Origin of the sequence: Brucella sp. RRSP16 (assembly GCF_052246815.1) — a bacterium.
Classification (GTDB): Bacteria; Pseudomonadota; Alphaproteobacteria; order Rhizobiales; family Rhizobiaceae; genus Brucella; species Brucella intermedia.
Genome location: NZ_JBQQAM010000012.1, coordinates 57672 through 139671, shown reverse-complemented (window position 1 = coordinate 139671; position 82000 = coordinate 57672). Strand labels below are relative to the sequence as shown.

The window sequence follows — 82000 nt, the reverse complement described above, 5'->3', positions numbered from 1 at the left end:
AAAAAATACCAAAACCGGTCATAATATCGCACCCATAACGCGGGGTGGAGCAGCCCGGTAGCTCGTCAGGCTCATAACCTGAAGGCCGCAGGTTCAAATCCTGCCCCCGCAACCAAAAATAAAAACCCGTCGCACAAGCGGCGGGTTTTGCCGTTTAAAGGGGCAGAATAGCCGGATAATCGCTCGCATTCGCTGCAACCAAAAAGGAACAGGGGGGTCGCAAAGCCCCTACAAACCTTGTTTGCACCGAAGCTTACTTCTGTAAGTCCAGCCACTCATCCATGCCGATACGGCTTATATGTTCGACGCGATGGTCATTCATGAACTGGTTGAACTGTTTCTCTTCGGTGTGATGATGTTTAAAGCCGCATTTCGCCTGGGCTTTGAAGGATTGCTCGTTTTCGGCGAAATACCCACACCACAGCGCCGCCATTTTCAGGTCTTCGAAGGCATGGCGCACCAGTTCCTTCACAGCTTCCGGAATAAGGCCCTTTCCCCAGAAGGGGACACCGATCCAGTAGGCAACCTCGGCTTCATTGGCGGCGATATCGAAATTACTGTCCTTGCCGATCAGTAATCCCACCATGCCGATGGCGACATTGTCCTCTTTCAGGGTGACGGCATAGACTTCCGGATGCGAAAACACGGTCCGGATAATTTCCAGACTTTCTTCTTCACTCTGGTGAACTGGCCAGCCGGCAATCGGTCCCACCCGATCATCGCTGGCATATTTATACAGGCTGGCTGCATCGCTATCCTGCCATGGCCGCATGATAAGGCGTTCGGTTTCAAGCATGGTTCTTCTCATTCCATCGAGGGTTGCTGTCCCCGGCTTTTAACGAAGGCGGGGAAAAGTTGACAATGGAAGGAACCAGGTGAAACAGGTAATAATGAAAACAAACGGTCTTTTTCTGAAGCGATTGCGCTGCAATGATGGACAAAATGAATACAGGGTGCTCCTTGCGCCCCGCGGAAGGCGTTGAATTCGGGATCGGGGAAGGTCGGCTCGAAGAAGACGACAACCAGCTATTGTCATTGAGTTATGTTGTGCTGCTCATTTGCCAGAATGGCTCGGCCGAATTCGAGGTGAATTTCCGCAGCTACCAGATGCAAAAAGGTGATTTTCTGGTTCTCTATGACGATAGCATCGCTTCTGTGAGCAACAGATCATCTGATTTTTCCTGCTCTTATTATCTGATAGAGCGCTCCATAGCATCGGATATTGCTTATGGATTGCCAAACGAGTTGTTTCTGTTTCTAAGCCGGCATCCGTTTTTCAAGGCTGATGAGCGAACCATTCGTTTTCTCTCGGTCTGGGAGAAGATGACCGCTTTCATTTACGAAGAGCCGCTGCAATATCAGAGAACCATTCTGGTCAATCAGTTTCAGAATCTGTTCTTATGGCTTTCGCATAAGGCCGCCGGTTTCGATATTACCGAGAAAAATGATTACAGCAGGCAGGAAGCGCTCTGCTGGAAATTCTGGGAGCTGATATTCCTGCATTGCAGACATCAGCGTGAAGTGTCCTTTTATGCGGGTCTCCTGAATGTGACACCTTATTATCTCTCGCAACTTACCAAGAGATTTTTTAATGATGCCCCGAAAACGCTGATCGACCGGCAGGTAATACTGGAAATCAAGAAACAGTTGATGCAGCCAGAAAGGTCAATGCAGCAAATTGCACATGATCTTGAATTTGCAGATGCGTCTTACTTAAGTAAATATTTCAAACGTCATACGGGATTGGGCCCTACAGAATACAGAAAAAAGATTTCTTGAGGTTGAGCGCATCCCGAAAACTGTGAACGGTTTGCGGAAAGAACCGCGCCCTAATGGCGCAGATTTCTTGTCCCTGCCGGTAGCGATGATGGAGCGAGCGCCAGCTCCGATCCGCTGTTGAAGCCTATTCGCGCCCTTTTGAATGCTCGCCAAGAAGCTCTTCGATATCATTGAAGATCGACTGCCATTCTTTCTGTGGCAGCTCGAACAGGTTGAAGCTTCTCAGCCAGAATGCGCCCTCATTGGCAATGAATGCCAAGCGTGCCCGCCGCCCTTCCGGCGTCGAAACATCAAGGCCGTCCCATTGCTTGCGATACCAGGCGCGGGTTTCCTCGAGATAATGGGAGTTGGGTATCAGGCTCGCCATCATGGCTGCAAACCGCGAATCGTCGTCTGCGTCGCTTTCGCGTGTCACCGCTATATGGGCCGCTATGTGTGAGATCGCGTCATTCTTATGCCGCTTGCGTGCCGCCACCTGATCGTCGAACCGGTCGCCCAGCCGTTCGATCATGGCTTTCATCAGCCCGTCTTTGTTGCCGAAGCAATATTGCACGCCGCCCTTGGTTACGCCGGCGGCCTGCGCCACCGCATCCATGGTCAGCGCAAGGATGCCGCCTTCCTCAACCAGCTTCTCTGCCATGTCGAGCACATGATCGCGGTCGATCGAGCGCGGACGACCCGTTTTCTGCAATTTCTTACTTTCCATACGGACGGATTTATATTACGTCGGCTCCTCTGACAAGTTTGAATACGACCGTATTGAAAAGGTATGAACGGATGTTGCCGCGAAATCGCTGGCTCGTTCTCGCAATTGTTTCGAGCGCGTTGTTCCTGATCGTCGTGGATATGACGGTGCTTTACACAGCCCTGCCGCGTCTTACCCATGATCTGGCGGCCAGCGCTTCGGAAAAGCTCTGGATCATGAACATCTACCCTCTGGTGGTGGCAGGTCTGCTGCCGGGCCTCGGCACGCTCGGTGACAAGCTCGGCCACAAGCGCATGTTCATGAACGGGCTGGCGGTGTTTGGCCTTGCCTCGCTCTGTGCGGCCTATTCGCCAAATCCGGAAATTCTGATTGCGGCGCGCGCATTCCTTGCCTGCGGTGCGGCCATGATGATGCCTGCCACCCTTTCGATCATCCGCCTCACGTTCACCGATGAGAAAGAACGCTCGCTTGCCATCGGCATATGGGCGGCAATCGCTTCGGGTGGCGCTGCCATCGGTCCGGTCGCGGGCGGCATTCTGCTGGAATATTTCTGGTGGGGTTCGGTCTTTCTGATCAATGTGCCGGTCGTTCTGGTTGCGCTCGGGCTTTCGGCCTTCCACCTTGAAAACCGCCCGCTCGGCTCACAGCGCAAATGGGACCTGGTCGGGTCGATCCAGATCATGGTGGGTTTGATCGCGCTCACTTATGCCGTCAAGGAACTTGCAAAGCGCGACGCTTCCATGACCATTTTTGCGGCAGCGCTCGTCATCGGCCTTGCTGCCACGATCATCTTCGTCCGCAGACAGTTTGCAAGCGCTGAACCACTGATCGATTTCTCGCTGTTCAAGACGAGACTGTTCTCGTTGGGCGTCTTTGCAGCTCTGGTTGCGTCGGGCTCGATGACCGGCATGGAACTGGTTTTCAGCCAGCGCATGCAGCTGATCGAAGGCATGACACCGCTCCAGGCGGGCCTGACCATTCTGCCTATCCCTCTGGCAGCTTTCGTTGCGGGGCCTCTTGCGGGCGCAATGTTGCCGCGCTTCGGTGCGGGCAAGGTGCTCTGGATATCGCTCGGCGTTACGGCGCTCGGGGTAATGATCTACATCCTCACCTATCGGATCTCGGCGCATTTCTATCTGGCGGGGCTTGCCGTCCTTGGCTTTGGCGTCGGCTGCGCGATGACCGGCGCATCATCCTCGATCATGGGGAGCGCGCCTGCCGAGAAAGCGGGGATGGCGGCTTCGGTGGAGGAAGTCTCGTTCGAACTTGGCAATGCTCTGGGCGTGACGATCTTCGGCAGTATCCTGTCGGCGTTCTATACGGCGAGCCTCGTTCTGCCAGCCGGTTCAGGCATTCCTCCAGTTGTCCGCGACAGCCTTGATGAGGCGCTGCTTGCAGCGCAATCGATGGCCGCCGCTGACGCCGGTGCGCTGACCACGCTCGCTTCGCAGGCGTTCGAGAATGCCTATGTCGCTGTCGTGGTCGCAACGGCATTGCTGCTGTTCGCTGCAACCGTTGCTACCTGTCTGGTCCAGCGTCGCGCCAGACAGAAAAGCCTTTGCTGATTAGAAGCATTCATCAGCCAAGGCGCGGAGAGCCGCCTCTTCACGCAATCACATTTCTGCACTATTCATGCGTGCAACGGTGGTTGGGAGGCGGCCCTTCATGAACACAGCAAGCGATGCGCGTTTCTGGGATCGGACATCGCGGAAATATGCCATGGGCAAGATCGCGGATCAGGCCGGCTATGAGCGCACGCTGGACCGGACCCGGGCTTTGTTTGGTGCCAGCGACAAGGTGCTGGAACTGGGCTGCGGAACAGGAACGACAGCGCTTCGGCTTGCCGGTGCTGTTCAGCATTATCTAGCGACAGATTTTTCTGCCGGAATGATCGCGATTGCAAACGAAAAGCTTGCCGCTGCCCCGGTCCCGGCTCTCGCCTTCCGAACGGCGACCGCGCAGGCGCTTGCCTCAGAGGCGGCACGGTTCAACGTGGTTCTTGGTTTCAACTATCTCCATCTGGTTCGTGATCTGTCGGGCACGCTGCGCTCGATCCACACTTTGCTTGAGCCGGGAGGCTTGTTCATTTCCAAGACGCCTTGCGTGGGCGACATGAACCCGCTCATCCGGCTTGCATTGCCCGCGATGCGCCTGATCGGCAAGGCGCCCTATGCGGGCGTCTTCCGGGCGACGGAACTGAGCCGGCAAATATCTGCGTCGGGCTTCGATATTCTTGCCGTTGAACGCCACGCCGCGAGGGGCACCGATAATCGCCCCTATATCGTAGCACGCAAGAGGTGACATGAGCGGGCGAGGCTGCTGGAAGCCAGCCACGCCCGGCATTCCATGTCCAGCATTTGCCGAGCTCATGTCCCTCGTCCCCCGGCTTATGGTTGCGTTTCAGCAGAAAGTTCCACGGCATGTGACTGAAGCGAAATCAGCCATGTGACCGCGAGAAATGCGGCCATAGCCCAGGGAAGATAGCCTGCGCCCAGACCGCCGAGGACAAGGCCGCCGATCAATCCCCCTGCGGCAATGGCGAGATTCCAGAAGGTGACGAGCATCGCTTGCGCCACGTCCGCCGCGCTGCCGGCAGCTTTGGCGAGCGCTGTCTGAAGCAGCGTTGGAACGCCGCCAAAAATCAGTCCCCACAGGCCGGCGGTGGCAAGGACGATCAGCGGCGAGGTGTTCCAGACTCCGAAAACGATGGCGCAGACGGCAACAACGATGATGCTGCCCTGCATCATTGGCCACAGCTTGCGGTCGATGTACGTGCCGACGACCCAGAGACCGGCAATTCCCGCAATGCCGAAAATGAAGAGCACCATGTCGGCGCGGGCCGACAGGCCGGAAAGGCTCAGGAACGGCGACACATAGGTGTAAAGGATATTATGTGCGATCACGAATGCCAGAGTCATGCCGAGTATCTTCAGCACGCCCGGTATGCGCAGTGTATCCGGCACGGAAAACCGCTGTTCCTGCTTCTGTCCGGGAAGGTCCGGCACGATGAAGTGGATCACGATGGCGAGGGCAAGCGCGAGAAGGCTCATCAATCCGAAAGCGAGCCGCCATCCGGCCAGCGCACCGATAAATGTGCCTGCCGGAACGCCGAAGGAAAAGGCCAGCGGCGCGCTTATGCCGACAATGGCAATCGCACGCCCGGCAAGATGCGATGGTGCAAGCCGCGCTGCATAGCCAACGAGCAACGCCCACACCAGGCCTGCGGATATTCCGGCGCAGAACCGGGCGATGAGCATCAGCGCGATGCTGTTGGAAAGGGCGGTTACGGCATTCACCACCGCGAAGCCGACGATTGCCATGAGCAGAAGCGGACGTCGGCGCAGTTTTTGGGTGAAAGTGATGAGCGGAATGGCGGTGAGAAACGAGCCCGCGGCGTAAACAGATATCATCTGCCCCGCCAGACTGTCGGTTATGCCGAGGCTGGGGCTGATCTGTTGAAGAAGGCCAGCGGGCATGACTTCGGTCATGAGTGTGATGACGCCCGCCATGGCGAGGGCCAGCAGCGCCCCGACGGGCAGCCTTTCCGTGCTTTGTCGAGGGGTGGAGGTGGATGTCATGGAGCAAAATCCTATTGGTAAATCGGGTTGGGGAAATTGCTCAATCTCGCCAATCAAGAAAAGTAGGCTATAATTCCAAATACTTTTGACATTTATGTCGGGCATGGAGGCTCAGGGGATGGACAGTCTTGGCGCATTGCGCGCTTTCGTGCAGGCAGCCGAAACCGGAGGTTTCACGGAGGCGGGGCGTCGGTTGGGCATTTCGCCGTCTGCTGTAAGCAAGGCAGTGGTGCGGCTGGAGGAACGGTTCGGCACAAGGCTGTTCCATCGTTCCACGCGCAGCATCTCGCTGACGCCGGAAGGCGTGAAGTTTCTGGACCGATGCCACCGCATCCTGTGTGAATTCGAGATGGCCGAAAGTGAATTGTCGCAGACCTGTCAGGAACTGAGCGGCAGGCTCCGCGTCAGCCTGCCGTCGTTGGGCGCATTGTTCCTGCCGGCCATTGCGGTTTTCGCGCGCTATCACCCGCAAATAGAACTGGAACTCGACTTTACCGATCGCCTTGTGGACGTGATCGAGGAAGGGTTCGATGCCGTGATCCGCACAGGCCATCAGGGCGATTCCCGTTTGATGGCCCGCAAGCTCGGCTCCTATCGCCGGGCGGTCGTTGCCTCACCGGATTATCTACGCAGGAATGGTCTGCCGGAAAAGCCGGAGGATCTGGCGCGCCATTCGTGCCTGGTTTACCGGTTCCCTACGACCGGCAAGCTCGACCGCTGGCGTTTCAGAAGGCAAGATGAAATCTTCGAAGCCGACCTGACCGCCCGCATGGTGCTGAATTCACTGGAGCCGCAAATATCCCTGGCGGAGCAAGGCATCGGCCTCGTTTCCATCCCGGATCTGAGCGTACGCCCCCAATTGGCGAACGGGACACTGGTCAGCGTTCTCGAGGATTATCTCGATATTCCGACGCCCTTGCAGGTCATGTGGCCGTCGAGCCGCCATCTCTCGCCGAAACTGCGGGCGTTCGTCGATTTTCTCGCCACGGACAATTCATGGCGAAGCGGTCCGGTCCCGGACGACGGGCCCAATGGAGCGGACAAAATGACAGGCAGAGAATGAACACGAATGTTATTGTCGCGGATATCCGATATACGGACTGGCTGATCAGCCATGACTTGCACGTGTCTGCGCACTGGGTGAAGCGCTGTCTTTCCGCTGGCGAATATATCATTGCTCTTGCCGATGCGGAGCCTGCCGGATTTCTTCGCTACAGCTGGTTTTGGGGCGTCATCCCCTACATGGATATGATCTGGGTCATTCCCCAATATCGGCGGCGCGGCATTGGCGGATCGCTATTCCAGCACTGGGAAAGCGCGATGCGGGAACAGCAGGCCACGCAATTGATGACATCCAGTGTCGCCGACGAGAAGGAACCTCAGCAATTTCACCGGAGCAATGGCTTTCGCGAGGCCGGAGCCATTTCCTTTGGAAAGTTTCAGCCCCAATCCGAGGTCTTTCTGATCAAGGACCTCTGACTATGCGCTTTCCTGAGCATTCCTGAGCCCAATGGCAGGTGAGTGAGAGCCTTTGCCTGAACGTCGAACCTACCGGCGGAAGGACATTCGGTATTCGCGCGGGGACATGCCGCGCAACCGTCTGAACTGCCGGTTGAAATTGGCGAGGGAAGCGTAGCCGACTTCGGCGGCTATGTGCTGGATGGGCTGGTTCGTACCCGAAAGCCGTGAGCAGGATTCGCCGATCCGCAAGGCGATCACATATTCGGAGACGCTCATCTGGGTGTGCCGCTGGAACAGGCGATGCAGGCCCGAAATGCTGAGGAACGCGATTGCGGCAAGCTCCTCCATGCGCAGGGGCGCGTGATAGTGCTTATGGATATGCACGAGTACCCGGTCGATCCTTGAGCGGTCGCCCACATGCTGCTGGGGAATGACGGACGAAAGTGGCTGTCTGGTGCGCTCCTCCGCGAGCCTTGCCAGTATCGTCAGCAGGCCGATCAGCCGCTGCGCTGGCGGATGCAGGAACAGCGCCTCGAAATCCGCCGACAGGCGACGACCGAGCGCCGGATCAAACGCCAGAGCCGTGCCGGCGTCGGATATCAGGCGACGGATGGGAGCCAGCTCCACCGATCCCCCCGTCAGGCCATCTATCCATTCCCTTCGAAACCAGAAGACAAGCGCCACGTGCGGTTTTGTCTCGTCGAGTTTTTCGCGCGAGGCCCATGTGTGCGGCAGATCGGGGCCAATGAGAACGAGATCGCCATGATCGTATTCGGCGACGTGGTTTCCGATGAAGCGCTGGCCGCGGGAATTGAGCGTCAGCGTCAATTCAAACTCGGGATGATGATGCCATTCGAAGGGAATCGCATCGTCGAGACGCCGATTGAGCATGCTCCAGGAAGCGTCCGGCGATGCGGGCAAATGTTCAAGAAGTGGCTTCATGTTGCCTTGGGGTGCAGGTTCGACGCTGGAATAGTATCAGTTTTGTCCATTTGGGCGCAACATGGCGCGCGGGAAACCATTAGCTTTCCTGCATCCCCGGTTCCGGGCAAGCATATGATGGGAGAACAGGACACCACAATGACCAAGCGCGACAGCCATCCGACCGCAGCCGCGACGACCCAGTTGAAGGACATCAGGAAGAACCTGCCGCTGCGCGTTCTGTCAAAGGCCGATTGGGAACATTGGACGACAAGGGGATATGTCATCGTCCGTCAGGCCGTCCCGGCGGCCAATGTTGCGCGTCTTGTCGATCTGCTCTGGGAATTCGACGAAAAGGACCCGAAAGACCCTTCAACCTGGTATGCGCCGCAGCGGCGCGAGCACAAGATGAAGGAGCTCAACAATACCGGGATGCTGGAGATCTACAATCACCAGTATCTGTGGGACAATCGTATGGAGCAGCGTGTCTATGACGTCTTTGTCGATATATGGGACAGGGAGGACCTCTGGGTCACCATCGACCGGGCCAACCTCAATCCGCCAAAGAAGATCAAGGGCAACCCGCACGGCTTCATTCATTGGGATGTGGACACTTCGATCCGGCCTCTGCCAATCGGCGTGCAGGGTGTTCTCAGCCTGCAGAAGCAGGATGGCGATGTGGGCGGTTTCCAGTGCGTGCCCTATCTGTTCGAGCATTTCGAGGAATGGGTGAAAACACAGCCGGACGACCGCGACCCCATGCATCCCGACATGACCGGGCTCGAAGTGGTCAATATCGACATGGAGCCAGGCGACCTGATGATCTTCAATTCGCTGCTGGCGCATGGCGTCAGGCCGAACCATTCCGACAACCGGGTGCGGATGGCGCAATATATCTCCATGCACCCTGCCGAATGGGAAAACGAGACCGAACGACTGGAACGTATCCGGCTCTGGCGGGAGCGTGACCATCCAAGGCGTGACGCTTTTCCCGGTGATCCGCGCGAATGGGAAAACAAAACGCCGGGACGGCTGAGTTGACCCTGCTTGGCGAGAAACTGCTGGGTTTGCAGCGCTGGTGACGAAACCCGCACATCAGCACCGCGGGCGCCATCAGGGCGCCTGCGACATTGGCCGAACCTGAAGCGCGGTGCCTGCGGGCGCCGCGCTTCTTCGCGCGGTTGCTCACTGCCGTGCGTCCCATTTCCAATCCCGGATTTCCGGCATGTCTTCGCCATGTTCCCGCACGTAACGTTTGTGAAGAACCAGCTTTTCCTCGAACGTGGCGATCAAAGGAGCCGCCACGTCATTGCCGATCGGCAGTCGTTTGACAGCCGCCATGGCCAGATGAAACCGGTCCAGTTCGTTCAGCACCGTCATGTCGAAAGGCGTGGTCGTCGTTCCCTGTTCGATAAAGCCGTGCACGTGGAAATTGGAATGGTTGGTGCGTTTATAGACCAGCCGGTGAATGAGATAGGGATAACCGTGGTAAGCAAAGATGACGGGCCGATTGGTCGTGAAGATGCGGTCGAACTCGTCGTCGGCAATGCCGTGCGGATGGTGTTGCGGTGATTGCAGAACCATCAGGTCCACGACATTGACGACGCGGATGCGCAGATGCGGCAGGGACTGGCGCAGGAGAGAAACAGCGGCGAGAACTTCCATCGTTGGCACATCACCCGCGCAGGCCATCACGATGTCGGGTTCCAGACCGTCCTCGGTTCCGGCCCAGTCCCATATGCCGAGGCCGGCTTCGCAATGGCGCACGGCCTCGTCCATCGACAGCCATTGCGGTTCAGGCTGTTTTCCCGCCACGATGACGTTGATGCGATCCCAGGTTTTAAGGCAGTGATCGGCAACCCACAGCAGCGTGTTGGCGTCCGGGGGAAAATAGACGCGGATGATATCGGCGCTCTTATTGGCCACCAGGTCGACAAAGCCCGGGTCCTGATGGGAAAAGCCGTTATGATCCTGACGCCAGACATGAGAGGTCAGAAGATAGTTGAGCGATGAAATCGGTTTTCGCCATTTCAGTTCGCGCGCGACCTGCAACCATTTTGCATGCTGGTTGAACATGGAATCGACGATATGGATGAAGGCTTCGTAGCAGGAGAAAAACCCGTGCCTTCCGGTCAGCAGATAGCCCTCCAGCCAGCCCTGACACAGGTTCTCGCTCAACACTTCCATGATGCGGCCATCGGCCGACAGATGGTCGTCTATGTCGAGGGTTTCAGCCATCCACACGCGGTCGCTGGCATCGAAGACTGCGCCGAGACGGTTTGAAGCGGTCTCATCGGGACCGAAGACGCGGAAATTCTTCTCCGGCTCGTTCAGCTTCAGCACGTCGCGCAAATATTCGCCGAGTATTTTGGTGGATTGCGCTTCCAGCGCTCCCGGTTCGGTGACCTCGACTGCATATTGCCGAAAATCAGGCGTGTGCAGTTCCTTGCGAAGCAAGCCGCCATTTGCATGCGGGTTGGCCCCCATGCGCCGTTCGCCCTGCGGCGCGAGCGCGCACAGTTCGGGCTTCAGCGCACCTTTTTCGTCAAACAGGTCCTCCGGATCATAGCTTTTCATCCAGTTTTCAAGAATTTTGCGATGCGCATCATTTTCGCGGCAATTGGCGACGGGAACCTGATGCGATCGCCAGTAATTCTCGACGATCAGCCCGTCGACTTCCTTCGGGCCGGTCCAACCTTTCGGGCTTCGCAGAATGATCATGGGCCAGCGGGGGCGCTCCGGTGATTTCACATCGGCACTTCGCTTTATCGTCTCGATCCGGGCGAAGATCGTATCGAGAGTTGCTGCCATCTGCTGGTGCATGGCCTCGGGTTCGCTGCCCTCGACGAAGAACGGCTCATAGCCATAGCCCCTGAAGAGACTGGTGAGGTCGTCATCGGAAAGGCGGGCGAGGATGGTGGGATTTGCGATTTTATAGCCGTTCAGATGAAGGATCGGCAGCACGGCGCCGTCGCGTGCGGGATTGAGAAACTTGTTGGAATGCCATGAGGCGGCAAGGGTTCCCGTTTCCGTCTCGCCATCGCCGACCACACAGGCGACCACCAGATCAGGATTGTCGAAAGCGGCGCCATAGGCGTGCACAAGCGCATATCCCAGCTCGCCGCCCTCATGGATCGAGCCCGGCGTTTCCGGCGCGACATGGCTTGGTATGCCGCCGGGAAAGGAAAACTGCCGGAACAGTTTGCGCATCCCTGCCTCATCCTCGCTCACGCCTGGATAGATTTCAGAATAGGACCCTTCTAGATAGGTGTTCGCTACCATGCCCGGTCCGCCGTGCCCCGGCCCGCATATGTAGATTATGTTGGCATTTCTTTCCCGAATGATGCGATTGAGGTGCGCGTAAATGAAATTCAGGCCGGGCGTCGTCCCCCAGTGGCCGAGCAATCGTGGCTTGATATGCTCAGGTTCCAGCGGCTTGCGCAGCAGGGGATTGTCCATCAGGTAGATCTGCCCCACCGAAAGATAGTTCGCCGCTTTCCAGTAGCGATCGATCAGCGCGAGCTGCTGAAGTGCCAGGGGGCCTTGGGCCGGTGCTTTGGTCATTCTCTGTCTCCTTCGCGGATGGTTACGCAGATGCGGCGGGCGCTGTAGCTGCGGTGTTCCGACGAGCGTCCAGCGTTTCGGCGGCGATGATCTGTTCCTCGTCGGTGGCAAGCACGAAGGCCGCTGCCGGAGAGGTTGGGCGCGTGATCCGGAAAGCATTGTTTTCGTTGGCGGCAGCGTCGATTTCAAAACCCAGCCAGGAAAGACGCTCGCAGACCGCTTCGCGGATTGCGGGCTGGTGTTCCCCGATACCGGCGGTGAAGATGAGCGCATCCAACCCGCCGAGCGTCGCGGCGAGCCTGCATATTTCACCGGCAATGCGCGCGGTGAAAATGTCGATGGCTTCCCGGGCACGGGCATCATCGCTTGCGAGCAGGTCGCGTGTATCGCCGCTTATCCCGGACAATCCGAGAAGGCCGGAGCGATGATAAAGCAGGTCGGCAAGCGCGTCGGCCTGCATGTTTTCCTGCTGCAACAAATGAAGGAGAACGCCGGGATCGATGGTTCCGCAACGTGTCGCCATCGGAATGCCGTCAAGCGTGGAAAAGCTCATGCTGGTGTCGACGCTTTTGCCGCCGTCCATGGCGCACAGGCTTGCCCCGCTTCCCAGATGTGCGGCGATGATCTTCCCGCCAGCAAGCTCCGGCTCTCGTCGGGAAAAGTTCGCGATGATGGATTTGTAGGACAAGCCGTGAAAGCCATATCGCTTTATTCCGCGTTCGTGGAGGGCGAGGGGAACCGCAAAACGCCTGACCTTATCCGGTATGGTCTGGTGGAAGGCGGTATCGAAGGAGGCCGCCTGCGGGAGATGGGGAAGGAGTTTCCGGACGGCCTTTATCAGGGCTGTGCTTTTGGGCTGGTGGAGCGGCGCGTAAATGGAAAGGCTCTCGATGGCTTCGATATGTTTGTCGTCTAACAATACCGGCCCGGCGAATTGATCGCCGCCAAAGACGACGCGATGACCGACGCCGAGAATGTTCCCGGGGCTGATGTGATCGGACAATCGTGCGAGCAATTCTTCCAGAATGCTGACGATATTGGCGGCGCCCGCAGATGCCAGGGCAATGTCGAGGTTTCCGCTTTCGCCGCGCAATCGAAAGGTCACGGGAGATTCGTTCAGGTCGATCTCGCCCCGGGCCAGTTTTCGGATGTGCTGTCCGTCAAAGGTGAAGGTGCCGATCTTGACGGTCGACGAACCGGCATTGAACGTAACAAGCTGCTTGTGCACGCGCGGCCACTCCGTTGTTCGGGGCTGATGCGTAACAAGATAGGGGATTGTTTCGGGCTGGCGATATGTCCGGCGCAGAACGTGAGGCTGATTCCGGCACGTCCGATCGGCACGCGCCTGGCTGCACAGATGCGCGATCAAGACACGCTGAAACTTTCTGTTACAACTTTATAGGGAACAAAACCGCTTCATCTTCATTTACTTCGAGCGTTTGTCCGGGAATCACCGGATGATTTGCTGTGTCCAGGTTTCCGATCGTCCTAAGTCGGGAGTTTGGGGGCATATCGATTTTTCAACGATTGGAGTTCGTGATGGGGATTTTCGACAAGATTAAGAACGCCATTTGGGGAGAGGCGCAGGCTGCAACGCCTTCCACGGAAACCGCTGCTTCGCCAGCGCCGACGCCAACCGCATCGCCGAGCGCTGCCGCGCCGGCACAGTCGGCACCCGCTGCTGCGGGCAGCGTCGACGTAGGCGCTATTCTTGATGCCGCCGTCGCCAAAAGCGGCCAGAAGCTCAACTGGAAGACTTCGATCGTTGATCTGATGAAGGCTCTTGGCCTCGACAGCAGCCTGGAGCACCGCAAGGAACTTGCCAAGGAACTGGGCTATACCGGTGACACGGGCGATTCCGCCACCATGAATGTCTGGCTGCACAAGCAGGTCATTCAGAAACTGAAGGATAATGGCGGCAAGGTGCCCGCCGGACTGTAATCAGGAGGGTTCTCGATGGGAAGCGCAGGAATAGGCTGGATTGCGGCAATCATCATCGGCGGTCTGGCCGGCTGGATTGCCTCCAATTTCATGAACAGCAATACCGGGATATTCATGAATATCATTCTCGGTATCATCGGCGCAGCCGTAGCGAGTTTTATCTTCGGATTGCTCGGTGTTTCGTTCGGCGGCTGGCTGGGCTATCTGATCGCGGGCTTCATCGGCGCTTGTATATTGATATGGGCCGGTCGATTGATAAGTTAGCAAAAAGGCGCCGAAAGGCGCCTTTTTCTTTCGCAGGCTGACGGGATCACATCGATGATGCCGTCGACGGTGCAACCGGTATCGCCATCTGAAGCTCGGCCTGACGGCCCAGCCTTGTCATCCATTCCGTAAATTGCGGGTTGCGTTCGATCTGGCGTCCGTAATGCCTGCGCAATGCGTCGGTCAGTTCGCCTTTACGCCCAAGCTGTTCGTCGGCAAAGCCGATCATCTGGGAGTTCGGCCAGGCCTGCGGGCGAATGGCGACAAGGCGCGCGAAGAGGTTTTCAGCGTTTTCGTCGGGATTGCCCTGTGCCATGAGCGAAACCATGGCCGCCGTCGAACGCGACACGCCCATATGACAATGGACCAGCAGGTGGCGCGGCGCTTCCCCGTTCTGTGCAGCGAGGAAGTCTGAGCCGAACTGGAGGATCGAGCTCATATGATCGGGCGTTGGCATTGTGTGATTGTCGGCGGCATTGATGATGTCGTGAAAGCGCAACGTCACGCGATGATGCTGCTCGAAAGTCTGAAACGCATCCAGTTCGGGAAGGTCTGGATCGACCAGCGACAAAACATGGGTGACCTTTCGCGCCCGCTGCCTGGCCAGTTCCTCAATCCCGCACACCGTCAGTTGCGGGGCAAATTGCACGCTCATGCCAGTCTCCTCGAATTCCATTTATGCCGCCTGCCTTGAATGACCATATGATGATGTCAATCAGTCCACGGGATTGGAGCATTTTCTTGGCGCTCAATCCAGCTTCTATCCGGGCTCCCAAGGCGTGAGCAGTAGCGGGGACAAAACCCCGGGCTTGCAACTCGGGCCTTTTACAAATCTCGGCGGAGCCTAAAGCATGTCTCCCAAAAGCGGGAACCGGTTTTGGGATAAAGACATGCACGAAAACAAAAGCTTAAAGCGTGTTGTGTGAGTATGATGAATGCGACGCGCTTTAGGTTGCGGAATCAGGAATTTCCGACGGGCAACTGGTTCAGCAAGGCAAACAGAATGGCCGACAGAATTGCGGCAGCGGGAACCGTTACCACCCAGGCTGCGGCAATCGTCAGCGCGTGAGAACGGCGAACCAGCTTGCGGCGGCGGCGCTCTTCAACCGGGATGGATTCAAGCGGCAGGGCCTGGCGCGCCTTTTTCAGCCGCCGTTCCGTATCCCATTCGCGAAAGAACCCGACGCCAAAGATCGCACCAATGGCGATGTGGGTTGAACTGACCGGCAATCCCAGCCAACTGGCGAGAATGACGGTGATCGCGGCGGAAAGCGACACGCAATAGGCTCGCATCGGGTTCAGTTTGGTGATCTGATTGCCAACCATCCGGATGAGCTTCGGACCGAACAGACACAGGCCGAACGAAATGCCACAAGCGCCGATCAGCATGACCCAGAGCGGAATCTCGACACCATCATTCAACGTGCCCGTCTGCGATGTCTGAACAATCGCCGCAAGCGGGCCAACGGCATTGGCCACGTCATTTGCACCATGGGCGAAGCTAAGCAACGCCGCTGAAACAACCAGCGGAATGCTGAACAGGACTTTCAGCGATTTGTTGCGATTTTCGAGCCCCTGTGACTGGCGGCGAATGACCGGGATCAAGGTTAGCCAGCTTGCGAGCCCGAAAGCCAGCCCGATGGCCAGAGCGGCCTCGATCGATACATCGACCAGCTGCTTCAGCCCCTTCATGATCAGATAGGTTGCAAAGGTGCCAGCCATCAGACCGACAAGAATGGGCACCCATACGCGGGCAGCGGCAATCTTATCCGCGCGGTAGACGATACGAGCTTTGATCAGCCAGAGGAAACCGGCGGCTATGATCGCACCCAGCACCGGCGAGATAACCCAGCTTGCCGCGATTGCGGCCATCTGGGACCAGTTCACCGCTCCAAAGCCAGCCGCAACGATGCCCGCCCCAACGACGCCTCCGACAACCGCATGGGTGGTTGAAACGGGAGCACCGATCCAGGTGGCAAGATTGACCCAGAGCGCCGAGGCGAGCAACGCCGCCATCATCGCCCAGATGAACATGACCGGGGTTGCGAGCGTGTCGGGCGCGATGATGCCGGTCGCCACCGTCGAGACGACATCGGCCCCGGCAATGAGCGCACCCGCACTTTCAAAAATGGCAGCAATCGCAATCGCGCCGCCCATGCTCAGCGCATTGGCCCCGACAGCGGGTCCCATATTGTTGGCAACGTCATTGGCGCCGATATTCAACGCCATGTAAGCGCCGAAGACGGCTGCGGCGACAACGATGAACATCTGGCTGGAATGACCCAGCAGCATCGCCGCTCCAAGCCCGGCAAGCATGATGAATACAAGAGCGATGCCGGGCGCTACGAGCGGACGGGAGACGTAGCTCGCCGCCGTTTCCAGCTTGACGAAGCGGCCAAGGTCGCGATCAAGAGTCTCCAGATGCCGAGCTTCGAGATCTTCGTTTGCCATGATTTACTCTTGATTTCTAACGCAGCGCACCGGGTTACGCGGTCGCGGGGGGATTGATCCATTGCAGGAATGTGACAGGTGTTTAAATGCGGCCATTTTCAAAAGTCAATGATTCGAGTCTGGGCCGTTTGCAAGGAATCCAGTCTCCCCAGGCTTCTGCCATCGGCGCTCGTTCGGTTTCCCAATCCTGTCACCCGTTCATTCAGATCAGCCGGGATAGCGGCGCGAACGCACCGCAGTGCGATGGCGATCGATAATGATGAGGGAATGATGTGGACGGACGCAGACAGGTCGTTCCGACATCTCAGGAACAAACTGCTTCGGTCTTGCGCGGGAAGGGGAAGCCGGAACTAATTTGTTGCACGACCTTGTTTTGAACAAGATGTGCGCCTATATGGCTGTCATAGGCATTGCTAAAGAGCGCTGGAACGCGTCTGTCGCTCGCAATAGCCTTCATCGCTTGATGCTTTTGACCACGGATGTACTGGCACTGGTAGTAAAGCGATGATCAGGAAGGTCGGTGCGTTTTCGCCCCGGCCTTTTTTGTTGTTTCCTGTTTTCCGAGAAACCTAACCAACGGCCCGCTGAATTCCTCCAGCGGGCCGTTCGTCTGGAAATCAGGCAGCGAGTGCTTCGTCTTCCGAGGTCGGGACTTCAGAAATCGTCTTCAGGACCTGCGAAGCGATCTGGTATGGGCAGCCCTGTGAATTCGGGCGGCGATCTTCGAGATAACCGCGATATCCATCCCTCACGAAGGAGTGTGGAACGCGGATCGAGGCGCCACGGTCGGCAACGCCATAGGAGAACTTGTTCCACGGAGCGGTTTCGTGCTTGCCGGTCAGGCGCATGTGGTTGTCCGGGCCGTAAACGTCGATATGGTCCTGCAAATTCTCCTCGAACTGCGCCATGAGGGCTTCGAAATAATCCTTGCCGCCCACTTCACGCATGTATCTGGTCGAGAAGTTGCAGTGCATGCCCGAACCGTTCCAGTCGGTATCGCCGAGCGGCTTGCAGTGGAATTCGATGTCGATTTCGTACTGCTCGCAAAGACGAAGCAGGAGGTAACGGGCGATCCACATCTGGTCGGCGGCGTTTTTGGAACCCTTTCCGAAAATCTGGAATTCCCACTGGCCCTTGGCCACTTCCGCATTGATGCCTTCGTGATTGATGCCGGCATCCAGGCAGAGATCGAGATGTTCCTCGACGATCTTGCGGGCGATGGAACCGACATTCTTGTAGCCGACGCCGGTGTAATACGGTCCTTGCGGGGCGGGGAAACCCTGTTCCGGGAAGCCGAGCGGACGACCGTCCTTGTAAAAGAAATATTCCTGCTCGAAGCCGAACCATGCATCATCGTCTTCAAGGACGGTTGCACGGCTGTTGGACGGATGCGGCGTGATGCCATCCGGCATCATGACTTCGCACATCACGAGAGCGCCGTTCTTGCGCGCAGGATCGGGATAGACCGCGACCGGCTTCAACACGCAATCCGAGCTGCGGCCTTCAGCCTGCATCGTGGAAGAGCCATCGAAACCCCAGAGCGGCAGTTGGTCGAGCGTCGGAAAAGCATCGAATTCCTTGATCTGCGTCTTGCCGCGCAGGTTCGCCGCCGGCTTGCATCCATCGAGCCAAATGTATTCGAGCTTGTACTTGGTCATCGGCTAGTCTCTCTGTCATCCTCGGTTGATCGATCACCACAAGTCATGCGGTGTCGCGCGGCTCGGTGTTCGATTTTAGAGAAGCAAGGATCGTGCCAGTCTTGCGATGCCGGTGGTTTCGAGGCGACAAAGGCATAAGGCAACGGGCGAATGGAAACCGCACAGCGGGAATCTGCTCAAAAAACAGGCAATGGAGCAGAATTTCATCACGTGCTGGATGTAGGTTTCATCAGACCAGTATCTTCGCTTGAAATTCAGGAGCAAAAGCTCCGAGTTTCAAAGGCATAAAGCAAAATCGAACAGGCGGACAGAATAAGTCGTTGGACGCTCCCGCCACCATTCTCCACCTTGTTCTCAAACAAAAGGGGAGTGACTGATGGCACGTCTGATCAACAGAAAATCGGCTTTTCTGGCGAGTTTAGCGTTGAGTGTTTCGGCTCTGACTGTTTTCGCAGCCAATGCAGCAGAAATTACCGTGATGGGTTATCGCGGCGCATTTCAGGACAATTATGTCAAGGCCGTCATCGAACCGTTCCAGAAGGAACATCCTGATATCAAGGTCACTTATTACGGGGTGCAGAATGCCGCGACATCGCTTGGAAACATGCGTGCCCAGAAGTCCTCGCCGCAGACGGATGCGGTAATCTACGATCTCTCGGTCGCCAAGATAGCTGATGAGGAAGGGCTGGTCGAAAAGCTCGACCCAGCGACTCTCAAAAATTATGTCGATGTGGCTGCCCTCGGCAAGGAACTCGCCGGCGCTGCAATTCCAATTACATATGACACGCTTTCGCTGCTTTATAATCACGATGCATTTGGGCAAGGTGCACCGGACAGCTGGGAAGCGCTCTGGGACAAGCAGCAAAGCGGCAAGGTCATCATCCCGGCGCAGGGCGGTGGCGATATTCAGGCCATCCTGCTTACGATCATTGCAAACCGGCTTGCCGGTGAAGACGATTATACGAAGACCGTAAAGCCCGGCGTAGACAAGCTGGTGGAACTGGCGCCGGCCGTACAGACGTGGGAACCGAAGCCCGATGCCTATACGTTGGTTGCAAACGGCACGGCGACCCTCTCCATCGGCTATAATGCGCGCGCGCAGTTCTATTATGATCAGACCGGCGGAAAGCTTCAGTCGGTCGGGCCGAAGGAAGGCACGGCTGCGCAGGTGAATGTGATCAGCGCAATTGCCAACGGCAAGAACATGGATGCAACCAGGACCTTCATCGATTACGCGATAAGTCCCGAGGCGCAGGCCCGTTTCGCCGAGATCATGTTCTATGCGCCATCGAACACGAAAGCGGCTGTGAACGACGCAACGAAAAAGCGCATCCCGTACATGGATACGGCTCAACGGGAGAAGCTCATTCCGGTCGACTGGATGACTATCGGCGATATGCGCGACAAGTTGCTCAATCCCTGGCGGCGCCAGATCATTCCGGCAGGTCGTTAAACCTACCTCACCCTGAAATTTACACTTCCGCCCCGTTTTTTCGGGGCGGCACCGAACCCTTGCAGGTTTCGATATGGCAGCAGAAAGCTCATTTCTACAGTTGAAAGCCCTCACCAAGCTTTACGGTAACAATTACCGGGCAGTGGACGATCTTCATCTCGATCTTCCCCGCGGAAAACTGCTCGGTCTCCTCGGCCCGTCCGGTTGTGGCAAGACCACGACATTACGCATGATCGCGGGTCTCGCATCGATCTCGGACGGCAACATCCTGATCGATGGCAACGATATTTCGCACAGGCCGCCCCATCAGCGTGATATCGGTCTGGTTTTCCAGAACTATGCCCTGTTCCCGCATATGACGGTGGCCGAGAATGTCGCTTTCGGTCTCGATATGCGCAAGGTCGCTAAGGGTGAGGCGAAGAAGCGGGTCGAAGAAGCGCTCGAAATGGTGCGGCTTCCCGGCTATGGTTCGCGCAAGCCCAAGGAAATGTCCGGCGGCCAGCAGCAGCGCGTGGCGCTTGCGCGGGCGCTGGTCATTCGTCCGCGTATTCTTCTGCTCGATGAGCCCCTGTCCAATCTGGATGCGAAGCTGCGCGACGACATGCGGATCGAAATCCGCGAGATCCAGAAGCGTCTCGACATCACCACGGTATTCGTCACGCATGACCAGGTAGAAGCGCTGACAATGTGCGATGTCGTGGGCGTTATGGATAGCGGCAGGCTGGCGCAGCTCGGTTCGCCGGAAGAAATCTATGAAAAGCCATCCTCTCTGTTCGTCGCCAAATTCGTCGGTCGCGCCAATGTCCACAATTGCGAGATCCTCGACGAAAATCTCTGCCGGCTCGGCAGCGCCGCCTATCGCTGCAACACGCATGGAAAGTCACGCGGGTCCGGGCAGATCGCCATTCGTCCGCATCGCATCAATCTCACGCCCAACCGCGATCGCAATCTTGTCAGCGTCGTAACCAACAGCGCACACGGCGTGGTTGAGCGTACGACCTATATCGGTGACATCGTTCAATACGACATCGAGATCGAGGGCGCCTGCCTGAAAGTTGAAGTGCCGACCGCCAGCGCGGGACATGCATTCCATACCGGTGACCGGCTGCTGTGCGAATGGAAGCCGGAAGACATGCTGGTTTTTGGGAGCTGAGGTCATGACAGCGATCACATCAACCGGCATCATCCCGGCAAAGCCGTCGCGACGCAGGCGTTACGGTCTCGTCGCCGTTACGCTCCTTCTGCCGATGGCCTTGATTAATCTCATCGCCTTTATCGCGCCGGTTGCGCATCTGGCGCAGATATCTTTCCTGCAGAGCGAGAGCGGCGGCGTCCTGACAGACCGCTATACGTTCGAAAACTACATCAACTTCTTCACCGACAGCTTCAACTGGGGGCTTGTGTTCAACTCGCTCTGGCTGAGCGCATTCATCACGCTGGCAACGCTCGTCTGTGCCTATCCGATTGCGCTTTTCCTGCACCGTGTTTCACCCGTATGGCGCAACTTTCTTTTCGTGGTGACGGTCTCGCCGCTGCTCGTCAGCAGCGTGGTGCGCACCTATGGCTGGATGGTGCTTCTCGGGGATCAGGGGCTCGTCAACGGAGCCTTGATGAACCTCGGCATCATTTCCTCCCCCATCAGGCTCGTCAACAATACGCTTGGTGTGTTCATCGGCATGGTGGAAATCCTGATCCCCTATATGGCGCTGTCGCTGATTGCCGGTTTCGGACGCCTGAACGCTTCGCTTGAGGAGGCTGCGGCATCCCTCGGCGCCAATGCCTTCACCCGGTTTCGCCGCATCATCCTGCCGCTCACCTTGCCGGGCATCGCGCTTGGCTGCCTGCTTTGCTTCGTGCTGGCAATCAGTTCCTTCATCACGCCCAAACTGCTTGGCGGGGGACGCGTGTTCCTGCTGGCGACGGAAATCTACGATCAGGCCGTGATTCAGCTTGAATGGCCGCGGGCCGCCGCAACCTCCGTCATTGTCCTGATCATCTTCGGCCTCGCTCTGATGGTCTATTCCCGCATCGCACGTCGCATCGACTGACCGGCAAGGAGAAATGAGATGATCGGTTCAACTTCATTGCCATTCCGCCTTCTGGTCGGCCTGCTTTACCTGTTCCTGCTGGCCCCCATTCTGGTGGTGGTGCCGTTATCGTTCAGCAACGACAACTATCTTACGTTTCCGCCGCAGAGCTGGGGCGTGCGGTGGTATGCGGAAATGCTGCACCATGAAACGCTCATCCAGGCGTTCTGGATCAGCCTTGGCATTGCATCGGTCGTTACCGTCCTGTCGCTTCTGGCGGGTATTCCGGCAGCCTATGCGATCCGCCGTTATCAGTTCCGTGGACGCGAAGCGGTGCTGAACCTCTTTACCGCGCCGCTGCTTCTGCCATCCATCGTGCTGGGCCTCGCCATTCTGCTGGTCTTCGTGCGGCTGGAACTTCTCGGCACATTTACAGGTCTTGTGATCGCCCATCTGATCGTGACGACCCCTTACGTCATCCGCATCATGATAACCGCGTTCTCCACCTTGCCTCCATCGATCGAAGAGGCCGCCACGATGCTGGGTGCGTCCCCGTTCACGGTGTTCCGTCGCATCACACTGCCATTGATGATGCCGGGTCTGGTGGCAAGTTCGGCTTTGTCCTTCCTTCTGTCCTTTGATGAGGTGGTGATCTCGCTCTTCATCACCGGGCCACGCATGACGACGCTGCCGGTCGAAATCTTCAATTATGTCGAAAGCCGCACCGACCCGATGACCGCTTCCATCTCGGTCGTGCTGATCGCGGCGACGCTGCTCATCATCTTCGTCATCGAACGCACACTCGGATTGTCCCGCACAATCGGCAAATAACCTCCCAACTGAAAGTGACTGCAAGCATGGAAAATATCGCCCTCTGGATGTCGCAACCGCATTTCAGCTATCTCGAAATTGCCCGGACCTGCGGCTTCTCATCCTTCGTCCTCGAACTCGAGCACGGAACCTTCGACCTGTCGACACTGGACCAGTTTCTGGCTTTCACCAAGGCGCAGGGTCTCTCCACCCTGACCAAGGTGCTGGCACCGACGCCAGAAGCCATTCAGCAGGCGCTCGACTTCGGATCGGATGGCGTCATCGTTCCGCATATTCTGGGCGTGGAACATGCGAAGCAGGTTACGAAAGCGGCAAAATATCCGCTGGTCGGCACGCGCTCTTATACGGGTGGCCGCATTTTCGGTTATGCGCGCCCGGCCACCGATGCCTTCGAGAAAGAGAACAAACGCACCAAATGCTTCGCCATGATCGAGACGGCGGAAAGTCTTGCCGATGTCGAGAAGATCATTGCGCTCGATACGGTTGACGGCTTGTTTCCCGGCCCTTCGGATCTGGCGCTTGCGCGGGGGCGGGGAGCCTACGCTTTCAATGATGACGACAAGGCCGACCTGCGCCGCTGCGCGGCGGCTGCACGCGCTGCCGGGAAGCCGTGGATCATGCCCGCCTGGACCGAAGCCGAACGGCGCTTCGCGCAGAACGAGGGCGCCACGATGCTGGTTGTCGCCACCCAGAACATGACGCTTCGCCAGGGCATGGTCTCGACCGTGAACATGCTGAAAAGCGAAGCCCTGGTTGCCTGACTGAACTGAATACCAATCCATTCGCTGGAGGAAGAAATGAAGATTAGCCTGATCCAAACGAGCCCGCAGACCGACAAGGCCGAAAACCTGCGCATTACGCGGGGATTGATGGAAGATGCCGTGCGCACGGATTCTCCGGACCTTATCGTGCTGCCCGAATATTTCGAATATTACGGCGGTACTCCGGAAGAAAAACTTGCGGCAGCCGAGAGCGTTCCCGGTGGTCCTGCCTACAAGATGGCGCAGGACTTTGCCCGTGAGCACAAAGTCTTTGTCCATGCCGGTACCCTGATGGAAAAGGTTCCGAACGAAAAGCGCATCTACAATTCCACTTTCGTCTTCAATCGCGAAGGCCAGGAGATCGCGCATTATCGCAAGATCCATATGTTCGACATCGTCGGGCCGGACGGGACGGCCTATAAGGAATCTGCAACCGTCAAGCCGGGCGAGAATGTCGTCGTCTATGACCTCGACGGGTTCAAGATCGGATGCGCGATCTGCTACGACATCCGCTTTGCCGAACTTTATCTGGAGCTGGAAAAGGCCGGTGCCGATGTGATCGTTCTTCCCGCCGCATTCACGTTGCAGACCGGCAAGGATCACTGGGAGGTGCTGGCGCGGGCCCGTGCCATCGAAACACAGACCTATTTCGCGGCCTGCGGCCAGACCGGCAGCACCGTTTCCAACGGCGAACGGCGTCATACCTACGGTCACTCGCTCGTCTGCGATCCGTGGGGTCATGTCGTGGCGCGCGCCTCCGATGGTGTCGGCTTCGTGACGGCGCGCATCGAACGTGCCCAGATCGAACGCGTGCGTTCGCTCATCCCGATGGTCAGCCATCGCCGCATCGGCAAGCAGTTGCAGGCCTGCGCATAGGAGGCGCCTTATGTATACGATCAACCCCATGCCGGAGCAGATAGCTGAAAGCGATCTCAAGCTCCTGTCAGGCGTCGAAACGGCCACCGTCGGACACTGGCGTTTCTTCGGCTTCATGCACCGTTCCATCCAGCCGCTCCTCCCGAAGCGCCGCGTGGTGGGCACCGCCGTCACCATCGCCATACCGGGTCCGGATTCTACCCTCCTGCACCACGTAACCGGGATGCTTCGCCCCGGCGATATTCTGGTGGTGGACCGGATGGGGGACGACCGCTATGCGTGCTGGGGTGGCGGTGTGACCATCGCGGCGAAGGCGGCGGGGGCCGTCGCCGGCATTGTGGATGGTCCCTGCACGGACCTGACGGAAATCGAGGATTCCGATTTTCCGATGTGGGCGAGGGGTATCTCCCCTATCACCACCCGGCTCTATGATCTGGGTGGCGGCATCAACATTCCGGTCTCCTGCGGCGGTGTCGTCGTCAATCCGGGTGATGCCATTCTGGCCGATGAGAGCGGTGTTCTCGTCCTGCCGCGTGACGAAGTGAACGCGGTCGCCTCGCGCGCGCTGGACATACAGGACAAGGGCAAGGCACGCGAAGCTTCCGTAAAGACCGGTCTCAAGCTGGGTGACGTTTCTGGCGCGACCAGGAAAATCCTCGCTCACGCGGAAGGTTGATCTGACGGGGCCGGTTTTGGCCGGCCCTGTCGTTTGTGGGATTGAATGTGACTATTTGCTTATTTTCATCCCGCAAGTGTCTTAGAAGGAAAGGACGAATCTGGCTGCCCGGAGCGCAATAAGGGACTTCAAGAAACGCGCGCGGGTGACTGAAATGGGAAGGGACATGCCCGTCCATGAATATCCGTTTTCTGGAAACGGTGATCTGGTTGTCGGAACTGCGTAATTTCCGGGCGACGGCGGCTCGCCTCAACATGACGCCGGCGGCAATATCCAATCGTATCGGCGCCATGGAACAGGAACTCGGTTTCCGGCTTTTCGACCGCGACGCCCGCGACGTCAACCTGACGGCGGAGGGCGAGGCATTTGTCGAGGGCGCGCGGGATGTCGTGCGGCGTTACCATGATCTGGTGGAAAGCCTGAGCCCGCAAAACGGGCTCGAAGGAACGCTGAAGATCGGCATCGTTCCAAGCCTTGCCATGACCATATTGCCGGGTATTCTCGATATTGTGCGCCAGCGTTATCCGAAGATACGCATCTCGATCACAACTTCATCTTCGAAGGGGGTCGTGCAGAAGCTGGAGCAACGGGAGCTCGATATCGTTTTCGCGATCAAGCCCGAACCGACGCCCAATCTGCGTATTGTCGACATATGCACGTTCGGCATGTTCTGGATATCGCGCAGCAACCAGTTTCCGGGTGGTGCGGAAGATGTTCTGTCGCGCGATGATCTACTCGGCTGCAATCTCATTTCCTATGAGAGCGGCTCCTATAATTATCAGCAGATCATCAATTACTTCACCGAGGAGCGATTGAAAGACGCAACTGTCCACTATTCCAACTCGCTCACCACGACGATCAACATGATTTCGGCGGGCGTCGGCATTTCCGTCATTCCCCCCGTGGTGATCCAGAAAGAGCTTCGGACGGGCGAGCTTCAGGTGTTGAATACCAAAGCCGCTTTCCCTGCGACGAGCTATAGCGCCATCTATCTCGAAAGCGCGGCGACACGCCTGATCACGCTCGTGGCCAATATCGCCCGCGAAGCCGGGCGCAATTTCAGCGGCAATTTCAGCGATAGTCTTGCCTATCAGGACTAAACGCGCTCCGGTCCCAATGGATTTCATCCACGCAACCGAGGTTGACGGTTTATTCGGCAACCCGATGCTGCGTACTCGCATTCCGCATATCATCCAGCTGCCGCAATGACGAAAACAACGACTCCCGATCACGCAGATGTTCTTCATAGAGTGACAGGAAAATGGAGTTCGTCGTCACGTGCGGTCCGGGTGCGGACCGAGCGCGGCGCAGGCTGCTATTCGCCTTGCGCTTGGCGTCTTCGACTTTCGCTTGCAATTCCTGAAGCATGCCAGAATTGCCAAAAGCATGAAAACCGGCTTCCGGTGCGACTGTATTGGATGTCGAGGGCATCATGGTCCGCATCTCCGATGGCAAGATATAGAGCTGATCGTGGCGTCCGTTTATGATTTAATCGTGGTGTAAACCGTACGAAATTACATTCTTGTCATGGTATGTTTCGGGCGCAGTTTTTAAGATAATTCCATTTTCTTGCTGGAGAATTTTTAGCACCGCAAGCGTCCGGGAAACGAGGCATTCAATGCCAAAACCTCGAGGGAACAAGGAAAAAACTCACGGTCCAGCTGTAACCGAACAGATTTCAGGCCGCATGGCTCGAAGGGGTATTAATCAGCGTCGTGGTTCATGAAAGGGAGCATATCGACTGTGTCGATGGTCGTTGGCTCGACTGGTTCACCATCCGGCTTTGCAAAAATTATCACCCACAAGCAGTAGATTAGAAATACCGCCACACCAATCGCTAGCAGGCTGACAAATATGAGTGGCCAATCGAACATGCCTCATACCTTGGCGCAGTTCGCGCGCTAACTCAACCATGTAAAATTTGCCGCGCACGAACGCGGCTACCTCCAAGGCGCATACTCTCAAAGCGATCCCGGTCAAGCTGGTTCACTTCTTATGGGTTTCGATCCAGGTGATGCCGAAAACGACAGCGCTGACGGCCAGGATCGCTACGATCTCAATCCAGAAAATCAACTGCATGACCATGTCCTCCAGCATGGTTAACAAAAACCTAACGAAAAGGTTCATTCACGCTGAAGTGACTGAGTCTACGCCGTCATTGTGGCGATGGCTCCGCTGATTATCGCAATCGGCACCGTTGTGGATTTTGGGTCAGATTAAACTCTGGCAGCGCGGGATGGGGTATTACGCGACATCCCCATGCGCTCACAGGGTTCGCGAGGCTGCTGCAATCGAACTATCCCGGATATGGGCGGCGTTTCGATATGCGCGCGGAGTGAGCCCTGTTTCCAGCAAGAAATAGCGGTTGAAATTAGACAGATTGTTGAAGCCGGCTTCAAAACAAATGTCGGTTATTGCGAGATCTGTTTCCACCAGCAAGGTGCGCGCCCGCCACACCCGCACGGAACGGCTGTAGGTCGAGAACGTCATACCCGTCAGTCGCTTGAAAGCGCGAGAGAAAGACGCTGTGTCCAGACCGACGGCATTGGCGACATCCTGCATCTGGCGGTCAGGGTTTGATTGTAGAATCTGGATAGCCTGATCGATACGCCGATGCCGTTTGTCGGAGGCTTCGCTGTAGAGCGATACGAAATGTTCACTCGCCAAGGGGCGCTTTTGCTCAGCGCGATCAATCGCATTCAGTATTTCAAGAAAAAGGCCAAGGCCCGCTGCATCCGACTGCTGGTGCAATGCCAGTATCATTTCTCCGATATCAAGCGCTTCCTGACCTGTGATTTCGATTCCCCGGCGCGACAAACCCTTCAGGCGGTGCAGCACTTCGAATTCGGGGCAAACCGACCGAACCTGAATAAGTGCATCGGCATTGAACTGGAGCACGAGGTCACGTCCCGGAATGGATGCCGCACCCGGCGTGATCCAGTTATGGGGCAGGTTCGTCCCGGTAAGGACGAGATGACCTGGCTGAAATGGCCCCACGTAGTCGCCAACATAGGCCAGCCCCTGAGCTTGAGGAATATAATGGATTTCCCACTCAGGATGATAGTTCCAGATGCATATCGGATTGGGATAATCGTCGCGACGAATGAGATAGGATTTCCCACCCGGCAGCGTAATGCGCTCTCGCGTGGCAGCATAGGCGTTGGGGAGAGAGGAAGAATTTTCCGATGATAGAACCATGATATAGCACCGTCCAAGGCGTCATAATATCAAAATAGTATCAATTATTGACAAAAAGCAAACTAGTCCGTTCTCGCCGTTTTTACAAAATTGAATCCACAGGATGCGGGGAAGAGGAGCATCCGGTGGAACATAATTGGGAGGACAACATGCTACGAATGTTTTTGCGTACCGGTTGCGCGGTCATAGCGCTCACTGCCGCATCCGGTGCCATGGCGGCTGCGATTTGCAGCAAGGATGTAAGAGTTCTGGCGCAGCCGCGTGATGGCCTCACCTTGCTGGAAGACTATGTGGACGAGTTTGAAGAACTCTCCGGTGCCGGTTTTGAAATCAGCTATCTGAATGAGAATGACCGCCGCGCGAAGTCACAGGCGGACGCATCGACGGTAGGCAGCTACAATGTCTACTATGTCGATGAAGCCAACCTCGCATTGTTTGCTTCGTCGGGCTGGATCGTTCCGCTCGAAGGCTTTTACCCCAAGGAATACGATTACGACGATTTCGACGCCGGCATGCGTGCGGCTGCCACTTATGACGGCAAACAGTGGTTTGCACCCGTTCAGGGCGGTGGCGACCTGATGGTTTATCGTACCGATCTGCTCGAAAAGGCGGGCATCCAGCCGCCAAAGACCTGGGACGAATACAAGGCGGCTGTCGCCAAGTTGCATGACCCGGAAAATGGCGTCTATGGAACCGCACTACGCGGACAGCGCGGCTCGGGCGCCAATGTCTGGCGGTGGATGCCGCTGTTCAAGGCAAATGGTGGCGAATGGTTCAAGGATGGCAAGCCAGCTTTCAACTCCGACGCGGCAGTGAAGGCAACTGAGGAATATCTCGATCTTTTCAAGTATTCCGCTCCCGGTACCCAGACAGGTTCCTGGGATGAATCCACCGGTGCTTTCCGGGCAGGCAAGGTAGCAATTATCATCGAATCGGCCCCCCTTGGCGGCATGTCGGTCGATAAGGCGCAGAGCCAGGTTGCAGACAAGGTTGCTTTCGCTGTCCCGCCAACGCCTCTTCCCGGCGCCGGCTATGCGCATGGCTTTGCAATTGCGTCCAAGGCCAATGCGACGGACGAGGATAAGGCTTGCGCCGGGCTCTTCGTGGCATGGGCCACCTCGAAGGAGCAGGAAGCCCGCCGTCTGGTAGCAGGCCAGCCCGGTGAATTGACACGCACCAGCACCTATCAAAGCCCGAAATATGCTGAGACGTTCGGACAGAACCTTGCAGATGCGATGGCCGCTACCGGCGCCCGCACGACTGTAACTTTCTGGCAGGACCCGCGCTGGCAGGAATTGGGAAATCAATGGGGCATCATGCTGGAAGAACTTATCACCGGCAGCCGCAAGGATATCAAGTCGACGCTCGATGAGCTTCAGTCATTCGCTGAGAAGCTTTAGACGTCGCGCGTTCGGGGCGGTTTTGTTGCCGTATTGGGTCGAAGCCGCCCCGCCTCCCAAGATGGATTCTACCTGGAAGCCAGGTGTGTCTCACGCCGCCAGGCCGTCTCGGTCACCGCATTCAAACAAGGAATGTTCATGCAACGTGGACGCTCGCTCCCATATTTTTTCCTTGGGCCAACCCTGCTCATCCTCATCGTTCTGGCGCTGGTTCCGACCGTTTTTGCTATTGCGATTTCCCTGCAGAACAGGACCTTGTCACAGCCAGCGGCTGAATATGTCTGGTTCGCGAACTATGCCGCTCTGTTTACCGATCCACGTTTTCTCAACGCGTTGTGGGTTTCGCTGAAATGGGAAGTCCTGACCGTGGCTCTGACCATGCTGACCGGCGTTGGTCTCGGCGTCGCAATGTTTGAAGCCGCCAGCCCGCGTATGCGAAATCTCCTTTGCCTGCTGTTCATTATTCCGGTGTTATTGCCCCGCGTCTGCGCAGCATTTGTATGGAAATTCGCTTTCCATCCGCTTTATGGCGCCCTGACCTGGCCTATCCGTGAACTGACTGGCGCAACACCCGATATACTTTCGACGCCAATTGGCGCTCTCCTTGCGGTTGCTTTCGTGGATGTCTGGCAATGGGGGCTGTTTTTTGCGGTCATCGTCCTGAAATTGCTCGAAGCGTTGCCGGTCCAGCCTTTGGAAGCGGCTCGCATTGATCGCGCCAAAAGGTGGGAGATTCATCGCTTCATCACCCTACCGATGCTCAAGACGCCGCTGATCAGCCTTCTGCTGGTCAAAGCCATCGAAAGCCTGCGTTCGTTCGATCTGGTCTACGTGATGACCCGGGGCGGGCCCGGAATCTCGACAGAAACCCTCGACATGTATGCCTATTCGCAAGGCTTCATTGAGTCCGGAAAAATCTCCTACGCCTCGTCAATGGCCGTCATCATGATGCTACTTACCATCGTCATTTTCACTGTTGCCTGGAAGAGATTGAACCGATGAAAATTTCGACCATCCTTCTGCGCGCGCTTCTCGTCTTTGCGGCAGCGCTGGTCGTGTTGCCGTTGCTCTGGACCCTGCTCAATGCGTTCAAGACCAACGCCGATCTTCTGGTCAGTACGCCGAAAATCATCTTTCAGCCCGTCTGGGACAATATGAGCTATGTGCTCAACCGTCGTTCGGTGGCGCGGGCACTTACGAATTCGCTTATCATCTGTTCGTCCGCTGTCGTCATTGGCGCGCTGATTGGCGTGCCTGCTGCCTATGTGATCGCACGATACAAGAACCGTATAACAGCTGAAGCTCAGTTCTTCGTTTTGTCCCTGCGTTTCCTGCCACCTGTGGCAGTGGCCATTCCGATGCTTGTGATCTGGCTTTCGCTTGATCTCTACGACAGCCGCCTTTCTCTCATAGTAACCTATCTGATCATTACCGCATCGATTACGATCTGGCTTTCGGTTCCTGCGTTCGAACGCGTGAGCCTTCACGTTGAGGAAGCCGCCCGGGTCGATGGACTTGGACGCTATGGAACTTTTTTCCGAATTGCCCTGCCGATTGCCAGATTTCAGATATTCGGAGCCATCGCTTTCTCCTTCGTGCTGGTCTGGAATGAATTCCTTCTAGCAATGATGCTGACGGCATCTCGCGCCAAAACGCTGCCAATCATAGCTTCTGAGATGTCTCAGCTTGGCATGAATGTGCCATGGGGCATTCTGAATGCCGCTGTCGTTCTTCTCTCCCTTCCGCCTTTAATTCTGCTTGGGCTTCTTGCCGGCGGGTTGAATGCCGTCTTCACCAAAAAACAAAATCAGGAATGATCCGATGAAAGCACTTGTTCTGGAACGCATCGGCGAATTGAATCTGCGCGAAATTGAATTGCCTACCGAGATGGGGCCGGATGACGTTCGTATCAAATTGCACACCGTAGGCGTATGCGGGAGCGATGTGCATTATTATACACATGGGCGTATCGGAGATTTCGTGGTCGACCAGCCTATGGTACTTGGTCATGAAGCAGCAGGCACGGTGGTCGAGGTCGGCGGGAACGTAACGCATCTAAAGCCGGGAGATCGGGTATGCATGGAGCCGGGCATTCCAAATCCGCTCTCGCGTGCTTCGAAGCTTGGCCTCTATAACGTCGATCCTGCTGTGCGCTTCTGGGCGACCCCGCCCGTCCACGGAATTCTTTGCCCCGAAACGGTTCATCCTGCAAACTTCACATATAAACTGCCGGACAACGTCTCTTTTGCAGAAGGCGCGATGGTGGAGCCTTTTGCCGTGGGCATGCAGGCGGCAACGCGCGCGCGCATCAATCCAGGCGACACGGCCGTTGTGACCGGCTGTGGGACAATCGGCATCATGGTTGCGCTTGCGGCCCTGGCGGGAGGCTGTTCCCGCGTTCTGATCTCGGATTTCTCGGACGCCAAGCTGCAACTTGCAGAAACTTATGACGGCATTACGGGCATCAATCTTGGCGAAACCAACATCGTGGAAGCGGTCAACGATGCTACCGGAAATTGGGGAGCGGATATCGTCTTTGAATGTTCGGGAGCGGCGGCAGCCGTACGGGACTTGTTCAAGATAGTGCGCCCCGGTGGCACGGTGGTGCTGGTTGGCCTGCCTCCCGAACCCGTTCTGTTCGACATTTCGGCAGCGACGGCTCGGGAATGCCGGATCGAAACAGTCTTTCGCTATGCGAACGTGTTCGATCGCGCTCTTGCCCTGATCGCTGCAGGCAAGGTTGACCTCAAGCCGCTGATCTCAGGGGTATTTCCTTTCGAGCAATCCATTGCCGCTTTCGATCGCGCGGCAGAAGGTCGTGCAACCGACATCAAGCTGCAGATCATCCTGCACGGGGAGAAAAACTGATGTCTACCGTGGAATGCCGGTCCATACTGAAACGATATGGCGCGCAGGAAGTCATCCGTGATTTCAACCTTGAAATCAGTGATCATGAGTTTGTAGTTTTTCTTGGCCCGTCCGGCTGTGGAAAATCCACGATCTTGAGAATGATTGCCGGGCTTGAGGAAATCACAGGGGGCGATCTTCTGATCGGTGGCCAACGGATGAACGATCGCGATCCGGGTGACCGCGGTATTGCCATGGTGTTCCAGAACTACGCGCTCTATCCGCATATGACTGTTCGGGAGAATGTCATCTTCGGGTTGGAGCGGGCGGGCATATCCAAGCAGGCCATTGCCGACCGACTTGCACCGGTCGTCACGGCTCTGGGGCTTGAGACGTATATGGCACGCAAACCGTCCGAATTGTCGGGCGGCCAGCAACAACGCGTTGCAATTGCGCGAGCAATGATAAAGACGCCCGAAGTGTTCCTTTTCGATGAACCGTTATCCAACCTGGACGCAAAATTGCGCGGAAGCCTGCGGGTGGAGATCGCCAATCTTCATCATGAATTGAAGACTACCAGCATCTATGTCACTCACGACCAACTCGAGGCGATGACATTGGCTGACCGGATCGTGCTGATGAAGGATGGGCGCATAGAGCAGATGGGAACGCCTGAGGAAATCTATCAGGCGCCCGCGACGCTTTTTGCCGCCGGTTTTATTGGCACGCCCAACATGAATTTCTTCGAACTTGACGCCAACGGGGAGAGAATTGGGGGTGAAACCATATGCTTGCCCCGTCCGTCGGGCTTGAAGCCCGGTCCGGTAACAGTTGGTATACGGCCGGGAGCATTCATGCTTAATGAGGCAGGAGGGCACATCCGCGGCGAGATAGAACGCAATGAATTTCACGGCGAGAGCCGTCTGGTTACAGTTCGGGCCGGCAAACATCTCTTCAACATCGCCGTACCCGCTTCGATGCGTCTGCGGGAAGGGCACAATATTGGGCTCGACGTTACCCCCGACAGCCTGCATTTCTTCGACCCGCAGACAGGCTTGCGTAACGCACTGTCCACCGGCTAGCAGGGCGGAACCCGTGCGATCCCTGGAATATTCAGGCAAGAGCGGCTCATGGAGCCGCTTTTAGGTCGCTCTTGCACACCGCCTTTTCGCACGGCTAGCGCACTTCAAGGACTTCGCCGGTGCGACGATCTATGACAACACGCATCTCGTCGTCGCGACGGTCCAGTCCTCGGACAACATAAACGTTTCTGCGCCTTGAGATGCTTTCAACTTCATCCATCCCTTCGCTGCGCGCGATCCGGGCGGCCCTGCGTTCGCTGATTTCCTCGCGACCGTAACGTCGATCTCCATCCGGATTGACCTGGATACCGTTGGGGCCGATTTCAATACTCTGCGCATGTGCGGGAACAGTTGGAATGAAAGCCGAAAGTACCAAAGCTGCGATTGCCGGGAACTTGTACATGGCAGTTATCCTTGCTCGTTTCACGCCCGCCGTCGACATCAACCGATAAGTGCGTCACCAGTTCCCATGGTGGCGGTCAACTCCTCCTAACACTGCGAAGATATTGTGATGAGAAGTGCAATCGGTTTTGCTGTGTCAGGTCTGTCATGGGGTCAAAACCGTGAACGCTTCCCTCTATCTTGCCGTCTTGACAGTACTGCATACACAGCACTACGCTGCAGTAACACGGCAGATTTTTACTGAAGTGAGGGGAGGAATTCATGACTAAAAGTTCAATTATTACAGGACTGGGTCGGGTTTCAATTTCACGGCGCCAGTTTATAACATCGAGCGCACTGGGCGCCGGTGCTCTGCTTCTACCGTCCTTGCCGTCTTTTGCAGCGGACAAGCCCAAAGTGGGTCTGGTCATGAAGTCGCTCGCCAATGAGTTCTTCAAGCAGATGCAGGCAGGTGCCGAGGACTATGCCGCCAAAAACACCGACAAGTTCTCTTTCGCCGCTGTCGGAATGAAGGATGAACGGGATTTCGCCGCACAGGTCGATGCAGTCGAGAATTTCGTCACGCAGCAGTTCAATGTGATCGTGCTGGCTCCGGCAGATTCCAAGGCCATGGTAACGCCGGTCAAAAAGGCTCTGGAAGCTGGCATCAAGGTTATCAACATCGACGTGGCGCTGGATGAAGAGGCGAAAAAGCAGGCCGGTGTCGATCTTGCCTTTTTCGGTCCCGACAACCGCGAGGGTGCAAAGCTCGCAGGCTTGGCGCTTGCCAAGGAACTGGGCAAGGGCGGCAAGGTGGTTATCCTCGAAGGCAATCCCGAGGCCGACAACGCCAAGGAGCGCAAGAAGGGGTTTGACGATGCTGTGGCCGAGGGCGGTCTGACGCTGCTCGATTCCAAGACCGCGCATTGGGAAACGGAAGAAGCCAACACGCTGATGACCAATTTCCTGACGCAATATCAGGACATTCAAGGCGTGATGGCAGCCAACGACTCCATGGCGCTCGGCGTGGTGAAGGCGCTGGATGCCGCTGGAAAATCGGGGCAGATCAAGGTGGTGGGCTTCGACAATATTCCCGCCGTCCAGCCGTTGATCAAGGATGGCAAGATGCTTGCCACTGTCGATCAGTTCGGGGCGCAGATGGCAGCGATGGGCATTGATTACGGCCTCAAGGAACTGGCGGGCGAGAAATTTTCCGGCTGGGTCAAGACGGATATCAAACTCATCACCGCCAAGGATCTCTGAGACATGCCAATCATAGAGCGGCGCTCCAAGCGCCGCTCCGCTTCACCCGGCAGGCAGGAAAAGACATGAAGTCAGCCGACGCCATTTTAAGATTGGAAAATGTCGGCAAGACCTTTCCGGGTGTGGTTGCGTTGAACGGTATCACGCTGGAACTGCAGCGCGGCGAGACACACATCATCCTGGGCGAAAACGGCGCCGGAAAGTCCACCCTCATCAAGCTTCTCGCCGGCATATATCAGCCTGATTCCGGCCAGATTTTTCTGAACGGCCAGCCCTACAACCCAAAGACCCCGCACGACGCGCAGGTTCAGGGTATTCGCATCGTTCATCAGGAACTCAACCTGCTGTCGCATCTTTCCATCGCCGAGAACCTGATGCTGGAAAGCCTTCCGAGGCGCTTCGGGATCATGGATCGGGCAAGGCTGAACAGCCGCGCCGAAGAGCTTCTCGCCGAGGTAGGTCTGGCGGTCGATCCGCGGATGCCGGTCTCGGAGCTGGGCGTTGCGCAAATGCAGTTGGTCGAGATCGCCAAGGCGCTTGGTTATGACAGCAAACTACTGGTTCTGGACGAGCCGACGGCGACATTGACGCCGCCGGAAATCGAGCGGCTGTTTGCGATCATCAAGCGCCTGAAGGCGAAAGGCGTTACCATCATCTACATCTCACACCGTCTGCACGAGGTCTTCGAGATCGGTGACCGCGTAACGGTGTTGCGCAACGGGCGGCTGGTGGAGACACGCGACCTGCAGGGGTTGAGCGTGCCGCATCTGGTCCGCATGATGATCGGCCGCGACATCGCGGATGAATACGGCTTCAACGCTGAAATCAAGCCGGGTCCCGTCGCCTTGGCGGTGAGGAATGTCAGGCGCAACAACGGCGCCCCGCCGGTTTCGTTTTCGGTGCGCCATGGAGAAATTCTCGGCGTCGCCGGTTTGGTCGGATCAGGCCGCACCGAGGTGATGCGCGCAATCTTCGGCGCCGATCCAAGATCGGCAGGGGAAATAGATATAGATGGCAGGCCGGTAGACATCCGTGATCCGCGCGATGCGGTGCGCAACGGCCTTGGCTTCCTGACCGAAGATCGCAAGAGCCAGGGGCTTCTGCTGGATATGCCTGTCTATATCAACGCCACGATCACCGACCTTAAAAAAATTTCGCATGGCGGTCTGCTGGACCGTAGCGTGGAGAAAGGTGCCGTGGCTGAGCTGGTCGAGCGGTTGCGCGTCAAGACGGCATCCATCGACACGCCGGTGCGTAATCTCTCCGGCGGCAATCAGCAAAAAGTGGTTCTGGCAAAATGGCTGTTTCGCGGGTCGTCCACGCTGATCCTCGATGAACCGACACGCGGGGTTGATGTCGGCGCAAGGCGCGAGATTTATCAACTCCTGTGGATGCTGGCCGCCAACCAGAAGGCAATCATCATGATTTCCTCGGACCTTCCCGAGCTGATCGGCATGTGTCACCGCATCATCGTCTTCTCCAACGGCAAACTGGTGGGGGAACTGGACCGGTCGCAGTTCGACCAGGAACGTATTCTTTCGCTCGCTTATCAGGAGCATGTGCACGCATGACGGAACCCACTTCTCCATCTGCCCAACAATCCGACGCTGTCGATCGCCAGAAACTGAAGCGCTTCCTGTTGCGTGATGCGGGTGTGTTTCTGGCGTTGATCCTGATAACGCTGGTATTTTCCTTCACCGCGCCCTATTTCGCAACGCCGGGCAACGCGCTCAAGATTTTCGTTCAGATCGCCATCAACACGGTTCTTGCGGCAGGCATGACCTTCGTTATTCTGACCGGCGGCATAGACCTTTCCGTTGGCTCGGTGCTTGCCTTATGCACGGTCGTGGGCGCACTTATCATGACCTCCGGTCTGGAGCCTGCCTTGTCGATCCCGCTGGCCGTTCTGGCCTGTATTGCCGTCGGCGGGCTTTGCGGGTTCATCAACGGCAAGGTGTCGACCTACTGGAAAATCCCGTCGTTTATTGTCACGCTGGGCATGCTCAATATCGCCGCCGGTGCGGCACGTGTGGTGTCCAACAACTCCACCATTACCGGGCTTCCGCAAGGGTTTGTCGATTTCGGCAATCTGATAGTCGGTGGCTTCCTGCCTTCGATCTTCCTGATCGCGGTGGCAGTGATCGCTGTCGGCTGGTTCGTTCTCCGCTTTACAGTTTTCGGTCGCATGATCTATGCGGTCGGCGCCAATGATGAGGCGGTGCGCCTTTCGGGACATAATCCCGATGCATACAAGATCGCTGCGTTTGTCATTTCCGGCGTCACCGCCGGTATTGCTGCGATTGTCTATCTGCTGCGGCTGAACATTGGCAGCCCGATTGCTGGCGTCGGCTATGAACTCAACGCGATAGCAGCCGTCATCATCGGTGGGACGAGCCTGTTCGGCGGCAAGGGATCAATCGTGGGCACGCTGGCTGGCGCCTGCATCCTGCAGGTTTTGGCTACCGGCCTGCAATTGCTCGGCATCGGTGACAATTACAAACCGATCATTATCGGTACGGTGATCATCCTCGCGGTTATTGTCGATACCTATCGCGAAAGGTTGTTGCGGCGTATTCGCTGACCGCACCATGAAAGGCTTCAACCGGCGCTTTGCATTTGGCATCGCGCCGGGTTTTGGATTACGCCTATTTCTTTGTGGCGGTTGTCAGCGGGACAACGATCTTTTTCCAGAACTTGTCTTCATCGATGTAGTTCTGAATGGCGGCCTTCTGAGTGCCTACCGGTCCCCGTCTTGCCTCACCATTGCCTCCAATATCGTTGTTGGTGAACGCAAGGCTTCGGCCATAGTCCAGGCCCATCTCCGTGTTCACGTCCACATAAACACCGGTGGCAGACGCAGATGTTCCATCCTTGGGACGAGGCGCATTGTTCCATGCGAGCACAATTGACGGGTCGATGACATAAGCGGCTGCAAACAGGTCCCATACATTGTCGGGTCCGAAAGTGGTTCCGCCTTTCGCCTTGATACGTTCCTCCCGGGCAAGCCAGAGTTTCTGAATGCCCGGAACGCTGCCGTCGACCATTTTTCGATAGAGGTCTTCCGGCATTCCGCCCGTATGTTCATTGGCCTCCAGACCCGAAATCACCTGATTTCCATACGCCTTGAAAGTTTCGGAATTTGGATCGCCCCATTTTGACCGGACGCTGATCTTGGCGGCTTCAGGGTCGGCCCACCAGTTGAACTCCGCCGATGCTGACGAATTTCCGGGTACATAGAAAGCACCGCCCATATAGACGATTTCGGCGACCTTCGACGGAAAGCTTGGGTCCTTGAGAATGGCGCGTGCGATATTGGTGAGTGGGCCGATGGCTACCAGTTTGACCTGACCGGGATATTTATTGACTGTATCGACCAGAAAATCGACGGCGTCCCTGTTGCCATCCGGGTCGGGATTATCCAGGCCATAAACCCGTTTATAGGATGGCGCCTCGCCATATTTGTGTTTGTAAACGTCGGACCATTTTGCTGTGGGGTCGGCATCAATCTCGTTGCCCGCATCCGGTCGCAGATAGCCGCCCCAGCCGGTGATGGGGCTGATCTGCAATTCAGCCGCGAGCACTTCCGGCGTGGCTTTGTTCCCTCGCCAGTTGCGAATGCCGTATCGGCTGCCTTCATAGATAGGCACGTCGGAGCCAAGCGCCTCCAACTGTCGGACACCTGCGGCCACACCGGCCGGCATGGGGGTGTTTCCGGACACGACCGTCACGCCGAGCAGGTCGATGTTGGGAGCCCGCTCAAGCAGAAGCATGGCGGTGCCATCGTCGAAGAGTTCGACCATGTCCGCGTCCAGAATAACTTTGGTGCGGGATTCCTGCGAGAATGCGACGCCGGATACTGCCAGCGAGCAAGTCAAAGTCCAGGCAAAGATAGACGGCCTGATATCCATTCTGTCCTCCCTTTATGGTAAGCGGCGTGGGTAAAACGCTGCATCAGGATAGGATATCATGCAGTTTTTCTTGTCAATGTAAGTATATTTAAAATTATATATCGCAAAGGACTGCAATTAAGTGGTTTGTGAAATAAGGGTCTAATCTTGAGACCCATTACCGCGAAACAATCCGGCGTGGGTTGCCGGTCGGCGTAACAGGCCGACCGACGAAGTTTTTATGCCAGCCTTACTTCTGCCAGCTCTTGACCAGTTCATCGTAATTGACGGTGATTGGCTTTTCCTTCTCGTTTTCGATCTTCAGCTGCGGAGCGAGATTGCCCTTGGAAACGGCATCCTTGTTCCAGAATTCGATGTCATGTTCCTCGGCGAGCTTCGGTCCGATGTCACCCTGAACCCCGGCGCGCTCCAGACGTGAGAGGACTTTTTCCTGTTCGGCGCAAAGGGAATCCATCGCTTCCTGTGCCGTCTTTGCGCCGGAAGACGCATCGCCGATGGCCTGCCACCATAGCTGAGCCAGCTTCGGATAGTCGGGTACGTTAGTGCCGGTCGGCGACCATTGTACGCGGGCCGGAGAACGATAGAACTCGACCAGACCGCCAAGTTTCGGTCCGCGATCGGTGAAGCTTTGATGATGGATCGTGGAATCGCGGATGAAGGTCAGTCCCACATGGCTCTTTTTCACATCGACCGTCTTCGACGTGACAAACTGCGCATAGAGCCACGCGGCCTTGGCGCGGTCATCTGGCGTGGACTTCATCAGCGTCCATGAGCCGACGTCCTGATAGCCAAGCTTCATGCCGTCTTTCCAGTAAACACCGTGCGGGGAGGGGGCAACGCGCCACTTCGGCGTTCCGTCCTCATTCACGACGGGGAGACCCGGTTTGGCCATGTCCGCAGTGAATGCCGTGTACCAGAAAATCTGCTGGGCGATGTTGCCCTGCGAAGGAACGGGACCGGATTCGGAGAACGTCATGCCTTGCGCTTCCGCTGGAGCATAGGCCTTGATCCAGTCCAGATATTTCTGGATCGCATAGACTGAAGCGGGTCCGTTGGTGTCGCCGCCGCGTGCGACGCACGAACCGACCGGACGCGACTGGTCATCGACCTTGATGCCCCACTCATCGACCGGCAGGCCGTTCGGCAAGCCCCGGTCACCGTTACCGGCCATGGAAAGCCACGCATCGGTAAAGCGCCAGCCGAGTGACGGGTCCTTCTTGCCATAGTCCATATGGCCGTATACCTTCTTGCCATCGATTTCGCGACCGGTGAAGAACGCGGCAATATCCTCATATGCCGACCAGTTGACGGGAACGCCGAGGTCATAACCGTACTTCGCCTTGAAGTCGGCCTTGTTCTTTTCATCGTTGAACCAGTCGTAACGGAACCAGTAGAGGTTCGCGAATTGCTGGTCGGGAAGCTGATAGAGCTTCTTGTCCGGAGCGGTGGTGAACTTGCTGCCGATGAAATCATCCAGATCAAGGCCCGGATTGGTAACGTCCTTGCCCTCATTGGCCATGAAATCGGTCAGGTTGCGGACCTGCTGGTACCGCCAGTGCGTGCCGATCAGGTCGGAGTCGTTGACCCAGCCGTCATAGAGATTCTGGCCGGTCTGCATCTGCGTCTGGATTTTCTCGACGACATCCCCTTCCTGGATAATGTCGTGCGTGACCTTGATACCGGTAATGGCGGTAAAAGCGGGGGCCAGCACCTTGGATTCATAGTCGTGGGTGGTCAGGGATTCGGAAACGACCTTGATGTCCATGCCCTGGAAGGGCTTGGCTGCATCGATGAACCATTGCATTTCCTTTTCCTGGTCGGCGCGCGAAAGGGATGAAAGGTCACCGATTTCCTTGTCGAGGAACTGCTTTGCCTCATCCATTCCTGCTGAAGCTGCGCCTGTCATTGCCAGCACGATGAGTGCCGTAGTCGTCATTAGATGCCGTCGCATGTTGATCCTCCCAAAGCTTGCGAGTGCATATCGACTTTCGGGCGCGGTATGTCCCCCGGGCCCACTACTGCATGAAGCGGACCTATTCCGCTTCGGACACCTTAAACAAAGCGAAATACGCCAATGGCGTAGGCCACCGAGAGGGCGACAGCCCACCACAGGCTCGGACCAACCAGTCCAAGCCATGCCAGATTGATGAATGCGCTGCCGAGCAACGAAATGAACAGACGGTCGCCGCGCGTAGTCTCGAACCCCAGGATGCCGTTGCGTGGTGCGCCTCCGGGGGAAGCATATTCCCAGACACCCATTCCAACGAGCAGGGCGGCGATACCGCAGAAAAAAGCGGCGGTCTGCCAGGTCCAGGCCATCCATGAGAAGTCGGGCAGATGAAACATGTCAGACCCTCCCCAGGGCGAAGCCCTTGGCGATGTAATTGCGGACAAACCAGATCACCAGTGCGCCGGGTATCAGCGTCAGAACGCCAGCGGCAGCAAGCAATCCCCAGTCCATTCCGGCAGCCGAAACAGTGCGTGTCATTGTGGCCGCGATGGGTTTCGCGTCCGTGGTCGTGAGGGTTCGTGCAATCAGCAGCTCGACCCATGAGAACATGAAACAGAAGAAGGCTGCCACACCGATGCCTGATGCGATCAGCGGCATAAAAATCTTCACGAAGAACTTTGGAAACGAATAGCCGTCGATATACGCTGTCTCGTCGATTTCTTTCGGTACGCCGGACATGAAGCCCTCGAGAATCCACACGGCCAGCGGCACGTTGAACAGGCAATGCGCCAGTGCGACCGCAATATGCGTATCGATGAGCCCGAATGCCGAATAGAGCTGGAAGAACGGCAGGGCGAACACTGCCGGAGGCGCCATGCGGTTGGTCAGAAGCCAGAAGAAAAGATGTTTGTCTCCCAGAAAATGGTAACGCGAGAAGGCATAGGCCGCCGGTAATGCCACCGAGACTGAAATCACCATGTTCATGACAACATAGATGATCGAGTTGATATAACCCGAGTACCAGGCGGAGTCGGTGAAGATGGCGCGATAGTTTTGCAGCGTCGGCTCATACGGAAACAGCGTCAGCGACGTCAGGATTTCCTGATTGGTCTTGAAGCTCATATTGATGAGCCAATAGATCGGGATCAGAAGCAATATGATGTAGATTGTCGGTATAAGCCAGCCGAACCGCGACGTCTCGCGTCTGCTCGCGCGTTGTCTGACGGCGCTGGCATCCGGTGCAATCGCATCCACGCGACCCATAGAGGCTCCATGTACGGCGTTCATCTTATGCCTCCTGATCGTGGCTGGTCATGACGGTGTAGAACACCCATGACAGCAGCAGGATGATAAGGAAGTAGATCAACGACATGGCCGCCGCCGGTCCAAGATCGAACTGCCCCAGCGCCATCTTGACCAGATCGATCGACAGAAATGTCGTCGAATTGCCTGGTCCGCCGCCCGTCACCACGAACGGTTCGGTATAGATCATGAAGCTGTCCATGAAACGGAGCAGTACAGCAATCAGGAGAACGCGCTTCATCTTGGGCAGCTGGATGTAACGAAACACCGAGAACCGCGAGGCTCCGTCAATCCTTGCGGCCTGATAGTAGGCATCGGGAATGGATACGAGGCTTGCATAGCACAACAGCACCACGAGGCTGGTCCAGTGCCATACGTCCATGAGGATGATTGTTACCCAGGCATCGAACGGATCGTTGACGTAATTGTAATCCAGCCCCAGCCAGTTGGCGTAATAGCCGAGCAGGCCGATGTCACTGCGCCCGAAAACCTGCCAGATCGTGCCGACCACGTTCCATGGTATCAGCAGGGGCAGTGCCATGGTGACGAGGCACACCGGAACCCAGAAACCTTTTTTGGGCATGTTGAGCGCAATCAGGATGCCGAGAGGTATCTGGATAGCCAGAACGATGAACGAAAAAATGAGATTACGCCCGAGCGCATCCCAGAAGCGGCTGGAGTGAAGAATCTGTTCGAACCAGTCTGTTCCGGCCCAGAAGAACTGATTATTGCCAAATGTATCCTGCACCGAATAGTTCACTACCGTCATCAGCGGAATGACTGCGGAAAAGGCGACCAGCACCAGCACCGGCAGGACCATGAACCAGGCTTTGTTGTTCCAGCTTTTCTCCATGGTCAGCCCTCCATCCCCACACGCCAGGAATCCGCGAATATGCCGATAGCCTTCGGATCGAAGGTCACACGCGGCTCCGCGGGTATGTCCTCATCCTCGCCGACCACCACTGCCAGTTTCTGCCCTTCAAAGCCCGCGCGCACGATGCGGTAACGCCCGATATCCTCAATCTTGTCGATACGGATTGGCATGCCTTCACGACCGAGCTTTACAAACTCCGGCCGGATGCCCAGCTCGATTTGTGTCGAATGGCCAATCTGAGGAGTGCCGGGCAGGGAGATGGTTTGCGCGCCGACCGTGGCAGTTTGGCCGTCAATCCGGGCGGGCATGAGGTTCATGCCTGGAGAGCCGATGAAATAGCCGACGAATGTGTGCTTGGGGCGTTCGAACAGTTCAGCGGGCGTGCCGATCTGCACGATTTCTCCATTATGCATCACCACTACCCTGTCGGCGAATGTCAGCGCCTCGGTCTGGTCATGCGTGACATAAACCATGGTGAAACCCGATTGACGGTGCAGCCGCTTCAGCTGCGAACGCAGCACCCATTTCATATGTGGATCGATAACCGTCAGCGGTTCATCGAACAGGATCGCGTTGACGTTTGCGCGTACCAGACCTCGACCCAGTGAAATCTTCTGCTTCTGATCCGCAGTCAGTCCGCGTGCCCGTCGCCCGGCAATGCCGCCGAGATCGGTCATTTCGAGAATGTCCTTCACGCGGCGCTCCACTTCCGCTTCCGGCATGCGACGGTTGCGCAGGGGAAAGGCAAGATTGTCGAAAACAGTCATCGTGTCGTACGCGACGGGAAACTGGAAGACCTGCGCAATGTTACGGTCCTCGGTCGCCAGGCCGGTCACGTCCTGTCCATCGAAAAGAATGCGCCCCTCGGTCGGCTGCAGAAGACCGGAGATTATGTTGAGCAGGGTCGTCTTGCCGCAACCGGACGGGCCGAGCAGCGCATAGGCACTGCCGTCCTCCCACTCATGATTGACCATGTTCAGGGCGTATTCGCCTGCGGCCTGCGCCTTGGCATTATAGGCGTGGCGGATATGATCAAGAGTGATACGTGCCATCGCCGTCCTCCTATGCCGCCAAGCCGGCCGCGTGGCCGACGGCGCGACCGCTCTCATCGAATGCCATCAGATGCCGCGTGTCGAGGTAGACTTCGATTTCGCGGTCCGGTTCGATGATCTGGATACCGTGCGCCAGCATGACCCAGCGGTCGCCTTCGTAATCGAGATGGATGAAGCTTTCCGATCCGGCGATTTCGGACACAAGTGTTCGCGCCCGAATGGGAACTGTAGCGTTTTCCGCTGGACGGACGAGCAGATGATGCGGCTGGAACGCGATGGTTAGCGGACCGTCGCTTATATGGGCCAGCTGGCCCGGCACGGCGATGGCGGGGCGATCCGCCCGCAGGAAACGATCACCGGACTTGACCATGCGAGCCGTGTTCAAAGGCGGATCGGCAAATGTGCGTGCTGTGATGAGGTCGAGCGGGCGGCGATAGACGTCGATTGTTCTGCCAAACTGTGTGATGTGGCCTTCCGAAAGCGCAGCCGTATTGCCGCCGAGCAGCAGGGCCTCGGAAGGCTCGGTGGTTGCGTAGACGAAGATAGCGCCGGATTCGGCAAAGATGCGCGGCAGTTCCTCGCGTAATTCCTCCCGCAATTTGTAGTCGAGATTGGCCAGCGGTTCGTCGAGCAGGACGAGATTGGCCTTTTTCACGATGGCACGCGCGATCGCAGTGCGCTGTTGCTGGCCGCCGGAAAGGTTAAGCGGTGTTCGGTCCAGATAGGGCGTCAGCTTCAGAAGCTCTGCGGCCTTGCGAACCTCACTGTCGATTTCCGACTGAGACTTTCCTGCGATACGCATCGGCGAAGCGATGTTTTCATAAACGGTCAAGGCCGGGTAATTGATAAATTGCTGATAGACCATCGCCACATTGCGCTTCTGCACGGGCATGCCGGTAACATCCTGCTCGTCGAACAGAATTGAGCCTTCGCTTGGCTTGTCCAGTCCAGCCATGAGGCGCATGAGGGAGGTCTTGCCGGACAAGGTTGGTCCGAGCAACACATTCAGGCTCCCGCGTGGCAGGACCAGATTTGTCGGATGGATATGAGTGGCTCCTCCGACCGTCTTCGAGATATTTCGCAGTTCCAGCATATGTCCCGAGGCCTCCTCCAACCGTCGGAATTATTGCGCTTATTGGCATATCCTCTCAATATGGACTTCAAGGGGCTGTGCCTTATCCCTTGTGAGCAACTTGTGTCCTGCAAGCCGTTTCCGTGCTTCTTCGGAAAACACGCATATTCCAGTGCCATTCCGAACGCTGCCGAAGATGTGTTTCGCCAAAGGCTCCGCCCACCTTACCACAACCCCGGGCCGGGTGCTCGATGCGCGACAGTCTGCGGGCGCAACCGTGAGGCCGCGGCCTATGCTCGAGCAAACTCGAGGCGGATTACTTGGATAAGCATATAGCTTGCAGCTTTTGTCTAAGAAGAGGGCATGCGCATTAGCAACTGACATGTTCCTCCACCTGATCACACGTTCAGCCTTTGCGAGTGTGAAAGCCAAACAATGAAAATCGAAAACAAAAGGAAAGTCAAATGAAGATAATTGTTGCGTCCATGAAGAGAGGCGACCACGGCCTCGCTTCGCGACTAATGAGCGACCAAAGCCGTTCGCAGGCCCGCTGAGGTCAGCCTATCGAGACAAGCTCACGCGGAAGGGCATTCATCGTTTCCGCTCCGTGTGCGGTGATGAGGAATTGTTCCTCTATCATCAGCGCCCCCACGCCGTTTGCATAGAACGGAGCTTCCACAGCAAGCACCATATTAGGTTCAAAGACCATGGTGTTGGCATGCGAAATAAAGGGCCATTCCTCTATCCCGAGCGCTGAGCCGACGGAATGCCCGAAATGCCCGCGATAATATTCGCTGAAACCATGACGCCGCATGGTGGAGAGCATTGTTTCGTGGACCTGTCCGAATGTATTGCCGGGCTTCAGCAAGGCGATACCGGCATGGAACGTTTCAAAAAGCGCGTCGTAAATCTGCTTGGCAAGCGGCGCAGGCTCACCGTAGACATAGGTGCGCGCGCCATCTGAAGAATAGCCGTTCACCAGTGTGCCGACATCGGCCTTGATGAGGCCGCCTTCCGCCAATTGCGCCGCCGGGTTCTGCAGGTCAGGCCCGGTCGAGATATAAGCCCAGTGGCCGGACAGGCGCTGTCCGTGTGCTTCGGCGGCGCTTGTCGCTCCAGCCAGCCAGGCGTCGGAAAGCCCTGCCGCCGTGACGCCGGACCGCGCTGTCGCCGCCATTCTCTGCAAGCCGCCTTCCGCATAACGGGCGGCATTGCGCAGAAACTCGATCTCGCGGGCGCTCTTTATCAGGCGCAGTTGCTTGACGATGCGAGAGGCATCGCGCCATTGCACCGAGGGCAGGACTGCTTTCAGGCGCTCAAAATCGGCAGCCGGTACGAATTCGAGGTCGATCCCGATGCTCGCCCGAGCGAGGCCCCGTTCGGCAATCACGTCGGCAAGTAGCTGAAAGGCTGCCCTCTGGTCGAAGGTTTCCGGGCGCGGGCCGATATTGCCGCTCTCGCGATAGGCTGCGTTAATGTCTTCGATCGTGCGCGCGCCATGAACCGTAACGGCGTCGATCCAGATTCTGTGCGAGCGAAAGTCGATGTCATCAGTCGTGGTACCGGCTGCCGCCAGAGCCTGATCGCTGATAATGGCGCTTGAACGTGTCGAGGCATCTGCCGGAACAAGCGCTATGGCAGAGCCGGCGCGCCCCCACATTGTCGCCACGCCCGCCGCAATCCCTGTTGCATAGCGAAAGTTTTCAGGCTGAAAAAGCACCAAAGCCTCCAGGCCTTCCGCAGTAAGCAGTTCCTGTGCGCGGTGCCGGTCCATATAGCTCATGGCTGATCTTTCAAGGTTGGTGCTTTGTCGGTGTGGCTTATATCGGATGGTCCGAGCTGGCGTCCGGATGGTTTATCCAATCGATTGACTCTTTATAGAATAAATTTCTAATAATTCTCACTATCTCATCGTGTCGCCGCTTACCGATGCTCTCTCCGTCGCGGTATAACCGTCGTCAAGGCATGTTTCTCGAAAGCGGTACCGGTTTCGAAGTAAGACAGGCGCAAAAACAAATAGATAGAGTATTCCCGATAAAGCGGGAAATGCTCTGACGGAGAGCCCGGAAGGGCGCTTTCCACGCAGGAGAATAATATGGGCGGCTTCAACATTCGCAATCGCAAATCGGGATTGGCCTACTGGGGGCTGAGTGCAGCATTGGCCGTGGCCCTTGGTGCGGGTTCGTTCAGCCAGGCGCTGGCACAGGAAAGCGACCCCGACGCGACAATCAATATAGGTTCGCTCTATGAGCCGCAGAACCTCGATAATACGGCAGGCGCAGGGCAGGGCATCAACGAAGCGTTCAACGGCAATGTCTATGAAGCCCTCTTCCGGCTGGCCGATGACGGAAAGGTCGAGCCGGTCCTGTCGAAGGATTACAAAGTCAGCGATGACGGGCTTACCTATACGTTCAAGCTGCAACCGGGCGTGACATTTCACTCGGGCGCACCGCTGACTTCCAAGGATGTGAAGTTTTCCATCGAGCGCGTTGCCGCGCCGGAATCGAAAAGCTCGCGCAAAAGCAGTTTGAAATCCATTTCGGCTATCGAGACCCCTGACGATGAGACGGTTGTCGTCAAGTTGTCGTCGCGCTCGATCTCCCTGCCATACAATTTGAGCTATGTATGGGTGGTGAACGATGAAGCGAAGGATTTGCAGTCGAAGGAAGATGGGACCGGACCTTACGAGCTGGAAGACTGGCGTCGCGGTTCATCGCTGGCCATGAAGCGCTTCGATAAATATTGGGGAGCCAAGCCGAAAAACGGTGAGGTGGTGTTCCAGTATTTCACCGATGCGAGCGCGCTCAACAATGCATTGCTGACCGGGTCCGTCGATATCATCACGTCGGTCCAAAGCCCGGATTCGCTGGCACAGTTCAAGGACAATCCGGATTTCACCGTCAGTGAAGGGCAGTCCACTACCAAGCTGCTTCTAGCCTATAACGACCGCGTTGCGCCATTCGACAATGTGAAAGTACGCAAGGCACTTGCTCGCGCCATCGATGATCAGAAGCTGCTGAAGGCCGTATGGGGCGATTATGGCACGCTGATCGGCTCCTTCGTGCCGCCGACCGATCCGTGGTATGTCGATCTTACAAAGGTAGACGCCTATGATCCCGAAAGCGCCAAGGAGCTTTTGAAGGAAGCCGGTTATCCAGACGGCTTCACCTTCACCATCGACACGCCAAATTACGACCCGCACCCGATTGCCGCGCAGTTCATCCAGAGCGAACTGGCCAAGATCGGCGTAACGGTCAAGATCAACGTCATTACCGCCAATGAATGGTACACGAAGGTCTACAAGGCCCATGATTTCCAGGCCACCTTGCAGGAGCATGTGAACCACCGGGACATCGTGTTCTATGGCAATCCTGATTTCTACTGGGGTTATAACAATCCGAAGGTTGTCGATCTCATCAAGGAAGCGGAGGCGAGCGCGACCACGGACGAACAGACTGCAAAACTGACCGAGGCCAACAAGATCATTGCCGAGGACGCGGCCAGCAACTGGTTCTATCTCTATCCGCAGATCGTCGTTTCAAAGAAATCGGTCAGCGGTTACCCCCTCAACGGCCTGAATTCGCAGTTCTTCGCCTATGACATCATGAAGGCGGAATAATACCGCCTGTCGATATCGAGAACACGAACTCGACAGACCGCGCCGCCTGAATTATTTTCCGGCGGCGTTGTCACATTTGCATGAGGGTCTGAGCGCTGCCCCTCACATCGGAGAGGTAAACCCTATTTTCGCCTATGTCATACGCCGCTCGGCCATACTGGTCCTGTCGGTTCTCATCGCATCGATCGTACTGTTTCTGCTGTTGCGCCTGTTGCCGGGTGATCCTGCCAATGCGCTCGTTTCCGTAGGCGCGGATGCAGCGCAGATCGAGGCCGCGCGCAAACAGGTCGGGTCGGACCTGCCTCTCTATGAACAATTCCTGCGCTTCATCGGCAGTCTTTTGCGCTTCGATCTCGGTAATTCCTTCGTAAGTGGAGCACCGGTTCTGAGCGAAATCGGCAAGCGTCTGATCGTGACCGTGCCTTTGACGCTGATGGCCTTTCTCGTTGCCATCATCGTCGCGGTGCCGCTCGGTATCCTGTCGGTCGTGCGCCAGAACCGCTGGTATGGATCGCTTATATCTGTCGTTTCCCAGTTGGGTATCGCCGTGCCGGTTTTCTGGATCGGGATTCTCCTCGTCTGGATTTTTGCCGTCAAGCTGCGGTTGTTTCCCTCCGGCGGCTTTCCATCGCGCGGATGGCAGTCGGCGCCTGCTGCTTTTCAGGCGCTTGTATTGCCGGTCGCGACCATTGCCATCGTCATGTCGGCATCGTTGATCCGTTATGTTCGTTCCGCCACGCAGGATGTGCTTGGCAGCGATTATCTTCGCACCGCGCGGGCACTTGGCGCGACGTTCTCGCAGGCGCTCGTCCGTCACGGTATCCGCAACGGCGCGGTTCCCGTAATCTCCATTCTGGGGATCGAACTTGCATCGACATTGCTGGGTGCGGTTGTGGTCGAGCGCGTATTTTCGCTTCCCGGCCTCGGCTCGATGCTTCTGCTGGGCATAGAGCAGCGTGACTATCCTAACGTTCAGGGTGTGCTGTTCGTCTCGACGCTTCTGGTGCTGCTGGTGGGCTTTGCCGCGGACCTGCTGCAACGGCTGATCGACCCTCGTCTGCGCCAGCGATCAGCGGGAGGCGGAGCATGACGGAACCTGTGCAAATGGAGCTTTCCCATCCCCAGCCAGCCTACCGGTTGCCGTGGCCGCTGGTCGCGGGAGGATTGCTGCTCGGAGGGCATCTGGTTGTCGCTCTCCTTACGCTGGTGTGGACCCCATACGGCGTCGGCGAAATGGTGGGCGGACGGCTGGAAGCGCCTTCATGGCTGCATTGGGCCGGTACGGATCGTCTGGGACGCGATCTGATGACCCAAATCATGATCGGTTCACGCATTGCGCTTGTCGTCGGCTGCGGAGCCATCGCGATCAGCGCGGTAATTGGCGTGACGCTGGGTGTCCTCGCAGCCTTTGCGACACAGACGCTCGATGACGTTCTGGCTGCAACGCTCGATATCCTGATAGCCTTCCCCACGCTGCTGCTGGCCATGCTGATCGTTGCTTCCAGCGATGGCGCCAGCCTCACGACAGCGATAGTGGCCATCGGCATTGCCGGTTCGGCCATCGTGGCGCGTCTGACCCGCATCCTTGCCAAGCGCGTTCTGGCGATGGATTACATCACCGCCTCGCGTATTTCCGGCACATCCTGGTTCGGATTGGTCCGCATCCATGTGCTGCCGAATATCTGGCCGACATTGATCGTGAATTTCGCGCTCCAGTTCGGGCTGGCGGTCATCGCGGAAGCATCGCTTTCCTATCTCGGTCTAGGCGCTCCGCCGCCCAATTCCTCCTGGGGGCGATTGCTTCAGGAAGCGCAGGCGTCGGTTTATACGGCGCCCTTTGGCGCGATAGCGCCGGGTCTGGCGCTCGTGTCGCTGGTGATCGGGCTCAATCTGTTCGCAGACGGGCTGCGCGATGTGGCGGACCCGACGCGAAGGAGGCGACGTTGAGTACTTTGCTGCAAGTAGAGAATCTTCATATTGAAACCGGCGGCAAGCCGCTGGTCGCGGGCGTTTCGCTGTCTGTCGGCCAGGGAGAACGGGTCGGCCTGATCGGCGAATCCGGTTCAGGCAAGTCGCTGACGGCACTTGCAATCATGGGGCTTTTGCCGGACGGGATGCGTGCAAGCGGATCGGTCATGCTCGATGACCGTCAGGTCATCGGCGCACGCGACCGTGACTTGGTGCCGTTACGCGGCCAGAGCGTCGCGACGGTGTTTCAGGAGCCGATGACGGCGCTCGATCCCCTGATGCGGATCGGCAAGCAGGTCGGTCTGGTCGTCCACCGGCGCGCCGCAAGAGATGGCCGCAGGCTGGGAAAGAGTGAATTGAACGCACAGGTCCATGCACTTCTGGAACGCGTATCCCTGCCAGACCCGGAACGTATTGCCCGCTCCTGGCCGCATGAAATATCGGGCGGCCAGCGCCAGCGCGCAGCCATCGCCATGGCTCTTGCCTGCCGCCCCAAGCTTCTGATTGCAGACGAGCCGACGACAGCGCTCGATGTAACCACGCAGGCCGAGATTTTGAAACTGCTGGAACAGCTGGTGCGGGACGAGGGGATGGGGCTTCTGTTCATCAGCCACGATCTGCCGGTGGTCGCCACCGTTACCGAACGTGCGCTGGTTCTGCGGCAGGGACAGCTGATAGAAGAAGGGCCGGTCGCGGAGCTCTTCACCAACCCGCAGCAACCCTACACGCAGGGGCTCGTGTCTGCTGCGCGGGCGTTCGATGCTGCGCTGGAGGTTGCGCGATGACGTTGATGGATCTTTCGCGCGTTTCCTTCGCCTATACAGGCGGCAAGACGGTCCTGCACGATGTCGATCTGAGGCTTGAAACCGGAAGCAATCTCGGCATTGTCGGTGAGTCCGGATCAGGCAAGACGACCATGTTGAAATTGCTGCTCGGATTGCAGCGCGCTTCTTCGGGGAATGTATCGTTTCGCGGCCATCCTCTGGATATCCGCAATCGCAGTTTCATGCGCGACTTCCGCCGTTCCGTCCAGGCGGTTTTTCAGGATCCCTATTCATCGCTCGATCCGCGTCAGCGCGTATTCGACATTATCGCGGAACCGTTGCGATCCCTGAAAATCCAGACTGATATTGCGCAGGCAGTTGCACAGGCGCTTGCTTCCGTCGATCTGCCGGCGGATGCGGCTCGCCGCTATCCGCACGAGTTTTCAGGCGGCCAGCGCCAGCGCATCGCCATTGCCCGGGCGATCGTCTCGCAGCCCGACCTCATCATCGCCGACGAGGTGGTAAGTGCTCTCGACCTCACGACGCGCGCCCGCATCATCGACCTCATGCGCTCACTTTCAGAACGGACCACTTTCGTGGTGGTGTCGCACGATATTGCGCTGGTCGCCCTGCTATGTGAACGGCTGATCGTTCTGGAAAAGGGCCGGATCGTGGAGCAGGGCAATACGCGGGATATTCTTTCCGATCCGCAGCATAGCTACACCAGAAAGCTTCTGACGAGTTTGCCGCGGATGCCCGAGCAGGCTTCCTGAGCGCCAAACTGGAAAGGAGCGGCATGACCGCTCCTTTCCTGATGACGCCCGCGGATCGTCAGGATGTTACTTGCGCAGTTCAGCCTCGATCTGATCGAGAACCTGATCCTTGCCGATGCCGGTCAGGAAGGGCAGTCCCTTGATGACGGGCTTGTTCACCGAGGCTGAAATAGGCGTGGTGGAAACAATGAAATCCACATTGTCGGCCAGCGAAGCAACTTCGGTCGCTTTTGCCTGCTGGGCATTGAAGGTGAGCCCGCGCTTTTTCATTTCTTCGGTAACGGTCGCGTTCACCGCCGTGGATGTCGCTACACCCGTGCCGCAAGCGAAGAGAATTGTTTTTATTCTGGCCATGGGTTCCTCCAAGTTCATTCATTAAGAGCGGAGGCGGCCTGATTGAGTGCGACCGCGCTTCCTGTTTGTTTTGAACCACGCATCTTTTCCTAAAACTGTGAAAAAGCTCTCGGGAGACGCTTCATTGCAGCGCGGTTTGAACGTCTTCCAGCGTGCGCGCCGCTTTCAGCCGGTCGAGTGCATCAGCATCCTGTATGGTCGCCATGATCTGCTGCAGTGTTTCAATCTGTTTGTCCTTGTCGTTGATGGCAAGCAGAAAGACATATCCCACAGGAACAGCTTCTTCTGGGTCTTCCATATTGGCAAATTCAATCGGCGATTTCAGCGTCGCCAGGGCAATTCCGGCCTTGAGGACATGCTCGGGGTCCGTGTGAGGCACGGCAACATTCTCCTCGCGCTCAAGCGGCAGTCCCGTGGGCATCGACAGTTCACGACTGACAACGGCATCGGCATAGCTCGGCTTCACATAGCCCAGCCTCTCCAGTTTACCCGCCAGGATGCGGATGATTTCTTCATTGGTTTTCGCTTCGCTCTGAAGCTCAATCGCTTGCGGGTCGAGAAAATCTATCAGGCCAGCTGCCATTGCATTCTCCGTTTTAGACAAGATCGCACGTCGATCTCGACGTGCGACTTTGATTTCTGCGCCGATCACTGCTGCCATCAGGCAGCAATTTCGTCCGCCGGTTCGTCCTCCGCACCTGCGGCGCGTTCCCATGCCAGCGTGTTGCGGCGATAGAGCATGAACAGTGCCGCAATGACCACGGCGATCACAGCGATACCAATAGCACCAAGCCACTGGATGGCCGAGATGATGACATATGGCACCCACAGGAAACCGTCGACCACGGACGTAATCTGCAGGGCGTTTTCAGGCAGCTTGAAGCCCGATGAAACGGCAGCGCTGGTGAACAACGGTGCGAGAGCGTTGGCGACATAGAAGCCGATGGCCAGCGTAATCGTTCCGACGACGACCATGCGGAACACGTTTCCTTTCAGGAGCGGTGCAGTCATGGCGACGATGAACGGAATGACGGCGAGGTCGGCAAACAGGATCACGCGGTTGCCCGGCAGGATGACCGACAGGATGATCGCAATCGGCACGAGAATGAGCGAGGACGAAATCGCCGCCGGATGTCCGATGAGGATAGCCGAGTCGAGGCCGACGAGAAGTTCGCGGTCGCCGGTGCGCTTGCGCACGAATTCCTGCGCCGCGTCCGATACCGGCAACAGGCCTTCCATCAGGATTTTGACCATGCGCGGCAGAAGCAGCATGACCGCTGCAAGCGTCATGCCGGTGCCGAGAACTTTTGCCAGGATAGTTCCGAAATCGCCCGCATTGTAAAATGCTATGAGGCCGAGCACCAGACCGATGATGAGGCCGAGCACGACCGGTTCACCGAACACGCCGAAGCGGCGTTCGATGGTTTCGGTGCTGATATTGATTTTGTTGATGCCGGGAATGCGATCCATGATCCAGTTGAGGATGATCGCAATCGGCAGAATCTGCGCGGAAGCCAGATGCGGTACGGAAACGCCCGGCACGCCATAGAATTGCTGCACGGCGCGCGCGGACCAGTCTGCGAACAACAGCGATAGAGCGGCAACGAGCGCTGCAATGATGATGCCATAGGCGAGGTTGTCGGTTGCAGCGACGACCAGTGAGCCGACAAAGGCAAAGTGCCAGAAATTCCACACGTCCACATTCAGCGTGCGCGTCCAGCGTAGCAGCAGAAGCGCGATGTTGACGAGAATGCCGACCGGAATGACCCATAAGCCCACTGACGAGCCGAAGGCAATTGCAGCAGCGGAAGGCCAGCCGACATCGACGATATCGCGCTTGATGCCGGTATTGGTGACGATGGCCTGCGCCACTTCACCGATAGAGGTGAACATCAGGCCCAGAACCAGATTGATACCGATGAAAGCCACGCCGATGGTCACGGCTGCGCGGAAGGCCTTGCCCACTTTTGCGCCAAGTACGACGGCAATGATGAAGATGACAATCGGCAGCAGAACCGTTGCCCCCAGTGTATCGATTGCCGATTTCAGCCCGCTCAGAAATGCGTCCATTTATTTCTCCTCCCCCCGGGGCACTTTCCCAAAGTGCGCCGAGCTAACAGAACGCCATTATTAGCTCGCACGTATCGACGTTTCAAAAAGTGAACCGGGCGAAACGGCAGAACATTTGTATTCTATATCAAACCAAAGTTGAATAACAATATGGCATCTGGATGCTCCGGCTCGCGGCCCCTGAATGAACACTGGTATTGACTTAAAAACAAATGTTCATTAATCCATAGGGTATCAGAGGAGACTGCGAGAATTTTTGCAGGGAGGTTCAGGAGGAAACGATGGCAACCAATGTGGCGTTGACAGGTTTGGCGCGTGACATGCAGGCGCGTGCGGATAGTGGGCGGCCCATTCGCATCGGCCTGATCGGCTCGGGCGAGATGGGCACGGATATCGTCACGCGCGTTGCGCATATGCCCGGCATCGAAATCGGCGCCATCTCCGAACTGCGTATTCCCAACGCCCTGAAAGCGGTCGATATTGCTTTCCAGGAAGAAGGCCATGGCCGCGAGGTTTCGACCGCTTCCGATCTGACTGCCGCCATGGAGGCGCACAAGGTCGCCGTAACCGACAACGCCGATCTAATCCTTGAAAACGACCTTATCGATGTCGTGATCGATGCGACTGGAGTTCCTGCTGTCGGCGCCGAAATCGGCTTGCGCGCCATGGAGCATGGCAAGCATCTCGTCATGATGAATGTCGAAGCGGACGTCACGATCGGCGCTTACCTGAAAGCGGAGGCCGAACGTCTCGGCGTCACCTATTCACTGGGTGCCGGCGATGAGCCGTCGTCATGCATGGAGCTGATCGAGTTCGTGACCGCGATGGGCCATCCGATTGTGGCTGCAGGAAAGGGCAAGAACAATCCGCTCAACATCGATGCTGTTCCCGACCAATATATGGAAGAAGCCACGCGCCGAAACATGAATGTGCGCATGTTGGTGGAATTCGTGGATGGTTCGAAAACCATGGTCGAAATGGCCGCCATTGCCAATGCCACGGGTCTTGTCCCGGATAAGGCTGGCATGCATGGCCCTGCTGCAACGCTCGACCAGCTCAACAAGACACTGATCCCTGAAAAGGACGGCGGCGTGCTGTCGAAGGTCGGCGTGGTCGATTATTCCATCGGCAAGGGCGTAGCTCCGGGCGTGTTTGTCGTGGCCGACATGTCGCATCCGCGTATTTCCGAGCGTATGGAAGATTTGAAGATGGGCAAGGGTCCATATTTCACATTCCATCGTCCATATCACCTGACTTCCCTCGAAGTGCCGCTCACCTGTGCCCGGGTGGTGCTCTACGGCAAGCCGGACATGGTGCCGCTTTCAAAGCCGGTCGCGGAAGTGGCCGCGGTTGCAAAGAAGGACATGCAGCCAGGCGAAAAGCTCGATGCGATTGGCGAATATTGCTACCGCGCGTGGATCATGACCTCAGGCGAAGCGCGTAGCGCGCATGCGATCCCTTGCGGGCTTCTGCAGGGCGGCAGCGTGACCAGGCCGATCAAAAAGGGCGAGCTCATCACCTACGATAACGCGGCTGTTGCTCCCGGTTCCAGGATTGCCGAGCTGCGCGCGCGTCAGGACAAGCTCGTTTACGGAGCGTAAGGACAAACATCATGGTTCAAGCCAAAAAAGTCGAACCGCAGGATACGGGCGACCGTCACAACTTGCCCTATGCCTTCCGCACCTATTCGCCGGATCAGCTGAAAGAAGCGCTGCACAAGATGTATCTCATCCGCCGCTTTGAAGAGGGGGCGGAGGAAAGCTACACGCGTGGCCTCATTCACGGAACAATGCATCTTTCCATCGGGCAGGAAGCAAGCGCGATGGGCTCCTGTTTGCCGCTCAACGACGACGACATGATCACATCCACCCATCGCGGTCACGGCCACTGCATCGCCAAGGGCGCGGACGTGAAGCGCATGTTTGCCGAGTTTTTCGGCAAGGAAACCGGCTATTGCAAGGGCCGTGGCGGCTCCATGCACATCGCCGATGTTTCCAAGGGCAATCTTGGCGCAAACGGTATTGTGGGCGGCGGTATTCCGATTGCGGTAGGTGCTGCGCTTTCCGCCAAGAAACAGAAAAACGGCAAGGTTGTCGTGTCGTTCTTCGGTGATGGCGCGAACAATGAAGGTGCCTTCCACGAAGCTCTCAATATGGCTTCGGTGTGGAAGCTCCCGGTCGTTTTCGTCTGCGAAAACAACGGTTACGGCATGTCCACCTCCACGAGGCGATCGACGGCGGTTGCGAATATCGCCGACCGCGCATCGGCCTATAACATGCCGGGCGTGATCGTGGATGGCAATAATCTGTCCGAAGTGGCGGAAGCCGTCAGCGAGGCCACGGAGCGCGCACGGCGCGGGGATGGACCAACGCTGATCGAAAACAAGACTTACCGTATCCGCGGTCATTCCAAGAGCGACCGCAACCGGTATCGTACCAAGGAAGAAATCGAGCATTGGCAGAATGATCGCGATCCAATCGCGCATTTCGAGGCTGATCTGAAAGCCTATGGTTTCATCAACGACGCCGAGATCGAGGCAATCCGCGCCGAGGTCGAGAAGGAAATCGCCGAGGCGATTGAATTCGCCAGGAACAGCCCCGCGCCCGATCTTACCAATCTGACCCGCGACGTTTACACGGACGATATTTGAACATGGACACGACAATCCGTGAGTTGAGCTATTCGCAAGCCATTCAGGAAGCCATGGCGATTGCCATGGAGCGCGATGATCGCGTGTTTCTGATGGGCGAAGATATTGGCGTGTATGGCGGCGCATTTCAGGTGACCGGTGATCTTGTCCATCGCTTCGGTGAAGACCGCGTTATGGATACGCCGATTTCGGAACTGGGGGGCGCTGGCGTAGCGGTTGGTGCGGCATTGACCGGCATGCGTCCGATATTCGAGTTCCAGTTTTCCGATTTTGCTGCCCTCGGTATGGAGCAGATCGTCAACCAGGCGGCAAAAATCCGCTACATGCTTGGCGGCGCTGTGTCCGTGCCGCTGGTCATGCGCTTTCCGGCAGGCTCTGGAACGGGCGCTGCGGCGCAGCATAGCCAGAGCCTTGAGGCATGGCTCGGGCATGTTCCGGGCCTGAAGGTCCTCCAGCCTTCCACCCCGCATGACGCCAAAGGCATGTTGCTGGCGGCCGTCGAAGATCCAGACCCTGTAATGATCTTTGAGCACAAGCTGCTTTACAAGATGAAAGGCCCTGTTCCCGAAGGCTTCTACACGGTTCCTATCGGCAAGGCGGAAGTGGTGCGCGAAGGTCGCGACCTGACCATTGTTGCAACCGCCATCATGGTGCACAAGGCGCTCGATGCGGCTGGCGAACTTGCCCGGGAAGGGATCGACGTTGAAGTGATCGACCTGCGCACGGTACGTCCGATCGATCGCGAAACCATCATCAAAAGCGTCAAGAAGACGTCCAGGCTGCTCTGCGTTTATGAAGCGGTGAAGACGCTTGGCATCGGTGCTGAAATCTCCGCAATCGTCGCAGAAAGCGATGCTTTCGACTATCTGGACGCACCAATCGTGCGCCTTGGCGGTGCCGAAACTCCAATTCCTTATAATCCCGACCTCGAGCGCGCAACCGTTCCACAGGTGCCCGACATTTTGAGAAGCGCTCGCGATCTGGTTAAGGGAGTGCGCTGACCATGGCTGTGGAAGTCATTCTCCCCAAGGTCGATATGGATATGGAAACGGGCCAGATTTCGCGATGGTACGCCAAGGATGGCGATACGGTCACGAAAGGCCAGCTTCTCTTTGAAATCGAGACCGACAAGGCTGCGATGGAAGTCGAGGCGCCTGCTTCGGGCGTCATCGCGGACATTAGCGCGGCGGAAGGGGCCGTTGTGCCTGTCGGTCAGGCTGTCGCCTGGATTTATGAAGAAGGCGAAGAGCGCAGCGGCAAGCCCGCAGCGGTTGCCGAAGAGCCGATTGCTGCTGCGCCCGTCGATAGGGCAATCGATACAGCCGCGCCGAAACAGCATGATCCCAAGTCCTCCCAAGACGATGAACGGAGTTCAGCCGACAAGGTCCGGGCTACACCGCTCGCCCGGCGGCTTGCGCGTGACGCAGGCATCGACCTCGCTACCGTTCAGGGATCGGGTCCGAAGGGCCGCGTGCAGAAGAAGGACGTCGAAGGCGATATCGGCGTTGCGAACCCTGCGATACCGGCCAAATCGTTTGCAAGCAAAAATGCCGAACCGACCCCGCTCGGCCAGCTCAATGCAATCTGGTTGCGTGAGGGGGAAGCAGGGCGTCTACCGGTGGTTCTGCTCCATGGCTTTGCAGCCGATCTCAATTCCTGGCGTGGATTGTTTGCCGGCGCATCGCTTGGCCGTCCGGTCCTGGCGCTTGATCTTCCCGGACACGGCAATTCGCCCCGCATCGTTCTCGAAAATATTGATGACATTGCTGCCGCGGTTGAAGCGACGCTCGGGTCCCTGGGGGTCGGCTCGTGCCTTTTGGTTGGGCATTCGCTTGGTGGCGCTGTGGCAAGTGTCGTCGCGGCGCGGGGGCTCATCGATGTGCGCTCCTTGCTGCTGATTTCATCGGGCGGCCTGGGACCCCAGATCAACGGCGCCTTCATCAAGGGGCTTGTCGGCGCGAAAAGCGAAGCCAGCATCGTTCCCTGGCTGAAACTGCTCGTCGCCGACGAGACCCGTCTGACCAAGCCGTTCATCAATGCAACAGTTGCGCAGGCTGCCGATACAGAACTGCGCAATACGCAGGAAGCGATTGGCGCCCGGTTCTTCGCAGATGGCACGCAAACCTTTGAGATTCGCTCGAGCATTGCAGCTCTTGCGATGCCGGTGCGGCTTATCTTCGGAGCGGAAGACCGGGTTATCCCCGTGGCTCACGCGCATGGTCTGCCGGGCAAAGTTGGTGTCCACATCTTCGCCGGTTGCGGACATATGCCACAGATCGAGGAGCGGACTGCGGTGCTGCAAATCCTGAAGGAGTGCGCAGCCGCTGCCGAAGCAATGTAATCAAGAACGGCACATCGCGTCGCAGCGATGTGCTGTCTTTCATTCCGGTTGCGCCATTTCACGGAGCATCTGCGCGGCACTTTCTTCATCGGTGATGAGAACGGTCGGCTTCAGAAGCTTTATCGCGCCAAGCAGGGCTGCAATCTTCTCTTTTCCGCCTGACGTGAGGATACGTTGCGGCGTCTTTTGAAGGCTCTCGATCTTCGCCGACATGACACGATCATGGACCGGATCATCGACGATCTTGCCGTCCTTATCATAGAAATGGAACAGCACGTCGCCAACGGCGCCGTTGTCGATGAGGGACAGTTTTTGCGCCTCATCGATCAGGCCCACACGATAGGACGTGCTGCTGGCCGTCTGAATATCGCCGACGCTGAGCAGGACCATGTCGAGTTCTTCGGCCATGTCGAGCACGGTGTTCAGGCCGCAACGTTCGATAAGGGCAATGCGGGTTTCCTTGCTGTCGACCAGAGCCGGGGCGGGAATCAGGTAGCCTTCGCCCTGAAAAATCTGCGCAAACTGCCAAGCAAATTCCGGCGGATTTGAACGGCGGGGCTGTACGATGCCACCGAGCAGGGAAATGACTTTCAGATCGTTGAGCGGGCGCGCCCCGATATGTTGCAGGGTGCTGGAAAGAGTGCGTCCCCAACCGACTCCGATCGTCATGCCGTGCTGCACCTTTTCGGAAAGATAGGCGCCCGTGGCGGCACTGATTGGCGGAATAGGGTCGATGTCGGGTGAAGAGAGGGGGGCGACGATGGCGCGGTCCAGTCCGAAGGTTTTCTCAAGTTCGACTTCGAGTGATGTCAGACTTGCCAGCTTGCCTTCGATGGTAATCTTTACTTCATTGCGAGCGCGGGCATCGGCAAGAAGGCGAACGATTGTGACACGCCCGACGCCGAGCGCTTCCGCGATGTCGTTCTGGGTCATTTGTTCGACGTAATACATCCACGCAGCGCGTGTTCGCAGCCGGCTTGTACGGTTTTCGGCAGCCACACCTTCCGATCCGATGATGAGGTCCGCTGTTTCCGGATTTTTCTGTGTCTTCCTGCCGGCCTTTTTCAAAACTATCCCTCAAATTAATGGCGTAATACTGCATTATATAAGCGCTGTTCTTACACCGAAACTATTGCTTTTCCGTGTGAAGGCAAACCATAATTCATGTGTCTGGTCCATCCTGTTGCGATGGTGCTGTCATAAGGAAATCGACAATGTTGCGCACTCTTTCGGAAGAAATTGCAGTCAATCTGAAGGACCGCCTGCGTGGCGTTCGATACATGATTCGTCGCAATTGCCACGAAGGTTTGCCGGAGGCCGAAAGGCGCAACGACATCCCGTCTCCTGAACTGTTGCTGGAACATGCGGCAAGCATGGTGGACAAGGCTCTGACGACAGCCGAAACGATTTCCATTTCGCTGATTTCGGCTGACCCGAAGGTCCATAACAGTGCGCCGCATGTCAAAAGCTTGTCGGTCTATTTCGGGGCTGGCACGGAAGGGGCACGCGCTTTCCGCAAGGATATGTATTATCTCACCAAGGAAGTGTCGCGCCGCCATCAGTTGCAGAACGCGCTTATCCAGGAAGCGGCATTCGTAACTGTTCATGCAAGGATGATGCGGAAACATGACTCTTTGCTGAAGAGCGTATTTTCCGCAGAGGCGGGCGAAACGAAAATAACAGCAACTTCCAAGGCCGTGACAGCCCTTTTTCTGGAACTGCTTGGCGAAAGACCCGTGCGGTTCATCTCCATGGAAGGGCGTCGCGCCCCCCAAGCCTTGCGCAAATTTGAAACGACCTGTTTTGCAGCGGTGGGGCTTGCCTGTGGTCTGGCTACTGCAAAGGCGGCCGATCTGGCGGGCGTCGATCCTTTGGAAAGCGCAATTCTGGCGCTGGATGTGCGCCATGATCGTCTCATGCAGGCAGCAGAAGAGCGCGATCAGGCGCAGCTAGAAACGTTGTTCCAGATGCTAATTGCTCATCTTCCCTAACCCGGGGCAGACGGCTGAAACATATCCAGGATAAGCTTCTTCGCGCGGGGAATTGATGCCGGGCTCATGCTGAGTTCGGTCAGTCCCATTCGCAGGAACTCGCCAATGAGTTCCGGTCTGCCTGCCGCCTCGCCGCACATGCCGACCATGATACCTGTTTCCGTACCGGCTTTAGCAGTCATCTCGATTGCCGCCATCACCGCCGGATGGCTAACATCGTTGAGTTTCGCCACGGTCGGGTTGAGCCGGTCCGCAGCCATCACATACTGCGTCAGGTCATTGGTGCCGATGGAGAAGAAAGCCGCCTCTTTTGCAAGTTCCCGCGCAGCGAAAACAGCGGCGGGCGTCTCGATCATCACGCCAAGGTCGAATCCGGCAAAGGCTCTGCCCTCGCTTTCCAACTCGCCGATACATTCGGCGATAAGGCGTTTGGTTGCGCGGATTTCTTCGACATCCGAAACCATGGGCAACATGACTTTGAGATTGCCGCTAACCGCTGCCCGCAAAAGCGCTCGCAATTGCGGCTTGAACACGTCTATCCGGTCCAGACACATGCGAATGCCGCGCCAGCCAAGGAAAGGGTTTTCTTCTTCGGGAAATTCGATACCGGCAATCGGTTTGTCGCCGCCGATATCCAGCGTGCGAACGATGACGGGGTTCGGCGCAAAGGCTTTCAGCAGCGCGGAATAGGTTTCGGTCTGCATATCTTCTGAAGGCAGGTGAATATGCTTCATGAAGAGAAGTTCGGTGCGGAAAAGCCCGACCCCCATTGCACCAGCTTCAAGCGCGACATCGATCTCTTCCAGCGCACCCATATTGGCTGCAACTTCGATGATCGTACCGTCGGCCCTGCGCGGCGTGACGGAGCGGTAAGCATCAAGTGCCTGCTTTTCCTGCAATGCCCTGGAAATGCGCGCTTCGATTTCGTTGCGGGCGGCCGTGTCCGGATCAGCATGAACGATGCCCGAACTTCCGTCCACTGCCACCGTTTTCGCATTTCGTAGTTGCTGCACAGCGCTTCCCAGACCAAGAACCGCTGGAATGCCATGCGTACGCGCAATGATGGCCACATGCGAGGTCGCACCGCCATGCCCGCAGACGACGCCTTTGATCTTCTTGAGCGGCGCTCTTGCGAGATCCCAGGCACCGATGTCTTCTGCGATGAGCACCGATCCTTCCGGCAGGCCTTCCAGATTGACGTCTTCCTTGCCCAGAAGCGCAAGGCATATCTGGCGGCTGACGGCGTGCACATCGTCCGCGCGCGCGTTGAGATACGGATCATCCAGTGCCGCAAATTGCCCGGCCACGGTTGAAGCCGCAGCAAGCATCGCCGAGATTGCGTCGAGACCGCCTCGAATAAGCCCGATCGCTTCGTCGATCAGGCTGTCATCCGCGGCAATATCCTTCAGTGCTGCGATAATGCCTCTGTCTGCATCTGCAAGATCGCCGCCGGAAAGGGAGGCATCCATGCGTTGCTGTACGGTGGTGATAGCCGACCTGAAGCGAGCGATCTCGGTCTCTATTTCATCGGATGCGAGTTTACGGCCCGAAGGTTTGATTTCTTCGGGGAAAAATGGAAAAGCCGCACCCAATGAAATGCCTTCGCTTGCCCCAACGCCCTTGATCTGGCCTGCGGGGAGTTTGGGCGTGATCGCGACTTGCGGCATGGTTGCGGCTTGAGGTGCAGCCGGAGCATCAGGTGCAGCTGGCGCGGCGACCTCTTCCAGGCCCGCCTGCGGGTTTTCCAGATAGCCGATCAGCGCTTCAATGGCTTCAATCGCGTCTGCTCCATCGGCACGAACGGTGACTTCGTCAAGCTCCTTCACGCCAAGCAGCATCAGCTTGACAGAGCTTTTGGCGCTTACGCTTTTTCCGGCCTTGGCGATTTCAATATCACTCTCAAAACCCTTGGCCAGTTTAACGAAGCGGGTCGCAGGGCGCGCATGCAGCCCCTCACGCACCCGGACGATAGTCGAGCGTTCCATCTATGTAAGCCTCAAATCGACGTCTGAAACATTTCAACCCAATGATTGTTGAAAATGGGTTCCAATCGTCTGTTTTAACACGCAATTCCAAATCCAGGGATGGGCAGTTTCAGCCGCCAATGGTGATAATCTGCCCCTCCTTGAGAGCAGCGACAAGCTCTTCGCCTGCTATTTCACTGGCGCAGATTTCGCCGGGGCGATCTGTCGAATCTGCACCGGTGAATGAAATGACGACATGCCCGATTTCGCGCACCTTCTGCCAGGCGCTTTCGCCAACGGCGGTGATTTCGGCCTTGAGTGCGCCGATTGCGATCTTCGTTCCGACGACAGGAGCCGAAGCCTCGGGGCCTTCCTCCACCTCATGGAGGACAGATACTTCTGCCAGTTCCGGGGGAGAGCCGTCAGCAAACAGGATCAGAACGCCGCCTTCAGCGAGGTCCGCGACTTCCGGGCCGATTGCGGTGATCCGCGTTTTCAGATGTATCGACATAGAGGCGGTCCTTTCTTTCTATGGTATTCGATGCTTGGCGAAACCGATCGGAAAACATCGTTACTGCACGTGTTTGGGAGGTTGCCCGCCGCCGCCTTTGCTGCGGCGGGCTGAAAGCTCAAAGCACCGCGAGGCTGACCAGCCATGCGATCAAAACCGAAAGCGGGCCCATGATCTGACGGCTGATCAGAACCGCTGGCACGCCGATTTCGATGGTCTTCGGCTTGGCTTCTCCGAGCGCCAGGCCGACCGGCACGAAGTCGCAACCGACCTGCGTGTTATAGGCAAACAAGGCGGGCAGGGCCATTGCCGGTGCAATGGTGCCGTTTGCGATCTGCGGGCCGATGATTGCCACACCCACCACCTGCGCGATAACCGCACCCGGTCCCAGAATTGGCGACAGGAACGGCAGCCCGCAAATTGCGGAAAGCACAAGCAAACCAACAATGTTATTGGCCAATGGTCCGAGCGGCTGGGCGAGAATATCGCCAATCCCGGTATAGAGGATCAGGCCGATCAGCATCGTCACGAATGCCATGAACGGCAGTACGTTGCGGATAACCTGATCGATTGTGCGACGTCCGGCCTGGAAGAAGATACCAACGACGCGCCCCATGACGCGGCCGGTGCTGCTGATAAGCCCGACAAGGCCGCCTTCGCTCGGCTGTTCCACTGGCGCAGGCTTTTCTTCTTCAACGGCAGCAGCAGCCGGAGCTGCGGCGGCTGAACCGTCAGCGGGAACGATGTTTTCCGGTTTTACGCCGGAAACATAGATATCTTCAGTTATAAATTGTGCCAGCGGACCTGCCTGCCCGACCGGAGTGATGTTTACGGTCGGGATGCGCTTGCGCGGATAAACGCCGCAGCGGGCCGTGCCGCCGCAATCGACAACCACCACTGCCATTTCGCTTTCGATTGGCGGTGAGCGAAAACCATCAACCGCCTCCGCGCCGGTCAGCTCGGCGATCTGGCGCGCAAGCGGATGGATGCCGCCGCCGGTGACCGAAACCACCTTGTTGCGCTGGTCGGTCGCTGAATGACAAGCGGGCCGCCCCAGCCATTCGAGCCGCGGGAAATCTTGACTGCCTTATAGGTCTTGACCATGTTTTTCTCCCCCGTTCCGGCTTAAAGCTCGATGCCCTGACGCCGCGCCATGATGGCGGTGATGCGTTCTGTAAGCATGCCTTTGAGAAGGATCACCACGAGACCCACGATGGCGTACCAGATGGCAACATTGATATGATAGCCGGTTGGAACGGCCCCCTTCTTCTCAAGCTCGAGAAGGGCAACCAGCACCCCGCCCCAGACAAAATATTCGCCGGGATTGATGTGCGGGAAGAGACCGAGCGGCGGATGGACGTAGGACACGGCCGCATCATAGAAAGCGGGCTTGTATTTCTCGTCCAGGAATGAACCGAACGTGTAAGCCATCGGGTTGGTCAGAAAGAACACCGACAGAACCGGCAGTACCGTGTAGCGGGTCAGCGCAATGCGCCCGGCGCTACGCGCGATACCATGGACGCGCTTTTCGCCGACCAGTTCCGTTACGGCATAAAAAGCGGTCATCAGCACGACGAGCGTCGGGATAATGCCTGTAACAAACCCCGAGAAAACCTCGCCGCCTTTCTGGAATACGCCGATGAAGTGCTTGCCGATCGAGGCAAGCCAGCCGAGTTGCTCTTCCTGCTGGACGTTTTGAAGTCGTTCCTTGAACTGATCGACGGTAATTCCGCTGCCGCCCGCATCACCCGGCGCGGGGGCCGTTGCTTGCGCAAGCTGCAGAAGATCATTTCCCGCGTGCTCTGCGGCCTGTTTGCCATGCAGCGCCGCATCGGAAATCATGCTGCCAGCCAAATGTATGGATTGAATCGTTGCGTCGGCATGTTGCGCCAACATCGTCACTATCGACATTGCTCCTCCTCGATTGCTTGTTTCAGGCAAGCAACTCCTATGCTCCCACTGCCTTCAGACCTTCGAGTTCGATCCCATCGGACTGGTCTCTTATGCGACCGATCTGGCCTATCGCCTGTCTGGCGGCAGCCACCACTTCAGGCGTTCCTTCTCCAATCGCGGGATTGTCCGGCAATTCGCCAAGGCGCATTCCCTCAAAGCCTTCGCGGCGGATGAACTTAGCAAAGACGGTTCGTCCGCTCATCTGGAGGAAGCGACGCACCACGAGGTCGCGATCTACGACGATCAACACGATGACACCCTTGCCGAAACGCCCTCGTATGTGACCCGCGCCAACAAAACCGTCGGAATATTTCGAAGTGATGCCCTTCATCACATCGGAATAGTGGCGCATCTGGAACCAGACGCCCAGCGACTGGAAGCCCCACAGCAATGCGAGGGCCAGCAAAGCCCATTGCCAGATAGCCATTTTATTCTCCTCCCACGAAGGGCAAACGGCTATTTTCCACGTTCGCCTTTCATGAAATAGAGAACATTTGTCTTCGTGAATGTCAATATGTATAATTTTATCGCAAAGGAAAGACGAATGAAGACTGACATTTCAATCGACTTCGCATAATGTCGCTTGGAAACAGGAGGCCGCTCGCATCATGGATTTGCTGCTCAGGGAACAAATGGCATCGATGCCTGATTTGCGTCATCGACTGCGCCAACTGCGCTGGTTCAGGGCGACGTTCCGCAAGCATGCAAGCCTGCTACATGAGTTCTACGGCGTTGAATACGACATTGATGAAAAGAAACTCACCGAGGCGTTTCTGAACTGGGTGGAGCTGGTGGACCAGAACAAGCGTTTCGCCAAGGTGGACCGCAAGGATTTCATCACCTTTGCAGCCGGGCTGGTGCTGCGCGAACTGATGCGTCTGTCTCCGGCGAAGGTTATTTCGCCGCCAAATCATGCTGACGGCGATGCGGGGCGTCTGTACGAGATCGTCAGGTTTTGGCCCGAGGGATTTCTCTACACCAACTACTGTATCTGCGCGATTGCTGCCGTGCAGGAACAGGAGTTCGGCACCGTCCCGAATATAGACCAATGTGCAGATGAATTGCGCACGTGGTGGTCCTACAAGGAAAACATTGCCGAAATGCCTGGTTACGCGATCGCATTTCTCGACAAGTTTCTGGGCGGTGAGCCCAACTGGGTGATGCCCGATCTGGCATCTGCACGCGCGGCAGTGAAGCGGGCTTTGGCGGATAAGCCAGTCACAAAGATCCAGAATAAATAGCTGGCGGTTTTTGTTTGTCTTCCCATCTGTTGGGCCGCTACCCGCTGGGACGCGCTTTTCCTATGAATGAGAACCGGAAATGCGTTAATTGGGATAGACGGTTGCCAAAAAACCATAATTAGCCAACAAGGGTTGGAATTAAACGCTCAGCGTCAAGAATGGAACATAACTTGAAACGCATCAAGATTGGCCTGGTTTGTCTCTTCCTGGCAGGTATTTTGCCCGCGCAGGCTCTTGAGGTCGGTTCGCCGGCCATTCTGAAGCCATCGCCGGAGCAGGTTCAAGCCGCTCATCTCACGGCTGAATTTCTCACGCGTTTCCATTATCGGCCCGTCCCGCTGGATGACGCCTTGTCGGTCCGGATCATGAACCGGTTCATTGATTCACTGGACCCGGACAGGCTCATCTTTCTGCAGGCGGATGTCGACAAGTTCCTGACTGGCAGCAAGGAAATCGATGACGCCATCGACCGTCAGGACCTGACCATCCCCTTTTCCATTTTCAACGTCTATCAAATGCGCATCATCGAGCGCATGACGTTTGCGCGTGGCCTGCTCAAGCAGAATTTCGATTTCAGCAAGCAGGAAGAATTCTCCATCGTGCGCGACAAGGAACCCTGGCCGCGTTCGAACGCGGAAAGCGACGATCTATGGCGCAAGCGCGTCAAGAACGACTGGCTGCGTCTGAAGCTCGTCGGCAAGGATGATGCGACTATTCGCAAGACGCTCGACAAGCGTTACGAGAACTCCATCGAGCGCACGTATAAATACAAGAGCGACGATGCCTTTCAGTCATTCATGGCTGCCTATACAACATCGGTTGATCCGCACACCGATTATTTCGGCGTCAAGGCTTCAGCCGAATTTGATATTTCCATGAAGTTGTCGCTGGTTGGCATCGGTGCGGTGCTTCAGGAAAGAGACGACTATACGACGATCCGCGAGCTTGTTGCGGGTGGCCCGGCGCAGTCGTCGGGCAAGCTTGCCGTGGGCGACCGTATAATCGGCGTCGGTCAGGGCAAAGACGGTCCGATCAAAGAAGTAATCGGAATGCGCCTCGACGAAGTTGTGCAGATGATCCGCGGCGACAAGGGGTCGGTCGTGCGCCTCGATATCCTGCCGGCAGATGCCGGCGCCGATGGCAAGCATCATGTCATCACGCTGGTTCGTGACAAGATCAGTCTCGACAAGCAGGCCGCCAAGAAGACGATCCTTCCCGTAAAGGACGGAGACGTTACCCGCAAGATCGGGGTGATCACGCTCCCGGCATTCTACGAAGATATTCAAGCGCGGCGGAAGGGCGACAAGAACTATAAGAGCGCCAGCCGCGATGTCGCCAAGCTGATCGCCGAGTTGAAGCAGGATAAGGTTGACGGCGTTCTGGTCGATCTGCGCAACAATGGCGGCGGTTCGCTGAGCGAGGCGATTGATCTGACAGGTCTGTTCGTCGGCAAGGGGCCGGTGGTCCAGCAACGCAATGCAAACGGCGAAGTCAAGGTTGAAAGCGATAATCTTCCGACGCCAGCCTGGAAGGGGCCGTTGGGCGTGCTCATCAATCGCGGCTCTGCTTCCGCCTCGGAAATTTTCGCGGCGGCAATTCAGGATTACGGCCGTGGTGTGGTCATAGGCGAGCCAAGTTTCGGTAAGGGAACCGTGCAGACCGTGGTCGACCTCGATGAAGTGGCCAACAATCCCAAACCTGAATATGGCGAGCTTAAATTTACGGTCGCCCAGTTCTTCCGTGTCGACGGTGGAACGACGCAGTTGCGCGGCGTGACGCCCGATATCAGCCTGCCGGGCCTCTTCGATCTGAAGCTTGTCGGTGAATCGAGCTTCGACAATGCTTTGCCGTGGTCTCAGGTTTCAGCGGCGAAATACAAAGCCTCTGATGACATAAAAGCGTTGCTGCCAAAGCTGCAAAATCTGCACGACGAGCGCGTGCAGAAATCCCGCGAGTTCCAGGACTTTGTGGAAGATGTAGCGACGCTTAAGGCGCAGCGCGAGAAAAAGGTCATCTCGCTCAATGAAACGGTGCGTCGCAATGAGATGACCGCGCAGGAAAATCGAGCCAAGGCGCGCGGAAAATCCAATGATGGCATTGATGCGCAGATTGACGACGGCCTGCAGTCGAACGAGCGAAGCCTGAGTGCTGACCTTGCAATCGAGAAGAGCCGTAAGAACGCGACGGATGTTCTGCAGAACGAAGCCGCCGCGATTGTCACCGATCTGGCTATCCTGCAAAACAAGGTGCCCGAACACGCTGCAAATTAAAGAAAGGCACCGCTTGTGGAGAGCGGGCGTTAAATCCTGGCGAAGACCACGATCCCGATACGTATATCGGGATCGGCCATCAGTACATGCCGCAGCGTCGGGTCAGCAAATTGATCCGGATTTTGTCATCAGCAAGCGGGATTTGCCGGTTCCAGCTCATGCCGTCGGTGATCAAAACGAGCCGCAGGCTAAAGGTTGGAGCGCCTCAAACTTTCGACCGCATAGGGCTCAAGAGTAACCTCGCCAGACTGAGCTATGCTGACGGCCTGATGTTGTGAAGTGATGTTCACCAGCCAGAATTCTTGTTCTGTCGCAAAAGCCAGAACGTGGCCGGGCCGGGACGAAACAAGCTGTTGCCATTTCTTTCCTGCCAGCGCGGACAAGGTTCTTATCGTATTGAAGAGCGGGCGTTTCCCCCCTACGGGCCTTGGCTCGTTTTCCCCGGCAAGAAGCCCGAACGGGCCGGTGACAGCTGAAAGCGTCAGGCTGTCGAGGCCCGCATTCAGCACCGATATGGCGTAGGCCATCGCGAAGCTTTCACCGAATTTTCCATTATGACGCGGATCGCGATTGGCCATGGCTATGCGTTTGCCATTCGGGTTTTCCATCGTCCGGCTGCCATAGGGATTCTGACGCATGGGAATGGTGGACGGCCCGATGCGATAGGGCTTGTCGCCGTAAATCGCGCGTACGGAACGGGTAATGAATGGCAGCGCCTCCAGCGTCTGCATGACGCTGAGATCGTCGGCAGCGTGGACAATCGGATTGGTGCAGTGGCTGACAAAATCAATAAGCTCACCCGGAACACGCTTGCGATTAAGTTCGGTGAAATAGCTTAGCATTCCGCCGCCGAGACGCACATTTGGGAAGGCCGCTCTTGCGGCGGCATAAACCTCCTCAAGCGGCGGACAGGGTGGCCATTTGCTGCCGGGTGGTGTCGATTTCCGGTCTATGGCAGGCGAAACGATGATTGCATCCGGGGTGAAGCCCGCTGCTTTCATATCGGACGCGATTGCAGTCGTCTCGTCGATAAGGTTGGTTTTGCACGGCAGCGCAATTTCAAGCGCGACGCGTCCTTTGTGGTTCCCGGCTAATGCTGCGAAATCTGCAAAGACTGAACCTTGATGTCCCGCCAACGGATCGTAATGAAACAGCAGGTCCTGCGGGGCAATTTCCCGAAGCAACTCTGTTGCAGCTGAACTGGCCTTGGCTTCTTCCGGCGTGATGATAACGCCGATATTGGGCATGACGCCGCCTGCGTGACCGAAAGTGATTTTCACCGGTTCAGCATGTTGGGCCACTTTGGATGTTGCTGGGCGCGTGTCAGCAATGTTGAGCACAATGCGCTGATGATGGGGCTTCAAAGCTTCGATCCGGTAGGGCCATGGCAGAGCCAGCGGACGTACATAGGTCTTGAAGGATGCATCTGACCAGTTGCGCTGGTCTTCCATCTCGAACGTATCGCCTTCCATGCGGCATTCGACCATGACGCCGGGGATAGCCTCGTGGGTGATTGCACGCATGTCCTTGAAGGGCTGCCACGGCTCAATCAGGTCGGGGAGGCGGGTTTTGTTGAGCACGCCATCGACATGCTCGACAGTCACGGGCGAACCGGCAACGCCGCTGATCGGATGCAGAATGCAGAAGCCGCAACGGTTGGTTTCAAAGCCGGTCGCGGTATTGGCCACAGCGTCGAAAGTGAGTGCGCCGTCACTCTCGGCCTGAATGCGGACATCAATGGTGAGTTGCGTTGCTTCGGGGCCTTCGCAACGTGCCTGATAGGTAACCGTAAAACTGCTATCATTCCCTTCGATATTCAGGTCGTGGATTTCCGGATTATAGGTTCCCCAATCGCGATCCCTTACCAAGTAGGAGATGGCGCGCAGAATCTCGACGCCGTCATAAGTGATGGTACGAAGATTGCCGTCGCTGAGATCGACGGCAAGAAGCCCTGCTTTCAGATGCGTTGCCGTGGCTTCTGCTTCGCGCGTGCCATAGAGCAGGAATGGATCGACTTTGCTCATTTCAGCAATGCCTTGATGTCGATGCGATTGCCGCTTGCTGCACTGTCATAGGCAGCCTCGACAAGCGCGAAGGTCTTGAGATTGTCTGCGCCCGATGTCGAGGTTTCTTCACCGGAAGCGAGTTTATCCACCCAATGCTGCTGAATGGCAAAAACGCTTTCCTGAATATTGTGCCACGGGCGCGAGGCCCAGGAGAGCAGTTTTGGCGAAACGTCGGAAACGGTCGTACCCTCCGACGTAATTACTTCAAGGCGATAGCTCTGATAAAGACGGATCGAGCCTTCAGTGCCGTCCAGTTCGATCAGCGTTTCCGGAAAAGGGTCGGTTTCGAGCTTGGTGGCATAGCTCACATCGACAACAGAAGTAGCTCCATTTTCATGGTCCATGAGAATGGTTGCCACATCTTCGCCATTGATCTTCGGATTGACGCGCTTGGTGCGTGCGACAAGGCTTGTCACGTCACCCAGAATGAAACGTGCAATATCCAGCGTATGAATGCCAAGGTCTTCGATGATGAAGCGCTCGCCTTCTGCCAGATAAGGCTGGCCGGAGAAAACATCAAAGCCGGAGCGGAATGAAAAGCGACCCCAGAACGGCGCGCCGATGGCGCCGCTGTCGAGCGCTGTGCGCACGGCCTGGATAGGCGTCTGCCAGCGGAAGTTTTCATGCACCATGAGAGGAATGCCTGCCTCATCGCAGACCTTCACCATCGCCTTTGCATCGTCGAGCGTCTTCGCAAAAGGTTTCTGGCAGATTGCCGGCACCTTATGGGCGGCAGCAAGTTCCACCAGCGCGCGGTGGCTTGCAACGGTGGTGGCGATATCGACAAAATCGATGCCGCCGTCCGCAAATAGCGCCTTAGCATCCGTGTAGCGGCGCTCGATGCCAAACTGGTCGCCGACAATCTTCAACCGCTCCGGGTCGCGGTCGCAGATTGCCTCGATCTTGGCACCCGAAACGTCTTTCCATGCATGCATCTGATTGATTGCGAAGAAACCGCAGCCGATCAGAGCGCCATTCAATTCTGCCATTTTTAACCCGCTTTTGCCATTTGCATGAGTGTAACGCGCTGCTGGAGGCGGCGCTGTGCCTGATCGACCACCACGGCGATGATGATGACAAGGCCCTTGATGACCATCTGCCAGAAGGACGATACGCCCATCATGACGAGACCGTCGGAGAGAATGCCGATGACGAATGCGCCGATGATGGTGCCGCCAATGGTGCCGCGCCCGCCCGACATGGAGGTACCGCCGAGAACTGCTGCCGCGATGGCGTTAAGCTCAAACGAGTTCCCTGTTGCCGGATGCGACGACATGAGTTCGGACGAGATGATAAGCCCCGCGATCGCGGCGCAGAAGCCTGAAAACATATAGACGAACATCTTTACGCGGTCGACACGGATGCCGGACATGCGCGCGGCGCGTTCATTGCCGCCGACTGCGAAAATCTGACGACCAAGCGGCGTGTATCGCGCGATATAGGCTGCGGCCAATGCGACGACGATCAGAATCCAGATCGAGACCGGAAGACCGAGAATGCTGCCTGATCCGAGGAAGGCGAAGCCGGTTGTGCCCAGATCTTCGCGGCCCACAAGGTTCGGGAAGGTCTGACCATCGGAAGACAGAAGTGCCAGACCGCGCGCCACATAAAGCGTGCCGAGTGTCGCGATGAAGGGTGCAACATTCAGTTTGGTTATCAATAGCCCGTTTATGAAGCCAACTGCGATGCCGACCGCCAGTGTGATCAGCGAGATTTCGATGATGTTGAAATAGATTGTATAGCCGATGCCAAGATCGATACCGTAGATCAGAAGACCGCCGGCAACCATGCCGCAAAGCCCGACAATTGAGCCGACTGAAAGATCGATGCCGCCGGTGATGATGACGAAAGTCATGCCCATTGCAAGAAACGCGTTAAGGGCAACGTGCTTTGACATCAGGATCAGGTTGGCGGTCGACAGAAAGTTCGGTGCTGCGAACGAGAAGAAGATGAATACCGCGAAAAGCGCGATGAAGGTTCTCAGTTTCATAAGCGTCAGCAGGGCCGAGCCGCTGTTAAAGGTTGAGTCAGTGGCGGCCGTCGTCGTGTTGGCTGTCATGACGCGCGTTCCCTTGTTTGTTTGCTGTGGTCGTTGTCATGCGTATGTCCGTGGCCCTTGGCCGAAGCGGCAACAATATCGGCCTCCGTCGCTTTATCGCGGTCGAATATGGCGACCAGCTTCCCATTGCTGAGCACTGCGATGCGATCGGAGAGCGCCATGACTTCTTCCAGATCAGAGGTTGAAAAGAGAATGGAAAGACCTTCGGCGGCGAGCCTCCGCATGGTGCGGAAGACGTCGGCCTTTGCGCCCACATCAATGCCGCGCGACGGCTCGTCCATCAGAAGAACTTTTGGGTTGGTCATCAGCGCCTTGCCGATCACCACCTTCTGCTGGTTGCCGCCCGACATTGAAGTGACTTCGAATTCCGGGTTCGGTGCCTTGATCGAAAGGTCTTTGATTGCCTGTTGAATGGCCTGCTTTTCACGCTTTGGCGTGATGTGGAAGAACCGGGCCAGACGGTCGAGGCTTGCCAGTGTCAGGTTACTGGCAATCGACAGGATCTGGACCAAGCCTTCGCGCTGGCGATCTTCCGGGATGAGTGCAAGGCCGCGCCGGATACGACGGGTCGTGTCTCGCTCCTTCACTTCCTCGCCATCGATATAGATTTGGCCCGTAGAATGCCCGTGCTGCCCCATCACACATTCGAAAAACTCGGAACGTCCGGCCCCCATAAGGCCATAGATTCCAAGAACTTCACCTGCGCGGACGGTCAGCGAGACATCATCGACTGCCAGCCCGCCTGTTGGGCGGGGCAGCGTGATGTTTTCGGCGCGAAACCGTTCCGCACCGATCTTGTGGGTCACGGGCTTGGCAAAATCCTTGGCATCCGAACCGATCATCGAACGCACGATCCATTGCGTATCGATATTTTTGATTTCTTCCTGGCCGGTGATTTTTCCGTCGCGCAGAACGGTGATGTAATCGCCGATCCGCATCAGTTCTTCGAGACGATGCGAAATATAGACGATTGCCACCCCTTGGCTTTTCAATTCAGCAATCACCTTGAACAGAATATCCACTTCGGCTGCGGAAAGTGCCGAAGTCGGCTCGTCCATGATGACGATGCGTGCATCGAGCGAAATGGCCTTGGCGATTTCGACGAGCTGCTGTTGTCCGATGGGCAGATCGGCCACAAGCGTATTTGCGCTGATGCCTGCATCAAGCCGGTCGAGATACTCGCTGGCTTTTGCGACCTGCGCCTTGTGATCAATGCCCCGCAAACCGCGTGTAATCTCGCGTGTGGCAAAGATGTTCTCTGCCACCGTCATGTTCGAAAACAGGTTCAACTCCTGAAAGATCATCGCAATGCCGCGCTTCTGCGCGTCGGCGGGGCTGTCGAATGCCACTTCCTCGCCATCGAGAATGATCTTCCCCATGGTCGGACGCTCAACACCCGCGATGATTTTCATCAGCGTTGACTTGCCAGCACCGTTTTCACCGACAAGCACGTTGACCGAGCCACGACGCAATTCAAGATTGGCGCGCTTGACCGCGACAATGCCCGAATAGACCTTGGAAACGTCCTCAAGCTTGAGGACGATATCGTGCTTCTGGATCGTTTCCGTCTCCATGGCTCATTTCTCCAAAGAGATGGAAACGGGGGTGAGAACCGGAAGCTGACCCTTTGAAGGCAAGGGGAAAGCGCCTTGGGCTTTCACCTTCATGCCGACCAGATTTTCGCGCGGCAGTTTGGATAATACGTTGTCGTTGACGCGGGTATTGAAAGCCTTGCCGAACTGTGCCCAGTCGATCTGGTTGCGGAATTCGTTGAAGTTCACGAATGAGAGGCTGTCGCGGATTGCAGTGCCGCGAACGGTCGGCCCAATCTGCACGCGTGCATCGGGCTTGCCATCGCCATTGCTATCGACCTCGACATAGGCGGCGCGGGATTTCGTTTCTGCGGCGACCACGGTGCCTTCAAGTTTGACGGCGAAAGTCCAGGGCGCATTGCCCTGCTTCTCGCGATGGCCGTATTTTGCTCCGGCGGCGTCCGCGTCTGCATTTGCTGCCTGCATCACTTCATCGAGCGTCGCAGTTTTTTCGGCAAAGAACGGCTTAACCTTTGCGTCCCAGATGTCGGAAACCGAACGATCCGGATTGAAATTATCGCCGCGTGCTTCTGCGGCTTCTTCCGCTGTCGGGGTCTTGATGATTTTGCAGCCCGAAAGCGCGACACCGCAGGCCAGCAGAATAATGGAAGCTGACTTTAGCACTGACATGAATCTATCCTCGATATCAGGAATGTGCCGGGAGCGGTGTACGCCCCCGGCCTCGCAAGCTTGAGAGTTAGTCTTTCAAGGCGAAGGTTTCGAGCTTGTCGGCATTGTCAGGATTGATGAGCACGCAGTCCATCAGCTGCTTTTCCTCAGCTGGTCCCTTGCCGGTCTTGATATATTCGTCAGCCTGAACGACGGCCATCTGTGCCTGGGCATAGGCCGGCTGGAGGACGGTTGCCTTGATGCCGCCCGCCTTGATGGAATCGCGAACATCGTTCGAACCGTCGAAGCCGACCACGATAACGTCCTTGCGGCCTGCAGCTTCAATTGCTGCCCATGCGCCCATGGCCATGGTGTCGTTGCCCGAAATCACGCCCTTGATATCCGGATTTGCCTGCAGAATGCTCTGCATCTTGGTGAAAGCTTCGGTCTGGCTCCAGTTGGCTGACTGCTGTGCAACCATCTTCATATCAGGATATTCATCGATGACGTCGTGATAGCCCTTGGACCGGGTGCCCGCATTCAGATCGGATTCACGGCCGAGCAGCTCGACATAATTACCGGCTTCGCCCATCAGCTTGACGAATTCTTCAGCACCCAGCTGCGCGCCCTGATAGTTGTTGGATACGATCTGCGAAACCGCAACCCCCGAAGCGTTGATTTCACGGTCGATCAGGAATGAAGGGACCTTGGCATCCTTGGCCTTCTGCACGGCGGCAATCGATGCTTCCGAACCGGCATTGTCGAGAATGATGGCTTTTGCGCCACGACCGATGGCCGTATCGACCAGTTGCGATTGCTTTGTCGGATCGTCGTCATGCTGAAGGATCAGCGTTTCGTAGCCAAGTTCCTTGGCCTTGGCTTCAGCGCCCACCGCTTCAGCTTTATAAAACGGATTGTCATGCGATGGCGTGATGATCGCGATCAGGTCAGCAGCCCATGCCGGCATGACAACGCCGCCTGCCAATGTTGCCGAAACGGCCGCAATCGCAAAACCGCGCGCAATTTTCCTGCGTGTGAATTTCATGTAGACCTCCCAATAAGCCCCATTTCCCAAAAGGGCGGAAAAGGGGAGAGCGTGCGCCGCCCTCCCAAGTGACGTCACGTAATGCGACGGATGCTTTCTGCGATTTCTTCCGGTTCGAAAACGTTCTTCCAGTCGTCGCGCATCAGCGCCGGAATGCCGAATTCGATTGCCTTGTTGCAGGCATCGGAGAATACGCCCTGGACTTCGCCAAAGATGACGGCGCCGAGAACATTCATGTGGCCGAGAAGGAAATCGCGCGCTGCTTCTTCTGGAACGCCGCGACGAACGCTTTCGTCCATGGCCTGTTTCATGACGACAAGAAGCGATGCGCAAACGGTTTCCGAAAGGCCCGGCTCGAGGATTGCAAGCTGCTCGACAGTCACGCGGTGCGAGCGCATGACAGGCGCCCAGATGACCTTGGCGATTTCTTCACCGAGCGCGTAGGCTTCTTCCGGCCCCTGCATGAGAGCCGAAACGATGTGCTGCTTTGCAAACAGACCGCCGAAGTGATCCTTCTTCGCCTGCATGTCCGTTTCGTCGTTGAAGATCGGCGGATGGCACGGATGGGTCACGAAATAGGTGAGGTCTGCACGTTCTGGCAGATGACCGGCAAAGGGTGCGGCTGCATCGAGCGCAATCACCATCGTGCCGGGCTTGAGCTTGTCGACGATGCCTGCGGCAACCTTGCCGATGATGGTATCCGGCACGGCCAGGATGACCACTTCAGCGCCTTCGAGACCTGCATCGGCGTCAACGGTGTCGATGCCAAGATCGTTCTTGAGGCGGGCCTTGCCTGCGTCGCTGACTTCGATATGGCGTACCTCGAAGCGCGAACCCTTGAGGTTCTTGGCCAGACGGTAACCCATCTTGCCGCCCGCTCCGAACAAAGCGATAGCTGTCATGATTGAAATTTCCTTCCCATGTTTTGGTATCGCAACTGGTATAACCAGTCAATGAGTATTCCAGATTAGACGCGCGTTCCGTCGCGAATCTGGCTGAAGTAATTGTCAGTGCCGACCTGACCGCCCTTGAGAGCAATCTGCAGGCCATTGGTTGCAGCGTGAGTGCCGTGTGCAGTGCAAAGCGGCGAGCCGGGAGTTTGTGGGAGCGGCAAAAGCGTGGTGAGCGCATCAACATGCAATTCGCGCAATGCGTGGCTGGAAGTGTCCCCGCCTGCAATGACTGCGCGGGTAAGCCTTTCGCGCTCGACAAGGCTGCGGAGTATGAATCCGAGGCTACGCGCCAGTTTGTGACGGCTACCTACGATCCTGTCGATCTCAGTGCCGCGATCAGCAGAAGGACCAAGTGCGGTGTTAAGGATTACGCTGTTGCCCTGCTTGAGCGCCTTCTCGCCTTCAGCAATAGCCGTTTCGATTACCTGATTGCTGTTTTCGCCGACAAGTTCGAGGGGATTGAGATCAATGCCGGTAAAGCCTGATGCTGTCGCATGACGGATCTGGCGTTCCGTCGTGGGCGATACGCTTCCTGAAACGACCGCAATGCGGTCTGCCTTGCCGGGGAGCGGAAACTCTCTTTTTGATCCAATCAGTCCCGCTTTGGTCCATGCGGCCAGAAGCGCGTATTCAACGCCCGACGAGCCAGCGACGAACCAGCCTTCGCGGGCACGCAAGCGCCAGAGCTGTTCTCCTGCTTGCAGCTGACTTTCATGACTATCGACGTCGAACAGCAACATGCCGTCAACATTGTTGGCGATAGTGCTGACGCGATCATCGACGTCCTGCGAGCCAAGGGTTGCAAGGTCTGCGAGTGCGGTTTTAAGCGTTGTCTGTTGAGCCAAATGCAACCGCAGATCCGCCTCATGCATCGGCGTGACCGGATGGCGGCTCATGACCGGGTGGCGGTCGATGCGATAGACCTCGCTCTGATAGGCGGCGAACAGATTGCCGAAAGCGGTGTAACGCTTGAGCTGTGGTGCGCCGACAATCAAGGGCACATAGGCCTGATCGAAGATCGCTTTGGCGATTTCCACGGCCTTGCCGATATTGCCGACATGGGGTGCGGAATCGAAGGTCGAGCAGACCTTGTAATGTGCAATCGCTGCATTGAGGCTTTTCAACCAGTTGAATGCAGGCGTGAGGTGTTTCTCCATCCATTCCGGCGTTTGGCTGCGGCTGGTACCCGCGAGGCCGATAGCCTTGCAATGAGAGAAACGGGCAAGCAGCTCTTCATCCGGAACATTCATGAACAGAACGGTATCGACGCCGTGAGAAGCGAGTGCCTCCATGACATCGGTCGAGCCGGTGAGATCGTCACCGTAATAGGAGAGCAGCAATCTGTTGGAAACCTCTGACATTACTCGCCGCCTTTCCCGAATTTTGCGAGCGAGGCTGCAAGTTCTGGGTGATCTGCTGCATATTTTTCGAGCGGGATGCCCGCGACAGCCGCTTCCCAAGCCTGTTGCACGGCACGAACCCCAGCTGCCGGGCCGCCCGGATGGCTGACAATGCCGCCGCCGCACAGATAAAGCAGGTCCGTGGTGCGGCCCGTGCGCTCGTAAGTTTCCGGCGCCTGTCCGCCCCATTGGCCGGACCCCGCCACTGGAAGCGGACAATCGGATGGCTCAAACAGCGGTGTGCTGACGGCCTTGAACGAATTGACGAAGCTTTCGTCCGGCTCCCAATATTTCACGCGGATGCCGTTGATCTGGAACTGATCGACGCCGAGCAGGCGCCAGAACTGCTGATAAACGCGGAAATCCATACCTGCACCGGGATTGCGGGTCAGGACGTCCCAGCCGTTGCGATGGGCATGAAGCACGAGACCCGAACGCTTGCGTAGAAAGCTCATGCCACCAAAGCCGACGGAATTTATATTGACTACCGCGCAATTGCCGCCTGCTTTCAGCACCATGTCATGGTTGCGCATCATTTCGTCAGGATCGGCATGAGAGATGCCGAAGGCATACATGACCTTCTTGCCGGTTTTCTGCTCGTGATCGAGAATATGCGGCATGATCGCGGCGATTCGCTCTTTGAGCGGCGAATAGGCCGGGCTCATCAGCTTCTCGTCGTCCTTGATGAAATCGACACCAGACTGGATTAACTCGCCGACCAGTTCTGCGGTTTCGTGCGGACGCAGGCCAAGTGCCGGCTTGACGATGGTGCCGATGATCGGACGTTCCTCAACGCCGGTAAGGCGGCGGCTTCCAGCGATACCGAATTGAGGGCCGGGATGTGCTGTGCGGAAAGCTTCGGGCAACTTCATGTCCACGACTCGGATGCCGGTCATGCCTTTGATCGAATAAACGCCGCCAACGGCTATCGTCATGAGTGCGGCAAGATCGGTGCCGATGGCATCAAGCGGAAAGGCAATATCGACATCGGCGCGCTTGATTGGACCATGCCCGGGTTCAAGTTCTGGCCATGCGGGGCACGTTGCGTCTTCCAGCGGACGAATCTCCAGCACGCGCGCCGCGACGCGCGCCTTGAGTTCTTCCGTTTCACCCGGAACGGCGACAAACGTGCCGGTCGACTGATCGCTCGCAATCTTCGCGGCCATCTGTTCGATGCTGCCGGTGGTCTCAATACGATAGGTCAGGCGGATGTACATGGCTACTACCGGAACAGGCGATTGGTTCGTTGCCCGCGATACTTCGCTGGCTTTTACAGGTCAACTGGTATAATGAGTATTCCATTGTGCGCAAGTGAAAAATTGTGCGGCGCTCGGGCTGCTGTGGGCAAACAGCTTTTCTCCGGACAGTCGAAGATGCATAAGAAGGAAAAGCGCCTGAGGGGTGAGATGTAATGAACCAGCCATTCGAACCTATTGTTCGTCGCAAATTGTCCGACGAAGTTTTTGATCGGCTCGAAAACATGATTACTTCCGGCGAGCTGGAGCCGGGAGACGAGATGCCGTCGGAACGCGTGCTGATGGAACGTTTCGGTGTCGGTCGCCCTGCAATTCGCGAGGCAATGCAGTCGCTCGCCAAAATGGGACTGGTGAGCATTTCACACGGCGAGCGTGCCAAGGTGTTGAAGCTGACTGCAAGATCGATTTTCCAGCAGGTAGACCCAACCGCAAAGATCATGCTTGCGCAGTCAATGGACACGCTGGAAGATTTGAAAAGCGCGCGCATTTTCTTCGAGCGCGGCATTGTTCGCGAGACCGCGCACAAAATTACCGAAACTGATGTCGCTGAACTGCGACAGATCATCGAACGGCAGCGGGAATCGCTCGGTGATGCAGACGCCTTTATCGCAGCCGATATGGAATTTCATGTCCGGATAGCCAGGATTTCCGGCAATCCCATTCTGGTGGCCGTGAGCGAAGCCATGCTTGCCTGGCTGAAGGAGTATCACACTCATATGCTTATCTGGACCGGCAAAGAGAAATATACGCTCGTGGAACACGAGGAGATATTGGATTGTCTGTCCGTCAAGGATGCAGACCGCGCTGAAGCTGCCATGCTTCGACATCTTGAACGGTCGCGTACACTTTACAAAAAGGAATAGAGCCTTCGCGAAGGATAGTGAGGGGTATTCGCAGCCCCTCAGCTGTCCGATTTCTCGAACCCGGCATAAATATCCGCTCTTGTTTGAGGCACAGCGGAAATACCGCGTTTGCGCTTCGAGGCCAGTGTCTGGTTGATTTGGACGGTGCCTCGCTCAAATGCCAGCGAACATCCCGCGAGATAGAGCAGCCAGAGACGCGCTTTCGGGTAACCTATTTCAGCGACGGCCTTATCGAAATGGCTATAGAGGCGCTCGCACCATAACCGACACGTCATGCCATAGTGTTCGCGAAGATTTTCGACGTCGTGGACTTCAAACCCGTATCCTTCGAGGTTTTCTACTGTCATGCCAAGATGATCGAGTTCCCCGCCAGGGAAAATATACTTCACCAGAGCCTTATGCTCTGCACTT

Annotated in this window: 75 protein-coding genes, 1 tRNA gene and 2 pseudogenes (1 of these 78 running past the window's edge); 39 read left to right on the top strand and 39 right to left on the bottom strand. The window is 56.9% G+C overall.

The features are described from left to right. The first annotated feature begins 38 nt into the window (after positions 1-38). A tRNA-Met gene (locus tag ACS5UA_RS18655) sits at positions 39-115 on the top strand. 138 nt (positions 116-253) lie between these two features. Here the strand turns inward: ACS5UA_RS18655 and ACS5UA_RS18650 are convergent. Then, positions 254-796 (bottom strand): GNAT family N-acetyltransferase, encoded by a 543-nt coding sequence (locus ACS5UA_RS18650; RefSeq protein ID WP_266019694.1) that lies wholly within the window; start codon positions 794-796, stop codon positions 254-256. A gap of 134 nt (positions 797-930) precedes the next feature. Between ACS5UA_RS18650 and ACS5UA_RS18645 the strand changes: the two genes are divergently transcribed. Next, the gene (locus ACS5UA_RS18645) at positions 931-1779 is read left to right on the top strand and encodes a helix-turn-helix domain-containing protein (RefSeq protein ID WP_443101623.1); all 849 of its coding nucleotides are present in this window, start codon (positions 931-933) and stop codon (positions 1777-1779) included. 124 nt (positions 1780-1903) lie between these two features. Here ACS5UA_RS18645 and ACS5UA_RS18640 read toward each other — a convergent pair whose 3' ends face one another. Continuing rightward, a complete protein-coding gene (locus ACS5UA_RS18640; protein ID WP_266031696.1) occupies positions 1904-2470 on the bottom strand; it encodes a TetR/AcrR family transcriptional regulator in 567 nt (188 codons plus the stop codon). Positions 2471-2556: 86 nt separating this feature from the next. On the opposite strand from ACS5UA_RS18640, the gene ACS5UA_RS18635 reads away from it, so the two are divergent. Next, positions 2557-4050: an MFS transporter gene (locus ACS5UA_RS18635; protein ID WP_443101622.1), complete on the top strand. Its 1494-nt coding sequence runs from the start codon at positions 2557-2559 to the stop codon at positions 4048-4050. 100 nt (positions 4051-4150) lie between these two features. Then, complete coding sequence (locus tag ACS5UA_RS18630; RefSeq protein ID WP_443101621.1) at positions 4151-4786, top strand: class I SAM-dependent methyltransferase; 636 nt, start codon at positions 4151-4153, stop codon at positions 4784-4786. 86 nt (positions 4787-4872) lie between these two features. On the opposite strand, the gene ACS5UA_RS18625 is transcribed toward ACS5UA_RS18630, so the two are convergent. Further along, positions 4873-6063, bottom strand: a complete 1191-nt coding sequence (locus tag ACS5UA_RS18625) for an MFS transporter (protein ID WP_443101620.1) — start codon at positions 6061-6063, stop codon at positions 4873-4875. A 118-nt stretch (positions 6064-6181) separates the two neighbouring features. On the opposite strand from ACS5UA_RS18625, the gene ACS5UA_RS18620 reads away from it, so the two are divergent. Together ACS5UA_RS18620 and ACS5UA_RS18615 are read left to right on the top strand one after the other, a co-directional pair. After that, positions 6182-7126, top strand: coding sequence for a LysR family transcriptional regulator (locus tag ACS5UA_RS18620; protein ID WP_443101619.1), 945 nt, complete (start codon positions 6182-6184; stop codon positions 7124-7126). Next, positions 7123-7542 (top strand): GNAT family N-acetyltransferase, encoded by a 420-nt coding sequence (locus ACS5UA_RS18615; RefSeq protein WP_443101618.1) that lies wholly within the window; start codon positions 7123-7125, stop codon positions 7540-7542. Before ACS5UA_RS18620 ends, ACS5UA_RS18615 begins: the two co-directional genes overlap by 4 nt. A gap of 69 nt (positions 7543-7611) precedes the next feature. Here the strand turns inward: ACS5UA_RS18615 and ACS5UA_RS18610 are convergent, their stop codons facing one another. Then, positions 7612-8466 carry a helix-turn-helix domain-containing protein gene (locus tag ACS5UA_RS18610; protein WP_443101617.1) on the bottom strand — a complete coding sequence of 285 codons (855 nt, stop codon included), beginning with the start codon at positions 8464-8466 and terminating at the stop codon, positions 7612-7614. Positions 8467-8583: 117 nt separating this feature from the next. Here ACS5UA_RS18610 and ACS5UA_RS18605 point away from each other — a divergent pair. After that, positions 8584-9527: pseudogene (locus ACS5UA_RS18605) on the top strand (phytanoyl-CoA dioxygenase family protein). A gap of 103 nt (positions 9528-9630) precedes the next feature. On the opposite strand, the gene ACS5UA_RS18600 reads toward ACS5UA_RS18605, so the two are convergent. Together ACS5UA_RS18600 and ACS5UA_RS18595 are read right to left on the bottom strand one after the other, a co-directional pair. Then, positions 9631-12009 (bottom strand): phosphoketolase family protein, encoded by a 2379-nt coding sequence (locus tag ACS5UA_RS18600; protein WP_443101616.1) that lies wholly within the window; start codon positions 12007-12009, stop codon positions 9631-9633. Between the two features lie 22 nt (positions 12010-12031). Continuing rightward, positions 12032-13237 carry an acetate/propionate family kinase gene (locus ACS5UA_RS18595; protein WP_443101615.1) on the bottom strand — a complete coding sequence of 402 codons (1206 nt, stop codon included), beginning with the start codon at positions 13235-13237 and terminating at the stop codon, positions 12032-12034. 311 nt (positions 13238-13548) lie between these two features. On the opposite strand from ACS5UA_RS18595, the gene ACS5UA_RS18590 reads away from it, so the two are divergent. Next, on the top strand, positions 13549-13950 hold the full coding sequence (locus tag ACS5UA_RS18590) for a DUF3597 domain-containing protein (protein WP_006471843.1): 402 nt from the start codon (positions 13549-13551) through the stop codon (positions 13948-13950). Positions 13951-13965: 15 nt separating this feature from the next. Next, on the top strand, positions 13966-14214 hold the full coding sequence (locus ACS5UA_RS18585; RefSeq protein WP_006470053.1) for a GlsB/YeaQ/YmgE family stress response membrane protein: 249 nt from the start codon (positions 13966-13968) through the stop codon (positions 14212-14214). Between the two features lie 46 nt (positions 14215-14260). Here ACS5UA_RS18585 and ACS5UA_RS18580 read toward each other — a convergent pair whose 3' ends face one another. The 3 genes from ACS5UA_RS18580 to ACS5UA_RS18570 all read right to left on the bottom strand — a co-directional run bounded on the left by ACS5UA_RS18580 (position 14261) and on the right by ACS5UA_RS18570 (position 18323). After that, complete coding sequence (locus tag ACS5UA_RS18580) at positions 14261-14869, bottom strand: tyrosine phosphatase family protein (RefSeq protein ID WP_443101614.1); 609 nt, start codon at positions 14867-14869, stop codon at positions 14261-14263. Positions 14870-15174: 305 nt separating this feature from the next. Further along, positions 15175-16665, bottom strand: coding sequence for an inorganic phosphate transporter (locus ACS5UA_RS18575; RefSeq protein ID WP_113475512.1), 1491 nt, complete (start codon positions 16663-16665; stop codon positions 15175-15177). Positions 16666-17282: 617 nt separating this feature from the next. Continuing rightward, positions 17283-18323, bottom strand: a complete 1041-nt coding sequence (locus tag ACS5UA_RS18570) for a glutamine synthetase beta-grasp domain-containing protein (protein WP_443101613.1) — start codon at positions 18321-18323, stop codon at positions 17283-17285. Between the two features lie 150 nt (positions 18324-18473). On the opposite strand from ACS5UA_RS18570, the gene ACS5UA_RS18565 reads away from it, so the two are divergent. The 9 genes from ACS5UA_RS18565 to ACS5UA_RS18525 all read left to right on the top strand — a co-directional run bounded on the left by ACS5UA_RS18565 (position 18474) and on the right by ACS5UA_RS18525 (position 26047). Beyond that, the gene (locus ACS5UA_RS18565) at positions 18474-18611 is read left to right on the top strand and encodes a hypothetical protein (RefSeq protein WP_443101612.1); all 138 of its coding nucleotides are present in this window, start codon (positions 18474-18476) and stop codon (positions 18609-18611) included. 88 nt (positions 18612-18699) lie between these two features. Continuing rightward, positions 18700-19776 (top strand): extracellular solute-binding protein, encoded by a 1077-nt coding sequence (locus ACS5UA_RS18560; protein ID WP_266018621.1) that lies wholly within the window; start codon positions 18700-18702, stop codon positions 19774-19776. Between the two features lie 73 nt (positions 19777-19849). Further along, the gene (locus ACS5UA_RS18555; RefSeq protein WP_443101611.1) at positions 19850-20929 is read left to right on the top strand and encodes an ABC transporter ATP-binding protein; all 1080 of its coding nucleotides are present in this window, start codon (positions 19850-19852) and stop codon (positions 20927-20929) included. A 4-nt stretch (positions 20930-20933) separates the two neighbouring features. Beyond that, on the top strand, positions 20934-21824 hold the full coding sequence (locus tag ACS5UA_RS18550; protein ID WP_443101610.1) for an ABC transporter permease: 891 nt from the start codon (positions 20934-20936) through the stop codon (positions 21822-21824). An 18-nt stretch (positions 21825-21842) separates the two neighbouring features. Next, positions 21843-22634: an ABC transporter permease gene (locus tag ACS5UA_RS18545; RefSeq protein ID WP_443101609.1), complete on the top strand. Its 792-nt coding sequence runs from the start codon at positions 21843-21845 to the stop codon at positions 22632-22634. A 26-nt stretch (positions 22635-22660) separates the two neighbouring features. Further along, positions 22661-23395 (top strand): HpcH/HpaI aldolase family protein, encoded by a 735-nt coding sequence (locus ACS5UA_RS18540; protein ID WP_113475505.1) that lies wholly within the window; start codon positions 22661-22663, stop codon positions 23393-23395. 36 nt (positions 23396-23431) lie between these two features. Continuing rightward, positions 23432-24271 (top strand): carbon-nitrogen hydrolase family protein, encoded by an 840-nt coding sequence (locus ACS5UA_RS18535; RefSeq protein WP_113475504.1) that lies wholly within the window; start codon positions 23432-23434, stop codon positions 24269-24271. 10 nt (positions 24272-24281) lie between these two features. Beyond that, on the top strand, positions 24282-24947 hold the full coding sequence (locus ACS5UA_RS18530) for an RraA family protein (protein ID WP_006470064.1): 666 nt from the start codon (positions 24282-24284) through the stop codon (positions 24945-24947). Positions 24948-25123: 176 nt separating this feature from the next. After that, positions 25124-26047 carry a LysR family transcriptional regulator gene (locus tag ACS5UA_RS18525; RefSeq protein WP_443101608.1) on the top strand — a complete coding sequence of 308 codons (924 nt, stop codon included), beginning with the start codon at positions 25124-25126 and terminating at the stop codon, positions 26045-26047. A gap of 49 nt (positions 26048-26096) precedes the next feature. On the opposite strand, the gene ACS5UA_RS18520 is transcribed toward ACS5UA_RS18525, so the two are convergent. Both ACS5UA_RS18520 and ACS5UA_RS18515 read right to left on the bottom strand, forming a co-directional pair. Then, positions 26097-26381 carry a hypothetical protein gene (locus ACS5UA_RS18520; protein WP_443101607.1) on the bottom strand — a complete coding sequence of 95 codons (285 nt, stop codon included), beginning with the start codon at positions 26379-26381 and terminating at the stop codon, positions 26097-26099. An 831-nt stretch (positions 26382-27212) separates the two neighbouring features. Beyond that, positions 27213-28145: an AraC family transcriptional regulator gene (locus ACS5UA_RS18515; RefSeq protein WP_443101606.1), complete on the bottom strand. Its 933-nt coding sequence runs from the start codon at positions 28143-28145 to the stop codon at positions 27213-27215. Between the two features lie 149 nt (positions 28146-28294). On the opposite strand from ACS5UA_RS18515, the gene ACS5UA_RS18510 reads away from it, so the two are divergent. The 5 genes from ACS5UA_RS18510 (at position 28295) to ACS5UA_RS18490 (ending at position 33474) form a co-directional block, all read left to right on the top strand. Next, on the top strand, positions 28295-29545 hold the full coding sequence (locus tag ACS5UA_RS18510; protein WP_443101605.1) for an ABC transporter substrate-binding protein: 1251 nt from the start codon (positions 28295-28297) through the stop codon (positions 29543-29545). Positions 29546-29683: 138 nt separating this feature from the next. After that, positions 29684-30547 (top strand): carbohydrate ABC transporter permease, encoded by an 864-nt coding sequence (locus ACS5UA_RS18505; RefSeq protein ID WP_151659312.1) that lies wholly within the window; start codon positions 29684-29686, stop codon positions 30545-30547. Then, positions 30544-31362, top strand: coding sequence for a carbohydrate ABC transporter permease (locus ACS5UA_RS18500; protein WP_443101604.1), 819 nt, complete (start codon positions 30544-30546; stop codon positions 31360-31362). Before ACS5UA_RS18505 ends, ACS5UA_RS18500 begins: the two co-directional genes overlap by 4 nt. Positions 31363-31366: 4 nt before the next feature. Further along, entirely contained in the window at positions 31367-32413 is a 1047-nt protein-coding gene (locus tag ACS5UA_RS18495; RefSeq protein ID WP_113475493.1) for an NAD(P)-dependent alcohol dehydrogenase, read from the top strand. Continuing rightward, a complete protein-coding gene (locus tag ACS5UA_RS18490) occupies positions 32413-33474 on the top strand; it encodes an ABC transporter ATP-binding protein (protein WP_112672147.1) in 1062 nt (353 codons plus the stop codon). The genes ACS5UA_RS18495 and ACS5UA_RS18490 overlap by 1 nt, the downstream gene beginning before the upstream one ends. Positions 33475-33568: 94 nt before the next feature. On the opposite strand, the gene ACS5UA_RS18485 is transcribed toward ACS5UA_RS18490, so the two are convergent. Then, positions 33569-33877, bottom strand: a complete 309-nt coding sequence (locus ACS5UA_RS18485) for a PepSY domain-containing protein (protein WP_006471848.1) — start codon at positions 33875-33877, stop codon at positions 33569-33571. Positions 33878-34137: 260 nt separating this feature from the next. On the opposite strand from ACS5UA_RS18485, the gene ACS5UA_RS18480 reads away from it, so the two are divergent. The 3 genes from ACS5UA_RS18480 to ACS5UA_RS18470 all read left to right on the top strand — a co-directional run bounded on the left by ACS5UA_RS18480 (position 34138) and on the right by ACS5UA_RS18470 (position 37699). Further along, positions 34138-35118: a sugar ABC transporter substrate-binding protein gene (locus ACS5UA_RS18480; protein WP_112672151.1), complete on the top strand. Its 981-nt coding sequence runs from the start codon at positions 34138-34140 to the stop codon at positions 35116-35118. Positions 35119-35183: 65 nt separating this feature from the next. Further along, positions 35184-36689: a sugar ABC transporter ATP-binding protein gene (locus tag ACS5UA_RS18475; RefSeq protein WP_443101603.1), complete on the top strand. Its 1506-nt coding sequence runs from the start codon at positions 35184-35186 to the stop codon at positions 36687-36689. Beyond that, positions 36686-37699, top strand: coding sequence for an ABC transporter permease (locus tag ACS5UA_RS18470; protein WP_025091112.1), 1014 nt, complete (start codon positions 36686-36688; stop codon positions 37697-37699). Before ACS5UA_RS18475 ends, ACS5UA_RS18470 begins: the two co-directional genes overlap by 4 nt. Before the next feature lie 64 nt (positions 37700-37763). Here the strand turns inward: ACS5UA_RS18470 and ACS5UA_RS18465 are convergent, their stop codons facing one another. The 8 genes from ACS5UA_RS18465 to ACS5UA_RS18430 form a co-directional block, all read right to left on the bottom strand. After that, the gene (locus ACS5UA_RS18465; RefSeq protein WP_443101602.1) at positions 37764-39026 is read right to left on the bottom strand and encodes a nucleoside hydrolase; all 1263 of its coding nucleotides are present in this window, start codon (positions 39024-39026) and stop codon (positions 37764-37766) included. A gap of 229 nt (positions 39027-39255) precedes the next feature. Then, entirely contained in the window at positions 39256-40977 is a 1722-nt protein-coding gene (locus tag ACS5UA_RS18460; protein ID WP_006470074.1) for an ABC transporter substrate-binding protein, read from the bottom strand. Positions 40978-41078: 101 nt separating this feature from the next. Beyond that, on the bottom strand, positions 41079-41372 hold the full coding sequence (locus tag ACS5UA_RS18455) for a DUF2160 domain-containing protein (protein WP_443101601.1): 294 nt from the start codon (positions 41370-41372) through the stop codon (positions 41079-41081). Between the two features lies 1 nt (position 41373). Further along, entirely contained in the window at positions 41374-42240 is an 867-nt protein-coding gene (locus ACS5UA_RS18450; protein ID WP_443101624.1) for a carbohydrate ABC transporter permease, read from the bottom strand. Between the two features lie 25 nt (positions 42241-42265). Then, positions 42266-43132, bottom strand: a complete 867-nt coding sequence (locus ACS5UA_RS18445) for a carbohydrate ABC transporter permease (protein ID WP_006470077.1) — start codon at positions 43130-43132, stop codon at positions 42266-42268. A gap of 2 nt (positions 43133-43134) precedes the next feature. Beyond that, positions 43135-44205: an ABC transporter ATP-binding protein gene (locus ACS5UA_RS18440; protein WP_443101600.1), complete on the bottom strand. Its 1071-nt coding sequence runs from the start codon at positions 44203-44205 to the stop codon at positions 43135-43137. A 10-nt stretch (positions 44206-44215) separates the two neighbouring features. Next, positions 44216-45298: an ABC transporter ATP-binding protein gene (locus ACS5UA_RS18435; RefSeq protein WP_443101599.1), complete on the bottom strand. Its 1083-nt coding sequence runs from the start codon at positions 45296-45298 to the stop codon at positions 44216-44218. A gap of 535 nt (positions 45299-45833) precedes the next feature. Next, positions 45834-47060 (bottom strand): M24 family metallopeptidase, encoded by a 1227-nt coding sequence (locus tag ACS5UA_RS18430; RefSeq protein ID WP_443101598.1) that lies wholly within the window; start codon positions 47058-47060, stop codon positions 45834-45836. A gap of 312 nt (positions 47061-47372) precedes the next feature. On the opposite strand from ACS5UA_RS18430, the gene ACS5UA_RS18425 reads away from it, so the two are divergent. The 5 genes from ACS5UA_RS18425 (at position 47373) to ACS5UA_RS18405 (ending at position 52401) form a co-directional block, all read left to right on the top strand. After that, the gene (locus tag ACS5UA_RS18425) at positions 47373-48896 is read left to right on the top strand and encodes an ABC transporter substrate-binding protein (RefSeq protein ID WP_443101597.1); all 1524 of its coding nucleotides are present in this window, start codon (positions 47373-47375) and stop codon (positions 48894-48896) included. Positions 48897-49020: 124 nt separating this feature from the next. Further along, positions 49021-49986: an ABC transporter permease gene (locus ACS5UA_RS18420; protein WP_151570966.1), complete on the top strand. Its 966-nt coding sequence runs from the start codon at positions 49021-49023 to the stop codon at positions 49984-49986. Continuing rightward, a complete protein-coding gene (locus ACS5UA_RS18415) occupies positions 49983-50843 on the top strand; it encodes an ABC transporter permease (protein ID WP_443101596.1) in 861 nt (286 codons plus the stop codon). The genes ACS5UA_RS18420 and ACS5UA_RS18415 overlap by 4 nt, the downstream gene beginning before the upstream one ends. Beyond that, positions 50840-51649 (top strand): ATP-binding cassette domain-containing protein, encoded by an 810-nt coding sequence (locus tag ACS5UA_RS18410; RefSeq protein ID WP_443101595.1) that lies wholly within the window; start codon positions 50840-50842, stop codon positions 51647-51649. The genes ACS5UA_RS18415 and ACS5UA_RS18410 overlap by 4 nt, the downstream gene beginning before the upstream one ends. Continuing rightward, positions 51646-52401: an ABC transporter ATP-binding protein gene (locus ACS5UA_RS18405; protein WP_443101594.1), complete on the top strand. Its 756-nt coding sequence runs from the start codon at positions 51646-51648 to the stop codon at positions 52399-52401. Before ACS5UA_RS18410 ends, ACS5UA_RS18405 begins: the two co-directional genes overlap by 4 nt. A 66-nt stretch (positions 52402-52467) precedes the next feature. Here ACS5UA_RS18405 and ACS5UA_RS18400 read toward each other — a convergent pair whose 3' ends face one another. The 3 genes from ACS5UA_RS18400 to ACS5UA_RS18390 all read right to left on the bottom strand — a co-directional run bounded on the left by ACS5UA_RS18400 (position 52468) and on the right by ACS5UA_RS18390 (position 54825). After that, positions 52468-52755, bottom strand: a complete 288-nt coding sequence (locus tag ACS5UA_RS18400; RefSeq protein ID WP_006471854.1) for a PTS sugar transporter subunit IIB — start codon at positions 52753-52755, stop codon at positions 52468-52470. A 121-nt stretch (positions 52756-52876) separates the two neighbouring features. Further along, positions 52877-53338 carry a PTS sugar transporter subunit IIA gene (locus ACS5UA_RS18395; protein WP_196108460.1) on the bottom strand — a complete coding sequence of 154 codons (462 nt, stop codon included), beginning with the start codon at positions 53336-53338 and terminating at the stop codon, positions 52877-52879. 77 nt (positions 53339-53415) lie between these two features. Continuing rightward, positions 53416-54825, bottom strand: a complete 1410-nt coding sequence (locus ACS5UA_RS18390) for a PTS galactitol transporter subunit IIC (protein ID WP_006471856.1) — start codon at positions 54823-54825, stop codon at positions 53416-53418. A 281-nt stretch (positions 54826-55106) separates the two neighbouring features. Here ACS5UA_RS18390 and ACS5UA_RS18385 point away from each other — a divergent pair, with 281 nt between their 5' ends. From ACS5UA_RS18385 to ACS5UA_RS18370, 4 genes are read left to right on the top strand one after another with little or no spacing between them, the layout of a single operon-like run. Next, positions 55107-56426 carry an NAD(P)H-dependent oxidoreductase gene (locus ACS5UA_RS18385; RefSeq protein WP_151658360.1) on the top strand — a complete coding sequence of 440 codons (1320 nt, stop codon included), beginning with the start codon at positions 55107-55109 and terminating at the stop codon, positions 56424-56426. A gap of 11 nt (positions 56427-56437) precedes the next feature. Continuing rightward, the gene (locus tag ACS5UA_RS18380; protein ID WP_021585706.1) at positions 56438-57475 is read left to right on the top strand and encodes a thiamine pyrophosphate-dependent dehydrogenase E1 component subunit alpha; all 1038 of its coding nucleotides are present in this window, start codon (positions 56438-56440) and stop codon (positions 57473-57475) included. A gap of 2 nt (positions 57476-57477) precedes the next feature. Further along, positions 57478-58476: an alpha-ketoacid dehydrogenase subunit beta gene (locus ACS5UA_RS18375; RefSeq protein ID WP_025091127.1), complete on the top strand. Its 999-nt coding sequence runs from the start codon at positions 57478-57480 to the stop codon at positions 58474-58476. 2 nt (positions 58477-58478) lie between these two features. Beyond that, the gene (locus tag ACS5UA_RS18370) at positions 58479-59816 is read left to right on the top strand and encodes an acetoin dehydrogenase dihydrolipoyllysine-residue acetyltransferase subunit (protein WP_443101593.1); all 1338 of its coding nucleotides are present in this window, start codon (positions 58479-58481) and stop codon (positions 59814-59816) included. Between the two features lie 39 nt (positions 59817-59855). Here ACS5UA_RS18370 and ACS5UA_RS18365 read toward each other — a convergent pair whose 3' ends face one another. Next, positions 59856-60884 carry a sugar-binding transcriptional regulator gene (locus ACS5UA_RS18365; RefSeq protein ID WP_025091129.1) on the bottom strand — a complete coding sequence of 343 codons (1029 nt, stop codon included), beginning with the start codon at positions 60882-60884 and terminating at the stop codon, positions 59856-59858. A gap of 146 nt (positions 60885-61030) precedes the next feature. Between ACS5UA_RS18365 and ACS5UA_RS18360 the strand changes: the two genes are divergently transcribed. Then, positions 61031-61807, top strand: coding sequence for a hypothetical protein (locus tag ACS5UA_RS18360; protein ID WP_443101592.1), 777 nt, complete (start codon positions 61031-61033; stop codon positions 61805-61807). On the opposite strand, the gene ptsP is transcribed toward ACS5UA_RS18360, so the two are convergent. The 5 genes and pseudogenes from ptsP to ACS5UA_RS18335 all read right to left on the bottom strand — a co-directional run bounded on the left by ptsP (position 61804) and on the right by ACS5UA_RS18335 (position 66662). Continuing rightward, positions 61804-63792: a phosphoenolpyruvate--protein phosphotransferase gene (gene ptsP, locus ACS5UA_RS18355; protein WP_443101591.1), complete on the bottom strand. Its 1989-nt coding sequence runs from the start codon at positions 63790-63792 to the stop codon at positions 61804-61806. The genes ACS5UA_RS18360 and ptsP overlap by 4 nt on opposite strands. 109 nt (positions 63793-63901) lie before the next feature. Beyond that, a complete protein-coding gene (locus ACS5UA_RS18350) occupies positions 63902-64282 on the bottom strand; it encodes a PTS glucitol/sorbitol transporter subunit IIA (RefSeq protein ID WP_443101590.1) in 381 nt (126 codons plus the stop codon). 118 nt (positions 64283-64400) lie between these two features. Continuing rightward, positions 64401-65386: pseudogene (gene srlE / locus ACS5UA_RS18345) on the bottom strand (PTS glucitol/sorbitol transporter subunit IIB). Positions 65387-65407: 21 nt separating this feature from the next. Beyond that, positions 65408-66193: a PTS glucitol/sorbitol transporter subunit IIC gene (gene srlA, locus ACS5UA_RS18340; RefSeq protein WP_443101589.1), complete on the bottom strand. Its 786-nt coding sequence runs from the start codon at positions 66191-66193 to the stop codon at positions 65408-65410. A 37-nt stretch (positions 66194-66230) separates the two neighbouring features. Beyond that, entirely contained in the window at positions 66231-66662 is a 432-nt protein-coding gene (locus ACS5UA_RS18335; RefSeq protein ID WP_443101588.1) for a transcriptional regulator GutM, read from the bottom strand. A gap of 181 nt (positions 66663-66843) precedes the next feature. On the opposite strand from ACS5UA_RS18335, the gene ACS5UA_RS18330 reads away from it, so the two are divergent. Together ACS5UA_RS18330 and ACS5UA_RS18325 are read left to right on the top strand one after the other, a co-directional pair. Next, positions 66844-67476: a hypothetical protein gene (locus ACS5UA_RS18330; protein ID WP_443101587.1), complete on the top strand. Its 633-nt coding sequence runs from the start codon at positions 66844-66846 to the stop codon at positions 67474-67476. A gap of 158 nt (positions 67477-67634) precedes the next feature. Next, positions 67635-69746 (top strand): carboxy terminal-processing peptidase, encoded by a 2112-nt coding sequence (locus ACS5UA_RS18325; protein ID WP_113475459.1) that lies wholly within the window; start codon positions 67635-67637, stop codon positions 69744-69746. Positions 69747-69934: 188 nt separating this feature from the next. Here ACS5UA_RS18325 and apnL read toward each other — a convergent pair whose 3' ends face one another. The 9 genes from apnL to oiaX all read right to left on the bottom strand — a co-directional run bounded on the left by apnL (position 69935) and on the right by oiaX (position 80687). Continuing rightward, complete coding sequence (gene apnL, locus ACS5UA_RS18320; RefSeq protein WP_443101586.1) at positions 69935-71770, bottom strand: D-apionate lactonase; 1836 nt, start codon at positions 71768-71770, stop codon at positions 69935-69937. Next, the gene (locus tag ACS5UA_RS18315; protein WP_183515908.1) at positions 71767-72801 is read right to left on the bottom strand and encodes a Gfo/Idh/MocA family protein; all 1035 of its coding nucleotides are present in this window, start codon (positions 72799-72801) and stop codon (positions 71767-71769) included. Before ACS5UA_RS18315 ends, apnL begins: the two co-directional genes overlap by 4 nt. Before the next feature lie 2 nt (positions 72802-72803). Then, complete coding sequence (locus ACS5UA_RS18310; RefSeq protein ID WP_006470103.1) at positions 72804-73871, bottom strand: ABC transporter permease; 1068 nt, start codon at positions 73869-73871, stop codon at positions 72804-72806. Next, positions 73868-75445, bottom strand: coding sequence for a sugar ABC transporter ATP-binding protein (locus tag ACS5UA_RS18305; RefSeq protein WP_262076978.1), 1578 nt, complete (start codon positions 75443-75445; stop codon positions 73868-73870). Before ACS5UA_RS18305 ends, ACS5UA_RS18310 begins: the two co-directional genes overlap by 4 nt. Positions 75446-75448: 3 nt before the next feature. Continuing rightward, positions 75449-76093 (bottom strand): DUF2291 family protein, encoded by a 645-nt coding sequence (locus ACS5UA_RS18300; RefSeq protein WP_230349542.1) that lies wholly within the window; start codon positions 76091-76093, stop codon positions 75449-75451. A 67-nt stretch (positions 76094-76160) separates the two neighbouring features. Further along, positions 76161-77117, bottom strand: coding sequence for a D-ribose ABC transporter substrate-binding protein (locus tag ACS5UA_RS18295; protein ID WP_443101585.1), 957 nt, complete (start codon positions 77115-77117; stop codon positions 76161-76163). 74 nt (positions 77118-77191) lie between these two features. After that, entirely contained in the window at positions 77192-78019 is an 828-nt protein-coding gene (locus tag ACS5UA_RS18290) for a phosphogluconate dehydrogenase C-terminal domain-containing protein (protein ID WP_113475447.1), read from the bottom strand. Between the two features lie 65 nt (positions 78020-78084). Next, entirely contained in the window at positions 78085-79431 is a 1347-nt protein-coding gene (locus tag ACS5UA_RS18285; RefSeq protein WP_443101584.1) for a four-carbon acid sugar kinase family protein, read from the bottom strand. After that, positions 79431-80687: a 3-oxo-isoapionate-4-phosphate decarboxylase OiaX gene (oiaX, locus tag ACS5UA_RS18280; protein WP_443101583.1), complete on the bottom strand. Its 1257-nt coding sequence runs from the start codon at positions 80685-80687 to the stop codon at positions 79431-79433. The genes ACS5UA_RS18285 and oiaX overlap by 1 nt, the downstream gene beginning before the upstream one ends. 194 nt (positions 80688-80881) lie before the next feature. Here oiaX and ACS5UA_RS18275 point away from each other — a divergent pair, with 194 nt between their 5' ends. Continuing rightward, a complete protein-coding gene (locus ACS5UA_RS18275; protein WP_443101582.1) occupies positions 80882-81589 on the top strand; it encodes a transcriptional regulator NanR in 708 nt (235 codons plus the stop codon). Between the two features lie 38 nt (positions 81590-81627). On the opposite strand, the gene ACS5UA_RS18270 is transcribed toward ACS5UA_RS18275, so the two are convergent. Further along, on the bottom strand, positions 81628-82000 hold the 3' end of the coding sequence (locus ACS5UA_RS18270; RefSeq protein WP_443101581.1) for a class I SAM-dependent methyltransferase. It continues 914 nt past the right edge of the window; the window shows 373 of its 1287 coding nt (coding positions 915-1287); its start codon lies off the right edge, out of view — the gene reads right to left on this strand; it ends in the stop codon at positions 81628-81630.

Coding starts and splice junctions, on each gene's coding strand:
- ACS5UA_RS18650 (WP_266019694.1), bottom strand. CDS start 796: ATGCTTGAAACCGAACGCCTTATCATGCGGCCATGGCAGGATAGCGAT.
- ACS5UA_RS18645 (WP_443101623.1), top strand. CDS start 931: ATGATGGACAAAATGAATACAGGGTGCTCCTTGCGCCCCGCGGAAGGC.
- ACS5UA_RS18635 (WP_443101622.1), top strand. CDS start 2,557: ATGTTGCCGCGAAATCGCTGGCTCGTTCTCGCAATTGTTTCGAGCGCG.
- ACS5UA_RS18630 (WP_443101621.1), top strand. CDS start 4,151: ATGAACACAGCAAGCGATGCGCGTTTCTGGGATCGGACATCGCGGAAA.
- ACS5UA_RS18625 (WP_443101620.1), bottom strand. CDS start 6,063: ATGACATCCACCTCCACCCCTCGACAAAGCACGGAAAGGCTGCCCGTC.
- ACS5UA_RS18620 (WP_443101619.1), top strand. CDS start 6,182: ATGGACAGTCTTGGCGCATTGCGCGCTTTCGTGCAGGCAGCCGAAACC.
- ACS5UA_RS18615 (WP_443101618.1), top strand. CDS start 7,123: ATGAACACGAATGTTATTGTCGCGGATATCCGATATACGGACTGGCTG.
- ACS5UA_RS18610 (WP_443101617.1), bottom strand. CDS start 8,466: ATGAAGCCACTTCTTGAACATTTGCCCGCATCGCCGGACGCTTCCTGG.
- ACS5UA_RS18600 (WP_443101616.1), bottom strand. CDS start 12,009: ATGACCAAAGCACCGGCCCAAGGCCCCCTGGCACTTCAGCAGCTCGCG.
- ACS5UA_RS18590 (WP_006471843.1), top strand. CDS start 13,549: ATGGGGATTTTCGACAAGATTAAGAACGCCATTTGGGGAGAGGCGCAG.
- ACS5UA_RS18585 (WP_006470053.1), top strand. CDS start 13,966: ATGGGAAGCGCAGGAATAGGCTGGATTGCGGCAATCATCATCGGCGGT.
- ACS5UA_RS18580 (WP_443101614.1), bottom strand. CDS start 14,869: ATGAGCGTGCAATTTGCCCCGCAACTGACGGTGTGCGGGATTGAGGAA.
- ACS5UA_RS18575 (WP_113475512.1), bottom strand. CDS start 16,665: ATGGCAAACGAAGATCTCGAAGCTCGGCATCTGGAGACTCTTGATCGC.
- ACS5UA_RS18570 (WP_443101613.1), bottom strand. CDS start 18,323: ATGACCAAGTACAAGCTCGAATACATTTGGCTCGATGGATGCAAGCCG.
- ACS5UA_RS18565 (WP_443101612.1), top strand. CDS start 18,474: ATGGAAACCGCACAGCGGGAATCTGCTCAAAAAACAGGCAATGGAGCA.
- ACS5UA_RS18560 (WP_266018621.1), top strand. CDS start 18,700: ATGGCACGTCTGATCAACAGAAAATCGGCTTTTCTGGCGAGTTTAGCG.
- ACS5UA_RS18555 (WP_443101611.1), top strand. CDS start 19,850: ATGGCAGCAGAAAGCTCATTTCTACAGTTGAAAGCCCTCACCAAGCTT.
- ACS5UA_RS18550 (WP_443101610.1), top strand. CDS start 20,934: ATGACAGCGATCACATCAACCGGCATCATCCCGGCAAAGCCGTCGCGA.
- ACS5UA_RS18545 (WP_443101609.1), top strand. CDS start 21,843: ATGATCGGTTCAACTTCATTGCCATTCCGCCTTCTGGTCGGCCTGCTT.
- ACS5UA_RS18540 (WP_113475505.1), top strand. CDS start 22,661: ATGGAAAATATCGCCCTCTGGATGTCGCAACCGCATTTCAGCTATCTC.
- ACS5UA_RS18535 (WP_113475504.1), top strand. CDS start 23,432: ATGAAGATTAGCCTGATCCAAACGAGCCCGCAGACCGACAAGGCCGAA.
- ACS5UA_RS18530 (WP_006470064.1), top strand. CDS start 24,282: ATGTATACGATCAACCCCATGCCGGAGCAGATAGCTGAAAGCGATCTC.
- ACS5UA_RS18525 (WP_443101608.1), top strand. CDS start 25,124: ATGAATATCCGTTTTCTGGAAACGGTGATCTGGTTGTCGGAACTGCGT.
- ACS5UA_RS18520 (WP_443101607.1), bottom strand. CDS start 26,381: ATGATGCCCTCGACATCCAATACAGTCGCACCGGAAGCCGGTTTTCAT.
- ACS5UA_RS18515 (WP_443101606.1), bottom strand. CDS start 28,145: ATGGTTCTATCATCGGAAAATTCTTCCTCTCTCCCCAACGCCTATGCT.
- ACS5UA_RS18510 (WP_443101605.1), top strand. CDS start 28,295: ATGCTACGAATGTTTTTGCGTACCGGTTGCGCGGTCATAGCGCTCACT.
- ACS5UA_RS18505 (WP_151659312.1), top strand. CDS start 29,684: ATGCAACGTGGACGCTCGCTCCCATATTTTTTCCTTGGGCCAACCCTG.
- ACS5UA_RS18500 (WP_443101604.1), top strand. CDS start 30,544: ATGAAAATTTCGACCATCCTTCTGCGCGCGCTTCTCGTCTTTGCGGCA.
- ACS5UA_RS18495 (WP_113475493.1), top strand. CDS start 31,367: ATGAAAGCACTTGTTCTGGAACGCATCGGCGAATTGAATCTGCGCGAA.
- ACS5UA_RS18490 (WP_112672147.1), top strand. CDS start 32,413: ATGTCTACCGTGGAATGCCGGTCCATACTGAAACGATATGGCGCGCAG.
- ACS5UA_RS18485 (WP_006471848.1), bottom strand. CDS start 33,877: ATGTACAAGTTCCCGGCAATCGCAGCTTTGGTACTTTCGGCTTTCATT.
- ACS5UA_RS18480 (WP_112672151.1), top strand. CDS start 34,138: ATGACTAAAAGTTCAATTATTACAGGACTGGGTCGGGTTTCAATTTCA.
- ACS5UA_RS18475 (WP_443101603.1), top strand. CDS start 35,184: ATGAAGTCAGCCGACGCCATTTTAAGATTGGAAAATGTCGGCAAGACC.
- ACS5UA_RS18470 (WP_025091112.1), top strand. CDS start 36,686: ATGACGGAACCCACTTCTCCATCTGCCCAACAATCCGACGCTGTCGAT.
- ACS5UA_RS18465 (WP_443101602.1), bottom strand. CDS start 39,026: ATGGATATCAGGCCGTCTATCTTTGCCTGGACTTTGACTTGCTCGCTG.
- ACS5UA_RS18460 (WP_006470074.1), bottom strand. CDS start 40,977: ATGCGACGGCATCTAATGACGACTACGGCACTCATCGTGCTGGCAATG.
- ACS5UA_RS18455 (WP_443101601.1), bottom strand. CDS start 41,372: ATGTTTCATCTGCCCGACTTCTCATGGATGGCCTGGACCTGGCAGACC.
- ACS5UA_RS18450 (WP_443101624.1), bottom strand. CDS start 42,240: ATGGGTCGCGTGGATGCGATTGCACCGGATGCCAGCGCCGTCAGACAA.
- ACS5UA_RS18445 (WP_006470077.1), bottom strand. CDS start 43,132: ATGGAGAAAAGCTGGAACAACAAAGCCTGGTTCATGGTCCTGCCGGTG.
- ACS5UA_RS18440 (WP_443101600.1), bottom strand. CDS start 44,205: ATGGCACGTATCACTCTTGATCATATCCGCCACGCCTATAATGCCAAG.
- ACS5UA_RS18435 (WP_443101599.1), bottom strand. CDS start 45,298: ATGCTGGAACTGCGAAATATCTCGAAGACGGTCGGAGGAGCCACTCAT.
- ACS5UA_RS18430 (WP_443101598.1), bottom strand. CDS start 47,060: ATGAGCTATATGGACCGGCACCGCGCACAGGAACTGCTTACTGCGGAA.
- ACS5UA_RS18425 (WP_443101597.1), top strand. CDS start 47,373: ATGGGCGGCTTCAACATTCGCAATCGCAAATCGGGATTGGCCTACTGG.
- ACS5UA_RS18415 (WP_443101596.1), top strand. CDS start 49,983: ATGACGGAACCTGTGCAAATGGAGCTTTCCCATCCCCAGCCAGCCTAC.
- ACS5UA_RS18405 (WP_443101594.1), top strand. CDS start 51,646: ATGACGTTGATGGATCTTTCGCGCGTTTCCTTCGCCTATACAGGCGGC.
- ACS5UA_RS18400 (WP_006471854.1), bottom strand. CDS start 52,755: ATGGCCAGAATAAAAACAATTCTCTTCGCTTGCGGCACGGGTGTAGCG.
- ACS5UA_RS18395 (WP_196108460.1), bottom strand. CDS start 53,338: ATGGCAGCTGGCCTGATAGATTTTCTCGACCCGCAAGCGATTGAGCTT.
- ACS5UA_RS18390 (WP_006471856.1), bottom strand. CDS start 54,825: ATGGACGCATTTCTGAGCGGGCTGAAATCGGCAATCGATACACTGGGG.
- ACS5UA_RS18385 (WP_151658360.1), top strand. CDS start 55,107: ATGGCAACCAATGTGGCGTTGACAGGTTTGGCGCGTGACATGCAGGCG.
- ACS5UA_RS18380 (WP_021585706.1), top strand. CDS start 56,438: ATGGTTCAAGCCAAAAAAGTCGAACCGCAGGATACGGGCGACCGTCAC.
- ACS5UA_RS18375 (WP_025091127.1), top strand. CDS start 57,478: ATGGACACGACAATCCGTGAGTTGAGCTATTCGCAAGCCATTCAGGAA.
- ACS5UA_RS18370 (WP_443101593.1), top strand. CDS start 58,479: ATGGCTGTGGAAGTCATTCTCCCCAAGGTCGATATGGATATGGAAACG.
- ACS5UA_RS18360 (WP_443101592.1), top strand. CDS start 61,031: ATGTTGCGCACTCTTTCGGAAGAAATTGCAGTCAATCTGAAGGACCGC.
- ptsP (WP_443101591.1), bottom strand. CDS start 63,792: ATGGAACGCTCGACTATCGTCCGGGTGCGTGAGGGGCTGCATGCGCGC.
- ACS5UA_RS18350 (WP_443101590.1), bottom strand. CDS start 64,282: ATGTCGATACATCTGAAAACGCGGATCACCGCAATCGGCCCGGAAGTC.
- srlA (WP_443101589.1), bottom strand. CDS start 66,193: ATGTCGATAGTGACGATGTTGGCGCAACATGCCGACGCAACGATTCAA.
- ACS5UA_RS18335 (WP_443101588.1), bottom strand. CDS start 66,662: ATGGCTATCTGGCAATGGGCTTTGCTGGCCCTCGCATTGCTGTGGGGC.
- ACS5UA_RS18330 (WP_443101587.1), top strand. CDS start 66,844: ATGGATTTGCTGCTCAGGGAACAAATGGCATCGATGCCTGATTTGCGT.
- ACS5UA_RS18325 (WP_113475459.1), top strand. CDS start 67,635: ATGGAACATAACTTGAAACGCATCAAGATTGGCCTGGTTTGTCTCTTC.
- apnL (WP_443101586.1), bottom strand. CDS start 71,770: ATGAGCAAAGTCGATCCATTCCTGCTCTATGGCACGCGCGAAGCAGAA.
- ACS5UA_RS18315 (WP_183515908.1), bottom strand. CDS start 72,801: ATGGCAGAATTGAATGGCGCTCTGATCGGCTGCGGTTTCTTCGCAATC.
- ACS5UA_RS18310 (WP_006470103.1), bottom strand. CDS start 73,871: ATGACAGCCAACACGACGACGGCCGCCACTGACTCAACCTTTAACAGC.
- ACS5UA_RS18305 (WP_262076978.1), bottom strand. CDS start 75,445: ATGGAGACGGAAACGATCCAGAAGCACGATATCGTCCTCAAGCTTGAG.
- ACS5UA_RS18300 (WP_230349542.1), bottom strand. CDS start 76,093: ATGTCAGTGCTAAAGTCAGCTTCCATTATTCTGCTGGCCTGCGGTGTC.
- ACS5UA_RS18295 (WP_443101585.1), bottom strand. CDS start 77,117: ATGAAATTCACACGCAGGAAAATTGCGCGCGGTTTTGCGATTGCGGCC.
- ACS5UA_RS18290 (WP_113475447.1), bottom strand. CDS start 78,019: ATGACAGCTATCGCTTTGTTCGGAGCGGGCGGCAAGATGGGTTACCGT.
- ACS5UA_RS18285 (WP_443101584.1), bottom strand. CDS start 79,431: ATGTCAGAGGTTTCCAACAGATTGCTGCTCTCCTATTACGGTGACGAT.
- oiaX (WP_443101583.1), bottom strand. CDS start 80,687: ATGTACATCCGCCTGACCTATCGTATTGAGACCACCGGCAGCATCGAA.
- ACS5UA_RS18275 (WP_443101582.1), top strand. CDS start 80,882: ATGAACCAGCCATTCGAACCTATTGTTCGTCGCAAATTGTCCGACGAA.